Raw genomic sequence first — 115343 nt, 5'->3', positions numbered from 1 at the left:
TCTGCCCGGCGCCGAACAGCTCCAGCAGCGGGCCCTTGAACAGCTCACGCGCGGTGATCGCGACCGCGACGGCCAACCCGGCGGCGGCACCGGCCGCGGTCAGCAGCCCCGCCCACCGGTGCAGGCCGGCCAACGTACCGCCGACGGTGGCGCCGGCGAACAACGCCCAGCCGAGGATGGTGACGGCGGAGCCGCCGCGCCCGTCGCCGAACACCAGCGCGGCCGCAGCGACGGCGCCGGTGAGCGCACCGGCGGCGACCGCCACCAGCAACCGGGGCAGCACGGTCGCGTCGAGCCGGCGCGCCGTGGCACGGCGTACCGCCTGGGCCACGCCGGCCCCCGCGAGCAGCGCCGCGAAGATCACCGCCGGCAGCCCGTACGCGGTCTCGGTGACCGCCAGCACACCGTCCGTGGAGGCCGCCAGGGTGGCGAGCACGGACCAGATCAGCAGCGCCAGCCAGGCCAGGGTCAGCCCGGCAAGGGTGACCGCCGTCACCACCGAGTTCCCCGGCCGGGGCACGGGCGCGACATCGGCCGGAACCGGACCCGCGGCGGCGTCGGCCGGAACCGGATCGGCGGCGACAGCCGGCACGGACTGGCTGGTCAACGCGGTCACCCCCTGCTGGTGGTCATGGCGCTAGCGCCGGTTGCGACCAGGGTACGCGGACCAGCGCCCCGCCCCGACGCCCCGTGCGACGATGAGACGACGGATCCGCCGCCGTGGCCGCCCCACCGGGTACCCCGACGGATCCGGTTCCGCCGACGTTGTCGAGATCACGCCAGGAGCTGTGATGGACGCCGTACCCACCACCCCCGCCCCCCGTAACGAGCCGATCCGCGACTACGCGCCGGGCAGCCCCGACCAGGTCGGCCTCAGCCGCCGGCTGGCCGAACTGTCCGACGCCCGCATCGACCTGCCGATGACCATCGGCGGCCGACAACGGATGGCGGCCGGAGCACCGATCGACGTGGTGATGCCGCACCGGCACCGGCACATACTCGGGGTCACCGGCAACGCCGAGCCGGCCGACGCCGAGGCGGCGGTGGCAGCGGCCGGACAGGCCGCCCCGGGCTGGCGGGCCCTGCCGTACGCCGAACGGGCCGCGGTCTTTCTCCGCGCCGCCGACCTGCTCGCCGGCCCCTGGCGGGACACCCTGAACGCGGCCACGATGCTCGGCCAGTCCAAGACCGCCTACCAGGCGGAGATCGACTCGGCCTGCGAACTGATCGACTTCCTCCGGTTCAACGTGCACTTCGGCCACCAGGTGCTGGCCGAGCAGCCGCAGTCGGCGCCCGGGGTCTGGAACCGGTTCGACCACCGGCCGCTGGAAGGCTTCGTGTACGCGGTCACCCCGTTCAACTTCACCGCGATCGCCGGCAACCTGCCGTCGGCACCGGCGCTGATGGGCAACACGGTGGTCTGGAAGCCGGCGCCGACCCAGCAGCTCGCGGCGCACTTCACGATGCGGCTGTTCGAGGCGGCCGGGCTGCCGCCGGGAGTGATCAACATGGTCACCGGGGACGGGCTGGCCGTCTCCGACGTGGTGCTGGCCGACCGGGACCTCGCCGGCATCCACTTCACCGGCTCGACCCGGGTCTTCCAGCAGCTGTGGCGCACCGTCGGGGAGAACATCGGCCGGTACCGGTCGTACCCGAGGCTGGTCGGCGAGACCGGCGGCAAGGACTTCGTCGTGGCGCACCCGAGCGCCGACCCGGACGCGCTGCACACCGCCCTGGTCCGGGGTGCCTACGAGTACCAGGGGCAGAAGTGCTCGGCGGCGTCCCGCGCGTACCTGCCGAAGTCGCTCTGGACGGCCGGCCTGCGCGACCGGCTCGCTGCCACCGTCGAGTCGCTGACCTACGGCGACGTGGCCGACTTCGGCAACTTCGGCGGGGCGGTGATCGACGCGCGGGCCTTCGCCCGGCACGCCGCCGTGCTGGACAAGGTCCGCGACGATCCGTCCTGTCAGGTGCTGGCCGGCGGTACGGCCGACGACGGCGAGGGCTGGTTCGTCCGGCCCACCCTGCTGACCTGCACCGACCCCGGGCATGAGGTCTTCACCACCGAGTTCTTCGGCCCGATCCTGGCGGTGTCGGTCTTCGACGACGACCAGTTCTGGGACGTGGTGGCCCAGGCGGAGTCGGTCGCGGCGTACGCGCTGACCGGGTCGGTGTTCGCGACCGACCGCCGGGTCATCGCCCGGGCCAGCGAGACGCTGCGGTACGCGGCCGGCAACTTCTACGTCAACGACAAGCCGACCGGTGCGGTGGTCGGGCAGCAGCCGTTCGGCGGTGGCCGGGCCAGTGGCACCAACGACAAGGCCGGTTCCTGGCACAACCTGCTGCGGTGGACCTCACCGCGCACCATCAAGGAGACGTTCGTGCCGCCGGTCGAGCACCGCTACCCGCACATGGGCTGAGCCGGACGGCGCTGAGCCGGACGGCCCGGTCGGCTGGCTGGCTCGCGGGCTGGCCGGCTGGCCGGCCCGTGCGGGTCAGGAGAGCAGGTCCAGCTCGGAGACGTCGTACCACTCCAGCTCGTGGTCCTCGGCGCCGTCCACGACGAACTGGGCGTCCGGGTCCCCGGCCGCCGCCTGGGACACCGCGTCGGCTGCCGCGGCCACGTCGTCGGTCGCCTCGTCGCCGTCGACGTGCACCGCGGCGACCGAGGCCAGTGCGATCGGACCGACCAGCGCGACGCTGCTCGACCCGAGTTCCGCCACGGCGCGCTTGACCGCGTCCGCCGGCAGGTCGACGGAGACGACGACCCGTCGGCGGGGCGCGGTCGGGTCGTCGTGCAGCAACCGCAGCGACTCCTGGGCGGCCCGGGTGAAGGCGACGTACTCCAGTTCCTCCTCGTCGCCCTCGACGTACCACTCGCGCAGGGCCGGAGTGACGGTGTGCGCGGCGTCGACGGCGAGCTGGCCGTCGCGGCGCAGCGCGCCGAGCGCCGGCAGGGTGGCCGGTACGTAGACCCGGAGCTGGTTGTCGGGCACGGTCTCCCCCACTGAAGTCGTCGCTGAGCAATGTACGCCGCCCGCCGGCTCCGTCGGGCGGCGATGGCACACTGAACCGACCGACGTAGACGAGCCGGGAGTCACCGTGGAGCCGAGGTTCCTGCAGTTGTCCGACGTCGCCGCCGAACTCAACGTATCCGACTCGCAGGTCTACCACATGGTCCGCAGTGGCGAGTTGCCCGCGATCAAGATCGGTGGACGCGGACAGTGGCGGGTGGAGCGTGCCCGGCTGGAGGAGTACATCCAGCGCAAGTACGCGGAAACCGCCGAGTGGGTGCAGGGCAACCCGTTGATCGAGCGCGATCCCGAGTAGTCGGCGCGACCCGGGTCACCGGCACCACCGGGCACGAGCGCGCCGTGCCGCTTCACGAGTTGTCTGATCACCGTCAATGCGAGGCGTTGACGGAGGGTGTCATGCTGACTTCCAATTGATCTGCCGAAAGCAAACGAAGGCAAACGCAAGATCAACTGGAGGATGGATGGCTGTCCCGACTCGGATCCGGCGTCCACCGATCCGGCTGCGGCCCGCGCCGCCGCTGGATCCACCCTTCATCGACGAGTCTGCGGACTTCGTCGTCCACCCGGGCGTACAGCTGGCTCTGGACCTGACCGGACCGACCGACGCGCCGGCGACCCGCCGGCCGGCCGAGGCGCCGCAACCACCGGGCACGCCGCAGGTCGGGCTGCCGGCCGGAGCCGTGCTGCCGGCTCCCGGCCTGGCCGGGGCGTCGCCGGAAGCCCGGCGGGCGGCGCAGCGGTTCCTGTCGGCGGCCGTCGAGATCATCAACGGTTTCCGACCGGTGCCCCACGCCCGCCGGCTGGCCGCTCCCGCTCAGGCGGCGGTGATCTGCGCCCAGCTGACCGTCGCGGCCCAGCGGGCCCGCACGCCGGACCGGCCACCGGGTGCCGTCCGCAACCGGGGCCCTCGGCCGACGGCCCCACCGACCGGTCGGGGCGACCGGCGCGGCGAACTGCTCCGGGTCCGCCAGCTACGGATCTGTGAACCGACGGCGGGCGTGGTGGAGACCGCCGCCGTGCTCGGCACCACCAGCCGCAGCTGGGCACTGGCGTTCCGGCTCGAACGGCAGGCGGACGCCTGGCTCAGCACGGCCGTGTATCTCGTCTGAGCCAGGGCGTCCGTCGGGCGACGCAGCCGCGCCGCCGGGGTCGTCAGGTGCCACAGCTGTGGTGCCGGGATCGGTCAGGCGACGCACCTGCGACGCCGGGAGCGGTCAGGCGCCGGGCGAGCCGTGGCAGCGCTTGTACTTCTTGCCCGAGCCGCACGGGCAGGGGGCGTTGCGCGACGGCCCGTTGCTGGCGACCGCCTGGCCGGGCGCGGCCCGGCGGGCGTTGCTCACCGGCACCGGGGGGCCGGCGGCGGGCCGCCCGGCCGGCGTCGGTCGAGCGCCGGAGGTCGGCCGGGCCGACGACGGGGTGCCGCCGAGACCCAACGCCGGAGCCTGCTGCACCTGCACGCCGCCGTCGGAGCCGGCAGCGCCGTCGATGGTCGGCGACACGTACTGCAGTCGCTGCGGTCGGGGAGCCGCCTCGATGCCCTTGGCCCGGACCTGGACGTCGCCGCCGTCGGGCACCGGCACCTGGGTGCCGGGCCGGTCGCCGCCCGCCGCCGCCGGTGCGGACTGCTGCTGCACCTGCACCTCGACGTTGAACAGGAACCCGACCGTCTCCTCCTTGATGCCGTCCATCATGGTGGCGAACATCGCGTAGCCTTCCCGCTGGTACTCGACCAGCGGGTCCCGCTGGGCGTACGCCCGCAGGCTGATGCCTTCCTTCAGGTAGTCCATCTCGTACAGGTGTTCCCGCCATTTGCGGTCGATCACCTGCAGCAGGACCATCCGCTCCAGCTGCCGCAGCGCGTCGGCGCCCAGCTCCTCCTCCCGGCGCTGGTACGCGGCGTGCGCGTCCTGCAGCACCTGGACCCGCAGGAAGTCGGCGTCGACGGCACTGCGCTCGCCGCCGGCCTCCTCGACCAGCTCGTCGACGGTCATCCCGACCGGGTACAGCTGCTTGAGGCTGGACCAGAGCTGGTCGAAGTCCCAGTCCTCGGCGTACCCGTCGGCGGTGGCGCCGTCGACGTACGCACCGACCACGTCGTCGATCATCTTGGTGACCTGGCCGTGCAGGTCCTCGCCGTTGAGCACCCGCAGCCGCTCGGCGTAGACCACCTGACGCTGCTTGTTGAGCACCTCGTCGTACTTGAGGACGTTCTTACGGGTCTCGGCGTTCTGACCCTCGATCTGCGCCTGGGCGTTCTTGATCTGCCGGGTCACCATCTTGGACTCGATCGGCACGTCCTCGGGGATGTTGAAGCGCTCCATGACCGCTTCGACCGCGCCCGCGCGGAACCGCCGCATCAGCTCGTCCTGCAGGGACAGGTAGAACCGGGACTCGCCCGGGTCACCCTGCCGGCCGGACCGACCGCGCAGCTGGTTGTCGATCCGGCGGGACTCGTGCCGCTCGGTGCCCAGCACGTAGAGACCGCCGACGGCGGCGACCTCGTCGGCCTCGGCGGCGCAGGCCTGCTTGACCTGCGGCATGATCTCCTCGAACGCCTTGGCGTACTCCTCGGCGTGCTCGACCGGGTCGAGTCCGCGCTGGCGCAGCTGCGCGGCCGCCTGGTACTCGGGGTTTCCGCCGAGCAGGATGTCGGTGCCCCGGCCGGCCATGTTGGTCGCCACGGTGACCGCGCCCTTGCGCCCGGCCTGCGCGATGATCTCGGCTTCCTTGGCGTGGAACTTCGCGTTGAGCACCGCGTGCGCGATGCCCCGGCGGCGCAGCAGCTGGGACAGGATCTCCGAGTTCTCCACCGAGACGGTGCCGACCAGCACCGGCTGACCGACGGCGTGCCGCTCGGCGATGTCCTCGACGACGGCGTTGAACTTGGCCTTCTCGGTCTTGTAGATGACGTCGGCCCGGTCGATGCGGACCATGTCGCGGTGGGTCGGGATGGTGACGACACCGACGTTGTAGACCTTGTTGAACTCGCCCGCCTCGGTCTGGGCGGTACCGGTCATGCCGGACAGCTTGCTGTAGAGCCGGAAGTAGTTCTGCAGGGTGATCGTGGCGAGCGTCTGGTTCTCCTGCTTGATCTCGACGCCTTCCTTGGCCTCGATCGCCTGGTGCATGCCCTCGTTGTAGCGGCGCCCGTGCAGGATCCGGCCGGTGAACTCGTCGACGATCAGGACCTCACCGTCGTTGACGATGTAGTCCTTGTCCCGCTTGTAGAGCTCCTTGGCCTTGATCGCGTTGTTCAGGTAGCCGACCAGCGGCGTGTTGACCGACTCGTACAGGTTGTCGATGCCCAGCCGGTCCTCGACCTTGGCGACGCCGCGCTCGGTGACCGCGACGGTCCGCTTGGCGTAGTCGATCTCGTAGTCGCCCTCGCCGTCCTTGCCGACCTGCATCCGGCCCACCACGGCGGCGAACTCGCCGTACCAGCGGGCGGAGTGCTCGGCCGGGCCGGAGATGATCAGCGGGGTCCGGGCCTCGTCGATGAGGATCGAGTCGACCTCGTCGACGATGGCGAAGTTGTGCCCGCGCTGCACCAGGTCGTCCTTTGACCAGGCCATGTTGTCGCGCAGGTAGTCGAAGCCGAACTCGTTGTTGGTGCCGTAGGTGATGTCCGCGTGGTACGCGGCCCGATGCTCGGCCGACGGCCGGTTCGGCAGGATCACGCCGACGGTGAGGCCGAGGAACTCGTGCACCCGGCCCATCCAGGCGGCGTCCCGCTCGGCCAGGTAGTCGTTGACGGTGACGACGTGCACTCCCTTGCCGGACAGCGCGTTGAGGTACGCCGGCAGCACCGAGGTCAGCGTCTTGCCCTCACCGGTCTTCATCTCGGCGATGTTGCCGAAGTGCAGCGCCGCGCCGCCCATGATCTGCACGTCGTAGTGGCGCTGGCCGAGCACCCGCGACGCCGCCTCGCGGGCGGTGGCGAACGCCTCCGGTAGCAGGTCGTCGAGCGATTCGCCGTCGGCGTACCGCTGCCGGTACTGGTCGGTCAGCTCGCGCAGCTCCGCGTCGGTGAGGTCGACGTAGTCGTCCTCGATCGAGTTGACGGCCGCGGCGACCGCCTTGAGCCGGCGGACCATGCGGCCCTCGCCGGCGCGGAGGACCTTCTCAAGAATCGACACGGATCAACGCTCCCCTAGACGGTGTGCGTCACTATCGTAGGCGCACCAGTCGGGCTGACGGCAGTCGCAGCCGGCTTCTCTGCACGGAAAGAGCGACAAACCGGACCATGCCGGCCAGGCCGGCCGGCATAACCGTTTCGCCCTGCGCGAAAGCTGGGCCAGGATGGGCCGGTGGAACCCGTCGAGATCACCGAAGGCGGCGTCCGGCTGCGGATGTTCCTGCCCGACGACGCCCCCGCCGTCGCACAGGCCTGCGACGACCCGCTCACCCAGCGGTTCGTCCCCGGCATGCCGCAGCCGTACACCGTCGCCGAGGCGATGCACTGGATCACCGAAGGCTCGACCGGGGCGTGGGCCGCCGGCGGCGCCGCCTGGGCGATCGCCGACCCGGCCACAGATCAGCTGTACGGCTGCGTCGGGCTGAGCCGGGCCGTGCCGGAGCGCCGCCAGATCGAGGTCGGCTACTGGATGGTGCCCCGCTGGCGCGGACGCGGGCTCGCCACCGCCGCCACCGTCGCCGCCACCCGACACGCTCTCACCAACGGATTCGACCGGGTGGAGCTGCTCACCGACGGCGAGAACGTCGCGAGTCAGCGGATCGCGCTGGCCGCCGGCTTCACCCGCGAGGGGATACGCCGGGGCGCGGCGCTCGGGCCCACCGGCGGTGCACCTCGGGACGATCTCGTGGTCTGGGCCCGGCTGGCCGACGACCCGCCCGGCCCGACCCCACGCCTGCTGCCCGACCTGCCCGGTGGCGCGCTGACCGACGAGGTGGTGCGGCTGCAGCCGCTGGTGGCCGCCGACACCGAGTTCACCTACGCCCTGCAGACCTTGCCGGACGTGGTCGCCACCAGCGTCCCGTCGGTGGTGCCGACCCGGGCCGACGTGGCGACGCAGTGCGCCCTGGCCGGCAGCAGATGGCTCGCCGGACACCGGGCCGACCTGGTGATCAGCGACGCGGCGACCGGTGAGCCGGCCGGCCGGCTCGGCCTCTACCACCAGGAGCCGCAGACCGGGCAGGCGATGATCGGCTACTCGCTGCTGCCCCGGTGGCGCGGTCGCGGCTACACCACGCGGGCGGTCCGGCTGGTCGCCCGGTGGGCGTTCGACCACACCACGATCGCCCGGCTGATCGCCGGCGCGGCACCGGGCAACGTCGCCTCGCAGCGGGTCCTGGAACGGGCCGGGTTCCGCCGGGAGGCGGTGCTGCGCGGCCGGCTTCCCGGTCCGGACGGCACCCGGGTCGACGACGTCCAGTACGCCCTGCTGCCGCAGTGGCTGGCCGAGAGCCAGCCGTGAGCACGGTCCGCCCGGTGCCGGTACCCCGGCACCGGGCGGGACACGGATCAGTTGGTCGGGTGTGTCAGGTCAGTTGCGTCAGGTCAGTTGGCTGGGCGCGTCAGGTCGTGGTCGGCTCGGCCAACGCCATGACGCCGTAGTCGTAGCCCTTACGGCGGTAGACCACGCTCGGCCGGCCCGATTCCTTGTCCAGGAACAGGTAGAAGTCGTGACCGACCAGTTCCATCTGGAAAAGCGCGTCGTCGACCGTCATCGGGTCGCCCGGGTGTTCCTTTTCCCGGACGATGTGCCACGGCTGGTCGTCGTAGGCGTCGTAGGCGTCGTGCTCATCGTGGGTGGTGTCGGGGCCGGGGCGGTCTAGCACGGCCACCGAAGCGGCGGGTTCCTCGGTCGGCTGAGCCGGCGGCAGCGGGGCGAAGCCGTTCAGCCCGGCGGTGGGCAGCCCGGCGGTCGCCTCGGCGACCGACACCGGGGCGTGTCGACCCCGGTGCACCCGGCGGCGGTCGGCGGCCCGGCGCAGCCGGGTGTCCAACTTGCTGATGGCGGCGTCGAGCGCGCTGTAGAAATCCTTGGCGCAGGCCTCGGCACGAATGACCGGGCCGCGCGAAACGCAGGTGAGCTCGACCCGTTGGCAGTTGCCGGACTGCCGGGGGTTGCGCTCGTGGAACAACTCGACGTCGACGCGCATCAACTTGTGGTCGTACCGTTCGACCTTGGCCAACTTCTCGGCGACATGCACCCGGTAGTGCTCGGGAACCTCGACGTTTCGGCCTTTCACCACGATGTCCACGCGTGACCTCCTGAATACGATCAGACGACCGGTAACTGGTGGGGAATCGCCGACCGGTCCAGGTGCCACAGCGGGCCGGGCATCAACCGGTCGGGTCAGGTTTCGCACCTCCCTCCGGGACACCAGCGGTGGCTGTTCAACCACCTGTCATACCCCTGATAGGCACACGCTAACGCGCCGACGGCGCAACGTCATCAGTTCCGGGAAGACCGGAGCGCGAAGTTTTCCACATCGCGAACAGTGCCCAAGACCCGTGACCACAAGCGATTACTGCGAGTAACGGCGCCGTGTCGCGGCGAGCACCACGGCGGCGTACGGAGCCAGCCCTTGCGCGGTGAGCAGCCGGTCGACAGCGGCCAATGTCGAACCCGTCGTGACGATGTCGTCCACCACGATCACACAGCGTCGCGGGTCCGGCGGTCGACGCGTGTCAAGTCCGACCCGCCGGTGCCGGAAACCGGCGCGGGCCGACGCCAGCCGGCCGGCGCTGTCCAACCCCGCCGAGTCCGGTCGGGGCAACGCCCGCAACGGCCGGGCCACCGACACCCGCCACCCGTCGGCGCGCAGCGCGGCGACCGCGTACCGGGTGATCCGCCGCAGGTGGTCGCCGTGCCGGGCCCGCACGGCCGCAGCGGTCGACGGCACCGCGACGAGCAGCACCGGGCGGGTCCGGTCGGCGGCGGTGGCGGCCACCGCCGCAGCCAGCAGCCGACCCAACGGCCGGGCGAGCCGGTGCCGGCCCCGTTCCTTGTACGCCAACAGCAGTTCCCGCAGCACCCCGGCGTACTCGCCGAGGGCCACGCAGTCAGGCAGCCCGGGCGGGGCCGGGGTCGGCCGCACCGACCGGGGGCGCAGCCGCAGGACCTGGGCGACGCAGTCGTCGCACACCCCGTACCGCAGCCGCACCCGGACCTCGGCGGCGGCCCGGGCCGCCGCTGTCGACCCGCAGCCGGCGCACCGGGTCGGCAGCACCAGATCCACCAGAGAGGCCCAGACGTCGCCCACCAGGTAGGCCCAGACATCGCCCGGCACGCGCACGGTCCCATCGGTTGGCAGTGTGCATCAGTACAGGAAGAGGTGCATCAGTACAGGAAGAACGGTGCGCTGGGGGCCACGTCGTCGGTCCCGGATTCGGCGGCGGCCGCCAGATCCACCCCCTCCACCTCCTCCAGCCGGATCTGTTCGCTCGGTTCGAAAATGTCGTACGGGATGCCGTTGGCCACGTACATCCGGGCACCGACACTGGCCGGCGCACCGGGGACCTGATTGGCCGGGTTGGCCGGATAGCCGGCCAGGTGCGTCACGCTCGCCCCACCGAGGTCCCGCAGGGACCGCGTCTCGATCGCCCCGTCGACCGTCACGTCGTAGAGGGTCACCCGACCGTCCGGGTTGGTGCCGGCCACCACCACCAGCGTCTCCGCCACCCAGTCGACCTGGGTGATCTCGGACAACGAGGTGGGCACCGCACGCGGTGGCAGCACCTCGACCTTGTCGTCGCGGCCGAGCGCGGCCACGTAGAGCTGCCCGCCGACGACCAGGGCGATCCGATGCCCGTCCGGCGCCACACCCACCGACTGCACCGCACCGTCGACGCCGGGGATCGTGACCGGTTCGACCGCACCGGTGCCCACCCGGAACGAGTACAGGCCGCCGTCGGCGACGATCAGCCCGACGTCGCCAGGTGTCTTCAGCCACACCGGCCGGCCGATGGCGCCGAACGCCCGGGTGCTGGTGTCGAAGCTGGTGCCGGCGCCGGTCGCCGCGCCGGTCACCAGACGCTGCCCGTCGCCGCTGCGGACCACCAGCGCCGCGTAGGTGCCGCCGCCGGCCCGGGTGAAACCAGCGGCGACGACGTCACGGTTGACCTCCTCGGTGAGCACCGGGACCGGCTCGCCGCTGCGCGCCGAGCTGCTCAGCCGGTGCACCTCGCCCTGGTAGACGGCGAACCGTTCGGGCGTCTCCGCCAACGCCTCACTGGCGTTCATCGCGCGCAGATCCGCACCCCGGAAGACCTTCGGGTTCTGACCCTGGATCGTCAGCTCCAGGTCGTTGCTGAAGTTCCCCTGCCCCAGCGACCACATCAGCTGGGCGGCGAGCCGGTCGAGCTGGCGTTCGTCGGTCGACGCGGCGGCGTCGGCGACCAGGGTCACCTTGAGCTGGTCGCCGGTGTCCGGGACGTTGCCGCCGGCGCGCAGCCCGCTCGGTAGCGCCTGCACCGCCGAGGCGAGCCAGTTCGACGGGCCGCTGATCAGCGCCTCCAACAGGACGGTGCGACGTCGCTCCGCCGGCACCGCCGCCGGCAGGTACCGCAGGTCCGGCACCAGGGCCCGTTGGCTGGTGTCCCAGAAGTAGATGGTGCGCTGCAGGTAGAAGGACTTCAGCGCGTCCTCGCTGAGCAGCAGCACCGACGGTGGGTCGAAGATGAACTTGCCCTGCTCCCCGACGACCGAGCCGACCCGGAAGGTGTACTCGGTGAACTCGGGCTCCTGGGCCGGCAGCGGTTCCAGGGCACCGTTGGGACGCAGCAGCCCCACCTGCTGGACGGTGAGCGCCACCTCCTCGACACCGGCCTCCGCCCGGGTGATCTGCGGGCGTTCCCGCAGCCGCACCACGGTCAGCACGACCTCCGGGTTCGGGACACGGATGTCGTCGCGGTGCACCGGAGCGACGAACTCCCGGACCTGCTCGACCGCCCGTTCCGCCTCGACGGCGGGTGCCTGCAGGAAGTTCTCCACGAACGACTCGGTGTTGTTGCGTTCGTCGAGCCGCGAGGCCGGTGTCTGGGTCCCGCCGCTGCCGGTCGGCAGCCCGGGTGCCGGGCCCTGCCCGTCGACGCGGACCTCGGTGTACTCGGGGATGCCGCACCCGGCGAGCAGCACCGCCGCCACCACCGGGACGGCCAGTAGCGGGGTCGCCAGCAGGCGGCTGCGCCAGCGATGTCTCATGACGGTGCCCCCGCCCCGGTCACCCCGCCGGTGGGCGTCACCACGCCCCGGCCCGGCTCGTCGTCGACCGCTCCTGAACCGTCGCCGGCGACGCGCCCGCCGTCGGCCGCGTCTGATGTGTCGTCGGCCGGCGTCGTGGCCTGTTCCGGCACCGCGCCCCGGTCGGTCGGCACCAGCCGCAACGGGGCGGACCGGAGCCGGTCCCCGGCCCGCGCCGGCAGGGTGAGCCGGAACTGCGCCCCCTGGCCCGGCGCGCCCCAGGCCTCCAGCCAACCACCGTGCAACCGGGCGTCCTCCACGCTGATCGACAGACCGAGACCCGTCCCACCGGTCTGCCGGGCACGCGACGGGTCGGCCCGCCAGAAGCGGTTGAACACCAACTTCTCCTCCCCTGGGCGCAGCCCCACCCCGTGGTCGCGGACGGTCACCGCGACGGCGGCGTCGTCCATGCCCAGCGTCACCACCACCGGGCGGCCCTCACCGTGCTCGACCGCGTTGCCGAGCAGGTTGCGCAGCACCCGTTCCACCCGCCGCGGATCGACCTCGGCGATCACCGGGGTGTCCGGCAGTCGCAGCTCGACGCGGACCCCCAACCGCTCGGCCAACCCGTCGAGGCGGTCGACCACCCGGCGTACCACCGGGACCAGATCGGTCGGCTCGACGTCGAGCACCGCGAATCCGGCGTCGAACCGGCTGATCTCCAGCAGGTCGGTGAGCAGGTTCTCGAACCGGTCCAGCTCGGTCTGCAGCAGTTCGGCGCTGCGGGCCACCGCCGGGTCGAACCCGTCCCGCTCGGCGAACATCAGGTCGGCTGCCATCCGTACGGTGGTCAGCGGGGTCCGCAGCTCGTGCGACACGTCGGAGGTGAACCGACGTTGCAGCCGCGACATCTCCTCCAGGCGGGTGATCTGCCGTTGCAGGTTCGTCGCCATCTGGTTGAACGACGCCGCCAGCAGGGCGAGGTCGTCCTCGCCGTCGACCACCATCCGCTGGTCCAGCAGGCCGGCGGAGAGCCGCTGCGCGGTGCGGGCGGCCACCCGTACCGGGGTCACCACCAGCCGGGTGACCAGGGCCGCGAGCAGCCCGAGGAGCATGACCAGCGCGAGCCCGGTGATCAGCACGGTGGTCCGGATCTGGTTGGCGGCCTGGTCCTGGGTGGTCAACGGCGCGAGATAGTAGAGCTCCACCTGGCCGAACTTGGTCGGCACCGGTGACCCGTAGACGAGGTACTTCGCCCGCCCTTCGCCCAGGTCACCCGTGCGGATCTGCTGCGCCTGGGCACCGGAGCCGACCTGCTCGGCCAGCTCCGGGGTGATCATGCCGCTGGCGTCCACCGCCGGAGAGATCGCCGAGGAGATCAGCGGGTAGCTGCTCGCGGTCATCACGACCACCACCCCGCCCCGCTGGTCGGGGTCGCCGCCGGCGAGGGTGCCGACGATCTGTTCGAAGGTGACCCGCAGCTGCGGATCGAAGTACTGCGGATGCACGCTCATCTGCTCGGCGGCGTAGTCCCGGCCGTGTTCCAGCCGGCGCTGGACGTCCTCGCGGGCCCGGTCGAGCAGGATGTTGGTGCTCTGCGAGGCGACCATGTAGGCGAAGCCGCCGACCAGCAGCCCGGAGGCGACCAGGGTGATGGTGACCACCCGCAGCTGCAGTGACCGACGCCACATCCGGTTGGCCGCCACCACGACCAGCCGGATCCGGGCGGCCGCCAGCTCCCGCGCCGGGCGCAGGGCACCGGTGACGCGGGAGAGCAGGTCGGATGCGGTACGGAGTCGGCCAGCCACAGTGCGACCCAGGCTAGCCGGTGCCCGCCTTGTAGCCCACGCCCCGAACGGTGAGGATGATTTCGGGTCGTTCCGGATCCGGCTCGATCTTGGCCCGCAGGCGCTGCACGTGCACGTTCACCAGCCGGGTGTCCGCCGCGTGCCGGTAGCCCCAGACCTGCTCCAGCAGCACCTCCCGGGTGAAGACCTGGCGCGGCTTGCGGGCCAGCGCGACCAGCAGGTCGAACTCCAGCGGGGTCAGCTTGACCTCCTCACCGTCGCGGCTGACCGTGTGCGCCGGCACGTCGATGGTGATCTGGTTGCCCGGTGGTCCGATGGTCAGCAGCTCAGGGGCGACGTCCTCGCCGCGCCGCAACCGGGCCCGCATCCGGGCCACCAACTCCTTGGGCTTGAACGGCTTCACCACGTAGTCGTCGGCACCGGACTCCAGGCCGAGTACGACGTCCACGGTGTCGCTCTTGGCGGTCAGCATCACGATCGGGATGCCGGACTCGGAGCGGATCGCCCGGCACACGTCGATCCCGCTCATCCCGGGCAGCATCAGGTCGAGCAGCACGATGTCCGGCCGGTTCTCCCGGAACGCGGCGAGCGCCCGCTCCCCGTCGGCAACGAACGACGGCAGGAAGCCCTCGCTGCGCAGCACGATACCCATCATCTCCGCCAGGGCGGGATCGTCGTCGACAACCAGCACGCGGGCTCTCATGTGACCAATATTCCATCCCGCCTCCACCGGCGGGGGACCGCCACCGCCGACGAACCGCCCAGGCGGCCGCGCTCCCGACATTTACGGCGGTCGCCCGCCCTGCCGTGGCGGGTCGCGGCCAACGTGCCACGATGGGACGCTGACGCCCCGTGCATCACGGTCAACCACCTCGTCACCAGGAGTCCCGGGTGAATCAGGCCGGCCCGTCCGACGTGCTGCCGCTGCGCCCGCTCACCACGGGCGAGGTGCTCGACGCCGCGGTCGGTCTGCTGCGCGGTCACGCACCGGTGCTGCTGGCCGCCGGCGCGCTGCTGGCCCTGGCCGAGCAACTACTGCTGCTGCCGCTGCGGGAGGCCGCCGGCGCGACGCCGCCGGCGTACCTGCCGACGTGGCACCGGTTCGGGCACTACTGGCTGTTGCTGGCCGCCGGGGCCGCCGTCGAGGTGACGATCATCGCGCTGCTCGGTGGGCTCACCTCCCGCGCCGCCGGGGCGGCACTGCTCGGCCGGCGGCTACCCGTACGTCGGTTGCTCGATCCACGTGGCGGCCGGTTCGCCGGGGTCGTCCTGGTCGCCGGGGCCGCCGGTACGGTCATGTTCACCGCCGCGCTGGCCGGGCCGGTCTGGTTCGTGGCGTACGCGATCCTCGGTCTCGCCGTACCCGCGCTCGTCCTGGACCGGCTCCCGGTGTGGCAGACGCTGGCCCGCTCGTCGGTACTGGCCTGCCGGGCCGGGCTGCGCGCCGGACTGATCCGGATCCTCGGCTACCTGATCTGGTTCGCGATCCGCGCCGGACTCGGACTGGCCGCGCTGAACCTGGTCGACCCCGGATCGCCGTGGTTGCTGGCGGCGACGGTGGCCGGCTGGACCATGATCAACGCGCTGGTCTACCCGACCCTGGCCTGCCTCGACGCCGTACTGCACGTGGAGACCAGGATGCGCACCGAAGGGCTCGACATCGCCCTGCGCCGCACCGCCGCCGTCCGTGACCGGCCCGCACCACCGTTGGCGGTCGGTACGTGAGCGCGTCGCTGAGCCGCTGGTGGACCGAACGGGTGGCCGCCGTCGGCGACGTACTGCCACTGCCGCTGGCCGCGCTGCTGCTGGTGGCCGGTGCCGCCATCCTCGGTGCCGGCTGGTTCAGCTGGCCGGCCTGGCGGCCCCGGCGGCGGCCCGGCCGGCTGCATCCGTGGGCCTGGCTGCGCCGGTTCAGCTGGTCGGCGGCGTCGGCCCCGGTACGCCGGTTGGCGGCGTTCGGGGTCCGCGCCGGCCGTGCCGTCGCCGCCGCGTACCGGCGGCTGACCGTCCGGGCCGTCCGCCGCTGGCTGGCCAGGCTCGACCCGCGTCGGCGCCGCCGGTCGGCGACCGTGTCCGCCGGCCCGGTCGCACCGGCGCGGCCGCACCCGCCGGACGGCCCGCCGGACGGGCTCGCCGACCGGTTCGCCGCCCAGGGTCGGTACGCCGAGGCGGTCCGGGAACGGCTGCGGACGATGATCCGCGACGTCGCCCAGCACGGCGTGGTCGCCGACCGACCCGGCTGGACGGTCACCGAACTCGCCGACGCGGCCGGGCAGGCGGCACCGGCGGCCCACCCGGCGTTGGCCGAGGCCAGCGGAATCTTCAGCGAGGTCTGGTACGGCAGGCGCCCGGCGCGGGCCGGGCACGACCAACGGATGCGGGAACTCGCCGACCAGCTGCGTGCCGCCCTCGGCCCGACCACGCCGGGGGCGCACCGATGACCCGTACCGGCAGCGGCACCGCCGCCCGGTGGCGCTGGCTGCGGCTCGTCGTCCCGTTCGTGCTGGTCGGCGGCCTGTTCGCCGGTACGGCGGTGGCGTACCACCGGACGCACCCGGACCCGACCCGGCCAGGTTTCCTGTCCCCGACCAACGTCGGCCCGCACGGCGGCAGCGAGCTGGCCGCCGCACTGCGCGACGACGGTGTCACCGTGCTCCCGGCCAGCGGGACCGTCGACGCGCTGCGGGCCGCCCAGGCCAACCCGAGCACCCTGTTCGTCCCCGCGCCGACCCTGGTGCACCCCGACTATCTGCAGGTCCTGACCCGGCTGCCGGCCGGCACCCGGGTGCTGCTGGTCGACCCGCCGGCCCGGCTGCTGCGCGGCAGCCCGTTGCCGGTCGACACCGCCGGCCGGCGGTGGGCCGCGCGGGCGGCGGGACCGGGCGTCGACGGGCGACGCTGCGTGGTGCCCGAGGTGGCCGACGCGGGACCGGCGGCGACGGTACGGCAGCGTTACACCGCCCCGTCCGGGGTCGACCCGACCCGGTTCGACCTGTGCTTCGACGCCGCCGTGGCCCGGCTGGCCTGGGGTCAGGTGGAGCTGGTGGTGGCCGGCGCGAACGACCCGTTCCGCAACGACCGGTTCGGCGAGCACCGCAACGCGACGTTCGCCGCCGGGCTGCTGGGCACCAGGCCGCAGGTGGTCTGGCTGGATCTGGCCCGGCCGGACGCGCCGCCGCCGACCCGCGACGCGGCGCCGCAGCCGCCGGTCTACCTGCCGCCGGAGGATCCGGGTTCCAGCCCCAGCGCGAGCGCCACGCCGGCAGCCGGGCGACAGTTTCCGGCCCCCGACGCCACCGCGCCGTCGGACAATCCCCTGTGGGGTGCCTTCCCGCCGTGGTTCTGGGCGTTGCTCGCCCAGCTCGTCCTTGCCGCGCTGGTACTGGTGCTGTGGCGGGCCCGCCGGTTCGGCCCGGTGGTGGCCGAGCCGTTGCCGGTGACGGTGCCGGCAGCGGAGACCCTGCTGGGGCGGGGGCAGCTCTACCGGCGGTCCCGGGACCGCGCCGCCACGGCCGGTATCCTGCGTACCGCCGCGTTGGACCGCGTCGTCGCGTTGCTGGACCTGCCGGACCGACCCCGGCCGGCGGAGATCGTGGCGGCGGTCGCTGCCCGGACCCCGGCGTCGGCCGCGCAGGTCGACGCCCTGCTGTACGGCCCGGCGCCGACGACCGACGGCGAGCTGCTGGAGCTGACCCGGCGGCTGGCGGCCCTACCGGACGACCTCGCCGGGCCGGTCCACCCGACAGCCGGGCCGACTGCCCCGGCACCCCGGTCCCCATCCGCGATCGAAGGAGAGCCCCGGTGAGCCAACCCAGTGCGGTCGGTCCGGTCGACGTTCTGACCACCGACAGTGACGCCGCGCGGGCCGCGCTGCGCCGGCTGTGCGCCGAGGTGGCCAAGGCCGTCGTCGGGCAGGACGCGGTGGTCACCGGCCTGGTCATCGCGCTGCTCTGCCGGGGGCACGTCCTGCTCGAGGGGGTGCCCGGGGTCGCCAAGACGCTGCTGGTACGGGCCGTCGCCGCCGCCCTGGACCTGGACGCCAAGCGGCTGCAGTTCACCCCGGACCTGATGCCCGGCGACGTCACCGGATCACTCATCTTCGACCCGCGTACGGCGGCCTTCACCTTCCGGGAGGGGCCGGTCTTCACGAATCTGCTGCTCGCCGACGAGATCAACCGCACGCCGCCGAAGACCCAGTCGGCGCTGCTGGAGGTGATGGAGGAGCACCAGGTGTCGGTGGAAGGGGTCCGCCGGCCGCTGCCGGCGCCGTTCATCGTGGCCGCCACCCAGAACCCCGTCGAGTACGAGGGCACCTACCCGTTGCCGGAGGCCCAGCTCGACCGGTTCCTGCTGAAGCTGGCCGTACCGCTGCCGAACCGGGACGACGAGCTGGGGGTGCTGCGCGCGCACCACGCCGGCTTCGACCCGGGTGACCTGGCCGCCGCCGGGATCCGCCCGGTCGCCGGGGCCGCCGATCTGGCGGCGGCCCGGCACGCCGTCCGGCAGGTGCAGGTCAGCGAGGGGGTCTTCGGATACATCGTGGACCTGTGCCGGGCGACCCGCACGGCGCCGGCGCTGGAGCTCGGGGCCTCGCCGCGTGGCTCGACCGCGTTGCTCAACACCGCCAAGGCGTGGGGGTGGCTGGCCGGGCGCGACTACGTGACGCCCGACGACGTGAAGGCGGTGACCCGGGCCACCCTGCGGCACCGGATCCGGCTGCGGCCGGAAGCGGAACTGGAAGGCGTCACCGCCGACGGCGTACTCGACTCGGTGCTCGGCACCGTCGCGACGCCCCGGTGAGCGGGTCGGCACCGCCGCCGGCGTCCGGCTGGTCGCGATGGTGACCTGGCGGGCGGCGGCGCTGCTCGGCGTCGGCGCGACGACCCTGCCCTGGTGGCCCGCCCCCTGGTGGGGCCTGCTGGTGATCACCACGTCGGTGGCCGCCCTGACCGTGCTGGACGTGGCGTTGGCCGCCCCGCTGAGCCGGCTCGAACTTGGCCGCGACGGCGACCGGACCGTCTGGTTCGGCACGTCGGCGACGGTGACGGTGCGGTTGCGCAACGGCTCCCGGCGGCGGGTGCGGGCGCAGGTCCGCGACACCTGGGTCCCGTCCGCCGGCGCCGTCGCGGACCCGGTCGGTGCCGCGGTCAAGGCCGGCCCGGACAGCGCCGACGCCGACGCCGACGCCGTGACGGCCGTCGGCGGCGACGGCAGCGGACCGGTCTGGCGGGTACGGCTGGCACCGGGTGCGGTCGCGGCGCTACCTGCCAGGCTCACCCCGACCCGGCACGGCGACCGGTCCGCCGTCGAGGTGACCGTCCGGTCGGCCGGCCCGCTCGGGCTGGCCTTCCGGCAACGACGCGGGCACCCGCCCACTCCGCAGTGGACCGTACGGGTGCTGCCGCGCTTCGACGCACGCCGGCTGCTCGCCGAGAAGCTGGCCCGGCTGCGGGTGATCGACGGGATCCGGGCCACCCGGGGCCGTGGCCAGGGCACCGAGTTCGACAACCTTCGGGAGTACGTCGTCGGCGACGACGTACGGTCGATCGACTGGCGGGCCAGCGCCCGCCGGTCCGACGTCCTGGTCCGGACCTGGCGCCCGGAGCGGGACCGCCGGGTGATGTTCGTGCTGGACACCGGGCGGACCTCGGCGGCCCTGATCGGTGACCAGCCCCGACTCGACGTCGCGATCGACGCCGCGCTGCTGCTGGCGACCCTGGCGAACCGGGCCGGCGACCGGTTCGACCTGATGGCGGCGGATGCGAAGGTCCGGGCGGCGATCTGGGGCGTGAGCCGGCAGGCGCTGCTGCCCCGACTGGTCCAGACCCTGGCCGGGCTGCAACCGGCGCTGGTGGAGACGGACTACGAACTGGTCGTCGGGGAGATCCTGCGGCGGGAGTCCCGACGGTGCCTGGTGGTGCTCTGCACCGCGCTGGAGCCCGGCGCGCTCGGCGACGGACTGCTGCCGGTGCTGCCCCGGCTGGCCGCCCGCCATCAGGTCGTGGTCGCCGGCATCGGGGATCCGACGTTGCCGGCGACGGTGGACGCACCGGTGCACAGGGTCGCCGACGCCTACCTGGCCGCCGCGGCGACCCGGACCGTCACCGAGCGGGCCCGGGTGAGTGCGGTGCTGCGCCGGTACGGGGTGGCGGTGCTGGACGCCTCGGCGCCGACCTTCGCCGGCCGTCTGGCCGACCTCTACCTTCAGCTGAAGTTGCTCGGCCGGCTCTGAGCCCGGTCGGTCGACCGGTCGGCCGGCCCGCCGCCGGAGCGGTCCGCGCCCCGGCGGGTGCCGCGTACCAGCACGTAGCCGAGGAAGGCCAGCCAGGCGGTCGCGCCGACGGCGACCCGCAGCCAGGTCGGCAGCGGGGCCGGCGTCACGAAGGCCTCGATCAGCGCGGCGACGGCGAAGACCGGCACCAGCCCGAGGGCCACCCCGACGCCGGAGAGCCCCGCGTCGGCGACGGCCCGGCTGCGGCTCGCCCCGGCCGGCGGGGCGAGCCAGGCACCGCCGATGCGCAGCCCGACCCCGGCGGCGACGAACACGCCGGTGAGCTCCAGCAGCCCGTGCGGGGTGATCAGGCCGAAGAAGACGTCCGCGCGGTCGTAGGAGATCATCACGCCGCCGGTGACGCCGATGTTGAGGGCGTTCACCCACAGCAGGTAGAGCACCGGGACCACCAGGATCCCGGCGGCCAGGCACTGTGCGGCCAGCCAGGCGTTGTGCGTCGACAGCTGGGCGGCGAAGTTGGGGGCCGCGTACCGGGTGTAGTAGCCGGCGAAGCTCGATTCGGCGAGTTCCGCCGCGGCCCGGTCGCCGATCAGCGCCCGGGCGCTGTCGGGGTTCCCGGCGACCCACCACATCAGGAATCCGGTGAGTGCGCAGAACGCCACCGCGACCGCACCCCACCACGGGGCCGCCCGGAGCACCGCCTGTGGGAACCCGGTGGCGACGAACTGGCCGAGAGCGCGCCAGCTGGACCGGGGGCCGGTCGTCAGCCGGGACCGGGCGGCCAGCACCAGGGTGGTGAGCCGGGCGACCAGCGCCGGGTCGGGCGAGCGGCTGCGGACCACCGACAGGTGGGTGGCGGTACGTTGATACAGCGCCACCAGTTCGTCGACCTCGGCGACGGTGAGCTGCCGGCCACGGGTCAGCTGCTCGAGCCGCCGCCACTGCGGCTCGTGCTCGGCCACGTACGCGTCGAGGTCCACGGCCACCTCCCGTCCCATAGTGTTCACTGGCAGGGTGAGTGCGCACGCATCCGGGGGGACCAGGCTGGTCGGCGGTGAGGCCGTCGAGGTCGAGGTACGGCTGGCCCGGGCCGGTTCCCGGATCCTGGCGCTGCTGGTGGATCTACTGGTCCAGGTGCTGATCGCGCTGCTGCTGGCGGTGGTGGCCGGGGTGGGGCTGGCGTCGCTGCCGTCGTCGGTCGAGGTGGACGACGCGCTCGGGCAGGCGGTGCTGACCGTGGGCGCGGTCCTGGTTCTGGTCGGCTACCCGGTGCTGTGCGAAACCCTCGGAAACGGCCGTACGGTCGGCAAGCGGGCGGTCGGGATCCGGGTGGTCCGCGACGACGGTGGCCCGCCGCAGTTCCGGCACGCGCTGACCCGCAACCTGGTCGGGGTGGCCGCCGAGTGGCCGGGGTTGCTGCTGCCGCCGCTGACCTGGCTGGCGAGCCTGGTGACGCTGATGTCGAACAGTCAGGGCAAACGGCTCGGGGATCTGGCCGCCGGGACGATCGTGGTCCACGACCGGGCTCCGGCGTCGTGGGGCTGGGTGCCGGGGATGCCGTCGGCGTTGGCCGGCTGGGCCCGTACCCTCGACCTGACCCGGCTCGACGACGAGCTCGCGCTGTCGGTGCGGCACCTGCTGACCAGGGGGCACGGGTTCGCCGAGCCGGCCCGCTCGGAGCTGGTGCGGCTGGTCGCGGCGGACGTCGCCGCGGTGACCACTCCCCCGCCGCCGCCCGGGGTGCCGGGGTGGGCGTACCTGGCGGCGGTCCTGGCCGAGCGGCACCGCCGGTCCGGGCAGCGGCTGGTGCGTGGCCGGGCGGCGACCGCCGCGCTCTGGCCGGAGTTGGCGGGGCTCAGCCCGGCGCGGACCGGCGCGCTGCGGCCGGCGGCGCCACCGTCCTGGGCCGATCCGGTCCGCGCGCCGGATCCGGCGGGTACTGCGGTGCCGGCCGGTGCGGTGGTGCCGACGCAGCGTGACGCGGCGCAGTGGCCACGGGGCAACTGGCCCCGGCCGCCGTGGATGGGACCGACCAGCGAACAACCGGACTGGACCGGGGTACGGCGGCCGCCGGTCGCCAGCACGCTGCGCCGCGCGCCGGTGCGGGAGCCGACGGGTCCGGGGCCGGACGGCACCTGACGGATCCGGGGCCGGGCGGCACCTGGCGGGCACGGTACTGCGGTAGAGCAGTATTCCTCAGAGGAATAATTATTCCTCTGAGGTATATCGTTCGGACAGGTATCCCGGTGGGGTGCCGTCACGGAAGGTGACGTAACGGGCCAGGGTGGAATGCCGGTGTGGTGTGGCAGCATCGGTGCGGTGAAGGCATTCATCCCCTGGCTGGTCGTGCTGCTCCTGGTCATCGGCCTGAACGCGGTCGGGCAACGCCCGTTGGCCACTGCGCTGGCATTGGGCTGGCTGGTCTACTGCATCTGGACCTGGGTACGCCCGGGACGCCGCCCGTCGTAGCCGATTCAGGGCCGGACCGCGACACGCCGCGAGTCGGTAATTTCCGGATTAGCTTGACAGTCTGGCTACGCACTGCAAATCTACGACTACGTCGCGTCACGACAACGTCACGCTGACGCGCGGGGGAACCAAACCGGGGGGATGCGCGGGGCGGCTGCAGGTGAGCGGAGCGGACGCTCACCAGGCGGCCGCCCCGCGTACATGTCCCGGCAGGTTCACCGATGCGACGAACGCCTCACCCGCACCCGAGATCGTCAGCGACCCCGGTCGGGCCGGCCCGACCGCAGCCCGCCCCGGCGGTACGGCGACCGCCGCGACCCCGTCGTCAACGGTGACCGCGCCGGTGAGGCAGAGCACCACCCGGGGGCCGCCCGCCGCTACCGTCGCCTGTGACACGTCGGCGTCGAGCACCACCCGGTGCAGGCTGAACTCGGCCGCCGGCACCGGCCAGGTGATCACCCCGGGGGCGACCGACCGGGGCCGTACCACCGGCTCGTCGAGCACGTCGAAGCGCAACACCCGCAGCAGCTCGGCGACGTCGACCCGCTTGGGGGTCAGCCCGCCGCGCAGCACGTTGTCACTGGCGGCCATGATCTCGATCCCGGCGCCGCGCAGGTAGGCGTGCAGGTTGCCGGCCGGCATCCAGACCGCCTCGCCAGGGGCCAGCCGCACCTGGTTGAGCAGCAACGCGACCAGCACTCCCGGGTCGGCGGGGTAGTGCGTGGCCAGGTCGGTCAGCAGCGCACCGTCGGCGGCGTACCGGGCCGGCAGGCCGTCGACCGCCGCCACCGCCGCCGACACCAGCGCCGCCCGGTCGTCCGCCGGCCAGCCGAGCAGCGTCTCGATCGCTTCCGGCAGCCCGACGGTGCCGGTCCGCAGCGACTTGACCACCGGTTCCAGGGCGTCGAGGCGCAGCGCCGCCAGCGCCTGCGCGGACCGCGCCGGGTCCCGGAAGCCACAGAGTGCGTCGAACGCGCTGATCGCGACCAGCAGCTCCGGCTTGTGGTACGGATCGACGTAGTTGCGCACCCCGCCCTCGGCGCCACCGGACCGCTCGGCGGCGTACCGCTGCCGGGCCCGCGCCGCGTCCGGGTGGGCCTGCAGCGACAGCGGCGTCCGCGCGGCGAGGACCTTCATCAGGTACGGCAACCGGCCGTCGAACCGGGCGGCGGTCGACCCGCCCAGCCAGCCCTGCGGATCCTGGTCGATCAGCTCCGCCAGGCTGACCGGCACCCCGCCCCGCTCGACAGTGGACGGTGCTGCCGGGTGGGCGCCCAGCCACAGCTCCGCCTCCGGCCCCGGCGACGGGGACGGCCGGCCCTGCAACTGGGCGATGACCTCCCGCGACCCCCAGGCGTAGTCCCGGATCTGGCTGGTCAACAGTTCCACGACGGCCCTGCCTCAGGTGGTGGAGAGTTCCTTCATCTCGGTCACCGCCGGAACCGCCATCGGATCCAGGTGGTGGGCCAGCGCCAGGTACACCGAGGCGAAGTCCGGCACCGCGATCAGCGAGGCGAGCCGCTCCAACGCCGACCCGCCCTCGGCGGTCAACACGTCGCAGCGCACCCCACGGCGGTCGGCGAGGGTCTGCACCGCCTCGGCCCGCCGCTCCTCCACGGCCAGCGGCTCGTCGGCGTCGTCCTCCGGGTTCAGCCCGCCGTCGCGCAGCAGCACCAGCCGCAACCGGGTCGGCGGCTCCTCGGCCTCGTCCGGGTCGGCGAAGATGTCACGGCTGGACTCGCCGAGACCCCCGAAGACCCCGTCGAGCAGGCCGACCCGGCCCCGGCCGGCCTCGCCGAGCGCGCCGGTGACCACCGGATAGCGGGCGTTCGTCGACAGCGAGTCACCGAACCGGCGGGCGGCGACCGACGCCACCGGCGACGAGCCCCAGACGATCGGCACCGAACCGGCCAGCCCGAGCGCGAGCGCCTTCGCCGGGTTGACGAACGACTCCGCCGCCGGCCGGCACCGCTCGGCGTCGGCGTCGAGCCGGGAGGCGGTCTCCGCCAGGTCCGCCTCGTTCACCTTCACCAGGCCGAGCGCCCGCGCCGCCAGCAGCACCGGCACGGTCAACGCCCAGAGGCTGGCCCGGGCCGGAGCCCGACGCGGCACCGGGATGAACGGCGCGCGGACCCCTTCGGCGACCGACTGCAACTGTGAGTCGGGGGCACCGACGGCGACCAGCCGGGCTCCGCGCCGGGCGGCGGCCTGCGCCGCGCCGAGCGCTTCCGGGCTGCGCCCGGAGGCGCTGACCGCGATCACCACGTCGGCCGCACCGACCCAGCCGGGCACGCCGGCGCTGCGGTGCGGGATCACCGGTACGGGGCAGCGCGGGCCGGCCACCGTGGCCAGCACGTCACCAGTACGACCGGCGGTGCCGATCCCGGCGATCACCACCGCCCGGGGCCGCCCCTCGTCGCTGAGTACCCCGAGGTTGGCCTCGGCGGCCAACGCCGCCGACTCGCGTACCTGCGCGCCGGCCGAGGCGGTGAACCGCAGCATCCCGCCCGGGTCGGCGAGGCCCAGCGCGTCGACGTCGTCGAGCAGCGCCTCGTCGGCGACCCGCTGGCCCACCACCCCGGACGTCCCGTCGATCGGCAGCGCCATCAGGACGCCTCGCCCGGCATCCGGGCCTCGTCCAGCATCAGCACCGGAATGCCGTCACGCACCTCGAAGATCCGGGTGCACTCCGGGCAGGTGAGGGTCTGCGCGTCGGCATCGTAGGTCAACGGTGTGTGATGCGTGTCCGGGCAGGCCAGGATCTCCAGTAGCTGCGAATCCAGGGCCATCGGGTGGCTCCTTCCACGTCGCGGGGTGAACCCGAAGATGATCCTAGCCGCGGACCAGCGCCAGTACGCCGTCGCGCAGTTGCACCATCCGCTCGGTGGTCGGCGCCTCGACGTTGAGCCGCAGCAACGGCTCGGTGTTCGAGGCCCGCAGGTTGATCCAGGAACCGTCGTCGAAGCTGACGGTCAGTCCGTCCAGCTCGTCGAGGTCGGCGTCGGCGTACGCGGCCTTGACCTCGGCGAGCTTCGCCTGCTGGTCGGTGACCGTCGAGTTGATCTCGCCGGAGGCGACGTACCGCTCGTAGGAGTGGGCCAGCTCGGACAGCGGCTTGTCCTGCTCGCCGAGCGCGGCCAGCATGTGCATCGCGGCCAGCATCCCGGTGTCGGCGAACCAGAAGTCCCGGAAGTAGTAGTGCGCCGAGTGCTCGCCGCCGAAGACCGCGTTGGTCCGGGCCATCTCCGCCTTGATGAACGAGTGCCCGACCCGGGCCCGGACCGGCTCCCCGCCGTTCTCCCGGACGATCTCGGCCACCGCGCTGGAGGTGATCAGGTTGTGGATGACCGTCTCGCCGGGGTGCTTGGCCAGCTCCCGGGTGGCGACCAGGGCGGTGATCGCCGACGGCGAGACCGGCTCGCCGCGCTCGTCGACGACGAAGCAGCGGTCGGCGTCGCCGTCGAACGCCAGACCCAGGTCGGCGCCGTGCTCCCGGACCGCCGCCTGCAGGTCGACGATGTTCTTCGGGTCGAGCGGGTTCGCCTCGTGGTTGGGGAACGAGCCGTCCAGCTCGAAGTACATCGGCACGATGTCCAGCGGCAGCGCCGGCAGCACCGTGTCACCCAGGACGGCGGGCACCGTGTAGCCGCCCATCCCGTTGCCGGCGTCGACGACCACCTTCAGCGGCCGGATCCCGGACAGGTCGACCAGGGTACGCAGATGCGCGGCGTAGTCGGCGAGCAGCTCACGCCGCTCCACCTGCTCCGCACCGGACGGTGTCTCACCACTGTCGAGCAACGCCTGGGCGCGGTCGCGGATGTCGGTCAGCCCGGAGTCCTGGCCGATAGGTGCCGCCCCGGAGCGGCACATCTTGATCCCGTTGTACTGGGCCGGGTTGTGACTGGCGGTGAACATCGCACCGGGCAGCTCCAACGCGCCGGAGGCGTAGTAGAGCAGGTCGGTGGAGGCCAGGCCGGCGTGCAGCACATCGGCCCCGGCGGCGTTGGCCCCGGCGGCGAAAGCGGCGGCCAGCGGCGGGGACGACTCGCGCATGTCGTGGGCGATGACGATCCGGTCGGCCTTGTCGCCCAACTCCTTGAGCACCTGCACGAACGCGGTGCCGAGGGCTCGGGCCACCGTTTCGTTCAACTGGTCGGGAGTGGTGCCACGGACGTCGTAGGCCTTGACGATTTTGGACAAGTCAGACAAGGTCTCGCTCCTCAGCCGCGCCGGTTGCCAACACAGGTGAGGGTAACGGAGCAGCGTCCGGCCGCTGTGGTCAAGGCGGTCGGGCCACCCTCCGGCCGCGCGATGTTCATCCTCCATCCGGCCGGCCACGCCGCTGAGTGACCGGATCGTCGCAGGTCAGCGCTGAAGTCGGGGCAGGTCAGCGCTGAATGCGGGGCAGCAGCATCGTCGCCGAGCCGGCGGCGTCCGTACCGTCGGCACCAGGCGTCGCGGGTCGACCACCGCGCCCCCGGCGTACCAGCAGCACCAGCAGCGCCACCCCGACCGCGACCATGCCCAGGCCGACGGCGAGCACCCCGACGCCGATCCCGGGCCCCTGACCAGGATCACCGCCGGACCCGGCGGCGGCGACCAGGTCCGGGTCCACCGGGGCGGCGACCGGCGGCGGGCTCGGACTCACCGCCGCCGGCACCTCGGTCGGCTCCGGGGTCGGCTCCCCGGTCGGCGACGGCGGGGCCGGCGCGTAGCTGCCGGCGAGCCGGCCGGTGGCCTTCTTCGACCCGGCCGTACGGTTGAGCAGGTCACCACCGGCGGTGTACGCCTCGGCGACCACGTTCACCGTGCCGGCCGGGGTGCCGGCCCGCAACGCCACCTGGTAGCGCACCGACCGGCTCTTGCCCTTGCACAACTCGTCATTCTCCGGGGCGGTCCGGTCGGTGACCAGCAGCCCGTCGCCGTTGTCGGCGATCGGCACCGGCACCCAGTCGTCGTCGATCCGTGCCTGCACGGCGACCTGGTCGACGGTTGCGCCGGGCAGCCGGATCGCCAGGCCGGTACGCAGCGACACGCACCCGTCGGAGCGCTTGGAGACCTTCACCGTCACCCCGGCGGCCTTCTCGCCGACGGTGAACCTGCCGGGCAGGCCGAGCTGGACCCGCACCTGGTCGTCCTGCGCGTACGCCGGGGCTGCGACGGGCAGCACTGTGCCGGCGCTCAGCAGGAGCACCATCGCGACCTGGGCCGCTGTACGCCGTACCGCCATGTCCCGCCTCACCTCCCGCGTCGCCGGCACCCGCGCCTGCGACGCCGTCGCGCGACAGGCTACCGCGCGACCGCTACGCGGCCGGTCCGCGCAGCGCGCCACCTCGGACGTCGGCGACGAACCGCCCGAAGTCCGTCGCGGTGAAGGCGAGCACCGGGCTGGCCGGGTCCTTGGAATCCCGTACGCCGACGAACCCGCCGACGACGGCGACCTCGACGCAGCTGCCGTTGCCGCCGCTGTGGCTGCTCTTGTGCCAGCCCGCCCCGACGAAATCTGCTGTGGACATGTGGTGCTCCTTGTCAGCGACGCGGACGTTGCCCGTGCCCAGGATCTCCCGGGCACGGGCAACGGTGTGCGGTGTTGCTTGGGGTCTCGGGTCAGTCCGGCGGTGCGGGCAGGGTGTGGGCGTCGAACGTCAGCTGCGACGTCGCCGACCCGCCCGCCTCGCCTCGGCCGATCCCGGCGATGCTCTGCCGCTCGTAGACCTTGGTGGCCTGGTTGATGCCGCGGAACACGACGACGAAGGTCTGACCGTTCGAGTTCGTCACCGGCGCCACCGTCGGGTCGGTCGCCGCCGGATCGGAGCCGTAGTCGCTGATCATCGCCCAGGTCCCCCACACGCCGGTGCCGGGCCCGGTCTCGAACACCCGGTAGATCTCGTTGTCGACGCCCCGGGCGACGATGACGGTCCGCCCCAGTGCCGGGTCCAGGATCACCGCCGGCGTCCCGGCCGTGCTGAACGAGCCGACCGGCGACCAGTTGGCCGGCCAGGTGCCGTTGGCCTCCTGCAGCTTCTCGACGACCGTACCGTCATCGGCGCGGACCACGACCCGCGTACGGTAGCCCGGGTTGACCACGGCGGCGATCGCCCCCAGCGTCACCCCGGTGCCCACAGTGGTCCAGCCGGACAGCACGCCGTCGTTGCTGTAGACGGCAGTCCTGACCGAGCCGTCCGACGCCGAGGCGAGCAGCCGCAGCCCGTTCTGGGCCGGCACGACCGTCACCGACCCGGTCAGCTCGGCCGGGCCGAGGCTGCGCCACGCCGGGTTGGTGCCGGCCTGCCGGTAGTGCCAGAGTCGGCCGTCGTCGCCCACCGCGAAGATCACCTGGGTGCCGTCCGCGACCGTCGCCGCCGTCGGCGGTGCCGCCATCGAGCCGCCGAGCTGCGCCCATGGCGACCAGCCTGACTGGTTCGGCTCGGCCTGGGTGCGCGACCAGACGTTGCTGTCGGTGTGCTGGGCGACCACCTGTGCCCGGCCGTCCGACCCCTGACTGAGCGTCACCGGGCCGACGAACGCCTCCAGCCCGGAGATGGTCGTCCACTCCACCGAGTTGTAGTCGTCGACGTTGTCCTGCCGGCCGATCCGGACACTGCCGAGGTTGTCGACGTAGCCGTACTCGACGGAGCCGAGGCCCGTCCCGGTCGGCGTCAGCTGCTGCACCACCGTCTTCGAGTACGGCGGCACATCCAGAGGCTGCATCGGGTCGGCGAACCATGCCTGCAGGTCGACCGTCAGATGCACGGTGCCGCTGCTGTAGTTGCGGATCCGCACCTTCCCCTCCGTGCCGACCTGGGTGAACGCCAGGCTCCCCCGCGCGATCTGGGTGGAGGAATAGTTCAGCACCGACGGCGTCGGCTGGGTGCCGTCCAACGGCCAGACCCGCAGGTACCCGTTCGACGAGGGGTTGATCGCCGTCAGGTTCAACACCGCTGCGGCGATGCCCCGGGTCGGCAGACCGTTGGTGCCACCGACCTGGACGTCGATCTCCCCGTTGGCGGGAATCGCCGCCCCGCTGTTGCTGCGGGTGTCGAGCAGCCGGGACGCCGGCAGCGTACGCAGGCCCGCGCCGGTGCTGGAACTGCCGGTGAAGTAGCCCTGCGCACTCAGCACCACATGCAGCGGGCTGCTGGTCGGATTACGGAAAGTCACCTCACCGCTGCTGGACAGGGTTACGGTGCCCGCGTGCGAGGTGGTGCCTGCGGGAAAGTCCATCAGGCTGCGGGTGCCGGTGGTGCCCGGCGGGAACGCTGCGATCCAGCCAGGAACGGCCGCGTTCACCACGATGACGTCCAGGGCGACGCTGGTGGCCCCCGCCGGCACGACGCCACCGGTGAGGGTGAACGTACGGTTGCTCTGTGCCGCGATGGCACCGACCGACGTACCGGTCCCGTCGCGGGTGTCGACCAGTCGGGTGTGGGCGGTCGGCACGAAGCCGCCACCGCTGCCCCCGGCGCTGCTGGTGAAGTAGCCCTGCACGTCGATGCTGACATGCACGGTGCCGGAGTTGTTGTGGACGGCGATCCGACCGTTCGAGCCGACCTTGACGATCGCCGAGTTCGACAGCACCTGACCCACGTCCGCGTTGACCACCGACACCACCGGGCGGTCCTCGCCGTCCGGCCAGACCGTCAGGTGGGTGCGGATGGTCGGACTGATGGCGGTGACGTCGAGCATCACCGCGCTGACCCCGGTGGCCGGCACCCCGGCCGCCCCGAGCACCTGGAAGGTCGTGGTGCTCCCGGCCGGTCGGGTCCCGGTGGTACCTCCGAGACCGGTGCGGGTGTCCACCAGGGCGGTCGCCGTAGCGAACGGGACGTAGTCACCGCCCTTGCCGGCCGCGTCCGCGTACGCCGCCCCACCGGGCTGCACCACGGCAAACCCCGCCGCGACCAGCAGCGCAGCCGCCACCGAACGCGCAATTCTAGACAATCTCTGGCCCGCCGCCACTTGGCACATCTTCAGCATGCCAGTAATGATCTTGGAGCTAGTCCTGACTTGAGCTGAGACAACACGTTGATCTCTGACAAGACTTCCGAGCATGCGCGATTTATGACCCAGTGCGGTGCACATTGAAAAACCTCCCCGATCTTGTAGATAAACTGCACCCTAAAGACCCCGGGCCGGCAACGCCAGGAGGACGATCAATCCTGATGACTGAAGCCCGAGTCTTATCAAATTTGTGCACACCTGGGTGTGCGCGGATGGCCTTAAGGGCGTGGCGGAGGTCGCCGGGCAGGGGGTCGGCCGCGACGAGGATGGGGGCGCCGGCCTGGATGCGGATGGCGCGGGTCCTCAACCTAGGTCCTCAGTCACGATTTCACCGAAGCGAGATTTTGCTCTATTCCAGGTCGCGATTGTTTTCGAATAAAGATCAGCACTCCACTCTTCAACTAAACTGTACTCTAACCACGCCTCCCAGCATTCCCTGAGGAGATCATTAGCGGTTAACGAAAATTCCAGGAGGCGACGTTCACCCAGAGCCTCCTTGCCCTTTGTCATGCACCAGATGCTGAATCTCTCTTTCGCCGCGAGAAGTTCGGCGACAGCGAGCACTATTGCATTCGATGTTCTATCGCTCGAAAGAACAACAATGGCGAAGTTGACAAAAGGCACTCCCGTAGGCGCGCGCAACTCTTGGGGCATCTCCCATTCTTTCGGAAGGTCATCCAACCAGTCTAGGTCGTCCGCTGAAGTCATTTCTCCACCTCATTACGAGCGCTCCAGCCTACGCAGGAACGCAATAATCTCGCGCGCCGTCCCGCCTGCTGGAACTCCTTGAACTCCTCCCGCTTCCAATACGCGAGCACAATAATGGAAGCACGTTCTATACGTCTCGTCATACATTCCAAAGTCGAATCCCCGTGCAGCTTTGTCTAGCTGTACCTCTTGGTATGCAAATGCCCCTCCAGGGTTCGGAAGATGGACCGTCGCGGAACGCGCGGCCGGCGAAACCTCCCCGTCGAATCTTGCGGGTCGAACGGGCGTCGGCACCCTACCCATGCCCGGAATCTCGACCAAGCCACCAAGTTGATGCGTGTGCATAACATCGCCACCAACGGTCGTTCGAATTGTGGCATGTCCCCCGTCAAAAAACACCGTAGCTTCGCCGACACAGTTGTGGACGAGTACGGGGGTGTCGGCGGCGGTGACGTAGTAGGTGTGGAGGGTGTCGACGGTGAGGTTGTGGACCGTCTCGTACTCGGTCCAGGCGCGGATGCCGGCGACCGTGGCCGGCCGGTGGTCGGCCGTCTCGAAGGCGTAGCCGGGCTTCAGGTCGACCGCGTCGACCCAGCGGTTCTCGCTCTCCACCCAGAACGGGTGGTTGTCCGTCGCGGTGATCGTGCCGGTCCGGTCGCCGTCGGCACCGTCCAGGTCGACGGTCACCTCGACCAGGTTCTTCTCACCGGTGCCGACAATCAGGCCGGTGACTTCCTGCCCCTCGGTGCGGCCGGTGGTCGGGTCGGTGGCCAGCACGACGTCGCCCACCTCGACGTCGCTGATCGGCTTGCGGCTGCCGTCGGCCATCAGCACCGGGGTGGTGGCGACGAAGCTGTTGTTGCACTTGCCCATCAGCCGGTTCGCCAGGTTCCGGGTGCTCTCCACGCCGGAGCGCACCGCCGACCGGGTGCTGCTGACGGCACCCCGTACGGCGTTCTGGGCTCCGCTGGACAGCGCGCCCATCGCCCGGCCGCCGAGTGCCCGCAGCGCCGGTGCGGCGGCCCGCGCCGCAGAGCCGAGCAGTGCCCCGCCGAAGGCACCCAGTACGCCGGTCGCCCCGCCGAGCAGCGCGGTGCCCGCCAGTTCCCAGCCCCGCTGGCCCTGCATGTAGCCGGTCACCGCAGCACCGATCGCGCCGGCCGCCACACCACAGGCGACCGCGCCGGCTCCGGTCCAGCCGATGGCCACCCCGCAGCCGATGCCGATGACGCCGCCGACGACCGCGCCGGTGATGGTCGCCTTGTGTTCGTCCCAGAACTGGGCCGCGCTGTCGACCATGCCGTTGATGGATTCGGTCAGGCCCTGGTACTGCTTCGCCGCCTCCAGCGCCAGCGTGTTGGCGAACTGCTGCGGATCCTTGATGGCGGTGACGGTCACCGCGGTGACGGCCGCCGCGACCCGCGCTGTCGTCGACACCAACGTCCGCGCCCCGGCCACCAGCGGCTGCACGGCCGCTTTGATCCTGGGGACCACCTTGTTCTGGACGTAATTCTCGACGGCCTGTTTGGCCCGTTGGGTGATCTGCACCGCCTGCGCGGCCTGTTCGGCGGCCCAGTTGCGGAAGTTGCCGTCCCTGACGGCCTGGACGCCTTCACTCACCTTGTTGACGACGGTGGCGGCACCCGACTTGTGGTAGACCCAGTTGGAGAAGCGCTTGAGCTGGCTGCCGAAGGTCCGCAGCGCCGACACGCCCCAGTTCCAGGCTGAGATTCCCCAGCTCTTGGCGGTGTTCCAGGTCGAACTGGCCCAGCTCTTGGTGGTGTTCCAGGCGTTGGAGGCCGTCCGCTTGACCTTGTTGATTCCCTTGTCGACCCAGCTCGGCCAGTGGCCGGTCGGGTCGTCGTAGTTCAGCGGCGCTCCGGCCCCGTACGTGTAGCGGTTGGCCAGGATCGACGCGCCGGCGCTGTAGGTGACGCTGTCGCGGGAGGCGAAGCCGCCGGTGCCCGGGGTGTACCAGCGGGCGCCCATGTTGACCTTGCCGGTGTCCGGGTCGGTCCAGTCGCCCTGGTAGCCGATGTTGCCGGTGTCGCCCTGGGAGGCGGTCGGCTCGCCGAACGGGTCGAAGGCCGTCGAGTCCGGCAGCGACGGCAGGACGCCGCTGGTGGGGTCGAAGGCGGCGACCACGTCGCCGTGCGCGTCGGACAGGGTCAGCCGTTGCTCGGTGCCCCGGCCGACGGCGAGCAGTTCGTCGCCGGCCCCCCGGGCGTACGTTTCGGTGCCGTCGCTGACGACCTCCGTGCTCAACCCGGCGTACTGGAAGGCGGTGCTGCCCCGCGACACGACCCGGTTGAGGGCGTCGTACGCGTACGACTCGCCCTCGGCGAACGTCATCCGGTCGAAGGCGTCGAAGGCGTACTGCTCGACCAGGCCGGAACTGACCCGGGTGCGCAGCGCACCCCGGGCGCTGTAGCCGTACGTGTAGTCGCCGTCGGAGACCAGCCGGTTGCGCTCGTCGTAGACGGCGGTCTTCGGGCCGGCGCGGGTCCGGTTGCCGGCGTCGTCCCACTCGTAGGCGACGGTGCCGTCCGGCCCGGTCCAGCTGACCAGCCGCCCGGCGTCGTCGTAGTCGTAGCTGTGCGCGCCCGCCCCGGCGGTGCCGGTGGTGGTCTTGCCGGTCAACTGCCCGGCGAGGTCGTAGTCGTAGACGATCGAGGCGACGGTCTGCCCGCCCGAGTTGCGCAGCACGTCGTCCGTGAGCCGACCGACGTCGTCGTAGCTGAACGTGCGTACCCGGCCGGCGCCGTAGTCGATGCCGCGTACCGCGCCGGCGGCGTCGTAGCTGAGTGTCTGCGGCTGGCCGGTCACCGCGTCGGTGATCTCGTCGAGCCGGGCGTCGACGTAGCTGAACGTCGTGGTGCCGGCGGCGTCGGTCCGGCCGGTCAGGTTGCCGTCGGCGTCGTAGCTGAAGCTCGCCGTGCCGGCGGGTCCGGCAGCGGTGAGCAGACCGCCCCGGTCGTTGTAGCTGAACGTGTCGTCGTCGCCGGGGGCACCGGCCCGGGTGAGCCGACCGGCCAGGTCGTAGCCGAGGCTGCGGGCTGCGGTGGTCGTCTCCGCGCCGGCACCGGTCTCCTCGACGAGCCGGTTGGCCGCGTCGTACACCCGCTGCCGGGTCACCCCACCGGGGGCGGTCAGCCGCTGGGCGTTGCCGTTGCCGTCGTAGGCGACCGTCCAGGTCCGGTCGGCCAGGTCGGGGTGCGCCGTCGTCGGCGGCTCGACGACCGACTCGGCCAGGCCGAGGGTGTTGACCGTGTAGATGATCTCGTGGCCGCGCCCGTCGGTGTAGCGGGTGCGGTTGCCGGCGGCGTCGTAGCCGAACGTCGTCGTGATCGACTTCGTCGCCGAGACCTGTTCGACCTGGCTGACCAGCCGGCCGGCCGCGTCGTAGGCGTACTGCGAGACGGCCTGCTCCGGGTCGGTGACGGTGACGACGTTGCCGGCCGCGTCGTGGCCGTAGCTGGTGGTGGCGACGACGTCGCCGGCCGGGTTCAGGTTGGCCTGCGCGACCCGGTCACCGAACAGGTTGTAGCTGGTCCGCGCGGTGCGGCCGAGCCCGTCGGCGACCCGGACCTGCCGGCCGGCCCGGTCGTAGCCGTACTGGGTGACCACCCCGGCCGGCGAGGTCATCCGGATCAGCTCGCCGACACCGTTGTACGCGCTGGTCATGGTCGCCCCGGACGGCGAGATCACCGAGGTGACGTTGCCGGCGTCGTCGTAGCGCAACGTGGTGGTGAAGTTGTCGACCACCGGGTGCCGCTCGACCACGGTCTGGGTGACCGGCCGGTCCAGGTCGTCGTAGGTGGACTCGGTGCGGGCCCCGGTCGGGTCGGTGACCGACAGCACCTCGCCGGTGCGGGTGTAGGTGTAGTGCCAGACGGCCCGCTGCTCGTTGGTGGTGCCGGGCGCGTCCCGGCTGACCATCCGGTTCAGCTGGTCGTAGGCGTACCGGGTGACCGCGTTGCGGGCGTCGACCGTCTCGACCACGTTGCCGAGCGGGTCGTAGCTGGTCCGGACCGTCGGGGTGATCGGCGTGGGCGCCCCCGGTGGGGTGTACGACGGGGCGATGGTCCGCACCGGCCGGCCGAGCCGGTCGTACTCGGTGCGGGTGACGTTGCCGAGCGGGTCCCGGGTGGCGACCTGCTCACCGAAGGCGTTGTAGCCGGCGGTGACGGTCGGGGTGACCGTGGTCGGCGTACCGCCGCCGCTCTCGGCGGCCACCGCCGGGCCGGTGATCCTGGTCTGCCGGCCGAGTTCGTCGCTGACGAACCGGGTGGTGAAGGCCGCCGCGTCGGCGCCGGGCACGTTGCCGCGTGGCTCGGTGGTCGAGGTACGGACACCCCGCTGGTCGTACGTGTGGGTGGTGACCCGGGTCGCGTCACCGGCGACCACCGTCTCCCGGGCCACGCCACCGGAGACGTGGTAGACGTAGTTGACGATCTCGGATTCGACGGCGACCAGCCAGGGCACGTTCGACGTGTTGCCGGAACGGGTGATCCGGTCGACCTCGCCGGCGGCGTTGTACCGCAGGTCGGTCCGGCGCCGTACCCCGTCCGGGTCTTCGACGGTGGAGGTGATCCGGCCGGCGTTGTCCAGGGTGTGTTCGGTGACGGTGGTGCCGTTGCCTTCCTCCCGGCGGACCAGGTTGCCGGCCCCGTCGTAGACGTTGCGTTCGATCACCTGGTCACGGGTGGACCCGTCGGGGTTGCGGAACCCCTTCAGGACGACCTTTTCCAGCAGGTCGTCGTGGTAGTAGGTGTACTCCAGCCGCCGGCCCATCGCGTCGGTGTCGCTGGCCAGCCGGCCGGCGAAGTCGTACGAGTAGGAGTGCAGCACCAGGTAGTCGACGTCGCCGGTGCCCGGCCCGCCCGGCGGGTCGCTGCGCCAGTTGCGCAGCCGGACCTCGGCCAGCTTGTTCTGGTTGGTGTACGCGTAGTCGTACCGGTTGCCGTTGGGGTCGGTCTCGGAGGTCTTGTTGCCGAACCGGTCGTAGGACAGGCTCGTCTCGTTGCCTTCGGCGTCGACCACTCGGACCGGGCGGTTGTGCTCGTCGTACTCGGTCGTCGCGGTCCGTGGCTCCTCGTCGCCGACCAGGTCGTAGACGGTGGTGGCGATGAGGTTGCCGTCGGCGTCGTAGTCGTTGACGGCGTGCTGCTGATGCTGTTCGCCGGTGACGGCGTCGGTGGTCACCGGACCGGTTTCGCTCTTCAGCCGCGAGTGGGTGTCCCAGGTGTAGGTGGTGACGACGCCGGCCGGGAAGCTGTCGGAGATCTCCTTCTCGGTCAGCAGCCGGCCGAGCGGGTCGTAGGTGTACTCGGTGGTCAGCCCGGCCGGGTCGACGGTGCGGGCCAGGTCACCGTTGCGGTAGTAGAAGTAGCGGGTGACCCGCTCCACGCCGGGGGCGGCGGTGGGGGCGCGGGTGCGATCGAGCAGCCCGGTCGGCTGGTTTCCGCCGCCGAACGCCGGCTCGCCCCCGGTGGTGTACTGGTGGGTGACGGTGACGTTGTCCGGCCCGGTCTGGCTGATCAGCTTCCCGGTGAAGTGGTAGCTGGACGTGGTGCGGTACCGGTTGTCGGTGGCGCTGCTGGACCGTCCGTCGCGGACCTCGGTGGCCAGGCCGGCCCGCAGGTCGTACGGGTCGGTGATGCCCGCCGGGTACGTGTAGTACGTCGTGTGGCACTCGGTGCTGGTCCGGCAGCTCTTGCGGGACGTGACGTTGCCCCGGTCGTCGTAGCCGAGTTCGACGCCGTGGTCGTTCTCGTCGCGGATCTGCTTCTGCCGGCCCTGCTCGTCGTAGGTGTAGGTGCGGATCGCCATGCCTTCCAGCGGGTGCCGGATGAAGACCGGGCCGCCGGAGTCGTCGGGGATGATGGTGCAGAACGCCGGGTCGTTCGGGTCGGGCTGGCTGCACACCTCGGTCGGTGGGGACGGCGACGACGTCGGCGGCGGGCCGGGCAGGTCCTCCTGCCGGGTTTCCAGGCCGAGCGGGGTGCCGCTGCGCAGCAGCCGGCCGGCGAGGGCGTCGTACTCGTACAGGTGCGGCCGGTTCGCCGGGTCCAGCACCTGGACGCTGCGCCGCAGGTCGGTGTCGCTGCCGAAGACGGTCGGCGCGCCGACCTTCCAGGTGCCGCCGTTGCTGTCGGTGTACTCGGTGATCCGGCCGGTGATCTCGTGGTAGCGGGCCTCGATGGCGGTCTTGCCGCTGGGCAGCAGGACGGTGGTCAGCCGGTGGCTGCCGGTCTGCGCGGCGCGGAAGTGTTCGGCGACGGTGCCCGGCCCGAGCGGTCGGGCGTAGACGGCGACCTCGTCGATCTGGCCGGCGAAGTGCCGCTGCGCCGTCGTGCCCCAGCCGGGCCAGGCGGTCGGGCTGGTCGCGACGGCGGCCCCGACCTGGTTGTACGTCAACAGGGCGTGGTCGATGGTGCGGCCGGTGGCCTCGCCGACCTTGACCCCGTCGAGGTACAGCGTCTGGGTGGTGCCCATCGAGGTGAGCACGACGTGGTGCCACTGGTTGTCGTTGACCGTGGCGGCCGAGGTGATCGGGGCGATGCCGCCGCCGGCGAACTGGCCGCGCAGCCGCCCGTCGGTGCCGGTGTAGAGCAGCGGTACGCCGGTGCCGGCGGTGCTGCCGAACTCGGTGTCCTGGTAGCCGATCAGCGGGCCGCCGGTGTGGGTCAGGCCGACGCGGAACCACAGCTCGACGGAGGCGTCCCGGGACTTCTTGACCGTCCCCTTCGGCAGGGTGACCCGGGCCGAGGTGCCGTTGAACGACGCGGCGGTGTCGGCCGTACCGGCGATCGGGCCGGCGGCGCCCAGGGTGACCCCGGTGTACGTGCCGGCGTCCTTGCCGAGGTTGGTCGCGATCTCGCTGCCGGCGGCGGTGCCCTGGCTCTCGGCGAACCGCCAGTACGAGTCGGGGCGGGCGTCGAGGACCGCGGCGTGGTAGCGCGACGCCGGCGTGTACTCGTACTCGGTGCAGGAGCTGTCCGGCGCGCAGACCCGGGTCAGCAGGTCACCGGTGTAGTGGTAGCGCCAGGACAGCGGTGACCCGTTGACCGGGTCGGTGCGGATGGTGTCGATCCGGTTGCCGTTCCAGACGAACCACAGTGACCGGCCGGTGGTGTCCGACGGGGTGGCCGCCGCCTGCACCCGCCCCAGCCGGCCGCCGTCGGCGGTGTTGTAGGTGAACCGCAGCCGCCGGGACGCGTTGTCGACGATCTCGGTGATCTTGCCGGTGGAGCGGAAGAACGAGTAGGTGGTGCCGGACTGGTCACGCAGCCGCCAGTGGGTGGCGTCCTCGGTCAGCTGGGCGACCCGGCCGAGCGGTGCCGCGAAGCTGCCGTCGGGGTTGCGGCCGAAGCGGACCGTCTGCCCGTCGGGGTAGACGACCACGAGGTTGCCGGTGCCGTCGTCGTCGGGCACCACCCGCATGTCGTAGCGGCTGGCCCAGCCGGCCCCGAAGACCGGTGGTACGGCGGCCAGGCCGGTCGCGGCGGTGCCGAGGTCGCGTCGCGGGTCGAGGCTGTTGTACGTGCGGACCACGTTGAGTTCGGGGCCGACGGTGGCGACCACCGCGTCGACGGCGGCGGTGGTCAGGTTGCCGGTCTGGGCGTCGTACTCCTGCCCGACGGCGGCGTTCGGCGCACCGGCGATCTTCGAGGTGATGTCGGGCTGCGGCACCGAGGTGACCAGCATCGAGTACGGCGTCGGCACCTCGTTGTTGGCGTCGCGGATGACGGCCCGCCACAGGTACGTGGTGCTCCAGGTCATCCGCCCGGCCGGCACCGCCCACGCCTGGCTGGCCTGGTACGCCGTACTGGTGCAGTCGACCGGTTCGCCGTCGTCGTCGGTGGCGCAGAGTTCGAACTTGTACTGCAGGTTCAGGCTGGGCGGGGCGTCCGGGTCGACGGCGCGGGCGTACAGCAGCGGGGTCAACGTCGGCGCCGGGTAGCCGTTGGGCGGGTGCACCTCCTGGACCACCGGTTCGATGTCGATGACGTGCAGCACGATCCGGGCGGGCGGCACCTGGTGGTCGGTGAAGACGACACCGCCGGTGCGCACCATGGTGAAGTCGAGGAAGTAGACCCCGGGTGGCAGCCGCTTGATGGTGGCGGTCACGGTGGCCTTGCCGTTGCGGGCCACCGTGCCGGGCAGGTTCCCGGCCCGCTGCTGGGTGACGGCCGCGCCGGTCTCGGCGTTGTACGCCCGGTAGGCCAGGTAGTAGTTGGCCGGGGTCCACGCCTCGGCGCTGCGGTTGGTCACCGTGACGGCGACCTGGCCGTCGCGGTTCTGCAGGACCGCCGGCTCCGGCACCGGGTTCGGGATGGCGTAGCCGGCGTTGTACGGGCTGTGCGTGACGTACAGCCGGGGGCCGTTCGGGGTGCCGGTGCCGGCGAACTTCTTCCACGCCGAGCTGTCGTCGACCGGCGCGCGCAACGACAGTCCGTTGTTGGCGCGGGTTCCGTCGACCCAGCCCTGCACCAGGTCACGGCCGGCCACTCCCAGGTCGAACAGTTCGGAGGCGGCCGGGCAGGCGGACTGGGACTGGCCGGTGGCGACGTACCCGTTGGCGAACGACCGGCTGGCCAGTGCCTTGCCGACGGCCGGGCCGGGCCAGGAGTGGTGGGTGCCGACGGACCAGCCGGCGGTGACCGGGTGGACGGCCACCGGCCTCGGCCGGCAGGACGGGGCGTCGTAGCTGACCACCGTCATCGCCACACCGTGGACGGTGTGGTTGGCGAGCTGGCCCAGGTTGTCGAACTTGAGGTACGCGGCGGCGTTGGCGCTGCCGCTGCGGCCGATCAGCAGTTCGTTGCCGCCGGAGACCGAGGTGCTGCCGTGCACGTACATGCTGGATGTGCTGGCCCGTTCGGTGACCGGCGGACCGACGGTCGGGTCGACCTCGACCGGGTAGACCCGGGCCGGGTCGCGCAGCCACGCCGAGTCCAGCGTCATCTCCAGCACCGGCTGGTCGGCCGGGCCGGTCAGCCGGTACCGGACGCCGGTCGACGTCGCCGGGCCCTGCGCGCCGGTGCCGGCGTCGGACATGTAACCGGGTGGGACGACGGCCCGCACCACCCCGGAGCCGTCGACGAACCGCACCTCGCCGTCGACCAGCCGGGCGGTGAGTCCGCGCAGCCGCAGCGGGAAGCGGTACGTGTGGGCGGCGTCGGCGGAGTGCAGGACGAGGGTCTCCTTGACCCCACCGGGCCGGGCCTCCAGCCGTACGTCGACGTGCGGCAACGCCCCGGGGTAGGTGACGGCGGCGGTGGCCTGCGTGCCGCCCGCCGTCTCGGCGGCGACGCTGTGCGTGCCGGCCACCTCGGCGGCGTCGGCCACGCCGTACTCGATGGAATGTTGCCCGTCGAGGGTGAGCCGGACCAGGTCGGCGGCGTCGGCCTGCGGGGCGAGCCGCAGGTCGACGGCGTCGGCGGCGTTTCGCCAGCCGCCGCCCACGTCCGCGCCGGCCGCGACCAGGTCGGTGTCGATCGGCGCCCAACCACCGCCCGGCAGTTCGTAGTTGACCGGTTCGGCCGCGAACTCGGTGGTCCTGGTGCCGTCGGCGTTGTCGAACACCCGCTGGTGGCGGCCCCGGTCCACGGCCCGTTCCCGGCTGGTCGCCGGGTCGAATCCGGGTGTCTCGACGGTCGGCGGGTCGACCACCCGGGCCTCGTTGCGCCCGGGTTCGGCGACGCCGTCGAACTGGTGCAGCGGATACTGTCCACGGTAGCTCTGCGGCAGGTTGCGGTTCACCGCCGGACGGGTCAGGTGGCTGCCGCTGGCCGCGCTCCCCCACCGCTGGTCGGGTTTGTCGGCGGCGACGTGCGGCCGGTCCGCCGGCCGCTGGTGCCGGGCCGTCGCGGTGCCGTCCACTCCGCTGCCACCGAGGCTGACCAGCATGACGGTGGCCACCGCTGCGGCCAGTGCCGACCTGCCGGGCTTGTGGTGGGCTGCTGCGGTACGGAATCCGGGCACGCGTAGGAACACCGAGCGACGCACGTCCACCCCCGTGTGGGACGACTGGAGCTCTGCCGGTGAAACCGTCTCAGCCGTCACACACTGGTGTCAATGAATATTGAGCGATCCCACGCCAACTTGCACAGTCGTGCAAACTCCGGTCAGAGATCAAGTCCGGTGAGGACCATCACCCGGGGCTCGGTGTAGTCGTCCATCGCGCTGCGCACCCCTTCGCGGCCGACACCGCTGCCCTTGACCCCGCCGTACGGCATCTGGTCGGCCCGGTACGACGGCACGTCACCGACGATGACCCCGCCGACGGCCAGGGTGCGGTGCGCGGCGAACGCCGTCTGCAACCGGCGGGTGAAGACGCCGGCCTGCAGCCCGTACGCCGAGTCGTTGATCGCCGCGAACCCGGCGGCGTCGCTGTCGACCCGTTGCACGACGAGCACCGGGCCGAAGACCTCCTCGGTGAGCACCCGCGCACCGGCCGGCACCTGCGTCAGCACCGTCGGCGGGTACGTCGCACCGTCGCGCCGGCCGCCGACGTCGATCGTCGCCCCGGCGGTCACCGCCTCGTCCACCCAGGACTCGACCCGGACAGCGGCGGTTTCGTCGATCAGCGGTCCGACGTCGGTCGCCTCGTCGGCCGGGTCGCCGAGGCGCAGCGCCGCCACCGCGTCGACGAGCCGGGGCAGGAAGCCGTCGTAGAGCCATTCGTGCACGTACACCCGCTGCACCGCGATGCAGCTCTGCCCGGCCTGATAGTTGGCGAAGGTGGCGATCCGCTGCGCCGCCCAGGTCAGCTCCTCGTCGCCGGTCCAGTCCTCGCAGATCAGCGCGGCGGCGTTGCCGCCCAGTTCCAAGGTGACATGCTTCTCCGGCACTGAGCGGCGGATCAGCGCGCCGACCGGGCCGGAGCCGGTGAACGACACCACCGGCAGGCGTGGGTCGGCGACCAGACCGCCGGCCCGGTCGTTCGGCACCGGCAGTACGGAGACCATCCCGGCCGGCAGCCCGGACTCCGGCCCGTCCGGCTCGGTGACCTCGGCGATCAGCTCACCGAGCAGCAACGCCGTCAACGGGGTCGCCGGGGCCGGCTTGACGATGATCGGCGCGCCTACCGCGATCGCCGGGGCCACCTTGTGTGCCACCAGGTTCAGCGGAAAATTGAACGGCGAGATGCCCAGCACCGGGCCGCGCGGCACCCGGCGGACCAGCGCGATCCGGCCGGCGGCGGCCGGGTCGGTGTCGAGGCGCTGCAGGTCACCGGAGAAGCGCCGGGCCTCCTCGGCCGCCCAGCGGAACGTGGAGACCGCGCGGGCCACCTCGGCACGCGCCCATTTGATCGGCTTGCCGTTCTCGGCGGTGATCAGCCGGGCGATCTCGTCGGCGCGCTGCGCGAGCCGGGCACTGACGTGGTCCAGCGCGGCCGCCCGGCGGTACGCCGGCAGCGCGGCCGCCACCGGCGCGACCCGGTGCGCGGCGGCGACCGCCTGCTCGACCTGGTCGGGCGTGGCCAGGCTGGTCCGACCGACGACCCGACCGTCGTACGGGTGGTGCACGTCGAGCGGCTCGTCGCCGTGCGCCGGCTCGCCGGCCAGCCAGAACGGCGTACGCAGGGTCGGGTCGGCAGGTTCCATCCCGCCAGCCTAGGCCAGTGATGATGCACGAGTTCGTTCGACGAACTTGACAGACATACAACCGATTGGTTGTATGTCTGTGTGGTGACCGAGGAGAGCGCAGACCGGGCCGACGCCATGTTCCACGCGCTCGCCGACCGCACCCGGCGCGACATCCTGCGCCGGGTGCTGGCCGGGGAGCACTCCGTCTCCACGCTCGCCGCCAAGTACGACATGAGCTTCGCCGCCGTCCAGAAACACGTCACCGTGCTGGAGCGGGCCGGGCTGCTGACCAAGCGACGCAGAGGTCGCGAGCAGCTGGCCAGCGGCGACGTGCAGGCCGTGCGCTCGGTGGCAGCCATGCTCGCCGAGCTCGAACAGATCTGGCGTGGCCACATCGCACGCATCGACGCACTGATCGCAGCCGATCCCGACGGAAGGACCGAACAACAATGCCAGTGACCGACGTCCAGCAGGACCTTGACGACCTGACCTTGACCATCACGGCGGACTTCGCCGCGCCACTGGAGCGGGTCTGGCAGGTCTACGCCGACCCCCGCCAACTGGAGAAGGTGTGGGGACCACCGACGTACCCGGCGACCGTGGTCGACCACGACCTCACGCCCGGCGGACGCGTGACCTACTACATGACCAGCCCGGAGGGCGAGAAGTACGCCGGGTACTGGCTGATCACCGCTGTCGACGAACCGACGCGCCTCACCTTTGACGACGGCTTCGCGGGCCTGGACTTCACGCCGAAGGCGGAACTGCCGGTCTCCCACAACACCTACACCTTCGCCGCTCACAACGGCGGCACCCGGGCCACGTACACAGCCAGGTACGAGTCCACCGAGGCGCTGCAGCAGGTCCTGGACATGGGCATGGTGGAGGGCGCCACCTCGGCGATCAACCAGATCGACGACCTGCTGGCCGCGTGACCGGTGTCGCCCGCTGATCGACGGGGATCGGAGCCGTTGCCGCCCCGGTCCCCGTCGATCAGCCGGGTTCGTCGTCACGGGCGCGGCAGCCGGTAGCCGAGCTGCTGGGCGTAGGTCAGCAGCGGGCGGGTCGTCGGGACCAGCATCGTCGGCTCCGCCGACCAGTGGTGTCCCCGGTTGCCGTCGCGCCGACGACGCCGTACCGCCGCCCGGTCCGGCACCTGCTTCCTCGCCTGCTCGTGCCGCAGCGCATCCAGCCGCCGCAGCGTTTCCAGTCGCCGGGACGCCGCCGACCTGCCGGAAAACCGGTCCCGGACGCGCAGCCACCAGTCCCGCACCATCTCGATGATCATCTTTCTCCTTGATCAAAAATCAGTCTTTCGCATGTCCGGCAAGTCGATGAAGCCCTCGACGCTGGACGAATATCTCCCGCCGTTCGGCGGCGTTCCCGTCACGGTCGATCACGTATCCGGTGAGCCAGACCCAGCCGTCGTACGTCCACTTCCGGTCGACCGAGATCACCCGGAACCGGAACCCCCGGCCGTCGGCGAACTGCACGCTCGCCGCCCGGCCGATCACCAGCACGTCGCCCGACTTCGGCTGCGGCTCCCGGACCAGCCGGCTAGTCAGAGTGCCTGGCCAGCGGCCAGGTCGGCCGCCCGCAGTACGGGCACCACCGGGACTTCACCCGGAACGACCACAGCCCGGCGGCAAAGCCGAGCAGCGCCGCTCCGACCACCGCTTCGATTCCCACCATCCACACTCCTCTCGATCACCTTCCGAAGGATGTTGTTTTCCACCCTGGACCATCGGCCGATGTGAGTAGAAGATGAACCAGGTTGAGATCACAGGCATCAGTAGATATTCGGGGTGATAAACATGAGTGAACTCACGACGGAGCTCCGACGGCTCCGACTGGCCAGGCGCTTGAACCAGACCCAACTGGCAAAGGCACTCTCGGTGTCGAAGTCGTTGATCGCCAGCTTCGAGACGGGCCGGCTGGTGCCGCAGAAGGACACCGCGCAGGCCATCGACCAGGTGCTGAACTCCGGCGACAAGATCCAGAAACTCGCCAAGGAAGCTCACGCAGACCGCCGACCATGGCTGCGGTCCTGGGCTGACCACGAGCAGCGAGCGGTGTTGCTCCGCTGCTGGGATTTGTCGATCATGCCAGGGCTACTGCAGCGGGAGCCCTACATGCGTGAGCTGTTCGCATCCGTTCCGGCCAACAAGAGCAAGGTCGACGACCTGGTACGGATCCGACTCGAACGGCAGGCGGCGGTGTTCGATCGCGACGAGCCGGTCGAGCTGTCCTGCCTGATCGGTGAGACTGCCCTGCATCAAGGGTCGCGCGAGGTCCTCAAAGATCAGCTCGGCTACCTGGTTGACGCCAGCCACCAACCGAACATCCGGATCCGGGTCGTACCCGACCGTGGCGTGGGCCTCCACCCTGGCCTCGGCGGGCCGTTCTCGCTGGCGACGCTGGGCGACGGAAGCCGGATCGCTTACCTGGACGACCAGCTACGCGGCAGGATGGCAACCACAACCGCCGACGTCATCGAACTCGAATGGGCATGGGAGGCGATCACCGATCTCTCGTTGTCGACTACCCAGAGCCAAGACGTGCTTCTAAGGTTGATCGATGAGCACAGCTAGCCCTTCATGGCGCAAGTCCACCAGATCGGGTGGAGTGAGCAACTGTGTCGAGGTGGCGGACAACCTGCCTGGCCGGGTCCTGGTCCGCGACACCAAGGACCGCGACGGCGGCACCCTGACCTTCGGCCCAGCCGCCTGGCGCTCCTTCGTCGAGCTGGCCAAGCAGCATCACTGAGCTGACCCCGCTCGACAAGTCGACCAGACTGCGCCGGCTCTGCCTGGTAGAGCCGGCGCAGTCTCTCCCGCTCACGCTGGCCCGGCCGAGCCCGCCGCTCTCCGTCCTGCCATCGCCCAGAAACCTGGCCACCGCCGCGACGGCAAGGCGCGGACCGAACTCTGGGCCCGGCTGCCCTGCCGGCTCGGTAACGTCGCGTGAGAATGCCTCGCCCGGCCTGCCGGTCCTCGCTTCCGGATCTGCCGAGAAGCGCGCACCTCGGTCCGTCGAGTCTCGGTCCGCCGTCGAGTGGAGGGCTCAGGCACGTTACTCGCGCGAGTAACGTGCCTGAGCCCTCCACTCGAAGCAGCGTCGCCGATCGCGGGCGTCCGGATTTGAACCTGCCGCCACGCGCCGCTTCGGCGGTTAGGGGTTGTCGGGGCGGCACAGCGAAATCCGCTCATGCCGCGATGTGTGGGCGTATCGCACGCCGCATCTGGCCGCGAGGTGCGCCTGAACCATGAGGTGCTGCGTCGATCGATACCATACGTGCGTGGCGAGGGTTCTGGTGACGGGTATGTCGGGGGCAGGTAAGACTACTGTTCTTGACGAGTTGCGCAGGCGGGGATACCTCACCGTCGACACCGACTACGACGGCTGGGAACTAACCGACGGCACTTGGGATGAGCTGCGCATGGACGAGTTGCTGGCCTCGCACGAAGACCTGATCGTGTCCGGGACAGTGGATAACCAAGGCCGCTTCTACGACCGCTTTGACCACGTCGTTCTTCTCAGCGCACCGTTAGCAGTGCTTCTGCAGCGGGTCGCGCGCCGAGCGAACCCCTACGGTCGGACTCCCGAGCAGCGAGCCGAGATCGCCGAATACGTCCGGACCGTCGAGCCTCGTCTGCGACGCGGCGCTACAACCGAGCTCGATGGGCGTCGTGACGTGTCCGAGCTGGCCGACACCCTTGAAGAGCTTGTGAGGGCAAGGAACTGATCTGCCGCGCTATTCGCGCTGCATGGCGGTGGGTCCTACAGGCCTTGTGGGTGTGTGGAGAGCCAGTCCTGGTGTCGGCTCCGCAGGGCGTCACGGTCAGCGGTGGTAGGCAGGACGACGTCCATGCCCCCGTCGTACGGGTGATAGAGCCAGCGCAGATCGAAGTCACAGACAAGGACATTGCCGATGACGTCGTCGGCCACGCGGCGGAGCAGCAGGTTGAGGGGCCTCGCGTTTTCCGGACAGTGGTTCGGCCGGTTCTTTCACGCCGCGATTTGAAGGTTCTCGAACTCTGCGTGGACTTCCCGGGGAGGTCGGTAGCCCACCGCTGAATGCAGACGCTGACGATTGTACCAGAATTCGATGTAGGCAGTAACGTCCCGGCGTGCCGCCTCACGAGTGGGATACTTCACACGCGACACGCGTTCGTTCTTCAGCGCACCGAAGAACGATTCCGCCATCGCATTGTCGAAACAAGTTCCGGTCCGGCCAGCAGATCGCCGCAACCTCAGATCCCGCAGCGTTCTGCCGTAGTCGTCCGACATGTAGTTGCTGCCCCGGTCCGAATGAAAGATGGCGTTCTTCCTGAGTTCGCGATTCCGGGCGGCGTTACGGATGGCGCGGGATATCAACGGCGTCTGGTAGTGGTCGTCCATCGCGTATCCGATGACTTCCTTCGTGCAGCAGTCGATGACGGTCGCCAGATACAGCCACCCCTCGCCGGTCGGGATGTACGTGATGTCGCCGACGAGCTTCTCGCCAGGCGCGTCGGCGGTGAACTCCCGGCCGACGAGGTCAGGCACCGTGCCGGACGACGACTGGGTGAGACCCCACCGCCTCGGGCGGGGCTGGCACGGCACGAGCCCGAGCTCGCGCATCAGCTGGCGGACGAGTTCCGGCCCGGCGGACACGCCCTGGCGCCGCAGTTGCGCGTGGACACGTCGATGCCCGTAGGTGCCGTCGGACGCGGCGAACACCTCCTCGATGGCCGATCGAAGGTGGGCGCGGCGGGTGGCGGTCGCGGAGTCGGGGCGGGTTCGCCATTCGTAGTATCCGGACCTGGACACGCCGAGTTGTTCGCACATGAAGTCGACGGGGTAGGCGTACTTCGCGGTGTCGAGTCGCATCGTCTCGATGAACTCGTACAAGCTCGTTACCGAGGGTCCTTCGCGAAGTACGCCGCGGCTTTTTTCAGGAAGCTGTTCTCCATTTCGAGTTCCCGGTTGCGACGTTCGAGTTCCTTCAGTCGAGCGCGCTCGTCGACGCCGATCGGTGGGCTGTCCTGGGCGCCGCTGTTTTCCCGCCGGTACTGGCGGACCCAGGAACGGAGCGTCTCCGGGTGAACGTCGATCTCCCGGGCAACCTGCGACACTGGCTTGTTCGACTGTAGAACGAGTTGCACTGCTTCTTCACGGAACTCTGGGGTGTATGAGCTTATGCGTGCCATCGCGCTTCTTCCCTCGACTTTCCTTACAGGGTAACCTTATTGGCTCCCTGTCCGGAATCCTCGGGGCACCTCAGGGTGACATCGACACTCAGCGTGACGTGGTGAGCGGACGCCCAATATCAGTGGCGACGAGGAGTGCGTTGGTATCGGGAACTCCCCACGTCGTGATGACGCTGCTTGAGGCGGGCAGCACGATGCGGGTACCGCCCTCCTCTGCGTTGAGTACGACGACAGCACCGTCGAGCCCCACAGCAATAGCGTTGTGGTCCGCTACCGACACAGGCGTCGTGAAGTAGCCCATGGGTGAGCCGGCCACTTCTAGCGATGTCTCCTTTCCGGTGACGCCGGCGTCGATCGAGCGTTCCCACACCATCCGGCCGTCGGAGACGTCGGCCACTACCAGATTTCCTCGCCAGCCAACCGGGCGCCGGTCGTGATGAATCGCCGACGTCTCCCAGATCGCCAGCCGGCCGGCCGTGGTGAAGGCAAGACCGGAGATGGTGTCGACGAAGTGCTCGGAAGCGGTGCCGTAAGCGGCGCGGTCGATGTCCGCGTGGTGCTCCAATCGACCGCTGCCGTCGACCCGGTCGAGCCGGACGTACGCACCGCCCTGAAACGAGCAGGCGGTCGCCAGCAATGTGCCGTCCGGGGAGAAGACCACACAGTTCGTCCGCTCGCCGGCGTCGGCCTCAGCGATGATCTGCCCCGTACTCGCATCGGCGACAAGTACACGTTCGCCGGATGTAGCGGCGGCCAACCACCGGCCGTCCGGACTGAAATCCAGCGCAGTCGCGCCGACGAGTTCGGACATGAAGCCGACGACGGTGAGGGTATTACCGTGGCGAAGCTCCACCGAAGCTCCGGCGGGCGCGACCGCGACCAGTGAGCGACGCGGATGACAGGCAAGCGCCACCAGCGCAGTGTGCTCTGTCGCGACGACCACCTCGGGGACTGATTGTCCAATATGTCGCCAGCGCACCAGCGATGCGTCGCCTATGACGCTGAAACCGAACTCATCCACCCGGCCGCAGGCGCCCAGCAGCGACACGTCCTTGCCCAGCAGACGCTGTACCGCAGTCAGGTCGCCGTTACGGGCGGCACGGACCACCGCAGCGTCATTTCTGCCCAGCACGACGCCCGACAGTAGCCGGTCATAACGCCGCCGCGCTCCGCAGCCGCTGATGCCCGCACCGCACCGGCAGGCCTGGTCCAGTCGACGAAAGGCGTAGTTAGCCGCAGTCCGAGCGCTGATGAACGGCGAGGCGTCGCCCTCTGTCCGAGTCCCACACACGCTCTGCTCGAGGCCGAGTGCGTACCTCGGTCACGGGCCCTGCTGGACGCCGAGCGGGAGCGGCTGGAGGCACAGATCGCCGCGATGACCCAGGCCCGGGTACGCCTCGACGAAGTGATCGCCATCGCCACAGACCCCACCTGGACATGCGACGCCTAGGCATCCTGGAGTTGCCGCAAACCAGGGCGTGCCTGTGAGCCCGTTGACGACAAACCTGCATGTGGTGTGGGATATGTTGTATGCCGGTGCCAGGACGCGTTGGGGTGATGTCGCGATCCCTGCTACGGGAGAACGCCTACCGGTGGATCCGGGACGCCATCGTCGACGGCACGTTGGCGCCGGGCGAACGGCTCAACGACGCGGAGCTGGCGGAATGGCTGGGAGTGAGCCGCACCCCGGTACGCGAGGCGTTGACCCGCCTTGAGGAGATGGGCCTGGTCAGGACGAAGCCCGGCCGCTACACCATGGTGAGCCCGCTGGATGCCCACGCTGCACGGGCAGCGCAGACAGTCACCGCCGCAATGCACGAGCTCGCGGTCCGCGAAGCGGTGCCCCGGCTGTCGGCCGATGACATCGAGGCCATGCGGGCAGCCAACGTCCATTTCGCGGCAGCCTTGCAGGCTGACGACGTCGACGCGGCCATCACAGCAGATGACGAGTTTCACGGCGTTGCGGTCGTTGTCTCCGCCAATCCGGCTCTTCGCACGGTTCTCGAGCAGTTCACGCCCGTACTCCGGCGACTCGAGCGGCTGCGTTTCTCCTCGCTGAGCGGCCGCAGCTCGGTGGCTCTGCACGAGCGCATCATCGCGCTGTGCGAGGCACGTGACGTGGAGGGTGCCGCCACAGCCGCCCGGGAGAACTGGATGAGCCTGGATGAGGCGTTCGAACTGGGAGCGGCCGCCGATTCGCCTGCGTGACGACCTGTTGGAGACTGTGACGATGCGTACGGGTCTGACCATCGGCCAGTTTGCCACCGTGACCCACCTCAGCGTGCGGACCCTGCGGCGCTATCACGAGTCCGGATTGCTGGCGCCGGCGAAGGTGGACCCCGACACGAGCTACCGGTACTACCTGCCCGACCAGATCGCGACGGCGCAGGTGATCCATCGGCTGCGGGAGCTCGACGTGCCCTTGGCCGAAATCAAGTCGATCATCACGACCGACGACCCGCATCAGCGTGCCGAGCTCATTGCGGGTCACCTGCACCGGCTCGAGGCCGAACTCGACCGCACGCGGGCAGCGGTGGTGTCGCTGCGCCAGTTGCTGCTGCCCGACGCTGCGGTGCTCGATGTCGAACTGCGTTCCGTCCCCTCCCGGACCGTCGTCGCCATCAGCGCGGAGGTCCGGCTCGAGAACTCCCTCGCCTGGTTCGACCGGGCGATGGACGACCTGGAGGAAGCGTTTCCACCGGACGAGCGCTCCGGGCCGGCCGGCGGTCGGTACGCCAACGAGCTGTTCACCGGTGGGACCGGGGTCATGACCGTCTTCCGGCCGGTGCACCACCCGCGTAGCGATGGCCGGATCAAGGTCGTCGACCTTCCGGCTGCCGATCTGGCCGTGGCCGTCCATGCGGGCCCGCACGACGACATCGATGTCACCTACGGTCGCCTGGGGAACTGGGTGGCTTCGCATGCGCTGGCCGTGGACGGGCCCGTTCACGAGACGTACCTGACGGGTCCCCGCGAGACCGGGGACGCTCGACGGTGGCGGACCGAGATCGGCTGGCCGGTCTTCCGGCTGTCCCCCGGCTGAACTCACAGTGACGCAGCACCCGGACGAGGTAGTGCGCCGACGTCCTTGACCCTCTCCCCGGGGGAGGCTCGATCGTCGGGGTATGAACATGGAGCCGAACCGAGAGACCCCCGTCGCCTGGGAAGAGTTGCCGACCGCCATCGCGGTGTACCTGCCCGCGCAGCAAGCCCGCGACACCGAGACCGCCATCGGCGCGTTCGCCGTCGACGCGGTGGTCACGGATGAAGGCCGCACCTACCGGGGCCTGGACCAAATCAGGACATGGCTAGTCAATGGGGGCAGCGAGTACACGTACACCACGGATCTCGTCGGTGCCCACCGCGTCGGTGATGCGCAGTTCGACGTGGTGCAGCACCTGGAAGGCAACTTCCCGGGCGGGTCAGCGGACCTGCACTACCGGTTCGACCTGGACGGCGCCTCCATCACCCGGCTCACCATCGAGCCATGACCGCGCAGCCACTTTACCGCGTCGCACTTCATGCAATATATTGCACATCGGAGGCAACGACCGCGACCTCAGCGAGTACCCCGCCGGGCGACGCCTGCGCGGCGACGAAAGGACGAGCCACATGAGCGGCACCACCGGTGGTCAGGAGATCGAGAATGTCGTGCTCGTGCATGGCGCGTTCGCTGACGGTTCGGGCTGGCGCGGCGTGTACGACAGGCTGACGACCCAGGGCTACCGGGTCGCCATCGTGCAGAACCCGCTCACCTCGCTCGATGACGACGTCGCGGCGACCCGGAGAGTGCTCGACCAGCAGAACGGCCCGACGATTCTCGTCGGGCACTCGTGGGGCGGCACCGTCATCACCGAGGCAGGAGTCCACCCGAACGTCGCCGGGCTGGTCTACGTGTCAGCGCTCGCGCCCGACGCGGGCGAAACCACCGCCCAGCAGTACGAAGGGTTCGCCCCGACACCCGACTTCGTCATCGACGTCACCGAGGACGGATACGGCTTCCTCAACCCGGAGAAGTTCAAGGCCGGATTCGCCGCAGACGCCAGCGACGCCGACGCTGCCTTCCTCCGCGACTCGCAGGTGCCTGTCAACATGGCGGCGTTCTCGACCCCGGTGAAGAACGCCGCCTGGCGCCACCGGCCGAGCTGGGCTGTCATCGCGACCGAGGACAAGGCGTTCGACCAGGCCATGCTGCAGCACATGGCCAACCGGATCGGTGCCACGATCACCAACGTCCCAGCCAGTCACGCCCTGTACGCCACACAGCCAGGCGTCGTTGCCGACGTGATCGTCACCGCCGCGCAGTACGCCGTCAGCGTCGCTCGCTGAGACGTGACCCGCGATGACCCGTCGCGGCCCCGGCCGGCACCGGATACGCCCGCTCGACGGGGAGCAGGGCTGCGGCGCCCACATCGTCACCGGCGGCGATACGGTCACGGATCGCGTACGCCAGCCCGGTCACCTCGGGTGATGCCGACGGTCCACTCGTCGACGGTTGCCCCGCCTGCCCTGGGCCGTCATGATCGGGCGATGCTGGACAACGGGTTCGGATGGTGACCGTCGAGCGGGACGGCGGCCCGCCTGCCAGGCCCATGACACCGCGCGCCCCTGGTGGGCCCTGCACCTCGTGACGCTGGTGGCTACGGCATGCCTGCTCTGGGCGTTCAGCGTTCCCGGCTTCTCGTTCTTCCTGGTGTTCGGCGCGGTGCCCGTACTCGGGCTGGCCGGCTTGGCCTGGGTGGTCTGGGTGGTGATGTTCGGGCTGCATCGCCGGCGGTGGTCCTGGTCGTTCCTGCCTGCTCCGATGATCGTCGCGCTCGCGCTGGCGCTGCTCGTCACAGGAGTGCCGCTGCAGGCCCGCTGGGCGATGAGCCGCAGCGCCTTTGAAGACGCGGTCGTGGCTCTGCCCGCCGGAGAAGACTGGTACCACGTCCCGGCACCGTCCACGATCGGCTCCTACCGGATCATTGCCGCCTACCACGTGCCCGGCGGCGTCGTGTTCCAGGAGAGGAACGGCAATCTGTTCGACGACGCAGGGTTCGCCTACCTGCCCGGAGGGCCAACTCCGGATCTGGAGAACGGCTCCTTCGAGTCCCCGGTCTTCCGGCACCTCGGAGGGGCCTGGTACAGCTGGACCGCGAGCTGGTAGACGGGTAGGCGGTACCGTCGCGGCTCACAGTTGCGCCAGGAACTCCTCGATCGCCGTACCGACGTCGCCGAGGGCCTGGGCGTAGGCCCGCAGCGGACCGGGTGGCCGCAGGCCGTGGTCGCCGCCGGTGATCGTGACGACCCGCTTGCCCGTCGCCGTGGCGACCTCCGGCAGCCAGCTGCGGTCACGGGTCCCCCCGACGAGGAGCGCGGGTGCCGGGTTCCGGCCGATCGCCTCGGCGACGGCCTCGATGTGCAGCAGCGGGGTCAGCCAGATCGCCGGAAGTTGCCGTTCGGCCGCGAGCACGGCGGCATAGCTGCCGAGCGACTTCGCGATGATCACCGGCTGTGCGTCGGGTGCGGACATGGACAGCCGGTGGATGGCCGCCGCCACGTGTGCCCGGACGAACGGTTCCGGCCCGATGTTCAGCAGCCCGTCCGGGACGTCCCACCGCACCGTCTCCACTGGCATTTCGCGGTCGGCGAGCGCCTCGCTGGCAAGGTCGAGCAGCGGCGCCTGCGGACCGTAGCCACGCCCGGGAACGATGATGCCAGCGAACATTCGACCACTGTAGCGAACCGGATCGCGGCACCTCGACGACGTGCTGGGGTTGGCAGATTCGCCGCCGAAGTGAGGCGTACGCACGTCAACGAGGTGAGGTATCCGAGCCTCACCTCGATGCCGAGGCTGCCAACGCAGGCGTTCTACGCGTTGCACGCTGGTTGCCGTGGGACCGCGAGAGTACGGGTGGACGGAGGCCGGCAAGGCCAGCACGGCACGGCCCGCGATCTGGGCCCCTGCGCCGGCTCCGGAGAGCGTGCCGATGATCGTTACCGGAGTTCGCCTCTCCGCGACGGCCGTTCGACGGCCCCGGCACACTGGCGACGTACCGTGGCTGTCGCCGACCCGGTCGAACCCGGCGCAGCGTGACCAACCCGGCCACACCGTCGGTCGCGCTGCGCGGCGCGCACGGAAACAGTCGCCGTACCCCTTGTCTGCCGCGATTTCGGTCGCAAGGATGGCTCATAGCTGGCGGATACCTCATCCTGACCTGATCCGATCCCTGACCTGATCCGATTCCTGACCTTGATCCGGGCCGACGTGCGGGAGCCGAACATGACCGACAAGCAGACCCTGCGCAACTTCGTCGACGGCGGGTACGTCGACCCGGTCGACGGCGGCTACCAGGACCTGGTCGACCCGTGCACCGCCGAGGTCTTCGCCCAGGCACCGACATCCGGCCCGGCCGACGTCGACCGGGCCATGTCCGCGGCGGCCAGCGCGTTCGAAAGTTGGCGCGACACCACCCCGGCGCAGCGGCAGCTGGCGCTGCTCAAGCTCGCCGACGCGGTCGAGGCTCGCGCCGCCGACCTGGTCGACGCCGAGGTCCGCAACACTGGCAAGCCCCGGCAGTTGACCGCCGACGAGGAGCTGCCGCCCTGCGTCGACGAGTTCCGCTTCTTCGCCGGCGCGGCCCGGGTGCTGGAGGGCAAGTCGGCCGGCGAGTACCTGGCCGGGCACACCTCCTACGTGCGGCGGGAGCCGATCGGGGTCTGCGCGCAGGTCACGCCCTGGAACTACCCGCTGATGATGGCGGTCTGGAAGATCGCCCCGGCGTTGGCCGCCGGCAACACGGTGGTGCTCAAGCCGTCGGACACCACGCCGCTGTCCACGCTGCTGCTGGCCGAGGTCGCCGCCGAGTTCCTGCCGCCGGGGGTGTTCAACGTGGTCTGCGGCGACCGGGACACCGGTCGGGCCCTCGTCGCGCACCCGACGCCGGAGTTCGTGTCGATCACCGGATCGCCCCGGGCCGGCATGGAGGTGGCGGCCGCCGCCGCCTCCGACCTCAAGCGCACCCACCTGGAGTTGGGCGGCAAGGCCCCGGTGGTGCTCTTCGACGACGCCGACGTGGCAGCGGCGGCCGAGGCGATCGCCGGCGCCGGCTACTTCAACGCCGGGCAGGACTGCACCGCCGCGACCCGGGTGCTGGCCGGGCCGGGCGTGTACGACGACTTCGTCGCGGCGCTCACCGAGCAGGCCCGGGGTACGAAGACCGGCCTGCCGGACGAGCCTGACGTGGCGTACGGGCCGTTGAACAACGTCGACCAGCTCGGCCGGGTCACCGGCTTCGTCGACCGGTTGCCGGACCACGCGCAGCTGCACACCGGCGGCGTACGGGTCGGTGACCGGGGCTTCTTCTACGCCCCGACGGTGGTCTCCGGGGTGCGCCAGCCCGACGAGATCATCCAGGACGAGGTCTTCGGCCCGGTGATCACCGTGCAGCGGTTCACCGACGAGGACGAGGCGGTCCGGTGGGCCAACGGCGTCCGGTACGGCCTGTCCGCATCGGTGTGGACCCGCGACCACGGCCGGGCGATGCGGATGACCCGCCGGCTCGACTTCGGCTGCGTCTGGGTCAACACCCACATCCCGTTCATCTCGGAGATGCCGCACGGCGGGTTCAAACATTCCGGGTACGGCAAGGACCTGTCGATGTACGGGCTGGAGGACTACACCCGGCTCAAGCACGTCATGCACGCCATCGACAGCTGAGCCGCCGCTGGTCGGTCCGCTCGAGCGGGCTCAGCCGCCCGCCGGAGCGGGTGTCCCGCCCGGGGTCTCGCCGGCCGCCGGGCCAGGGCCGGCGCCGCTCGCCGGGTCAGTGGTAGCGGTGGCACCCCGCCGGGGCAGCCAGCCTTCGCCAACGGCGAGGCAGCGGACGACCAGCAGCACCAGCAGCGGCCCGCCGAGCACCGCCACGAGCAGGCTGACCAGGTCCGGCGACATCGTGTCCGCCGGCCGTACGCTGACCAGGCCGGCCGGGTCGACCACCAGTTCGGCCGAGTCGCCGACCTGGTAGCGGTCGTCGCTGAGCAGGTCCGACACCAGGATGGCGCCGCTGGCGTCCTGCCACTGGTAGTCGCAGTCGACCACGTCGCCGCGTTGCTGCGCACACTCCCGGGCGGCCACCACGGCGGTGACCCTGTCCCCGGCGACGCTCAGGTAGCCGATGCTGGCCAGGTCGGCGACGACCATGCTGACCAGCGCCACCGCCAGGGTGACCAGCAGTCCGGGCCAACTGCGGCGGACCCGGTAGGCGACCGCCACGGCGAGCAGCGCACCACCGATCAGCGCCACGCCGAATCCGACAATGCTGCCCACGTTACCGAGGAACGCCCCGGCCGTACCGAGCACGGCGAATCCGGTGCCGACGGCCGCGACCCGCCACCCGACGCGGGCCGGCCACGGGTGTGGAGGCGGCCACCGCAGCAGGCCGCCGATCCGGCTCCACCCACTGTTGCCCGCCAGCACCGTTCTGTCGCGTCGCTGCTGCTCGCCGAGATCCTCGATCACCACATCATCCTGACCGTCACCGATCCGACCCGCCGTCATCCTGACAGCCGCGACGCGGATCCGGCTCAGCCGGTCGGGTGATCCCCTAGCTGTAGCCCCGTCCCGCCCACCCGTCCGCCCCAGCCCACTCCCCCCCCATGATCGCGACGATCTTGCACTCGTCGCGAGGTTTTGTCGGATTTGTTGAACGATAAGCGCAAGATCGTCGCGATCATGCGAGGGGCGATCATGCACAGGGCGGGCGGTCCAGGCAGGTTATCCACAGGCTGAGCGTTCATCCACAGCCAGGCAGACGGCGCCAGCCCCGGCGTAGGGCGTCGCAGCAGGGTGCCAGGCATGGCTGACGCAACGCGCTACCGGGCACTACGAGACTCCGGCATCACCGAGGGCCAGATTCGGGGTCGGATCGACCGCGGCCAACTCTGGCGCCCGTTCAACGACACGTACCTGCCCGCAACGTCGGCGCGACAACTCCCGCACGCCCGACTCAATGCTCTGCTGGTCCGGCTACCGCCGGCCGCGTTGATCTGTCGACAGAGTGCCGCGCCGCTGCACGGCTTCGGTGACTTCGTCGCCCGAACCACCGACGACAGGGTGCACGTGCTGCTGCCGGCGGGCGTCCCTCGCCCCCGGTTGCGTGGTGTGGTCGTCCACGAAACCGCCCTGCCGGCCGAGCCGTGTCTCGTCGACGGCGTGTGGTGCACCTCCCCGGCGCGTACCGCAGTCGACCTGGCACGAACATCCAACCGGATGGACGCATTGCCCGTCCTCGACGGCGCGCTGCGGTCCGGCCGGTGTGATCTCGACGCACTCGCCTCCGAGGTGACGCTGCACTTCGGCCTGCCGGGCGTGGTGGCGGTACGCGCACTGCTCAACGTGGTGGACGCGGGTGCCCAGTGCCGCCAGGAAAGTCAGCTACGGCTCATCGCCCTGGACGGCGGGCTGCCCCGCCCACAGACCCAGATCAGGGTCCTCGACGCCTCGTTCGTCACCCGGTACGTCATCGACCTCGGATGGGAGCAGTCGCGGGTCGGCGCCGAGTACGACGGCCGGTCGCATCTCACCGCCCAGCGAGCTCAACATGATCGGGAGCGACACAACTGGCTTTCTTCGCAGGGCTGGCGGATGCGGTACTTCACCGCCGTCGACATCTATCGACGCCCACGACACGTGGTGGCCGTCCTACGTCAGGCACTCACATGATCGCGACGATCTTGCGCTTATCGTGGAGCAAAGTGGACAAATAGTCTCGATGAGCGCAAGATCGTCGCGATCATGAGGGGGCGGTCAGGAGGTACGCAGGCCCCAGGGGGACCCGTACGCGGTGAGCAGGTCGAGGAACGGCTTCGCCGGCAGCGCCTCTGGACCCAGCACCCCGGTGCCGGACCAGGTGCCGGCGGCCAGCAACTCCAACGCCACCACCGGATTCAGGGCGGTCTGCCACACCACCGCCTGGTGGCCGTACTCGGCCACCGACCACTCGTTGTCCACCACGTGGTACAGGTACACCTCCAGCGGCTCGCCGGTCGGCGACAGGCCGGTGACCCAGGTGCCGGCGCAGGTCCTGCCCCGCATCCGGTCCCCCAGGGTGGCCGGATCCGGCAGGCAGGCGGCGACCACGTCACGCGGGGCGACCTGGACACCGCCGACGCTCACCGGCCGGGTCGAGTCCAGCCCCAGCTTGTGCAGCGTCTTCAGGACGTCGATGAACTCGGCCCCCAGGCCGTACTTGAAGGTGACCCGCTTCGCCGGCACCCAACGCGGGATCAGCAGCACCTCTTCGTGTTCGACGTTGACGCACTCGACCGGGCCGATACCGTCGGGGAAGTCGAAGACCTCCGGTTCGCTGAACGGTGCCGTGGTGTACCAGCCACGGTCGGCCTCCCAGATCACCGGCGGGTTCAGGCACTCCTCGATGGTGGTCCAGATGGAGAACGACGGGGCGAAGTCGTAGCCGTCGACGGTCAGGTTCGCGCCGTCGCGTACCCCGATCTGGTCGATCGACGAGAACAGGTGGTCGGCGGCGTAGCGGGCGAACACGTCGGACAGTCCCGGTTCGACGCCGATGCCGACCAGGGCCAGCCGACCCGCGGCGGCCCAGTCGGCGGCGGCGGCGAACTGCGCGTCACCCAGCTTCACCCCGCATTCGGCGTGTGGCCGGTCAGGGTGCGGGGTGGACAGCGACATCGCCATGTCCAGGTAGTCGGCGCCGGCGGCGTACGCACCGTTGAAGATCGGCATGACGAAGCGCGGGTCGACGGCGTTGAGCACGTGGGTGATCCGGTGTTCCCGGCACAGCGCGGTCACTGCCTCGGCCGAGGAGGCGTCGAGCGCGCCGGCCGCGACGAAGCGGGGGTCGCCACCGCCGGCCGCAGTGCCGCCGGCGGCACCGGTGCCGCCGGCACCCGTCCGCCCGCGACCGAGCGCCGACACCGCGCGGGCGGCACGGGCCGGGTCGCGGTCGGCGACCACCATGGTGTCGAAGAAGTCCCGGCGGGCGGCGATCGACACCGCCGCCGCACCCACCCCACCGGCACCTATCAGCAGGATCCGCATCGCGCCCCCTTCAGCAGGATCCGCATCGCGGTCCCCTCAGCAGGATCCGCATCGCGGTCCCCTCAGCAGGATCCGCACAGAGCTCCCCCACTCAGCCGAGGCCGGCGCGGCGGCGCCGGCCGATCGTGCCGCCGAGCACCACCAGCAGCAGCGCCACCGCGAACATCGCCGTGCCGATCACGTTCACCTGCGGTGGGATACCGCGCTGGGCGGCACCCCACACGTACATCGGGAAGGTGACGGTGGTGCCGGAGGTGAAGTTGGTGACGATGAAATCGTCGAACGACAGGGAGAACGACAGCAACGCGGCGGCGACGATGCCGGGCAGCACCAGCGGCAGGGTGATCAGCCGGAACGTCTGGCACGGCGTGGCGTACAGGTCGGTCGCCGCCTCCTCCAGCCGGGTGTCCATGCCGGCCAGCCGCGCCTTCACGGTGACCACGACGAAGCTCAGGCAGAACATCACGTGGGCGATCACCACGGTCCAGAAGCCGAGCGGCACCGCGCCGGCCACGAACAGCGTCAGCAGCGACGAGCCCAGCACCAGTTCCGGGGTGGCCATCGGCAGAAAGATCAGCAGGTTGGTCGCGGACCGGCCGAGGAACCGGTGCCGGACCAGGGCGAACGCCATCAGCGTGCCAAGGACCGTCGCGGTGGCGGTGGCCAGAAAACCGATCTGTACGCTGCGCAGCACCGCGTCGCACATGTCGCTGGTCGCGCAGGGCTGCCGCCAGTTGTCCAACGTGAACTCGTTGAAGTCGTAGGACAGTCGGCTGGACGGCCGGTTGAACGACAGCCCGGCGACCACCGCCACCGGCAGCAGCAGGTAGCCGAGCACCAGCAGGCCGACGCCGAGGACCCAGCGGTCGACCAGCCACCGGGCCAGCCGCGCACCGGTCCCCGTCGCGCCCGGGCCCGGGCCCATCACAGCACCTCCTCGGTGCCGGTACGCCGGACGTAGACCGACACGATGACCAGGATCGTCGCCATCAGCAGGAACGACAGCGCCGCCGCCTGCGGATAGTCCAGCCGCACCAGGAACGCCGAGTCGATCACGTTGCCGATCATGTACTCGTTGGGGGTGCCGAGCAGCCGGGCGTTGATGTAGTCCCCCGACGCCGGGATGAAGGTCAGCAGCGTGCCGGCGACCAGCCCGGGAGCCGACAGCGGCAGGGTCACCCGCCAGAAGGCCCGCGCCGGGGAGGCGTACAGGTCACTGGCGGCTTCCAACAGCCGGGGGTCGAGCCGCTCCAGGCTCGCGTACAGCGGCAGCACCATGAACGGCAGGAAGTTGTACGTCAACCCGAGCACCACCGCGACCGGGGTGAACAGCAGCCGGCCGTCGGGGGCGAGCAGGTGCAGATCCCGCAGTACGCCGACCAGCCAGCCGTTCTCCGACAGGATCGTCTTCCAGGCCAGGGTGCGCACCAGGAAACTGGTGAACATCGGGGCGACGACGCAGACGAGCATCAGGTTCTTCCACCGGCCGGCCCGCTGCGCGATCGCGTACGCCAGCGGGTAGCCGAGCAGCACCGCGATCACGGTGGCGATGCCGGCGTAGAGGAAGCCCCGGCCGAACTGGGTCCAGTACGCCGACAGCGCCGCCGGGTAGTTGCCGAACGACCAGGTCATCGCGTACCCGGTGGCCAGCGAGCCGTTCGGGTCGTACAGGCTGGTCGCCCCGAGCTGGATCGCCGGGACGGCGAAGAACAGGATCAGCCAGGCCCCGCCGGGCAGCAGCAGCAGGTACGGCAGCAGCCGGCCACGTCCGCGCCGGGTCGACGCCGGAGGCGGCTTGGCCGGTCCGCCGCCGACGTGGGCCAGGATGCTCATGACGCGGGTACGGCGTCGTCGAGCAGCGGGGCGGTCTGGTCGCCGGTGCCCGGCTCACGGGCCAGCAGGAAGGCGTGCGCCGGCTGCCAGTAGGCGACCACGTCGGCACCGACCGGCAGCAGAGCTCCGTCCCCGCTGTTCGGGCTGAACACGCTCAGCTCGGTGCCCCAGCCGGTGCGCACCTGGTACTGGGTGCTGACCCCGAGGTACGCCAGTTCGGTGACCACGCCGGTGACCGACTGCGCCCCGGCCGGTACGCCGTCCGCGTCCCGGGTCAGGGCGAGCTTTTCCGGGCGTACCCCCAGATGGACCGGACCGTCGACGGACCGGGACCGGGCCGCGGGCACGGTGAACCGCGAGCCGTACGCGGTGACCAGCACGTCGTCGCCGGATCGGCCGGTGGCCTCGCCGGCCAGCAGGTTCGACTGGCCGAGGAAGTTCGCCACGAACGCGGTCGCCGGAAACTCGTACATCTGCGCGGGTGGGCCGAGCTGCTCGATCCGGCCGGCGTTCATCACCGCGACCGTGTCGGCCATCGTCATGGCCTCCTCCTGGTCGTGGGTGACGTGCACGAAGGTGATGCCGACCTCGGTCTGGATCCGTTTCAGCTCGGTCTGCATCTGCCGGCGCAGTTTCAGGTCGAGGGCGCCGAGCGGTTCATCGAGCAGCAGCACCTGCGGGTGGTTGATCAACGCGCGGGCCAGGGCGACCCGCTGCTGCTGCCCGCCGGAGAGCTGCTGCGGTCGGCGCGGGCCGAACCCGTCGAGCTGCACCAGGGCGAGCATCCGATCGACCTGCGGGCGCACGTCGCGGATGCCACGCCGCCGCAGTCCGAACGCGACGTTGTCGGCCACACTGAGGTGCGGAAACAGCGCATAGCTCTGGAAGACGGTGTTCACCGGCCGCCGGTACGGCCGCAGCCGGGTGATGTCCCGCCCGCCGAGCAGCAGCCGGCCGCTGGTGGGCTGTTCCAGCCCGGCGACCATCCGCAGCGTGGTGGTCTTGCCGCAGCCGGAGGCGCCGAGCAGGGCGAAGAACGCGCCCTGCGGGATCGTCAGGTCGAGTCCGTCCACGGCGGTGAACGGGCCGAACCGCTTGGTCAGGTCGGTCAGCTGCAGGTCACCGGCGGGTGGGTCGGCTGGGCGTGGGCCGCCGCCGGTCGGGTCGGTCGCCATCGGTTGCCGCCTCAGGCCCCGATGACCTGCTGGAACTTCTGCTCGTACGTGCGTTCCTGTTCCTCGGTCAGCGCCATGAACACGGCCGACCGGGCGAGCAGCGCTTCGTCGGGGAAGATCAGCGGGTTGGCGGCCAGCTCCGGGTCGATGGCGGTCATCGCCTCCTGGGCACCGGCGACCGGGCAGATGAAGTTGACGTACGCGGCGACCTCGGCGGCGACCGCCGGATCGTAGTAGTGGTCCATCAGCTTCTCGGCGTTGGTCTTGTGGGCGGCCTGGTTCGGCACCTGCATGTTGTCGGAGAAGAGAATCAGCCCGGACTCGGGTGCCTGGAAGACGATGTTCGGGTCCTCGGCGGCGAGCTGGATCACGTCTCCGGACCAGCCGATGCAGGCGGCGACGTCGCCCCGGGCGAGGTCGGCGGCGTAGTCGTTGCCGGTGAACCGGCGGATCTGCCCGTCGGCGACCGCTTGGCGCAGCTTCTCCAGAGCGTCGTCGAACTGCGCGTCGGTGAACTCGGCCGGGTCGTGCCCGTTGGACTGCAGCAGCAGCCCCATGGTGTCGCGCATCTCGGTCAACGCGGTCACCCGGCCCTTGAGGTCGGCCCGGGTGAGCAGGTCGTCGATGGTGCGGACCTCGCCGGTGACGGTGCCGTTGTAGGCGATGCCGGTCAGCCCGGACTGCCACGGTACGGCGTACGAGTCGTCCGGGTCGAACGGCCTGGCCTTCAGCGACGGCAGCAGGTTGGCCGTGACGTTGGGCAGGTTCGCCTTGTCGAGGGACTGCACCCAGCCGAGCCGGATCATCCGGGCGGCCAGCCAGTCGGTGAGCACCATGATGTCGCGTCCGGTGGGCTGGCAGGCGGACAGCTGGTTCTGCACCTTGCCGAAGAACTCGTTGTTGTCGTTGATGTCCTCGGTGTAGGTGACCGTGATGCCGGAGGTCTGCTGGAACGCCTCCAGGGTGGGTCGGCGGCTCTCGTCGTCGGCGTCGACGTCGATGTACTGCGGCCAGTTCGAGAAGTTGATCACCTGTTCGCTGTCGGACAGGTCCTCGCTGACGCAGCTCTCCTCGGTCTGCTGGGCTGCCGGGGTGCCGCAGGCAGCGATCGCGCCGCCAGCGAGCAGCAGCCCACCGGAGGTGGCGGCGCCGCGTGCCAGAGTGCGTCGGGTAAGGGTACGGCGCATGCCGAGGGCCGCGAGCAGTGCGGCGGCCGGCGCGGACGGTGGGGGGCGGAGGCGACTGCGCATGGACGGCTCCTGAAGGGTGCGGGCCGGCGGGGCCGACCCGAAGGCAAGGCGTAGCTTGTGAACCAATCAGACGCCGATCCTGGCATGCAGATTCGCACTTCACAAGGGATTCCGTTGCGCAGCTCGCCGTTGGCCACGAAATACGCCAGACTCGGACTCTTAACGCCGACCCACTCGGCGACGTATCAGCGGTGCGGCACAATGCGCCGATTCTGACAGACGAGGAGACCCGGATGGGGACACGACAGCAGGGCGGCGACGGCTCCGGTCACGTCGTCCTCGACGACGTGGCGAAACAGATCATCGAACAGTTGCAGGAGGACGGGCGGCGCCCGTACGCGACGATCGGCAAGGCGGTCGGGCTCTCCGAGGCGGCGGTCCGCCAGCGGGTGCAGCGGCTGCTCGACGCCGGGGTGATGCAGATCGTCGCGGTCACCGATCCGCTGCAGCTCGGCTTCCCCCGCCAGGCGATGATCGGGCTGCGTACCGCCGGGGATCTGGAGACGGTCGCCGACCGGCTCGCGGAGCTGGACGAGGTCGACTACGTGGTGATCACCGCCGGGTCGTTCGACCTGCTCACCGAGGTGGTCTGCCGCAACGACGACCATCTGCTGGAGATCCTGCAGCGGATGCGTACGGTCGACGGAGTCGTCTCCACCGAGGCGTTCGTCTATTTGAAGCTGCGCAAACAGACCTACACCTGGGGCACGGCCTGACCCGCGTCGGCAGCGCCCCACCGGCGGGACCACGGGTGGGCGCCGGTGCGACATATGTCGATTGTTCACCGGGGTCCACAGGGGTCACCACTCGGTGCTACTTTGGAGCTACCCATGGTGACCAGACGGAGAGGCATCAGTCGTGCGCAATTATCTTCGCAGCGCCCTGGCGGCGACGCTACTGGCTGTGGCAACCACCATCGCGCTCACGGCCACCCCAGCGCAGAGCGCCCCACCCGACTACTACACCGTCATTTACTACTACTACTCGGACAGCAGCCACACCACCGAGGTCGGCATCGGCTACCGCTTCCGGTGCCCAGATGGCAACTACAAGTATCTGACGGGCGAAAGTACCGCGTACTTCACCTCGATCACGGTCCCGTACTGCTTCTAGCCCGACCAGGACGGCACGGTACGGCCACAAGCCGGTCGCGCCGGCAGCCGACACCTGGGGCATGGCCGGACCAGTCGGATTGATTCGCTTCCCTACCCTGACGGCACACGTCGAGGGAAGTGGGGCAACGGATGCGTCGTCAGCTACGGGTGATCGCGGGTGTCGGAGCGCTGCTGGTGTTGACCGTGACCGGCTGCACCACGGTCAGCACCGAGTCGGACCAGGTGGCGCTGCACTATGACGCGGGCGCCTTCTCCAGCACCACCTACCAGGCCTGCGTCACCCAGAACAACCGCACCTGGGACGGGCCGGGCGAGCGGTACTACGTGTACCCGGCCGGCCAGCGGACCTTCGACTTCACCGGCAACGAGGGCTCCGAGTCCACGCCGTTCGTCGTGGTCTCCAAGGACAACCAGGAGCTGACCGTCTCCGGCGGGTTGACCTTCCACCTGGACACCTCGTGTGCCGACGAGGGTGGGATGCTGCGCGAGTTCCACGAGGAGATCGGGCTGAAGTTCCAGCCGGTGATGGACGACGACGGCCGGACCACCAGCCACTGGCTGGACCTGCTGCGGTTCTACGTCGGGCAGCCGCTGCACAAGGCGATGACCACCGAGGCGCAGAAGTACGACTGGTTGGCGCTGTACAACGATCCGGCCACCCGGGCCGCGTTCGAGACGGCGATCAACGAGGACCTGGGCGCGGCGGTGCAGGCCACCACCGGCGGACGGGCGTACTTCCTGCAGTTCAACCTGACCCTGCAGAAACCGACACCGCGTCAGGATCTGGTCGACGGTCTGGCCGCGGTGCAGGTGGCGATCACCGAGCGTCGGGCGATCGTCGAGCAGAACGCCACAGTCGAGGAGAAGCTCAAGCAGATCCGCCAACTCGTCGAGGTGCTCGGCCCGGAGGGCTACATCCTGTACGAGGTGTTCCAGCGCTGCCTGACCGACGAGACCGCGAAGGGCTGCCCGACGTTCCTACCGGTGCCGGCCGGCGGCAGCGTCGACCTCAACGCCGGGCGCCCGGCGAACACCGACTGACCGCTCGCGAGTGTTTGTCGGATCTTCACCGCCCCACATTCCGCCTACGAGTTGCTACGGTATAACTACCGAAAGTCGAGCATCCTGAAGGGACTCGTACCGTGCCGGCTGTCATCCGCAACGCCCTCGCCGCAGCCCTGCTCGCCGTGTCCACCACCCTCGTGGTCACCAGCGCCCCGGCCCAGGCAGCACCCCCCGACTACTACGTGATCGTCACCCACTACTACTCGGACAGCAGTCACACCAACCGGGTCGGCACCTGGTTGCGTGGCCCCTGCCCCGACCGGGACTGGGACCGCCTGTCCGGCGTACGCACCCCGTTCTCCACCAGCGGAATCCACCCCTGCCCGTAGGCACGGACAGGAATCTCCCGGGCCGGCCGGCGTCGGCGACAACCGACCCGGTCGGCTTCGTCGACTCCCCGGAACTGCTGATCACCGATGAGATCCAACGTGTCCCGGAACTGCTGCTGGCTATCAAAGCCGCCGTGGATGAGGATCCCCGACCAGGTCGATACCTTCTCACCGGCTCCGCGCGGTTGTTCGGCACGTCAGCCGCTCCCGACGCGCTGCCCGGCCGGATGGAGACCATCGAGCTATGGCCGTTCTCCCAGGGTGAGCTGGAAGATGAGCCGGACGGCTTCGTCGACGCCATCTTCACGCTCGGCCCTGAGTTGCGCCACGAGTCCGCCGTGACCCGCGCCGACTACGCCGCCAGAATCGTGCGCGGCGGTCTGCCCGAAGCCACCTCCCGCGACGACCCCCGCCGTCGTCAACGCTTTCTCGACGCATACGTCCAGGCGCTCATCGACCGCGACGTCCGGCAACTCGCCGACATCCAGAGCAAGGGTGAACTCCGCAGACTGGTACGGCTGCTCGCTGCCAGGTCAGCCACCATCATCGCGGCCAACTCCCTCGAATCCGCGCTCGGACTGAGCCGACCGACGATCGCGCGTTACCTCCAGGCTCTGGAGGAGATCTTCCTCATCAGGCGAATCCCAGGATGGTCGCGCAACCTCGGCACCCGAGCCACCGCAGCCGCCAAACTGATCTTCGTCGACTCGGGCATCGCCGCAAACGAGATCGCCGTCGACGCGCGGGCGCTGCTGCGCCCCGGCGCGCCGTTCGGCCCGCTGCTTGAGTCCTTCGTCCTGTCCGAGCTGTCCCGCCAACTCAGCTGGTCCGCCCAGTCCGTCGAGCTGTCCCACTACCGGGACCACAGCAAGTTCGAAGTCGACGCGGTGCTCGAGGACAGGGCCGGTCGTGTCGTCGGCATCGAGGTCAAGGCCGCCTCGACCGTCGGACCGGACGACTTCCGTGGGCTACGCAGGCTCGCCGACCGGCTCAGTGACGACTTCGTCGCCGGCGTCGTCCTCTACACCGGCACCGCCACGTTGCCGTTCGGCCCCAAACTACGGGCCATGCCGGTCAGCGCCCTGTGGCAGGTCTCCCACAACCCGTAGAGATGGTGTTTGACCTCTATCGCACGACCCGATGGTGCGTCCGGCTCGGTGCGTGCGATCCATCCAAATCCCGGTATCGGCTACCCGTCAAGATTCCGCCGCAATCCCCAAGTGGCGCAGGCATGCCGACAGACCGTCGAAGGAACCGTGCGACTGTTGTGTGGATTCAACCCACCAGATGTTGTCGTTTTCAGCGTAGCTCTCCTCAATCAGGTCGGCCGGCGTCACCGCATCGAGCTTTGATTTGATCACGCAGGTCCTGGCCGCACCAGCACCTACATGGGGTATCCGATGCGTAATACCGGTACACGGGAGTTGACTGGCCGCAAGAACGTCGCGGACCGACTCTATAGACGGACCAAAATCCGACAGTGGACCGACATTGGCGCAGATTTCCTGCAACCGGGCAAGGTAGCCGGGGGACAGCGAACTCTCACCGTACCGGCCCCATAGCCGGTCAGAGAGCAGCCCGATCCGCTCATAGTCAGTGCCCGCAAGGACACCAGCCGCATGTTGCGTGCGGTAGGCATCATGGACGTACGAGAGTTCCACTGCTGCGGAGAGCCGGTCGAACTCGGTCACCGGTATTGAGCGACCCTCGATGGGTTGCGGCGCATCAATCGCCGAGCCCGAGGGGCCGATATCGTGCACCAGATCTACTCGACTACTCAATAACGTCTGAGCGTCTGCACCGACCGGGAACGGGCGAACAAGCACTGCCCAATCCAACGCGGACGGCGACAGATACGTTAGCCGAACCGCTCCCCAAGAACGGCCGACGAACCCCTTGAGCTCAAGGCCTTCCCCATCACTTATCGCGTCGTGACTGGATAGGTGCGTGGGACCTTGGAATACCGCAAGCGCGCGAGGTGGGTTAGGCGGTTGTGGGGATCCAGGGGCTGCCGGCGGCGGCTCGGGTGAGTGCGTCGAGCATGTTGATGCCGTGTCGGGTGGCGGTGGCGGCGTAGCTGCGGATCGCGGCGAAGTGTTCGGCTCCGGTCATGGTGCGCATGCTGCCGGAGACCTTGATCCGGAGTTTCGGCATGCGGATGGTCCGCTCGGCCGGGTTGTTGTCGAACGGCACGGCCGGGTCGGTGAGGAACCGCAGGTAGTCGGCGCGTCGGTCCCGTAGTCGCACGAACAGGGCGTGGTACTTGCGGTGCAGCTTGTCGGTGCGGGTGGCGGTGGCTGCGGCGCCGAGCACGACGGCCGAGCGCAGCAGGTGGGTCTGTTCGGCGAGGTCGGCCGGGTCGGGTTCGCAGCCGTCGGCGCGGGCCGTGACCGTCAGGCGGTTCAGGTGCCGCAGGGCGTCGATGGCCTGGCCGGCGAGGTCGGCGACCTGCCCGGTGGCGGTGTCGACCACGTAGACCAGTTCCCGCAGCACGTGGGCGTTGCACAGGGCGTGCCGGGCGGTGGTGTAGGTGTCGTACGGGGCCCACGCGTCGTGCACGGCGGTGCCGGTGTATCCGGGTAGCACGCCGGCGTCGTCCATTGCGGCGGTGCCGCGCCGGCGGTGCACGGTGAGGAACACGTCGGTGGGTGTGGAGGCGGAGTGCAGCCAGGCGAGGCGGCCGTCGACGCGTATGCCGGTCTCGTCGAAGTGCGCGACCGGCGCGTTCTTGATGCGGTCGCGGATGACGGGGAGCACCGTGTCGATGACGCCGAGGGCGGTGCGGGTGACCCAGGCGGTGATGGTGGCTGGCGCGACGGGCAGGCCGAACAGGTCACGGATCGCGTCGGCGGTGCGGCCGATGGACAGGAACTGTCCGTGGAGCAGGTAGACGCCGATCGCGGCGATCCGTGGTCCGTAGGCGGCGGGCGCGGTGGCCCCGGCGGGTGTCGCGGCGGTGGTGTGGTGCCCGCACGGGCAGGCGACGGTGACGATCTGGTGCTCGGTCACCACGACCCGGGGCTGGGGGATGTCGAACACCTGCCGGCGGGTGACCGTCACCTCGGCGGGGTCGGTCAGGCCGTCACCGCAGCCGCCACAGATGTCCGGCACGTGCCGGACGATCACGTCCGGATCGGCCACCTGGGACAGGGTGGTGCCCTCGCCCCCGGTGGGGCGGCCCGGCCGGCGACCCGAACGGCCCCGCAGCGACTTCGGCGCCGGTTTGGCCAGCCCGTCGCTCGACGGCGGTTTCGACGAGTTGCTCGACGACTGCTTCAACCGGGCCTCAAGCTCAGCGATCCGCGTCAGCGCCTGCTCCAGCCGTGCGGCCAGCCCGGCGTTCAACGCCAACAACTCGTCATACGACGGCGGCGGATCGGCGGGCATGGCTGGTCAACCTACCAGCCTCCACAGCAGACAGCATCACCGGGATCAGGAACCTATCCAGTCACATCGCGTCAACCAGCACCCGGTAGTCAACTGCAGTAAAGCCCCATCGCCCCTGGCCACTCGAAATCTCGCACCGATCGGCGAGCTCCCGTCCTCGGCTGGGAGCCTGAGACGGGTTCGATCGAAGTGCACGGTAGAAATCAGCCAACGACTTCCCACAGGATTCTTTGATGTTCTCGGTGACCCAAGGCTCCTCAAGGAACAGCAGATTGTACTGGCTAGCCAGTTCTGGAAAGCTGTTCCGAAATCCCCCCAGATTGCTAGTACCGGACAAAATTGGCTCGCCGGGCCCGCCAAAATCCACTATCACCGTTCTATCGGTCGGACGATCAGCACGCAGCAATGCGTACCTCCAGATTTGACCGTCAAGCACGATCTCCTGACAACGCTCCCGCGTCGGATTCCTTTCACATAATGACTGAGGGGCAGGCTGATCAGACGCAGTCCCCTCCTGTCTTGAATTGCCGTCATACAAGGCTAACCCGGTGACCACTAGTACCACTGCTACGAATGCAAGGACGCCATGTCCAGCGCGGGTGCCACGACCAAGCCGCAGCACCCGCGCTCTAGGCAAGTGACGTCCGCGGTGGGACACACTCACCAGCCACTATCCTTGGCCACCCAGTGCTGCGTCGGACAGTTGGTAACCCCGCAGGCGTTGACGGTAACCCAGTTATAGTCGGCCCACACCAACTGCACCGACGAATTTATCGCCTCGTAGCGACCCGCCACATCCATGTACATCTGACCACTGCGCGACCCGTCAAAGTCAATCCCGATCTTCCAGGGACTGGTGGTGGTAATATCCATCCAATAGTTCTGACAGACATTGATTGGTATGCTCACAGATGCACTGACACCCCCATAGGAGCCACCGAGAGTAAAGTTGCGACTCGAATCGCAGGAACTGATCAGATCACCACTTCGTGGGGCCCAGTCCCGCAAACGCGCAAACTTATACTCGTGACCACTCCAAGCTCGAGCCGCCACATAGAAGTCCTTTGTAGTGGTAGTATACGGCCATGGCGCTGGAGCCGGCGTCCATAGCGCCCAGCGGTTGTATACGTAATGAACCGTTCCGTCCTGCTCCCAGTCCTCGTAGCACGAGACGATTTTGTGATCCCTAGACGAATTCCAACCAGATGTGAACCACGTCGTTGCACAGTTGCTGTCCGCGTTGCGCATCCCAGTAACGTTGAACCCGGCACCATAGCCAGATCCGCCCGTTACACGCGCGGACTTGGTCATCGGCGCCTCGGCGGCGTCTTCACCGCCCCATTGGACGCCCAACGCGGCCGCCATGCCGGACTCCGGACTCTCCCCCATACTTGCGTAGGTGACACGGTCCGGGCCTTTCTCGCCATCCCAGATCATGTTGATCCGTCGGCCCCGGTTATACGGGTCCGCGATGCTCGCAGACATCAGCCGCCGCTCGTCCACGAGACGACCTGCCCGCACCGCATCCTCGATGTGCTCCTTGACGCGCTGGCGCAGTGAGTCATCGACCGAGTCCGTCCGCCCGCTGCCGCCCACTCCGCTGACCGCCCGAGTCACGGCCCTCAACTCTGCCCGATCGAACGTGACCACCCGAGCGTCAGCCACTTCTGTCGCGGCGGGCGCAGCCTGCGCCGGCAACGCGATCAGCACGCCCGAAACACCAACAACTGCTGCCGTACACGCGGCCGCCAAGCGGTCAGTGAGCGGTAGGCTCTGATACATGCGCATGTCCCTCCCCAGGGGATCCGCCGCTCCAGCAGGAGCGCCGAGTCGGCCAAGCCGGTCAAGGCCGACACTCAGAGGATATCAACTTTCCTCGATGCAACGAGGCGTGGCACCAACGAAGATGGCAGCGAGTGATGACTCCACCCGAAGTCTCGTAGGTCAGCTTGGGCCAACACACCCCAGCCACCAAAGGTCCAAAATCCGACAGTGACTTCAATCACTACTCTAAGCAGGGGCTGGGTCACTCCTCGACGACGAGCGGGGTGCCACCTGTGGCCAAATCAGCAACCGTGACGCGGCCGTCGCCCATGACCGCCATCCAACTAAGCCTGTTTTGGCCCAGCTGGGTATCCGCCGGTATCCACATTTGCATCTCGAACCGGCGGGACTGATGCGCACCAAGGGTCTCGTCCGTGCAGTTGAGCAGATTCTTTGAGGTTTGTCCGCTGATCTGCTGAACGGTGATGGGGCATGGGGACAGCGGTAGAGCATTTCCAGACTCGTTGCGTAGAGTAACCACATACGTCAACTGAGTGCCACGCTGCACCGCCTTCGGCGCCTCGATCGAGGCGCTCACAAACGGTGTGTACAGCGGAGGAGGAAGCACGTACCACTGGCCGATCTCCACCGGGCAGGTACCTGGCAGCTCCAGCTGCGCGACCGGAATTGAGCGCCCCAGGGTAACAATCTCGACATCCAGATACCTAACTACGGACGCGGCCGGATCCGAGCATCGATCCGAGACCCTGAGATCAATCCGTGCTGGCTCACCCGGGTCGATAGTGGCCGGATGCTGGCCCAGCGGTTCCGGCTCAGCAACTAGCGCCCTGGCCTCAATCTGCCGGCGTGCGCTAGATTGCTGTTCGAGCCCCGTCAGCATGGCCGTACCCCGCAAAGTGCAACGGGTGTCGCTGTTGTTGGCAACCAGGAGAGTTACAACGCCCGGCTCGGTAGCCTCGGTCCAGGCGCTCCTGGTCAGATCAGACGGATTGCAGGGTCGGCTATCCGGCCTTGGTTCTCGGCGGATAACCGTCACTGAGTTCACCGGCTTTTGCTGCCATGGTACGACGTCCGAATCACCCGGACGAAGAGTGTGATCTGTCCTACTCGCTGAGACCTGCGCTACGCCTACGCTGGTAAGCATGATGACCGAGATGGCCAGCGCCGCAGAGGCGATCCGGCGCCGCCGACGGCGCCGGGTGACCCCGTCGCCAATTCGACCGACTGGGTCTGACCAGGTAGGCACGTCGGGCAAGTTGTCAGTCAAGAGACGTCGCAAGCGATCTTCAATGTTCACCTTTTCGTCACTCCTCACAGTAGAATCTAGCGCTCGCAAAATCGCTCGCAGTTTTGCCAGCGCCCGCGAGGAGTTGCTCTTCACAGTGCCGACCGAGCAGCCAAGCATCTCCGCTACCTGCGACTCGGACAGATCGAGGAAGAACCGCAGCACCAGAACGGTACGCTGCTGGCGAGGGAGTTCGGCCAGCATACGCCAAACTTGTTCATCTACCGGTTCTCTCGGGGCGCACCCGTAGTCCGGCACATCGGCGACGATACGCTCGCGCCCCAGAGATCGAACCCTGTTTAAGTTCCGGTTGATGATGATCCGACGCACATACCCCTCCGGGTCGTCCTTGCGTAGAATCCGCCGCCAGGATATTCCAGCTCGTTCGAGGGCATCCTGGACCAAGTCCTCTGCGGCATGCCGGTCACCGGTAAGCGCGTACGCGAAGCGCAGCAACTCGCCATGCCGGGACCGCACGAAGTCAGCAAAGGTTTCTGGCGCTTCCCACTGGGCCATAGCCCAAGGACACCACAGCCACCGATTTGGTTGCATCACGGATCAGAAAACTGCAAAAAATTTCCTGCGACGCTGGCAGCCACGGACGTGCAGGGTGTCCGACGACGCGGACCGTCGGTCTAGATGTGGTTACCGAACGCTATCAGGCGGCTCACTCTCAGCTATACCACGGATGAAGGGTCGGTCATCCAAGCCAGCGAGTAGTGCGGCCTCGACGTCTGCAGGTGGACACCCTGAAGCACCGTAGCTCAGTTTTTGTTGACGATCCCGGCGCTTGTGGCGGTGGTGACGAAGGTCCGCCAAGCGGCCGGGTCGAAGGTGAGCACACCGCCGGCCCGGTCCTTGGAGTCGCGGACCAGCACCCGCCCCGGCAGGTTGTCCGCCACCTCGACACAGTTTCCGCCGTTGTTGCTGCTTCGGGTAGACGTACGCCACCGGGCGCCGGTCAGGTCCATGATTGCGCCACTTCCTTGATCAGGTCGATCGATGCCTCGCGCGGGAGTGCCTCCCCGCTGACACTGTCCCACCGCCGGCCCAGCGTGGCAATGTCGTCGTGCGCGGCGTGGATCTCGCCGCGCAACTGGTTGTCCAGGTAGGCGAACTCGTGTTCGTCGGCGAGCCGGGCGAGCGCGAACGGGCCGGCCAGCCCGGTGTGCCAGGGCACGCTCGCCGGGATCACCCGGATCTGCACGTGCGGGTGGCGCTCGGTCAACGCGATCAGGTGCCGCAACTGATCGTGCATCACTGCCCGGTCGGCGACCAGGCGACGCAGCACCACCTCGTCGATCACCGCCACCAGGAACGGCGGACGTGGCCCGGTCAAAATCGTCTGACGCTCCAGTCGGGTAAGTACGATCCGCTCCACCTCATCGGCGGTGTTCACCCCGCCGACGTGCAGCATCGCCCGCGCGTACCCCTCGGTCTGCAGCAGGCCGGGCACGACGAGCGGTTCGTACGAGCGCAGCGCGACCGCCTCCCGCTCGATCTCCTCCCACGGCCGGAACCAGGCCTTGCCCCGTTGCCGGTACGGGTCCGGCCACAGCTTGGCGGGGTCCACGCCGAGCGCCACCGCCGTCAGGTGCCGGTTGCGCGGATGCGGCACCCGCCCCTTGGCGATCCAGCGGCTCACCGACTTCGGGTCGACCTGGACCCGCTCGGCCAGCGACTCGACGGTGTGTCCGGACCGGGCCAGCGCGACCCGCAGCACCTCGTTCATCCGCGCACCTCACACATGGCGTCCACATCGGCAATTCACGATCGACCCTACGGAGAAATCCGGCGGCGGTGGGGGCGCCGCGGTGGGTCGGTTCGGGACGTCCGACGGCGGATCAGAACGTCTCACGAAACGTCCTTGACACGTCCCCCGCGTTGATCAAGGTGTTGCCGGAGTTGGTGTGGTCGGGCGGACCGCGAAATGTCATCGAGCGGCACCGCTTGGGCGACTCGGTCCGTGATGCGGATTTCGTCGTTACAACTGGCCAGGATTGCTCAAATCGTGGCCGAATGCCGGTGTTGATCTCGTGAACCTTGCAGCGAGCGGCGCATCTGTGCGATAACCGTAGCCAGGACGGCGCTGTGCGAGCGCCGGTGCGACCGACGCGATGGGGCCACGACATGGGCAACCCGACCGACCACCTCTGGCTGCACTTCACCCGGATGTCCAGCTACCGGGACGCCCCGGTGCCGACCATCGTGCGCGGCGACGGCGCGTACGTCTGGGACAGCGAGGGACGCCGGCTGCTGGACGGGCTGGCCGGGCTGTTCGTGGTCAACGCCGGCCACGGGCGCACCGAGCTGGCCGAGGCCGCCGCGAAGCAGGCCAGCGAGCTGGCGTACTTCCCGATCTGGTCGTACGCCCACCCGACTGCGATCGAGCTGGCCGAACGGATCGCCGCGCTCGCCCCCGGCGACCTCAACCGGGTCTTCTTCACCACCGGCGGCTCCGAGGCGGTGGAGTCGGCGTGGAAGCTGGCCCGCGCCTACTTCAAGCGGGTCGGCAAGCCCACCAAGCACAAGGTGGTCAGCCGGGACATCGCCTACCACGGCACCACGATGGGGGCGCTGGCGATCACCGGGCTGCCCGGCATCAAGGCCGACTTCGAGCCGCTGGTCCCGGGCGGGATCAAGGTGCCGAACACCAACTTCTACCGGGCGCCGGAGCACGGCGACGACCCGGTGGCGTTCGGCCGGTGGGCGGCCGACGAGATCGGCCGGGCGATCGAACGCGAAGGCCCGGAGACCGTCGCCGCCGTCTTCCTGGAGCCGGTGCAGAACGCCGGCGGCTGCTTCCCGCCGCCGCCGGGTTACTTCGAGCGGGTACGCGAGATCTGCGACGCGTACGACGTGCTGCTCGTCTCCGACGAGGTGATCTGCTCGTGGGGCCGGCTCGGCGAGTACTTCGGCGCCCAGCGGTACGGCTACCAGCCGGACATCATCACCACCGCCAAGGCACTCACCTCCGGCTACTCCCCGCTCGGCGCGATGATCGCGTCCGACCGGCTGATCGAGCCGTTCCTGCACGGCACCGAATCGTTCGGTCACGGGATCACCTTCGGCGGACATCCGGTCTCCTGCGCGGTGGCGCTGGCCAACCTGGAGATCTTCGCCCGGGAGGAGCTGACCGGGCACGTACGGGCCAACGAAAGCGCTTTCCGGGGCTCGCTGGAGAAGCTATACGACCTGCCGATCGTCGGTGACATCCGGGGCGACGGGTACTTCTACGGCATCGAGCTGGTCAAGGACAGGGCCACCCGGACGAGCTTCGACGACGCCGAATCGGAGCGGCTGCTGCGCGGGTTCCTCTCCGGCGCGCTGTTCGCCGCCGGGCTGTACTGCCGGGCCGACGACCGGGGAGATCCGGTGATCCAGCTCGCCCCGCCGCTGATCGCCGACCAGACCCAGTTCGACGAGATCGAGCAGATCCTGCGTGCGGTGCTGACCGAGGCCTGGCAGCGCCTCTGACCCAGCCAACCACCCCCCAAGATCGCGACGATCTTGCACTTATCGTTGGACAAAGTGGACATATCTTCTCGATAACTGCAAGATCGTCGGGAAAGAGGGGAGGGTGGCGGGTGGACGTGTCGTACTGGATGTCCACGGTGGAGAAGGACGAGCTCACGCCGAGGCCGGCGCTGGACGGTGACCGGATCGCCGACGTCGTGATCATCGGGGCCGGCTACACCGGCCTGTGGACCGCCTATTACCTGGCCCTGGCCGACCCGACGCTGCAGATCGTGGTGCTGGAGAAGGAGATCGCCGGGTACGGTGCCTCGGGGCGCAACGGTGGCTGGTGCTCGGCGCTGCTGCCGACGTCGCTGACCGAGCTGGCCCGCCGCCACGGCAGAGACGGGGCGGTGGCCATGCAGCAGGCCATGTACGCCACCGTCGGCGAGGTGCGCCGGGTCGTCGCCGCCGAGGGCATCGACTGCCACTGGCGCCAGGGCGGCACCGTCACACTCGCCCGTACCCCGGCCCAGCTACGCCGGGCCGAGGCAGCGGTCGCCGAGGCCCACGTTTACGGCGGATCCGACGCCGACCTGACCCTGCTAAGCGCCGACGCCGCCACCGCCCGGTGTGCCGCCGACGGGGTGCTTGGGGGCACCTACACCCCGCACTGCGCCGCGATCCACCCGGCCCGGCTCGTGCGTGGCCTCGCCGCAGCCGTGCAGCGGTACGGCGTGACACTCCACGAACGGACCCCGGTGACGGCGTACGGCCCCGGGATGGCCGCAACGCCGACCGGGACGGTCCGCGCACCGGTGGTGGTCCGGGCCACCGAGGGCTACACCCCGGCGCTGCCCGGCCTGCGGCGCGCGATCACCCCGGTCTACTCGTTGATGATCGCCACCGAGCCGCTGCCCGACGAGACGTGGGACCGCATCGGGCTGGCCGAACGGGAGACGTTCAGCGACTTCCGGCACCTGATCATCTACGGCCAGCGCACCGCTGACGGGCGGCTGGCGTTCGGCGGGCGCGGCGCGCCGTACCATTTCCGGTCCCGGGTCCGCCCGGAGTTCGACCGCGACCCACGGGTGTTCCGCGCGCTGCGGCGGACCCTGGGTGAGCTGTTCCCGGCGCTCGGCGAGGACGTCGCGCTCACCCACGCCTGGGGTGGGCCGTTGGGCGTCGCCCGGGACTGGGCGGCGTCGGTGGGGCTGGCCCGGTCGACCGGGCTGGCCTGGGCCGGCGGCTACGTCGGCGACGGCGTGGGGCTGGCCAACCTGGCCGGCCGTACGCTGGCCGACCTGATCCTGGACGCCGACAGTGAGCTGACCGCGCTGCCCTGGGTGGGGCACCGCTCGCCGCGTTGGGAGCCGGAGCCGCTGCGCTGGCTCGGGGTCAACGCCAGCGTACGGCTGATGGGCAGCGCCGACGCGGCGGAGGCACGGTCGGGACGGCCGTCGCGGCGGGCGGCGCTGCTGAACCGGCTGATCGGCAACTGAGCTGACCAGCAGCTGAGCGCCGCCGGCGCGAGTGCGCGGGTCAGGGCCGTGGTGGGATCACCCGTAGGTGGCCGCGGCGCCCGGTCGGGGAGTTGATGTCCAGATCGACGACGTCCGGCTCACCCGGCCGAGGTGGCGGGGCGGGGCGGGCCGCTTCGCGGACCGCTTCGGCGAGGGCCACCAGGTCGTCGGTGGTCGGCGGCGGCGGGTCGAACTCCCCTTCGTGGCGCACCACCTGCCAGCCCCGGGGCGCGGTCAGGCTCCGGGCGTGCTGCTCACACAGGTCGTACGTGTGGGGTTCGGCGAACGCGGCCAGTGGCCCGACGACAGCTGTCGACTCGTTGTAGACGTAGGTCAACGTGGCGACGGCCTGACGGGGACAGCCGTTCCGGGAGCAACGCCGCTGTGACCTCACGGCCGCACGTTATCTCTATTACCGGCTTCCCGACCAGCGTGCCGCCGCGACACGCCGAGACTCCTGATCCCCCACGCCCGAACGGCCCGGATCCGGACTACGCTGAGCTGGTGACCGGAGGATTTCTGTGACCGTCCCCGCGCCGGAAAGCGCCCAGGTGCCCCGCCGCGCCCGGCGGGACCGCCGGGACCGGCACGGGCGCGGTCTGCGCGGCCGGCTGGTGCCGGCGACGGTCCCGCTCGCCCGGACGAAGGCCGAGGTCTTCGACGAGTTGGTGCTGGACACCGTCGAGACGCTGGAGCGCCGGTTTGCCAAGGAGCTCGTCGGGGTCGAGTTCGCCGTCGAGGACGTACCGCCGGATCTGAACGTCTACGACTCCGACGTGCTGGAGGACGGCGAGGTGCCGCTGGCCCGGCTGCTGCCGGGGCGGCCGGGCCGCCAGGAGATGCCGCCCCGGATCGTGCTCTACCGGCGGCCGTTGGAGTTCCGGGCGATGGACCGGGAGGACCTCGCCGACCTGGTGCACGACGTGATCATCGAGCAGGTGGCGAACCTGTTGGGCGTGGATCCGGACGAGCTGGCCTGACCGGGCTGCCTACCCGACGCTGAGCAGCCGTCGGTAGAGGCGGCGAGCGGCCGTCGGCCGTGGCGGTGCGCGGCCGGTCAGCCCCGGAAAAGCCGGTCAGCCCCGGAAAGGCCGGTCAGCCCCGGAAAGGCCGGTCGGCCCCGGAAAGGCCGTCGGCCCGGCCGGGATGTCCCGGGCCGGGCCGACGGCGCGGTACGTCAGGCGACGCGCCGCTTGAGCTTGCGACGTTCCCGTTCGGACAGTCCACCCCAGATGCCGAACCGCTCGTCGTGGCCGAGTGCGTACTCCAGGCACTCGGACTTCACCTCACACCGCGAGCAGATCCGCTTCGCCTCACGAGTGGATCCGCCCTTCTCCGGAAAGAACGCCTCGGGGTCGGTCTGCGAGCACAGCGCCCGTTCCTGCCACTCCGGGGCGTTCCCGAGCAGGTCCGCAACCTCCAGCCGACCATCCATACGCGTGCCTCCTTTCGCGCGCCGGCCGATCCCGGCCGGCGCAACCCCCCACGCGGAAGGCGTGTCCAACTTGCCCGTTCGATCCGGTTTTAGTACGTCCCGTCCGAGCGACCCCAGGGAAATTACACGCGTGTAATGCGTGCGTCGTCAAGACGAACCTGGTAAATAAGGCTCCCTCTCGCGGACCGGGCCGACTGACCTCCCACCGTCAACAGGCCCGCAACCTGCCCTATCGATTCAGACCCCCACCAAGTAACGCGACATCGGCGCGTCGCCCCCGCCACCTGCGTGAATCCACCCTCCGCAACCCCGCGACCGAGCCCGGCGCACCCCTGCCGCACCCCCTGCGGCGCCCCTTCAGCGCCTCTGGCGCGCACACGCCACCGAGCCGGCACCGCCAACGCGGTACCGGCTCGGTGGCGCGGCCTGATCGACCGCCTACCTCACGTGCCCTGCTGCCCTCCCCAGGGGTCTGTCACACCCGGAAGTCGATCTCGTCACACGGCGCGCGGGATCAACCTCCCGGCGGTCGGATGCTGCGGCCAGACGAACTCGGTCACCGCGCCACCGGTGATCGTCACCTGACCGGCCGGCACGTCCTCGGAGCGCCAGACGGTGTACGAACCAGCCCGCAGGTCGGTGTAGACCGCACTGAAGAACACCCCGTCGTGCACCTGCCGCTCACGCACCGCGGCATGGGTACGCAGCGTCGGCTCCGCCGCATCCGGATCGGCGACCGGGCTGATCTCGATCTCCCGGCCGTGGAACTCCTGTCCGGTGTAGATGATGAGAGCTCCCATGTCGCCACCGATGTCGAGGACGACACTGCCGGTCTCCGACGGGGCCAGACTGTGCTCGTGCATTGCGTCCACCTCCTGGTCTTGCCTGCTGGCTCGAACGTCCGCGCGTGGTCAGGACGGGTTGTTGAAGCCGTCGTACGGCACGCCGAGATACGGGAACTTCTTCAGGAACGGGGCGGTCACGTCGGCGGCGCTCAACCCGTGGGTCACCGCCCCCGCCGCGTCGTCCGGGGTGAAGTTCTTGTCGATCAGCGGGAACGTCAACCCGGCGATCGCCCGCAGCGCGATCGTCACCACGTCGTCGGTGGTCCGCCGCCCGTTCGGGAAGCCGGCCAGGTCACCGCCGAGCAGACCGAATCGGCTGGGCCGCTTGGCCGGCGGGATCGCGGTGTTCAGCCGCAGCATGTCGGCCTGGACGTCGCCGGTGTTGTTCTGGAAACCGTCGATCAGGCCCGCCGGGATACCGGTCAGCAGGATCGCCACCAGGTCCGCCCGGGGCTTGCCCGACTCGTTCAGCTCCGCCAGCCGGGGGAAGACATCCGGGTAGAGCACCGGCAGCAGCTGCGCCAGTTCGGGCTTCTCGACCAGGCCAGCGAACCGCTTGTCCTCCGACGGTGGCAGCGTGTTCCACAGGTCCTTCTGCGCCATCGGCACGATGACCTCGTTGAACAGCGGGTTGCCCAACCGGGACACCTGCACCACCGGGCCGACGTTGAGGTCCGCCGCCTTGGCCTCACCGAGCATCCGGATCTGCTGCCGGCCCGCCGAGGTCCACACCCCGATCACCGAACGCGGGTCCTTGACGTCGTACCGTCCGCCACCACTGACCAGGTGCGTGATCGGAATCTGCATCGCGATGCTGGAGACGTTGACCCGGTCGGTCGCATTGACCGGCTCGTCCGCCGCGTTGAAGATGTCCTTTCCGACCACGTGCAACTGCTGGAACGGACGCAGATTGCCCAGGTCGAAAATCGCACCGAGGTCGACGAAGAAACCTTCCGCGCGCTGCCCGGCAAAGATCCGCTCACCGGTCTTCAACTCGAACGTCGCGTCGTTGGCCAGACCCACGTAGTCCGGGGTGGACAGCGGGCCGATGTTGCACGGCGGGCACGGTACCTTCTTGGCCAGCACCTGCGCCCGGCCGTGCGCGTCCACCTTGGTCACGCTGTAGAACTGCCGCCGGTTCCAGTTCTCACTGTCCAGCGCGTCGATCGGACCGGTGTTGTAGAGGAACGTGTTCTCGTTGGTGATCTCGGTGACGAACCGGAACTGGTAGGTGATGTCCGGGTGCCCGTCACCGTTGTTGTCGATGTGGATCTCGTACAGCACGTCGTCGCCGAACTCGAAGAAGTTCGGTCCGCCCGACGGCACCTGGAACGGCAGATAGTTGGCGATCAGCGTGACGGTGTCCGGCCGGTCCGGACTGACGAACGCGTACACGTCGGTGCTGTCGGCAACCGGGTCTTTTGATATCTCCGGTGCCTCGCGGTGCGAAGACATGGCGAACCTACCTCACATAGCCTGAGTGAATCGGGGAATCGACGCGGGACGCGCCAGGTGGAGAAAAGCTCGGGCGTACGCCGAGGAGGGCCGTCAGCCCTTTGCGGCGCGCTGCAGCGAAGCGGCGAGCCCTTTGTCACGTACCTCGATCCGTGAGGTGCCGACGAAGACGTCCATCGTGCCGCTGGACGGATCCCGCAGGTGCACGACGATCGCCTGGTCGCCGGCGGACCCGGCGAGCCGGCTGTCCACAGCTGCGGACAGGCCGGTGACGCTGACCGCCGCCGCGCCCACACCCGCGCTTGCCGCCACGGTCAGCACCTGACGGCGGGAGATCTTGAACTTCGGTCGGTTCCGCTGGCCAGTTCTCATGGACAACCTTTCCGGTGGGTCAGGGGGTAACCCACTGTCGCGACGGGACCTTCGCCAGCGGCAGGTCCATCGGTTGCCCCGCAGCCGCCGGCAACTATCCATACGCGCGACGACGCCGGGCGGTTCGACGGTGTGCGAAACAGCTTCGTCGGACTGTCGGCTCCACCCGCCGGCGGCCGCTGGCCGGCGGCCGCACCGGCCCTGCGGTCACCGCTGGTACGCGGTGCTGCGCTGCACCGCCGGACGCCCGGCGGCGGCCGCGATCGCCTGCAGCTGCGCCACCGTACGGGCCGACCCGTTCGCCGAACCCGCCATCCGGGAGATCGTCTCCTCCATCAGAGTGCCGCCCAGGTCGTTGCAGCCACCGCGCAGCATCGCGACCGTGCCCTCGTCGCCCAGCTTCACCCAGGAACACTGGATGTTGTCGATCCGACCGTGCAGCAGCAGCCGGGCCATCGCGTGCACCACCCGGTTCTCCCGCCAGGTCGGGCCGGGCCGGGCCAGACCGGCCAGGTAGATCGGCGCGTTGGTGTGCACGAACGGCAACGCCACGAACTCGGTGAACCCGCCGGTGCGGTCCTGCACCCCGGCCAGGACCCGGAAATGCGCCAGCCACTGCGCCGGATGGTCCACGTGTCCGTACATCATGGTCGAGCTGGACCGCAGTCCCACCTCGTGGGCCGTGGTCACCACCTCGACCCAGGTGGCGGCCGGAAGTTTACCCTTGGTCAGCACCCAGCGCACGTCGTCGTCGAGGATCTCTGCGGCGGTGCCGGGAATGGTGTCGAGGCCGGCCGCACGCAACCCCACCAGCCAGTCGCGCACCGGTACGCCGGCCTTGGCCGCCGCGGTGACGATCTCCATCGGCGAGAAGGCGTGCACGTGCAGCTGCGGCACCCGCTGCTTCACCGCGCGGACCAGATCGACGTACGCGGTCACCGGCAGCGCCGGATCGATACCGCCCTGCATACAGACCTCGGTCGCCCCGGCCTGCCAGGCCTCCTCGGCCCGGTCCGCCACCTGCTGCGCGGAGAGCCGGTAGGCGTCGGCGTCGCGCTCCCGCTGGGCGAACGCGCAGAACCGGCAGCCGACGTAACAGACGTTCGAGAAGTTGATGTTGCGGTTGACGACGTAGGTGACGTCGTCGCCGACGGTGTCGCGCCGCACGTCGTCGGCGATCCGGCAGAGCTGCTCCAGCGCCGCCCCGTCGGCGGCGAACAGAGCCAGCGCCGCGTCGGTGTGCCGGGGCAGCAGCAGCGCCGCCGGATCGTCGGCGGCCAGCCGCAACCCGGCCCGCAGGTCGGCGTCGGCGTCCGCGCCGCTCGCGGCCCCGGCACCCGTGGGTACGCTGATCCGCCCGGCCACCTCGGCCCAGTCGCCGTACACCTGGTCGAAGTCGCCCCGCCGGTCGTCGGTGCGCCCGGTGGTGTCGATGGTGGCGTGCAGGTCGGTCCGGCCGGTCGAGGTGAACACCTCCTCCGGCTCCTGCCAGGGGCGACCGACCGGCACCGCCGACCCGTCCGCCAGGCCGGTGTCCGCCTCGGCGAGCGCCGCGACGTGCCCGGACAGCCGCGGATCGAGCCAGGCCCCGCCGCGCCGCACGAACTCGGGGTAGATCGTCAACCGCTCCCGCAGCGTGAAGCCGGCGTCGGCGGTACGCCGGGCCAGCTCCTCGATCTGCGGCCACGGCCGCTCCGGGTTGACGTGGTCGGGGGTCACCGGGGACACCCCGCCCCAGTCATCGATGCCGGCCCGCAGCAGCAACGCGTACTCCCCGGCGACCAGGTTCGGTGGTGCCTGCAACCGGGCCGACGGGCCGAGCAGGATCCGGCCGACGGCGACCGTCGCGGCCAGGTCCCGCAGCTCGGCGTCCGGCATGCCACGCATCGCCGTGTCCGGCTTGGCCCGGAAGTTCTGCAGGATCACCTCCTGGATGTGGCCGTACTCGCGGGCCGCCGACCGGATCGCGAACAGCGACTCGACCCGCTCCCGGCGCGTCTCGCCGATCCCGATCAGCAGTCCCGTCGTGTACGGCACCCCCACCCGGCCGGCGTCGGCGATCGCCCGCAACCGCACCGCCGGTTCCTTGTCCGGCGAGCCGAAGTGCGGGCCACCGGGCTCGGACCACAGCCGGGTCGCGGTGGTCTCCAGCATCATCCCCATGCTCGGCGCGACCGGCTTGAGCCGTTGCAGCTCCGCCCAGCTCAGCACGCCCGGGTTGAGATGCGGCAGCAGGCCGGTCTCCTCCAGCACGGCGATCGCGCAGGCCCGCAGGTAGTCGACGGTCGAGTCGTAGCCGCGCTCGTCGAGCCACTGCCGGGCCGCCGGCCACCGCTCCTCCGGACGGTCACCGAGGGTGAACAGCGCCTCCTTGCAGCCCTGGGCGGCACCGGCGCGGGCGATCGCGAGGACCTCGTCACGGTCCAGGTAGGCGGCCGGCAGCCGGCCGGGAACGGTGGCGAAGGTGCAGTAGTGGCACCGGTCCCGGCACAGCCGGGTCAACGGGATGAAAACCTTCCGGGAGTACGTGATCACCCCTGGCCGGCCCGCGTCGCGCAGCCCGGCGTCACGGACCGCCCCGGCGATGGTGAGCAGCTCGTCCAGCTCCGCTCCGGTGGCGCAGAGCAACGCGGTCGCCTCGTCGACGTCGAGGCTTCGGCCGGCGGCGGCCCGGCGCAGCGCCCGACGCACACTCGCCGGTGTCGGGTGCTGCGCCGCACCGTCAGCGGCGGCAACGGGGTCTGGGTGCGCGGTCACCCGTTGAGACTAGGTCCTCGCTGCCGCACTCATCGGTGGCATGCGCCACAGCTCGGCCGGGCGGCCCGGCAGTGCACCAGCTCGATGGCCCCGGTCAGGAGGTCCGCTGGGTCGGCTCGGCCGGCGGTCCTGAATCGCTCGGCGGCTCCGCAGCGGCCGGACCTGCGTCGGCCGGCGGCCCAGACGCCGCTGGCGGCCCAGACGCCGCTGGCGGCCCAGACGCCGCTGGCGGCCCAGACGCCGCTGGCGGCCCAGACGCCGCTGGCGGCCCAGACGCCGCTGGCGGCCCGGACGCGGGTCGTGGCGGCGGCGCGTACATCGGATGCGGGTGACCGTGCGGCCCCGCTGGGCCATACCCGGCCTGCGGGGGTGGGCCGTAGCCGGCCTGCGGCGGTGGGCCGTACCCGGCCTGCGGCGGTGGGCCGTACCCGGCCTGCGGCGGTGGGCCGTACCCGGCCTGCGGCGGTGGGCCGTACCCGGCCTGCGGCGGTGGGCCGTACCCGGCCTGCGGCGGTGGGCCGTACCCGGCCTGCGGCGGTGGGCCGTAGCCGGCCTGCGGGGGTGGGCCGTAGCCGGGCGCGGGGGCGTACGGCCCCGGCGGGCCGTACGCGGCTGGCTGCTTCGGCTTCGGCACCTGGTAGCGGCCCTGCCAGAGTTGGAAGATCGCCAACCCGGCCACGCCGAGCACGGCCAGCCACGCCGCCCGGCCCAGTAGCCCCTGGAAGGCCGCCCGGATGCTGTCGTCGACCAGCACCACGAAACCGACCAGCAGCCCGAACAGACCGCCGAAGAAAGCCATGACGGCGTACTCGATCAGCGCGACCAGGGTGACCAGCCGGGCCCGGGCCAGCTCCGGCGACAAGTGCGTGGCCAACAGCACCGCCACCAGCGGGAACCCGATCGTCACCAGGTTGACGAAGCCGCCGAAACTGTCCGCCGACCGACGGGCGAACCCGGGACCGGCCCCGAGCCGGTACGGCACGAGCAGGTCCAGCAGCGCGAGGAACAGGAAGACGGCGGTGGCGCCGAGCAGCACGACCGCCGCCACCTCCCGTAGCGGCATGGTGAAGTCCCTGGCCGGCGGTCGGTCTCCGGGTGTGGCCTCGGGGTGCGTGGTCACGGCTTCTCCCGATCCTTCGGTGGCGGCGGTGCACCGGCAGAGCGCGGCGGTGTACCGGCAAAGCCTAGCGGTGTCCACCGATGGGCGAGGATGGTCGGCATGCGGATCGTGGTGCTGAGCGGTGGGATCGGCGGGGCGAAGTTCCTGGTCGGTGCCCGGGCGTACGCCCGGCGCACCGGAGCCGAGGTGACCGCCGTGGTCAACGTGGGTGACGACGTCATGCTGCACGGGCTGCGGATCAGCCCCGATCTGGACAGTGTGATGTACACCCTGGGTGGTGGTGCCGACCCGGAACGTGGCTGGGGTCGGGTCGGCGAGACCTGGACGGTCAAGGAGGAGCTGGCCGCGTACCAGGCGGAGCCGACCTGGTTCGGGCTCGGTGACCGCGACATCGCCACCCACCTGGTGCGGACCACGATGCTCAACGCCGGCTACCCGCTGTCGGCGGTCACCGAGGCGCTCTGCGTCCGGTGGCAGCCGGGGATCCGGATGCTGCCGGCCACCGACGACCGGTTGGAGACCCACGTCGTCGTCTCGGATCCGGACGGCGGCGAGCGGGCCATCCACTTCCAGGAATGGTGGGTACGGCACCGGGGCGCCCTGCCGACGCACCGCTTCGTCTTCGTCGGGGCCGCCGAGGCGACCCCGGCGGCCGGCGTACCGGAGGCGGTGGCCGCCGCCGACGTCGTCCTGATCGCGCCGAGCAACCCGGTGGTGAGCATCGCGCCGATCCTCGCCGTACCGGGAGTCCGCGCCGCGCTGGTCGACGGCCCGGCACCGGTCGTCGGCGTCTCGCCGATCATCGGCGACGCGCCGGTGCGCGGGATGGCCGACCGTTGCCTCGCCGTACTCGGCACCCCCTGTACGGCCGGTGGCGTCGCCGGCCTGTACGGCGCCCGCCGCGACGGTGGCCTGCTCGACGGCTGGCTGGTCGACGACGTCGACGCCGACACCCGGCTCGACGGCGTCGAGGTCCGCGCCGCACCACTGTGGATGTCCGACGAGGTGGCGACCGAGGCGATGGTCGCGGCGGCCGTGGAGCTGGCCGCAGCGGGCCGGACGGAGGTGGCCGGATGAGACTGGAGATCCTGCCGGTGACCGGGATCGGCGAGGTACGGCCCGGTGACGACCTGGCCGACGTGATCGCCGACGCGGCACCATGGCTGCGCGACGGCGACGTCCTGGTGGTGACCAGCAAGATCGTGTCGAAGGCGGAAGGTCGGCTGGTGGCGCTGCCGGCCGACGAGCCGGAGCGCAGCCGGGTCCGCGCCGAGCTGCTCGACGCCGAGACCGCCGAGGTGGTCGCCGAGCGCGGGCCGACCCGGATCGCCCGGACCCGGCACGGGTTCGTGATGGCCGCCGCCGGAATCGACAACTCCAACGTGGCGTCCACCCACCTGGTGCTGCTGCCGGTGGATCCCGACGAGTCGGCCCGCCGGCTGCGGCGGGCATTGCGGGTCCGGCGGGGCTGGGACGTCGCGGTGATCGTGTCGGACACGATGGGCCGGCCGTGGCGCAACGGCCTCACCGACGTCGCGCTCGGGGCCGCGGGCATCGACCCGGTCCGCGACTACCGGGGGCTGACCGATCCGTACGGCAACGAGCTGCGGCTGACCCAGGTGGCCGTGGTCGACGAACTCGCCAGCGCCGGTGACCTGGTCAAGGGCAAATCGGAGCAGGTCCCGGTGGCGGTGGTACGCGGCTACCCGTGGCGCCGGGGCGAGGCGGCGGAGCAGCCCGGCGACGACGGCCCCGGGGTCCGGCCGCTGGTCCGTGAACCGGGTCAGGACATGTTCCGCCTCGGCACCGCCGAGGCACACCGGGCCGGCCTGATCGCCGCCGCGATCCTGCCGCCGGCCGGTCCCGACGGTCCGACCGACGCCGGCTCCGTCGGCCCGCCGCCAGCCGACGGGCCGGTCGACGCCGAGGCGGTACGGCGAGCGGTCCGGTTGGTCTCCGAAATCGCCGCGCCGGGCACCCGGTTCACCCCGTGGTCACCGCCGGCTGCTGCCGGTCCGACCGCCGCTGGGGCGGCCACCGCCGTCACCTCGACCGGCTACCTGCACTGTCAGCCGCCCTCGGCAGGGGCGGCGGACCTGGTGCGGTTCGGCGCCGACCTGCACCGGCTACGGGCCGCGTTGGCCGCCGACGGCATCGCCAGCACGGCGCTGGTCACCGACGCGCCCGCCGGGCGGGTCGACGTCCTGCTCGGGCTGACGCCCGACGGCGGGTCGACCGGTCACCCGGCACACCGCGCCGGCGGCTGACCCGCACACCGCGCGGGCAGCGGGTCCGCCGCCGGCGCGGTGACTCACACGTACCCGTCGGCGCCGCGTTCCTTGAGCGCGTCGACCAGGCGTTTGACGTCCTGTGCCCGGTCCCGGGGGCAGACCAGCACCGCGTCCGGAGTGTCCACCACGATCAGGTCCCGCACGCCGAGCGCGGCGACCAGCCGGCCGGAGTGCGGCACGACGACCAGCCCGGTGCTGTCGTGCAGCAGCACCCCCGGCTTCTCCTCGGCGGTCGGGGCGCCGAGCACGACGTTGCCGTCCGGGTCGGCCGGCAGCACGTCGCCGAGGGTGTGGAAGTCACCGACGTCGTTCCAGCCGAAGTCGCCCGGTACGGTGCCGACCCGACCGGCCGCCGCCGCGCCCTCCATCACCGCGTAGTCGACCGAGATGCGGGGCAGGGTGGGCCAGATGTCGCCGAGCACCTCGTCGCGGTCGGGCGAGTCCCAGCGGGCCGCGATCCGGGTCAGGCCGGAGTGCAGCTCCGGCTGCTGGCGGGCCAGCTCGGCGAGGAACGCGTCGACCCGCCAGACGAACATGCTGGCGTTCCAGAGGTGCCGGCCGGACCGCAGGTAGTTTTCGGCGACGGCCAGGCCGGGTTTCTCGGTGAACTGCTCGACCCGGCGTACCGGGCCGGGGCCGATGGTGTCACCGCAGGCCAGGTAGCCGTAGCCGGTCTCCGGTCGGGTCGGGGTGATGCCGACGGTCATCAGCAGCCCGGCCTCGGCACCGGCCACCGCCTGGCGGATCGTGGTCACGTACCGGTCGGTGTCGCCGATGAGGTGGTCGGCGGCGAACGATCCCATGACCGCCTGGGGTTCGCGGCGGGCGATGACCGCGGCCGCCAACGCGATCGCCGCACACGAGTCCCGGGGCGACGGCTCGACGAGCACGTTCTCCTCCGGCACCGCCGCCAACTGCCGGGCGACCGCTGCGGCGTGCGCCGTACCGGTCACCACCAGGATCCGTTCCGGATCGGTGAGCGGGGCGAGCCGCGCCACCGTCGCCTGGAGCAGCGACGCGGCGGTGCCGGTGAGCGGATGCAGGAATTTAGGGTTACCGGCGCGGGACAGCGGCCAGAGTCGGGTGCCGCTGCCACCCGCCGGAATGACGGCGAAGAGCATCAGCCCATCATGCCCGCCCGGCGCATCCGTCCCGGCGGTACCTGGGCGGGCTCACCCCGCAGGCCCGGGACGGAATCACCCGGCGGGGCCGGGACCGGCTCACCCGGCGGGCCGTGCCGCTGCCCGGTGCCAGGACGCGACGTGCACCTGGGCGCTGGACGACCAGGTGAAGTCCCGGGCCCGGTCCACGCCGGCCTTGGCGAGCGCGTCCCGGCGGGATTCGTCGTCGAGCAGGGTGGCCAGGTCGGCGGCGATCCGGTCCGGATCCTCGCTGGTGTACGCGACCGCGTCGCCGCCGACCTCGGGCAGTGACAGCCGGGGCGTGGTCAGCACCGGCGCGCCGCAGGCCATCGCCTCCAGGATCGGCAGGCCGAAGCCCTCACCGTACGAGGGGTACGCGGCGACGAGCGCGCCGCCGAGGAAGCCGGGCAGGTCGGCGTAGCGCAGATAGCCGGGGCGCAGCAGCCGCAGGTGGGCGGGGACGTCGGCGACGGCCCGGTCGATGTCGTCGTCGTGGCCCTGGCCACCGGCCAGGACCAGGGCGGGGGGTTCGGGACGGTCCGCGACGGCGCGCACCCAGCCCCGGATCAGGTTCGGGACGTTCTTGCGCGGCTCCTTGGCGCCGAGGAAGGCGATGTAGCTGGTGCCGGCGAGGCCGAGCCGGGCCCGGACCCGGGCCTTCTCCTCGTCGCTGGGCACGTGGAAGGCGCTGGCGTCGACCCCGTGGTAGGCGACGTCGATGCGTGCCTGGTCGGCGTTGAGCAACCGGATCAGTTCGTCGCGGCTGGCCTTGCTGGGCACGATCACCCGGCTGGCCCGACGCAGCGAGGTCTTGATCGCGCTGCGGAAGAAGGTCCGTCGTGATTTGTCGTAGTGCTCCGGCTCGGTGAAGAACGTCGCGTCGTGCACGGTGACGGTAACCGGACAACCCGCCCGCATCGGACAGGTGTAGTACGGGGAGTGCAGCACGTCCGCACCGACCTGCTGGGCGAGCAGCGGCAGCCCGGTCTGCTCCCAGGCCAACCGGGCCGGACGGTGCGCCACCGCCGCCGGGGCGGCGATCACGTCGACGGCCGGCAGCATCCGGGTGTACCGCTCGACGTCTGTACGCAGCGCGACGACGGAGACCTCGATGTCGCTGCCGACGAGGGCACCGAGGGCACCGAGCAGGCCGTCAACGTATCGACCAACGCCACCGCGGTCGGCGGGCACGCTCGTGGCGTCGATGAGTACGCGGGGCGGTCGACCGGCGGTCACAGGGCAACTCCTCTAGAGGGGTGGTGGAGGGTTGTGAAGAACGACACGTGTGCCAAGCCTACGCCGCCCGACGCCGTGCGCCGCGCCGACGAGGCGGACGAAAACCAGCGTTCGTGTGCCGGCCGGCCGCCCGTCAGCGGGGCGAGACCGGACCGTGACTGCGAGTACGGTCAGTGACCGTCGGGCACTGCCGTGACACGCGCGTTAGGCTCGGCGCCGATGACCAACAACCTCGCCGGACTGCTCGCGGTCACCATCGCCGCCGATCCGACCCGACCACTGCTCACCTGGTACGACGACGCGATCGGCGACCGGACCGAGCTGTCCGGAGCGACCCTGGCCAACTGGGTGGCCAAGACCGCCAACCTGATCGTCGACGGCGCCGGTGCCACGGCCGGTGACACCGCCGAGGTGCTGCTGCCGCCGCACTGGCAGACCGCCGCGGTGCTGCTGGGCTGCTGGTCCGCCGGGCTCGCGGTGCGGGCCCCCGGGCTGGTCGACGGCCCGGCCGGTGCCGGGAGCCAGGCCGACGGCCCGCCCGCCGAGGTGTGCTTCGCCACCGCGCACCGGCTGCCCGGACCGGACCGGCCACCGGCCGGCGAGCAGTACCTGCTGAGCCTCGCACCGATGGCGATGCCGGCCCGCGACCTGCCGCCCGGCTGGGTGGACTACGTCACCGAGGTACGCGGGCACGGCGACCATTTCACGCCGTACCCGGCGGGTGATCCGCAGGACGCCCAGCTGGCGGCCCGGGCGGCCGCACGCGGTGCGGAGCTGGGCATCGTCGCCGGCAGCCGGGTCCTGATCGACGCCGACCGGCACCCGGACCCGGTCGACTGGCTGCTCGCGCCGCTGGCCGCCACCGCCAGCGTGGTGCTCTGCCGGCAGCTCGACCGGGCCTCGCTCGACGGGCGGGTCGCCAGCGAGAAGGTCGATCTGGTGCTGGCCTGAGCCGGCCGGCTCACAGCTCGCTGGGGACCACCTCCCGTTGTGCCCCGTCCGGTGCGCACACGAAGAAGCCACCCCGCTCGGCCAGCCACGGCTTGCCGGCCGCCTCGCCGTCGGTGAGCACCTTCTCCCGGACCCTGAGGATGATGTATCGCGATCCGTCCGGATTGCCGTCGCGCCAGCCGGGTCCGTACAGGCGGTCGACCAGCATCTCGCGGCGCTGCTGAAGGATCGCACCGTTCACCACCCACTCGGTCGGCAGCCGGTACCAGAAGGTCCGGGTGATTCCGGCCGCGGGATCGAAGGCATGCGTCCCCTCGACCCAGACGCCGAGCGTGTCGGTGATCTGTAGGCGGAAGTAGATCCCCACGACAGTCAGACGCACAGCGTTGACGCTGAGTTGCCAAGGTCGACCGAATTCGATCCACCGTCGGTGACGGGCCGGCGCCCGTCGGTCAGCCGACCGCCAGCTCGCGGCCAGCCGACCGCCAGCTCGCGGTCAGCTGGCCGGCACCCGGTCGGTGGCGAACCGGACGAACGCGTCCAGCGCCGCCGGGTTGGCCAGCGCCCCGCTCGCCACCGCCTGCTCCACCGGCGTACCGGTCAGGATCTTCTTCACCGGCACCTCCAGTTTCTTGCCGGACAGGGTCCGGGGCACCGCCGCGACCTGGTGAATCCCGTCCGGAACGTGCCGCGGCGACAGCGCCGACCGCAACTCACGCACGATCCGGGTACGCAGTGCGTCGTCCAACGCGGCGCCGTCGCGCAACGCGACGAACAGCAGCAGCTCCCCCGCGCCGCCCTGCGGATCCTCCAGATGGATCACCAACGAGTCGGCGACCTCGGGCAGCGCCTCCACCACGGAGTAGAACTCGGCCGTGCCCAGCCGGACACCACCACGGTTGAGCGTCGCGTCGGAGCGGCCGGTGATCGCGCAGGCACCATGCTCGGCGATGGTGATCCAGTCGCCGTGACACCACACCCCCGGGTAGCGCTCGAAGTACGCCTGCCGGTAGCGGTGCCCGTCCAGGTCGTTCCAGAACCCGACCGGCATGCTCGGCATCGGCGCGCTGATCACCAACTCGCCCAGCTCACCGACGACCGCCCGGCCGTCGGCGGCCCAGGCCTCGACCCGCGCGCCCAACGCGCGGCAGGCGATCTCCCCGGCCCGCACCTCCACCAGCGGTACGCCGCCCACGAACCCGGTGCACACGTCGGTGCCGCCGGACAGCGACGCCAACTGCAGGTCCGCGCCGACCGACTCGTACACCCAGGTGAACCCCTCGGCGGGCAGCGGAGCCCCGGTCGAACCCACGCCCCGCAACGCGGACAGGTCGGCGATCTCGCGGGGCACCAGCCCCTCCTTGCGGCAGGCCAGCAGGAACGGCGCCGACGTGCCGAAGTAGGTGGTGCCGGTGTGTGCCGCGAGCCGCCACAGGGTGCCCAGGTCCGGCCGGGCCGGGCCGTCCGGCGCGGCGTCGACCGCCGGATTGCCGTCGAACAGCACGATCGCCGCGCCGACCGCCGGCCCGGAAGCGAGATAGTTCCACATCATCCAGCCGGTCGTGGTGAACCAGAAGAACCGGTCCCCCGGGCCGAGATCGTGGTGCAGCGCCAGCATCTTCAGGTGCTCCAGCAGAATCCCACCATGGCCGTGCACGATCGGCTTCGGCAGCCCGGTGGTGCCCGAGGAGTAGAGCACGTACAACGGATGGTCGAACGGCACCGCGTCGAACGCGAGCGGCTCGTCCGTCGGCCCGGCCAGCGCCGACCAGGTCGTCGTCGCCCACTGCGGCGTCGCCGCCTGCGGCGACAGGTACGGGATGACCACCCGGTGCCGGACCGACGGCAGCGCGGCCGCGATCGCCACCAGCTCCGCCTGCCGGTCCACCGCCTTGTCGCCGTACCGGTAGCCGTCGACGGCGACCAGCACAGTCGGCTCGATCTGCCGCCACCGGTCGGTGACGCTGCGGGTGCCGAACTCCGGCGCGGCCGACGAGAAGACCGCGCCCAGGCTCGCCGTGGCCAGCATCAGCACGTACGTCTCCGGGATGTTCGGCGCGTACGCGGCCACCCGGTCGCCGCGACCCACCCCGAGGCGGCGCAGCCCGGCCCGCACCCGACGCACCTGGTCACGCAGCTGCGCGACGGTGAGGGTGACCGGGGCCCGGGTCTGACTGTGCGCGATGACCACCGGATCGTCGTCAGCGAGCCCGCCGGCGCGCAGCACGTGTTCGGCGTAGTTGAGTCGGGCACCGGGGAACCACCGGGCACCCGGCATCCGCGCCTCGGCGAGGACCTCCTGCGGCGGCTCGTGCGCGAGCACGGCGAAGTACTCCCAGATCGACCCCCAGAAGCCGGCCAGATCGTCCACCGACCACTGCCAGAGCTGCGGGTAGTCGGCGAACCGCAGGTCCCGGGTGCGTTCCAGCCACTGCAGGTAGGCACCGATCCGGGTCCGCTGCCGTACGTCCGCCGGTGGGCGCCACAGCACCTCGCTCACGCCTGCACTCCTCCCCGGGCCCCGGCCGCGCCGCCGCAGGCACCCGTGACCATCCTCCCGCACCGCCGTCGCCATTGTCGTGCCTGCGACGGGGGCGACGGAGCGTGCTGGGAACACAAGCCGTGCCGGGCAGGTCGCGGTGCGGGCACAGCCGACCGGCGTACCGCCGAAAAACCCGCCGGTGCTGCCCGGGGTGCCCGCCATCACCCACCCGAAACGGTACGGTTCGCCCATGCGTCATCTCTGGAGCTTCCTCAGCGGCATCGCTGTCGCGCCGCTCTGTTGGCTGCTCGTCGCGGTGGGCCAGACGACGTCGACCAGGACCATCGGTGGCTGGGTGACCGACGGCGAGTACCACACCGCGACCCTGCTCGGGCCGGCGGCGCTGCTGTTCGCGGCCGGGCTGCTGCTCGGCCTGCTGGGTACGTTGCGGTTCTCCCCGCTCGGCCCGCTCGCCGCCGGGCTGGCCCTGGCCGCCCCGTACGTGGCGACGTTCATCGACCCGCTGGGCACCCGTGACCTCCTCGGCGTCGACGCGGCGGTGTTCGGTGAGCCGATCGTGCTGCTGGGCCCGGTCGACAACGGCACCCTGGCCCTGCTCGGGGTGCTGTTGAGCACGGCCGTGCTGAGCCGGCGGCGCTGGTCGGGCGACCGCCGTACGGGCGACCCGGCCCCCGCCGAGCCGGCGGCACCGGCAGCGGAGCCGTTGCCGGTCCGGCCGCTCGGCGAGTTCGACCCGTCGCTGTGGTCGCTGCCCGGTGGCCCGGCCGAACCGGCGCCGGCGACGACCCCCACCGCGCCCACGGCGGCCGATCCGACGACCAGCGGCCGGTCGGGCACCACCACCACGTTGACGGCCACGGCGGCCGACACCGACGCCGACCGGCTGCGGCCGGCCCGCCCGATCCCCCGGTCGACCCGACGCGGCCGCTGACCCACGCGTCCGCCGCCGACCCACGCGTCGACGGGACTCCGCCGGTCACCTGCGACCGTTGTCGTCCCGGCGGGTACCGTGCGATGAGGTGTCGACGCGTGAGGAGTCCAGATGAGGCACGTGGGCTCGTTGGTGCTGTCGCTGGTCCTCGCCCCGGTCATCTGGTTCCTCGCCGGCCTCGGGCTCAGCGAGTACGCGACGGCCCGCCGGGAGGCGTACGACCAGCCGCCGACCGAGGTGTTCGTCGGGCTGGCCGCGCTGGCGGTCTGCGGCATCGTGTACGCGCTGCTGCTGCTGCCCCGGCTGTCACCGATCGGGCCGGTCGTCGCCGGCCTGTCGTTCCTCGGTCTCGCCGCCTGGTCGGCCGCAGACATGACGAGCTTCTACCAGAACATGCCGGGCCGGCTGTTCGGCACCGACGACACGTTCACCGCCCCGGCCGAAGGGCTGGCCGTCGTGCTGGCGGTGCCGCTGCTGGCCACGGTGGTCAGCCCGCGCCGGTGGCGCGGCGAGCGGATGGTCGCCCTGTACGCCGGTCAGCCGGAGTCCCCGCAGGTAGCCAGAACCGCACCGCTGCCGGGTCACGGCCAGGGCGGCGGGTACGGCGGCGGGTACGGCGAGCCCCGGGCCTATGGCGGGTACGGCGGCCCGGCCCAGACCATGGCGTTTCCGGCTGCCGCCGGCCCGCTGCCGCGCCCGGCCCATCCGGCGGGGGCCCCGGATTCCGAGCAGGACACGATGCGGCTGACCCCACCGGGGCACCGTCGGGACGACCCGACGATCGCCCTGCCGCCGGTGCCGGGGGCAACGCCCCGGATCCCGGCCGGCCCGCCACCGGCCGACCAGACGGTGCCGCTGCGGACCGGCACCGGCAGCGGATCGGCCGACGAGACCACCCGGATCCAGCTACCGGCCGCCGACACCGACAGCGACGAGACGACCCGGATCCAACTACCGGCCGCCGCCGACACCGACAGCGACGAGACCACCCGGATCGCGGCGGCGGACGAGACCGTACGGCTGCGGACCCCACCGGCGGCCGACGCGCCGGACACCGGGGGCGACGAGCAGACCACAGCGGTGGTCTCCCCCGCCGCCGACCCGGACGCCACCACGGCGCTGCCCCCGACGGACCCGGACGCCAGCACGGCGCTGCCCCCGACGGACCCGGACGCGACCGCGCGCAAGCCGGCCGGCTGACCGGCGGTCACCGGGGTCGGTCGGACGTCGCCGCTCAGGACGACAGCAACTGGCGGGCCATCACGATGCGCTGCACCTGGTTGGTGCCCTCGTAGATCTGAGTGATCTTGGCGTCCCGCATCATCCGCTCCACCGGGAAGTCCCGGGTGTAGCCGTAGCCGCCGAGCAACTGCACCGCGTCCGTGGTGATCTCCATCGCGACGTCGGAGGCGAAACACTTCGCCGCCGCACCGAAGAAGGTCAGATCGGCGTCGCCCCGCTCGGACCGGGCCGCCGCCGCGTAGGTCACCTGACGCGCGGCCTCCAGCTTCATGCCCATCTCGGCGATCATGAACTGGACGCCCTGGAACTCGGCGATCGGCTTGCCGAACTGCTGGCGCTCCCGCACGTACCCCCGGGCGTAGTCGAGCGCGCCCTGCGCGATCCCGACCGCCTGGGCGGCGATGGTCACCCGGGTGTGGTCCAGGGTGCGCATCGCGGTGCCGAACCCGGTGCCGGGCTCGCCGATCATCCGGTCCGCCGGAATCCGTACGTTGTCCAGGTAGACCTCGCAGGTCGGGCTGCCCTTGATGCCCAGTTTCTTCTCCGGCGCGCCGAAGCTCACCCCGGGATCGGACTTCTCCACCACGAAGGCCGAGATCCCCCGGGACCGGGCACCGGGCTCGGTCACCGCGAAGACGGTGTAGTACTGCGAGACACCGGCGTTGGTGATCCACCGCTTGACGCCGTCGAGCACCCAGTGGTCGCCGTCGCGGACCGCGCGGGTGGTCATCGACGCCGCGTCGCTGCCGGCGTCCGGCTCCGACAGGCAGTACGAGAACATCGCCTCCCCGGCCGCGACCGGAGTCAGGTACCGCTGCTTGAGCTGCTCCGATCCAGCCAGCAGCAGCGGCAGGCTGCCCAGCTTGTTGACCGCCGGGATCAGCGACGACGACGCGCAGGCCCGGGCCACCTCCTCGATCACGATCGCGGTGGCCAACGCGTCCGCCCCCGCGCCGCCGTACTGTTCCGGGATGTGCGGGGCGTGGAAGTCCGCCGCGCGCAACGCGTCGTAGGAGGCGCTAGGGAACTGCGCAGTTTCGTCCGCTTCGGCAGCGTTCGGGGCGACCTTGGCGTCGCACACCTCCCGCACCGCCTGGCGGATCGCCTCGTGCTCCTCCGGTAGCTGATAGACATCGAACGCTGGCCCGGACGTCATCGCGCCCCTCCCTCACCTGGGGGTCACCACTCGCATCGTGCTCGAATGCGAGGATACCGGCGAGTAACGGCAGTGCCAGTCGCCCCTACCCGACTGAACGGACTATCGTCTGCCGGGCAGCCGGCCGGCACCGCGTCCGGGTCGGGCCTCAAGAAGCGGTCTGCCGCACACATCAGAACAACGATGATTGGTGTCGAGCCCCCGGCACCGGACCACCGAGCGCGACGCAACCACGGCGCCGCCAGCGCGAGCGGAGAACACAGGCGTGACCATCCCGTACCCGAACACCCAGCCAATGCCAGCCATCGCGGCGGTCACGCCGCCGTCCGGTGCCTCCCGTCCGCGGCTGACCTTCCTCGGTACCGGCTACCTGGGCGCGACCTACGCCATCTGCTTCGCCGAACTCGGCTACGAGGTGATCGGCTACGACGTCGACGCCGACAAGATCGCCAAGCTGAGCGCCGGTGAGGTGCCGTTCCACGAGCCGGGCCTGGACGAGCTGCTCAAACGGAGCCTGGCCGCCGGGCGGCTGCGGTTCACCACCGACATGGCGGAGACCGCCGAGTTCGGCGACGTGCACTTCATCTGCGTCGGCACCCCGCAGCGGGCCGACGGAATGGGCGCGGACCTGTCCTACGTCGAGGCGTCGGTGACCAACCTGGCGCAGCACCTGTCCCGCAAGGCGCTCATCGTCGGTAAGTCCACCGTGCCGGTCGGCACCGCCGAGTGGATCGAGCAGCTGGTCGGCAAGCACGCCCCTGGCGACCTCGGCGTCGAGGTGGCCTGGAGCCCCGAGTTCCTGCAGGAGGGCTTCGCCGTCGAGGACGTGCTGCGGCCGAACCGGATCGTGGTCGGGGTGCGCAGCGAGTGGGCCAACGGCATGCTGTACGCCGCCCACAAGGGCGTGTTCGACCTGGCCGCCACCGAGGACCGGGAAGTCCCGCTGGTGGTCACCGACTTCGCCACCGCCGAGCTGGTCAAGGTCGCCGCGAACGCGTTCCTGGCCACCAAGATCTCGTTCATCAACGCGATGGCCGAGGTGTGCGAGGTCGCCGGTGGCGACGTCACCCAACTGGCCCGCGCGATCGGCTACGACCCCCGGATCGGCAACCGGTTCCTGCAGGCCGGGATCGGGTTCGGCGGCGGCTGCCTGCCGAAGGACATCCGCGCGTTCCAGGCCCGCGCCCAGGAGCTGGGCGCCGGTGAGGCGCTGCGGTTCCTGCACGAGGTGGATCTGATCAACCAGCGGCGGCGTACCCGGGTGGTGCAGCTCGCCGCCGAGCTGCTGGGCCGCCGCGCCGGGCCGGCCGGGCCGGACCTGTCCGGCACCACGATCGCCGTGCTCGGTGCCACCTTCAAGCCGAACTCCGACGACGTCCGCGACGCGCCGTCGCTGGCGGTGGCCGCGATGCTGGCCAAGACCGGTGCGCAGGTACGGGTCTTCGACCCCGAGGGCACCGAGAACGCCCGCCGCGCGCAGCCGGACCTCAACTACGTACCGTCGATCGTCGACGCGGTCCGCGACGCCGACCTGGTCTGCGTACTGACCGAATGGGCCGACTTCCGCAACGCCGACCCGGTCGCGCTGGGTGAGCTGGCCGCCGGCCGCCGGGTGATCGACGGCCGGAACTGCCTCGACTCCGTCCTGTGGACCAGCGCCGGCTGGGAGTACCGCGGCATGGGCCGCCCCTGACCCACCAGCCGACCGCAGCCGGTCCGGCCGACCGTGGTCGGCTTTTTTCTCCGATCTCCACGCCGTCAGGGACTGTTCAACAGTTGCCTGGTTTAGGCATGCTTCGTTAGAAGCGGTCCACAGTGTTGGCCAGGCGTGGAGGAGGTGCCGATGAGTACGGCGTACCGCTGCACCTCGTGCGGACGGACGGTCCCGGCCGCGGCGACCTGTTCGCGTTGCGGCGCGGCCCAGCCGCAGTTCGCCGAGGACCTGGCCCGGATCGAACGCTCGATCGCCGACATGAAGGCGCGCGAGGTCGCGCTGGCCAAGGAACAGAAGCAGATGGCCGCCGACCTGCAGGCGGCGATCTTCCAACGGGACATCCTGTCCACCGGCGGCGCCGCCGGTCGTCGGGGTCCGGCTCCCCGGATCTCGGTACGCCGCCGCGCCGGCCGCCGGCCACCGACCGCAGAGGCCGGTGCCGCCCCGCCCCGGTTCCCCCGCCAGACACCGCACCGATCCGGCGACGCCGGCACCGACGGCGGGCCGCCACCCGGCAGCGACGAACCCGGCTACCCGCCGGCGTCCGCCGACGACGATCCGACCCGGGTGCTGTCGGCCGACGGCGCCCGACCCGAGGCGTCCGCACAGTCGATCCAGAACGTCCTGCTCGGTCTCGGTGCGCTGATGGCCATGGTGGTCTTCGCCGCCGTCGCCAACAGCACCCTGCCCGACGCCACCCGGCTGCTGATCCTGCTCACCGGCACGGTGCTGCTGCTCGCGGCACCGCCGGTCGTCGCGGCCCGTGGGCTGCGCTCCACCGCCGAGACGATCGCCGCCGTCGCGTTGATCCTCGTCCCGATCGACGGGTACGCGCTGTGGGTCACCGACGCGGTCCGGTCCGGCCCGGTCAGCCCGGCCGTATTCGCCGGGCTGACCTTCGTGGTCACCGCCCTGGTGGCCGGCGGGTACGCCGCCACCACCGGGCTCCAGCTGCCCCGGTACGCGATGGTGCTCGCCGTTCAGCCGATCGTGCCGCTGCTCTGCTACGACCTGATCCTCGGGCCGGCCGGCTGGGCGCTGGCGCTCGCCGCCGTCGCCGTGGTCGATCTGCTGCTGGTCCGGCTGCTCACCGGCTCCGGGCGGTTCACCAGCGGAGCCTGGCTGACCGGCCGGGCCGGCCGGGCGACGACGGCTGACGGGGCGGCCGGGGCGGCCGGCCCCGCCGGGTTGCTCGCCCCACCGCAGCGACGCTCCGCCGATCCGACCGCACCACCCGGTGGGCCGACCGTGCCGACCGACGACCCGCCCACCGCACCTGCCGGACCGGCCGCACCGGGCACGGCAGCCGACAGCGGTGCCACCCGGCCGGAGGGCGCCCCCGAGGAGGCCGACGCCGTCGTCGGCGCGGACCTGCCCGGCGACGCCGGACCGGACCGGCGGGCCGGGCGGCGCGGGCCAGGGTGGACGCCGCCGGCTCCCAGCGCCGCGATGCTCTGGCTCCGCGATCTGATCTGGACCCTCCACGGGCTCGCGGTCGCGGTGGCGCTCGCCTACGCCGTCGCGGCCGTGCTGAGCGCCGACACAGTGCCGGCCGCGATCCGCGCCGGCGCGGTCCTGGTGATCGCCGCCGGGGTCGGGCTGATCGGCGGCCTCACCCTGGGCTACAAGCCGGTGCCGGACATCGCCGCCGGGGTGTTCACCCTGGCGGCCGTCGGTGCCGCGAGCCGCCTCGTGGCCGTCGGCCTGCCCGGCCGGGCGCTGCTGCTGATCGCCGCCGTGGTCGCGATCGCCGGGATCGGCGTCCGGGCCCTGCCGGAGGCCCTGCGGCGTGGCCCGCAGCTCGCCGCCACCGCCACACTCGGCGTACTCGGTGTCCTCGTCGCCGGCAGCGCGCTACGGGCCGCGCTGGCCCCGGGCCGCGCCGCGCTGCCCGCCTGGCAGACCGACCTGTCCGACTACCAGCAGCGGCTGGACGCCTACGCCGGCCCGGCCGACTGGCAACTCGCGCTGGCCGCGCTGCTGATCACCGTCGCCGCAGCGGTCGCCGTACCGGTCGAGTGGCGCCGGGAGGCGACCGTCACCGGCGTCACGCTGACCGCGCTCGCCGTACCGGCGTCGTTCGCCCTGCCCTGGTACGCCGCCTGCTGGCCGCCGGTGCTGGCGGCCGTCGTGGTCGCCGGGGCCGGCCTGTTCGCCGGCTCCGAACGGTCCGCCCAGGTGCACGTCGGCTGTGCCGCCGTGCTGGGTGTCGCCGGGGCCGGTGCCGCCCTGGCCCGCCCCGGTGCGACCGCCGCCGTCCTGCTCGTGCTCGCCGCCGCCGGGGTGCTGATCGCGGTGGCCGGCAGCCTGCCGGAGATCCGCCGCCGACCCGCTGCCGATCCGGTCGCCGGCTGGGCCGCCGGCGGCGCGGCGTTTGCCCTGCCCGGCGGGGTCGCCGCGTTCGTCGCCGCGATGGTGCCGGCACCCGGGCCGACCGGGCCGGCGCTGCAGCAGACGACCGCGCCGATCCTCGCCGCCGCGTTCCTGGCCGTGGCCGGCACGCTCTGCTATGCGGCGCTGGCGCAGGTCGCCGAGCGGCAGATCCCCCGGCCGTTGACGATCGGCACCGGGCTCGGCGCGCTGGCCGTCACCGCCGCCACCTTCGGTTCCCCGGGCGCCACGGTCGCCGACGTCTGGGTCGCGGTCGCGCTGCTGCTCGGTGGCGTCCTGTTGTTCATGACGCCGAGCATCGACGCGAACCGTCGCGCCGACCGGCTGCTCGACGGCACCGACTTCGCCGCCGCCGCCGCGATCGCCGTGCTGGTCGGCACCCTGGCCAGGATCAGCGCCATCGTGGTGCCCGGCATCGAACTGGTCGCCAGCGCGGCGCTCGCGCTGCTGGTGGCGGTCGCCATCCGGGCCATGCCGCAGGACTGGCAGCGCGGGCCGGTGCTGGGGGTGGCGGTCAGTGGCGCAGTCATCGCGGTACTCGCCGGCTACACGGCGGTCGCCGGCGGCATCCGGGCGCTGGCCACCCCCGGACAGCTGTGGCAGGCGGATCTGACCGCCTGGTCGGTCGAGACCACCGCGAACGCCTGGCAGGTGCCGTTGGCGCTGGTGCTACTCGCGATGGCCGCCGCGGTGGCGCTGCCCCGGCCCTGGTCGTTCCATGCCGCCGGGGTGCTGGTGGCGCTCGCCACCGTCGGCACCCCGGCGGCCCTGGGCCTGCCCTGGTGGTCACCGATCGCGGTCGGCTGCCTGGTCGCGATCGGGTACGGCATCGCCTCGGTGGCCGCCACCGACCCGCAGGCCGCGACCGCCCGGGCCACCGTCGCCGCCGCCGTGGCGCTGTACGCCGTCGGCGCGAGCCTGGTCCGGCCGTGGACCACCGCCGCGGCCCTCGGGGTGATCGTGCTGACCTGTGTCGTCGTGGCCGTGCTCGGCCGGGTGATGGCGGCCGACATGCCGCCGGACCCGGCGGCGGACGGCCCGGACGCCGACGAGGCCGACGACGTGGACCTCGAACTCGACCCGGCGGTGCGCCAGCGCCCGACGTGGGCGGTGGACGACCCCGCCACGATGCCCCGGCACCTGGCCACGGTCGGCGGTGCCGCCACCGGCGCCGCGTTGCTGGCGCTGCCCGGCGCGCTCGCCGCGCTCGCCGCCACCCTCGGCTGGACCACCGAGGTGGTGCTGACCAGTGCGTTGGCCGCGTCGGCGCTGGGTGTCGCCGTGCTGGCCGCGGTCCGTCGTCAGGTGCCGCACTACCTGCCGTACGCCACGGTCGGGACGGCCGGCGGGGCCACCGTGACGGCGCTGGCCTCGCTCCCGACCGACCTGCCCACCGGGATGTACGCCGCGGGCGCGGCGCTGCTCGCCGTCCTCGCCGAACTGCTCCGGGCCGCCACCCCGCCGCCGACGGAGCTGTCCCGGCTGAGCCGGCGGTGGAGTGGACTCGGCGGACGACTCGGCCGACCCGGGCCGCTGGAGATCGGCCAGGAGTGGGCGATCAGCCCGGTCAAGGGTGCCCTGGCCGCCGCCGCGCTGCCGACGGCGCTGGCCGTGGCGGCCGTGGCACCGACGCTGACCACCGCGTTGGTCGAGCCGTACCGGACGTTGGCCGCGATCTGGCAGGGGCCGCCGGCGGTGCTGCTCGACCCGCCGGCCGCCGCCGTCGGCCCGACCAACGTCCTCGCGGCGCTGCTGCTCACCGTCGCCGCCGCGCTCGCCGCCACCGCGTTCAACAGCGGCCAGCCCGGGCAGGTCGTTCCGGTCGTGCTGCCCGGCGTGGCGCTGACCCTGCTGATCACGCCGCTGTCGTTCGGCATCGGCTGGCCGACGAGCACCACGGCCGCGCTGCTGGTCTTCGCGGTCGCGATGATCGGCCTGGCGTCGACCGCGCCGCCGCCGGACACCGAGCGGCACCGGCCGCTGCGGATCGCCCGTCGGGTGCTGTTCATCATCGGCCTGGCCGCTGGCGGTGCCGGGCTCGCCGGTGCCCTCGCCAACGATCAGCTGACCGTGTTCACCCTCGGCGGCGCGGTCGCGGTCGGCGCGGTCGCCGCGTACGGCGGGCGCAGCCAACCGGCCCGGATCCTGGGCTGGCTGTTCGCCTCGGTGATGGCGCAACTGTTCGTGCTGACCCTCGGCCTGGTCGCCGGGTTGCCGCCGGCCTGGTCGGCCTTCGGGGTGCTGGCCGTCGGGGCGGCGCTGCTGCTGTCGGCGACCCGGCTGCCCCGGCTCGACCATCCGGAGGCGGTCCGGGAGCGGTCCGTCGTCGAATGGAGCAGCTACGCGGCGGCGCTACTGGCCCTGGCGCTGGCCTACAGTTCCACGCCGCACCTGGCCGGGCTGCTGGCCGCCTGGGGTGCCGTCCTCGGGGTGACCGCCACCCGACCGGGCCGGCGGGCGTTGGAGCGCCGGATCCTGTTCTGGACCGCCGTCGGCTGTGAGATCACCGCCTGGTGGATGCTGATGCGCATCGCCGACGTCGCGCTCATCGAGGCGTACACCCTGCCGTTCGCGGCGCTCGCCCTGCTCGTCGGGGTGCTGGAGCTGCGTCACCGGCCGGACCTGAGCAGCTGGACCGCGTACGGGCCGGCGCTGGTCGCGACGTTCCTGCCGACCCTGGTGATCGTGATCAGCGACGGAGACAACAGCTTCCGGCACGTCCTGCTGCTGCTCGGCGCGGTCGGCACCCTGCTGCTCGGCGCGATGAGCCAGCAGCAGGCCCCGGTGGTCGTCGGTACGGTGGTCAGCGCGGTCACCGCGCTGCACGCGCTGACCTTCTTCGGCCCGTGGCTGGTGCTGATCCCGGTCGGTCTGGTGCTGCTGGCCCTCGGGGCGAGCAGCGAATGGCGGCGCCAGACCCAGGAGCGGGTCCGAGGGGCGCTGCGCGGGATGCGCTGACCCCCTGTTCCCGCCAAGATCCCGGCGATCTTGCACTTATCGACGGACAAATCCGACAAAAGTTCTCGATAACTGCAAGATCGACGCGGTCAGGTGGGGGTGGGGGTGGCGGTACGGGAGGCGCGCAGCGCGGCGTCCTTGGCGGCGACCAGCTCGACCAGCTCCTGCTGGTAGGCGGCCATCCGGGCGCGCAGCACCGGGTCGGCCGCCGCGAGAATCCGGACGGCCAGCAGACCCGCGTTGCGGGCCCCGCCGATGGAGACCGTAGCCACCGGTACGCCGGCCGGCATCTGCACGATCGACAGCAGCGAGTCCATCCCGTCCAGATGCTTCAACGGCACCGGCACCCCGATCACCGGCAGCGGGGTCATCGAGGCGACCATGCCGGGCAGATGCGCGGCCCCGCCGGCCCCCGCGATGATCACCTGCAGGCCACGGTCGGCGGCGGTGCCGGCGTAGTCGAGCATCCCACGCGGCGTACGGTGCGCCGAGACGACCCGCACCTCGTAGGCGACGTCGAACTCGTCGAGCGCCTCGGTGGCCGCGCGCATCGTCGGCCAGTCCGAGTCGCTCCCCATGATGACGCCGATCATCGGCCCTCCTGCAGCCAGCGGGCAGCCCGGGCGGCCCGGCCCCGTACCTCGGACAACTCGGCACCCAGGACCGTGACGTGGCCGATCTTGCGGCCGGGCCGGACCTGTTTGCCGTACAGGTGGACCTTGGCCCCGGGGTCGGTGGCGAACAGGTGGTGCAGCCGTTCGTCGATGCCGATGCCGCCGTCGGCACCGCCCAGCACGTTCGCCATCACCACGGCGGGAGCGGTCAGCGCGGTCTCCCCCATCGGGTAGTCCAGCACCGCCCGCAGGTGCTGCTCGAACTGCGAGGTCCGGGCCCCCTCGATCGTCCAGTGGCCGGAGTTGTGCGGCCGCATCGCCAGCTCGTTGACGACCAGCTCGCCGTCGACCTCGAACAGCTCGACCGCGAGCAGCCCCACCACGTCCAGCGCGGTCGCCAGGTCGATGGCCAGCTGCTGGGCCGCCACCGCGAGCCGCTGCGGCAGATCCGGCGCGGGGGCCAGCACCTCGACACAGATGCCGTCGCGTTGCACGGTCTCCACCACCGGGTAGACCGCGATCTGCCCGAACGGCGAGCGGGCCACCTGCACCGCCAGCTCCCGACGCAGCGCCACCCGTTCCTCGGCGATCAGCTCCAGCTCCGGCCGGGTTGCCGGGTCCAGCCCGGCGGCAGCCAGCCCGGCCGGGTCGTCGATCACCCACACGCCACGACCGTCGTAGCCGCCGCGTGCGGTCTTCACCACCACCGGCCAGCCGACCTGCGCGCCGAACGCGGCCAGCTCGTCGACGGCGCCGACGCGGCGCCACCGGGGCACCGGGGCACCCAGGTCGGTCAGCCGCTGGCGCATCAGCGCCTTGTCCTGGGCGTAGCGCAACGCGTCCGCCCCCGGGTGCAGCCGCACGCCCTCGGCGGCCAGCGCCCGGATGTGCTCGCCCGGCACGTGCTCGTGGTCGAAGGTGACCACGTCGCAGCTCTTCGCGAAGGTACGCAGCGCGGCCAGGTCGGTGTGCTCGCCGTACTGCACGTCGGCGGCGACCAGCGCGGCACCGTCCTCCGGGGTCCGGGCGAGCACGCGCAGCGACTGGCCGAGAGCGATGGCGGCCTGGTGGGTCATCCGGGCGAGCTGCCCGCCACCCACCATGCCGACGATGGGCAGACCGGTACGGGTATCCATGGCGGCGCCAGCCTAGCGCAGCTGGGCGGTCAGGTCGTCGGCCGAGGTGACCGGCCGGTCGCAGACGAAACCCCGGCAGACGTACGCGGTGGCGACGTCGCCGACGGCGGGCCGGTCCGCCAGCAACGGCACTCCCGGCTGGTCGGTCGCCCCGGCGACCACCACTGCGCCGGGTGGCGCGTAGCGACGGGCCGCCAGCAGCAGCGGGTCGCCGGCCGGATCGTCGGTGACCACGGCGATCTCGTACGGTCCGGCGAGCAGCGCCTCGCCGACCGCCGCCGCGTACCCGGTGAACCGCGCGTGCCGGGCCACCACCGGCGCGACGGTGGCCAGGGCGGCCTCGGCGGCGGCCCGGTAGCGCGGGGCACCGCGCAACGCGGCGTACGTGGTGAGTGCGGCGGCGGTCGCGCTCAGCCCGGACGGGGTGGCGTTGTCGGTCGGGTCGGCCGGCCGGGTGACGAGCCGTTCGGCGTCGTCGGCGGTGTCGTAGAAACCGCCGTTGTCGGCGGCGAACCGGGTCAGCGCCACGTCGAGCAGCTCACCGGCGAGGTCGAGCCAGCGGCCCTCGCCGCGCAGCTGGTGCACCGCGCAGAACGCCTCGGCGACGCAGCCGTAGTCCTCCAGCACCCCGGCCGGTGCGCCGACCAGGCCGTCGCGGGAGACCCGCCGCAGCCGGCCGTCGACCAGGTGGGTGCGGGCCAGGTACGCCGCAGTGGCCGTCGCCAGCTCGGCGGCCAGCTCGACATCGGGATCGGCGCCGCCGGTACGGGTGCCGCCGCCGACGTCGTCACCGCTGTCACCGCCGCGCGCGTCGGCGGTGCCGTCGGCGCCGAGCGCGTCGGCGGTGGTGGCGAACTCCGCCAGGGCGGTGACCGCCAGGCCGTTCCAGGCGGCCACCACCTTGTCGTCACGGGCCGGCTGCGCCCGGCCGGCCCGGGCCCGCCGCAGCGCCGACCGGATCCGGTCCACCGGCTCCAGCGGCACGTCGTCGATGTCCCTGGCCAGTCGCAGCACGCTGCTGCCGTGCTCGAAGGTGCCGTCAGCCGTCACGCCGTACAGATCCGCCGCCCACCGCCCGTCCGCCTCGCCGAGGACCTCGGTCAGCTGCTGTGGCGTCCACACGTACGTCGCACCCTCGACGCCGTCGGTGTCGGCGTCCAACGCCGAAGCGAACCCCCCGCCGGGTACGGCGAGCGCCTCGGCGAGGAACCGGACCGTCTCCCGGGCGACCCGGGCCGCCAGCCGGTCCCCGGTGAGCCGCCACAGTTGCGTGTAGACCCGCAGCAGCAGCGCGTTGTCGTAGAGCATCTTCTCGAAGTGCGGCACGGTCCAGGTGGCGTCCACGGCGTACCGGGCGAAGCCGCCGGCGAGCTGGTCGTAGAGGCCGCCCCGGGCCATCGCCTCGGCGGTGTGCCGGACGGTCTCCAGGCTGTCGGAGTCGCCGGTGCGCTGGTGGTGACGCAGCAGGAACAGCATCGCGAGGTGTGGCGGGAACTTCGGCGCGCCGCCGAAGCCGCCGTGGGTCGCGTCGTACTCCTGGTGCAGCGTGCGCGCGGCGGCGTCGAGCAGGTCGGCGGTGAGCGGGGTGGTCGGGCCGCCGACGGCCTGCGCGCCGCCGATCGCGGTCAACACGGCGGTCCCCTGACGCTGCACGGCGTCGCGCTGGTCGCGCCAGGCGGTGGTGACCGACTGCAGCAGCCGGACGAAGTTCGGCCGGGGGAAGTAGGTGCCGCAGAAGAACGGGGTGCCGTCCGGGGCGGCGAAGACCGTCATCGGCCAGCCGCCCTGCCCGGTCATCGCCTGGGTGGCGGCCATGTAGACCGCGTCGACGTCGGGGCGCTCCTCACGGTCCACCTTGATCGCGACGAAGTTGTCGTTGATCAGCTGCCCGACGGTGACGTCGGCGAACGACTCGTGCGCCATCACGTGGCACCAGTGGCAGGCGGCGTAGCCGACCGAGATCAGCACCGGCACGTCCCGACGGCGGGCCTCGTCGAACGCCTCCGGGCACCACGGCCACCAGTCGACCGGGTTGTCGGCATGCTGTTGCAGGTACGGGCTGGTCGCCTCGCCAAGCCGGTTCACGCGGGCTGCTCCTCGGGTCGTCGTACCACCCGACCTTAGCCAGTCCCCCGGCCCGGTGCCGGCAGCTGTGGATAGCACAGCGCGGTGAGGCCGGCGGCCGCTGCGGCTGCCACGTTCTCCGGCCGGTCGTCGACGAAGGTGACCTGCCCGGCCGGCGCGCCCAGTTGGCGCAGCAGGGCCTGGAAGATCGCCGGGTCCGGTTTGGTCAGCCCGAGCCGGCAGCTGAACAGCAGGTGCTGGAACGCCTGCGCCCAGGGTGCCGCCTCGATCGCGAGCGCGATCGAGGCCGGGGCGTTGGACAGCAGCGCGAGACCGTGGCCGGCGGCAGCGCAGTCGGCGACGAACCTGACCGTGTCCGGGTTGAGGTGGGACCAGCTGGCCACGTCGGCCCGGTCCAACTCGGCCGCCAACGGGTCGTCGTCGGCGAGCGGCCGGCCGACGACCTGGCTCCAGTACCGGCCAGGCGGCCAGCCACCGTCGTAAGCGTCCCGGTGCTGCCAGTACCGCTGCTCGAAGCCGGCCGCCGGCACCCCGGCGACGGCGGCCATGGCGGCCAGCGCGTCCGGTGGCTGCGGCAGCGAGATCACCTTGCCGTAGTCGAACACCAGCCAACTGTCGACGGCCGCGCCGGGGTGGGCGGTCACGAGGCGCCGTCCGGGTGGGTGGCCACGAGTACACGGGCTGGGTGGGTGGTCACGAGGCGCCGTCCGCCCGTAGCGGGTAGATCTGGGCCTGGGCGGAGTCGAGCAACGACCGCAGTACGGCGACGATCTTGTCCGCCGGCATCGGCTTGAAGAAGTGGTAGCCCTGCGCGGCGGCGCAGCCGAGTGCGGCGAGCGTGGCCCGCTGGTCGGCCGTCTCGACTCCTTCGGCGACCACCCGCAGCCCCATGTCCCGGCCGAGATGGACGGTGTGCCGGACGATCGCGGCGTCCGCCGGCGAATCGATCATGTTCATCACGAACGACCGGTCGACCTTGAGTTCGTCCACCGGGACCCGGGTCAGGAAGGCCAGCGACGAGAATCCGGTGCCGAAGTCGTCGACCGCCAGTTGGACGCCCATCTCCCGCAGCGTGCCCAGCACCTCGTCGATGATCTCCAGCTCGCTCATCACCACCGTCTCGGTGATTTCCAGCACCAGCCGCCGGGCCGGCACCTGATGCCGGCGCAGCAGCTCACCGATCTCGGCCGGCAGTTGCGGGTCGAGCAGGCTGCGGGCCGAGATGTTGACCGAGATCGGCACGTCGATGTCCTGCGCCGCCCACTGTGCCGCCACCGACAGGGCACGGTCGACGACGTACCGGGTGAAGGGGGCGAGCAGTTCGCTGCCCTCCACCGCCCGGACGAAGTCGACCGGAGTGAGCCGGCCGCGCCGTGGATGCCGCCACCGGATCAGCGCCTCGACCCCGGTGGGTGCGCCGGTGGCGAGGTCCACCGCCGGCTGCAGGGCGAGTTCGAGCTGGTCGTCGGTGTCGAGCGCGACACGCAGCTCGGCCAGCAGCGCCAGCTGGTCGGTGCTGGCGGCGTCCTTGGCGCTGTCGTAGCCGGCGACGCTGCCGCCGATCTCCTTCGCCTGGCTCATCGCGATGTTGGCCCGGCGCAACAGTTCGTTCATGTCGGCGGTGCCGGCCCCGGCGACCACCACCCCGAGGGCGCTCTCGACCGACATCCGCACCCCGGCGACCTCGGTCGGCTCCGCCAGCGCGGTGATCATCTCGCGGGCCCGCCGCATCGCCGTCCCGGTGGGCGAGCTGCGGTCGCCGGTGGCGCCCGGCGGCGGTGCCAGCGACGTCAGCAGTACGGCGAACTCGTCGTTGCCGAGCCGGCCGAGCAGCTCGCCGGAGCCGGTCCGGGCCCGCAGCCGGCGTGCCGCGGCCTGCAGCAGCTCGTCCCCGGCGGCGTTGCCGAGGGTGTCGTTGACCTCTTTGAAGCCCTTGATGTCCAGCATCAACAGGGCGATCTGATGGTCGTTGCCGAGCTCCTGCAGGGCGGCGTCGCCGCCGGTCAGCAGCGCCGACCGGTTGAGCAGCCCGGTCACCGGGTCGTGCGTCGACTCGTGGGCGGCCCGGGCGCTGAGGCTGGCGAGCTCGCGGTGGGTGGTGGCGTCGTGCAGCGCGGCGGCCAACGCGTGGCCGAAGGCGCAGAGCGCGTTGCGGTCCCGGGCGCCCGGCAGCGCACCGACCGGAAGGTGGACCCGGAGCGCGCCGACCGTGGTCGCCCCGACGGTGAGCGGATGCACCAGGACCCGGTCGTTGGGTTCGGCGTCGACGTACGGGGCGGAACCGGCGTCGGGCCCCGGTGCCCGTACCGCGGCCGTTCGCGGCTCGTCGGGTGCCTCCGCGCCGTGCAGTTGGCCGCTGTCGTCCCCGACGTAACGCCACAGCCGGCCGTCGACGCGCCGGACATCCACCTCGACCCGCTCGGCGCCGAACAGCGCCAGACCGCCGACCACGCCGGCACCGGCCACGCTCGGCTCGTCCAGCTGGTTCAGCGCGTGGGTCGCCTGGGCGAACTCCTGCCAGGCTCGCCGCTCGTCCTCGACCCGCAGCCAGTGCCCGTAGGTCTGCTGCAGCAGCCACAGCACCGGTGGCAGCAGCAGCAGCCAGCGCGGATCGTGGTCCAGCACGGTGACCGTGCCGAGGCCGACCAGCACGTTGCCGACGAACATCAGCGCCTTGTTGCGCAGCGCGTGCAGCAGGGTGGCGCCGAAGGGCCGGCCGTGGCGCAGGGCGATCGTCACCGCGGCCAGGCCTGCGGTGACGAGCAGGTAGGTGACCGCGCCCAGCGCCAGGGCACCGGCCAGCGGCGGGGTCAGCGGCTGGCCGTACGGATCGGACACGACCTGGGTGAGCAGCCCCGCCGCAGCGACCGCGACGGTCAGCGAGGCGGTGACCCGGGCGATCTCCGGCACCGTCCGCGACTCGGCGAACATCGACAACAGCGTCCAGGCCGCACCCACGCCGACCGCGGTGGCCACCGGCAGCCAGCCCGCTGGCACCAGGTACAGCCCGACGATGAGGGCGGCCTCGCCCCAGGTGAAGCTGACCGTGCCGGTGCCGATGCGGAACCGCAGGCGGGCGAGCTGAGCGACCCCGAGCAGCAGGACGACGACGGCGAACCGCGCCGGGGCGGGCCACGCCGTACCGCCGGGGTCGTCGTTGGTGACCAGGCCGATGGCGGCGGTGGCCAGCGCACCGAACAGGAGCGCGGCGGTGAAGACCGCCAGCTGCCACTGCCCAGCGGGCCGGTCGGGCGTCATGGGCCGCTCCCGGTGCGACCGACCGATCCGAGCGTCACTCGTGTCCGTGACGCCCCGCACGAGGCGACTGCGATGCCGTCCATGGTCGCCCCTTTCCGCGCGCGGTCGGAGGAACTCAAGGTCCCCGGCGGAAGGCTAAGCCAAAGCCGATTGCGGCAACAGGGGCCACAGGGCCGGTTTAGGAGCGGACGTCCACTCAGTGGGAGAAAAGTCCCTGACAGCAGGGGATGTAAGCGGTTACAAAGGCGATCCGGGGCGCGACTGCCGATCTGTCAGATCAAGGACATTAGCCTCGGCGGTCGCCGGCGTGTCGTCAGAGGATCGGCTCTCGAACCGCTCGGGCAACCGCCGCAGCCGGGCGTTCATGTTCCGGACCAGCAGGACCGTCACCGCAGCGAGCAGCAGGAGCAGGAACAGACCCATCGGGCCGGCCAGCCCACCGCTGCGGGTGTCCCCGAAGTTGTTGGCCGCGACGACCTGCACCAGGTCGAGCATGTCGGACTCCTCGCACGCGCTGACGACGACAGGTACACGCTACGCCGCCCAGTTCAGGGCCGGTCCAGCCACTCCCGCACTCCGGCAAAAAGGTCGGATTCCGGCATCGGGCTGGTCACCGACGACCGCACCAGCTCGTAGTCCTCCGTCGGCCAGGCCTGCCGCTGCACCTCCATCGGCACCTGGAACCAGAAGCCGTCCGGATCGACCTGCGTCGCGTGGGCGCGCAGCGCGTCGTCGCGGACCGGAAAGTAGTCGGCGCACTCCACCCGGGTCGTGATCCGGTCGCCCTTGTCCGGGCGGTCCTCCCACCGGCCCATCCACTCCGCGTACGGCGACTCCAGGCCGGCCGCGATCATCCCCTCGTGCAGGGCGAGGATCCGGGCCCGGGTGAAGCCCATGCAGTAGTACAGCTTCAACGGCTGCCACGGCTCACCGAGCTGCGGGTACCGCGACGCGTCCCCGGCGGCGTCGAACGCGGCCAGGCTGACCCGGTTGCACATGATGTGGTCCGGATGCGGATAGCCGCCGTCCTCGTCGTAGGTGGTGACCACGTGCGGACGGAACTCCCGGATCAACCGCACCAGCGGGGCGGCGGCCTGCTCGACCGGCTCCAGGGCGAAGCAGCCCGCCGGCAGCGGCGGCAGCGGGTCGCCCTCGGGCAGGCCCGAGTCGACGAACCCCAGCCAGGCCTGCTCCACGCCGAGGATCGCCCGGGCCGCGTCCATCTCCGCCCGCCGGATCTCGGCGATGTTCTCCCACACGTCCGGCCGGTCCAGCTTCGGATTGAGAACGCTGCCCCGCTCGCCTCCGGTGCAGGTCACCACCAGCACCTGGGCACCTTCGGCGACGTAGCGCGCCATCGTCGCCGCACCCTTGCTGGACTCGTCGTCCGGATGCGCGTGGACCGCCATCAGACGCAGTTGCTCAGCCAACGAACCGCTCCCTCGTAACACCACCGACGCCCCTGCCGACGTCTCTCCGGCCCGCCTTGCGACAATAGGGCCCGACGACCATTCTCACCGATGGCCCCGATCCGACCCGTTGGCACCGACCGACCCGTCGGCACCGATCCGCCCCGCCGAGGAGATGCGTACCGGGTGACCGACCCGTCCGCCACAACAGCACCGACCGCCGACATGTTCCCACCCGGGCGGTACGGTCGACGGCGCGCGTCCCGCCGTCGCCGGCCCTGGCTGGTCGCGGTGCTGGTCGCCCTGGCGGTGCTGGCCGGGCTGGTGGTCACGGTCCGGCTCTACACGCTGTACGGCGACCCGACGTACGACCCGAAGGTGATCACGTACACCGAGGCGACCGAGGACGGGATCCTGATCGACTTCGCGGTGAGGGTGCCACCCGGTGGGGCCGCCACCTGCCTGGTCCGGGCGCGCTCGCGCGACGGCGCGGAGGTCGGCCGGGACGAGGTGACGGTCCGGGCCGCTGCGGGCGAACGGCAGATCCGCACCACCCACCGACTACCCACCGAGCGGCAGGCGTTTCTCGGCGAGGTCACCCGCTGTCGGCCGGCCGACTGAAACTCCGCCGGCCCGCAACCACGGCACCACCATGCCGATCACTGGTACGTTGGTAGTTCGACCTCGTCCGCCCGCAAGCCCCAAGGAGATCGTCTGTGTCCACGACCGACCGCGAGGCGCCCGCCACCTGGCTGTCCCAGGACGCTTACGACCGGCTCAAGGCCGAGCTTGACGAGTTGATCGCCGGTCGCACGGTGATCGCCGCCGAGATCAACGCCCGGCGTGAGGAAGGCGACCTACGGGAGAACGGCGGATACCACGCCGCCCGGGAGGAGCAGGGCAAGCAGGAGGCGCGCATCCGCTACCTGCAGGAGCTGCTGCGTACCGCCCAGGTCGGCGAGGCCCCGAACGCCGACGCCGTGGCACCCGGGACGGTCGTCACGATCCACTTCGACGACGATCCGGCCGACACCGAGACCTTCCTGCTCGGCTCACGGGAGATCTCCTCGACCACCGAGCTGACCGTCTACAGCCCGGAGTCCGCGCTCGGCAAGGCGATCCTCGGGGCACGCAAGGGGCAGACGGTGACCTACACCGCACCCAGCGGCGCCGACATCAAGGTCACCGTCGACACCTTCGAGCCCTTCGCCGGCTGAGCGGCTGGCCCCGGCCGTCAGTCGGCCTCGGCAGCAGCGAAGCTGACCAGGTAGCCCCGGCCGCGCAGCGCGCGGACCAGTGTTTCCGAGTGCTCCGGCCCCCGGGTCTCCACGGACAGCCCGACCTCCACCTCGCCGAGTCGCAACCGGGGGCTGCGGCGCTGGTGCTCGACGTCGACCACGTTGGCCCGCTGCTCGGCGATCAGCGACAGCACCGCCGCCAACTCGCCGGGACGGTCGCCACACCGGATCGTCAACCGCAGGTAGCGCCCGGCGGCGGCGAGCCCGTACTCGATCACCCGCAACAGCAGCAGCGGGTCGATGTTGCCGCCGGAGAGCACCGCGACGGTCGGTGTGGCCGGCCGTACGGCACCGGACAGCAGCGCGGCGACGGCGGCCGACCCGGCCGGCTCGACCACCTGCTTGCCGCGTTCCAGCAGCATCAGCAGGGCCTGGGAGATCTCCTCCTCCGACACCGTCACGATCTCGTCCACCAACTTGCTGACGTGGGCGAAGGTGAGTTCGCCGGGCCGCCCCACGGCGATGCCGTCGGCGATCGTACGCATGGAATCCAGCCGCACCGGCGCACCGGCCGACAGCGACGGTGGGAACGCGGCCGCGTTGTCGGCCTGTACGCCGATCACCCGCACGTCCGGCCGCAGCGCCTTGACCGCGACCGCGATCCCGGAGACCAGCCCGCCGCCGCCGACCGCTGTGACGATCGTGGTCACCTGCGGACACTGCTCCAGGATCTCCAGCGCCACGGTGCCCTGGCCGGCTATGACGTCCGGATGGTCGAACGGGTGGATCAGCACCGCCCCGGTCCGGTCGGCGTACTCCCGGGCGGCGTCCAACGCCTCATCCACGGTGGACCCGGAGAACTCGACGTGGGCGCCGTACCGTTTGGTGGCGGCGACCTTCGGCAGCGGCGCGCCCACCGGCATGAACACCGTCGACGTGATGCCCAGCAGGCCGGCGGCGAGAGCGACCCCTTGGGCGTGGTTGCCGGCGCTCGCGGCGACCACGCCACGCTGCCGTTGCTGCGCGGTCAGCCGGGAGATCCGCAGATAGGCGCCACGGACCTTGTAGGAGCCGGCGCGCTGCAGGTGCTCGCACTTGAGCCACACCGGACCGCCGAGCAGGTCGGTCAACGGCCGGGACGGCTCCAGCGGGGTGACCCGCACCACGTCGGCGAGGGCCGCGCGGGCGGCGACGACGTCCGCGAGCGTGACCAGTTCCGTCATCAGATCCGTACTCCCTGGTACACCTGGGGCCAGGCTCGGGCGAGCCGTTCCTCCTGGGCCCGGCTCACCTGCCGGACGACGATGATGATCGTGGCGGCCGCGACGGCGCTGGCCAGCGCCGCAAGCACCCGCATGGGCACCAGCGCGACGAACTCGGCGCGGAACGCGACCACGTCCACCGGGAACGGGGCGTCCACGAACTCGGTGAACACCCGGTCACCCTGCCGACTCACCAGCCTGGTGATGACCTGATAGCCGAGGAAGGCCGCCCACCAGACCCGGACCGCCACCGGGGTGGCGGCCTGCCACAGGCTGTCCCGGGCCACATTGGCCACCACCCGGTACGGCACGAAGAAGTTGGCGATCGGCACCAGCCAGCCGGCGATCGCCCAGCCTCGGCGCATCGATCCGCCGGCACCGGGGAAGGC

At 71.2% G+C, this 115343-nt stretch carries 96 protein-coding genes and 4 pseudogenes (2 of these 100 running past the window's edge); 40 read left to right on the top strand and 60 right to left on the bottom strand.

Features of this window, described 5'->3' with window-relative positions:
* Positions 1-607, bottom strand: partial view of a hypothetical protein gene (locus tag O7608_RS09280; protein WP_289209550.1) — the 5' portion only. 425 nt of this gene lie to the left of the window's left edge; 607 of the gene's 1032 nt are visible here — the first part of the coding sequence; it begins with the start codon at positions 605-607; the stop codon falls past the left edge of the window.
* Positions 608-791: 184 nt separating this feature from the next.
* On the opposite strand from O7608_RS09280, the gene pruA reads away from it, so the two are divergent.
* Positions 792-2420 (top strand): L-glutamate gamma-semialdehyde dehydrogenase, encoded by a 1629-nt coding sequence (gene pruA, locus O7608_RS09275; RefSeq protein ID WP_289209549.1) that lies wholly within the window; start codon positions 792-794, stop codon positions 2418-2420.
* 75 nt (positions 2421-2495) lie between these two features.
* On the opposite strand, the gene O7608_RS09270 is transcribed toward pruA, so the two are convergent.
* Positions 2496-2996, bottom strand: coding sequence for a DUF6912 family protein (locus tag O7608_RS09270; RefSeq protein ID WP_289209548.1), 501 nt, complete (start codon positions 2994-2996; stop codon positions 2496-2498).
* 106 nt (positions 2997-3102) lie between these two features.
* Here O7608_RS09270 and O7608_RS09265 point away from each other — a divergent pair, with 106 nt between their 5' ends.
* Entirely contained in the window at positions 3103-3330 is a 228-nt protein-coding gene (locus O7608_RS09265; RefSeq protein ID WP_289209547.1) for a helix-turn-helix domain-containing protein, read from the top strand.
* A gap of 166 nt (positions 3331-3496) precedes the next feature.
* The gene (locus O7608_RS09260; protein WP_289209546.1) at positions 3497-4144 is read left to right on the top strand and encodes an Rv3235 family protein; all 648 of its coding nucleotides are present in this window, start codon (positions 3497-3499) and stop codon (positions 4142-4144) included.
* Positions 4145-4249: 105 nt separating this feature from the next.
* On the opposite strand, the gene secA is transcribed toward O7608_RS09260, so the two are convergent.
* Positions 4250-7171 (bottom strand): preprotein translocase subunit SecA, encoded by a 2922-nt coding sequence (gene secA / locus O7608_RS09255; protein WP_289209545.1) that lies wholly within the window; start codon positions 7169-7171, stop codon positions 4250-4252.
* A 171-nt stretch (positions 7172-7342) separates the two neighbouring features.
* On the opposite strand from secA, the gene O7608_RS09250 reads away from it, so the two are divergent.
* A complete protein-coding gene (locus O7608_RS09250; RefSeq protein ID WP_289209544.1) occupies positions 7343-8470 on the top strand; it encodes a GNAT family N-acetyltransferase in 1128 nt (375 codons plus the stop codon).
* Positions 8471-8570: 100 nt separating this feature from the next.
* Here the strand turns inward: O7608_RS09250 and hpf are convergent, their stop codons facing one another.
* The 5 genes from hpf to mtrA form a co-directional block, all read right to left on the bottom strand.
* Positions 8571-9260: a ribosome hibernation-promoting factor, HPF/YfiA family gene (gene hpf, locus O7608_RS09245; protein ID WP_289209543.1), complete on the bottom strand. Its 690-nt coding sequence runs from the start codon at positions 9258-9260 to the stop codon at positions 8571-8573.
* A 267-nt stretch (positions 9261-9527) separates the two neighbouring features.
* Positions 9528-10292 carry a ComF family protein gene (locus tag O7608_RS09240; protein WP_289209542.1) on the bottom strand — a complete coding sequence of 255 codons (765 nt, stop codon included), beginning with the start codon at positions 10290-10292 and terminating at the stop codon, positions 9528-9530.
* A 50-nt stretch (positions 10293-10342) separates the two neighbouring features.
* Positions 10343-12205: an LpqB family beta-propeller domain-containing protein gene (locus tag O7608_RS09235; RefSeq protein WP_289209541.1), complete on the bottom strand. Its 1863-nt coding sequence runs from the start codon at positions 12203-12205 to the stop codon at positions 10343-10345.
* On the bottom strand, positions 12202-13875 hold the full coding sequence (gene mtrB / locus O7608_RS09230; protein ID WP_289210839.1) for an MtrAB system histidine kinase MtrB: 1674 nt from the start codon (positions 13873-13875) through the stop codon (positions 12202-12204). Before mtrB ends, O7608_RS09235 begins: the two co-directional genes overlap by 4 nt.
* A gap of 130 nt (positions 13876-14005) precedes the next feature.
* Positions 14006-14695, bottom strand: a complete 690-nt coding sequence (gene mtrA, locus O7608_RS09225) for an MtrAB system response regulator MtrA (protein ID WP_282223809.1) — start codon at positions 14693-14695, stop codon at positions 14006-14008.
* A gap of 188 nt (positions 14696-14883) precedes the next feature.
* On the opposite strand from mtrA, the gene O7608_RS09220 reads away from it, so the two are divergent.
* The 5 genes from O7608_RS09220 to O7608_RS09200 are packed head-to-tail and all read left to right on the top strand — an operon-like array spanning position 14884 to position 20224.
* Positions 14884-15717: a hypothetical protein gene (locus O7608_RS09220; protein ID WP_289209540.1), complete on the top strand. Its 834-nt coding sequence runs from the start codon at positions 14884-14886 to the stop codon at positions 15715-15717.
* Complete coding sequence (locus O7608_RS09215) at positions 15714-16433, top strand: DUF4129 domain-containing protein (protein WP_289209539.1); 720 nt, start codon at positions 15714-15716, stop codon at positions 16431-16433. Before O7608_RS09220 ends, O7608_RS09215 begins: the two co-directional genes overlap by 4 nt.
* The gene (locus O7608_RS09210) at positions 16430-17797 is read left to right on the top strand and encodes a DUF4350 domain-containing protein (RefSeq protein ID WP_289209538.1); all 1368 of its coding nucleotides are present in this window, start codon (positions 16430-16432) and stop codon (positions 17795-17797) included. Before O7608_RS09215 ends, O7608_RS09210 begins: the two co-directional genes overlap by 4 nt.
* On the top strand, positions 17794-18792 hold the full coding sequence (locus tag O7608_RS09205) for an AAA family ATPase (RefSeq protein WP_289209537.1): 999 nt from the start codon (positions 17794-17796) through the stop codon (positions 18790-18792). Before O7608_RS09210 ends, O7608_RS09205 begins: the two co-directional genes overlap by 4 nt.
* A gap of 37 nt (positions 18793-18829) precedes the next feature.
* On the top strand, positions 18830-20224 hold the full coding sequence (locus O7608_RS09200) for a DUF58 domain-containing protein (RefSeq protein WP_502959190.1): 1395 nt from the start codon (positions 18830-18832) through the stop codon (positions 20222-20224).
* Here O7608_RS09200 and O7608_RS09195 read toward each other — a convergent pair.
* Positions 20197-21222 carry a stage II sporulation protein M gene (locus O7608_RS09195; RefSeq protein WP_289209536.1) on the bottom strand — a complete coding sequence of 342 codons (1026 nt, stop codon included), beginning with the start codon at positions 21220-21222 and terminating at the stop codon, positions 20197-20199. The two genes, O7608_RS09200 and O7608_RS09195, sit on opposite strands and share 28 nt — an antisense overlap.
* 16 nt (positions 21223-21238) lie before the next feature.
* On the opposite strand from O7608_RS09195, the gene O7608_RS09190 reads away from it, so the two are divergent.
* Both O7608_RS09190 and O7608_RS09185 read left to right on the top strand, forming a co-directional pair.
* Entirely contained in the window at positions 21239-22363 is a 1125-nt protein-coding gene (locus O7608_RS09190) for an RDD family protein (RefSeq protein WP_289209535.1), read from the top strand.
* A gap of 180 nt (positions 22364-22543) precedes the next feature.
* Positions 22544-22693 carry a hypothetical protein gene (locus O7608_RS09185; protein WP_289209534.1) on the top strand — a complete coding sequence of 50 codons (150 nt, stop codon included), beginning with the start codon at positions 22544-22546 and terminating at the stop codon, positions 22691-22693.
* Positions 22694-22870: 177 nt separating this feature from the next.
* On the opposite strand, the gene manA is transcribed toward O7608_RS09185, so the two are convergent.
* The 10 genes from manA to O7608_RS09135 all read right to left on the bottom strand — a co-directional run bounded on the left by manA (position 22871) and on the right by O7608_RS09135 (position 43017).
* Positions 22871-24082 carry a mannose-6-phosphate isomerase, class I gene (gene manA / locus O7608_RS09180; protein ID WP_289209533.1) on the bottom strand — a complete coding sequence of 404 codons (1212 nt, stop codon included), beginning with the start codon at positions 24080-24082 and terminating at the stop codon, positions 22871-22873.
* Positions 24083-24094: 12 nt separating this feature from the next.
* Entirely contained in the window at positions 24095-25300 is a 1206-nt protein-coding gene (locus tag O7608_RS09175) for an SIS domain-containing protein (protein ID WP_289209532.1), read from the bottom strand.
* A complete protein-coding gene (locus tag O7608_RS09170) occupies positions 25300-25482 on the bottom strand; it encodes a Trm112 family protein (RefSeq protein WP_289209531.1) in 183 nt (60 codons plus the stop codon). Before O7608_RS09170 ends, O7608_RS09175 begins: the two co-directional genes overlap by 1 nt.
* A gap of 43 nt (positions 25483-25525) precedes the next feature.
* The gene (locus O7608_RS09165; protein WP_289209530.1) at positions 25526-26902 is read right to left on the bottom strand and encodes a phosphomannomutase/phosphoglucomutase; all 1377 of its coding nucleotides are present in this window, start codon (positions 26900-26902) and stop codon (positions 25526-25528) included.
* A gap of 178 nt (positions 26903-27080) precedes the next feature.
* Positions 27081-27923 (bottom strand): hypothetical protein, encoded by an 843-nt coding sequence (locus O7608_RS09160; RefSeq protein ID WP_289209529.1) that lies wholly within the window; start codon positions 27921-27923, stop codon positions 27081-27083.
* A gap of 73 nt (positions 27924-27996) precedes the next feature.
* Entirely contained in the window at positions 27997-28209 is a 213-nt protein-coding gene (locus tag O7608_RS09155; protein WP_289209528.1) for a DUF397 domain-containing protein, read from the bottom strand.
* Positions 28210-28300: 91 nt separating this feature from the next.
* A complete protein-coding gene (locus tag O7608_RS09150; RefSeq protein ID WP_289209527.1) occupies positions 28301-30613 on the bottom strand; it encodes a DUF8189 domain-containing protein in 2313 nt (770 codons plus the stop codon).
* A 384-nt stretch (positions 30614-30997) separates the two neighbouring features.
* Complete coding sequence (locus O7608_RS09145; protein ID WP_289209526.1) at positions 30998-31402, bottom strand: hypothetical protein; 405 nt, start codon at positions 31400-31402, stop codon at positions 30998-31000.
* Positions 31403-31414: 12 nt separating this feature from the next.
* On the bottom strand, positions 31415-41416 hold the full coding sequence (locus tag O7608_RS09140; RefSeq protein ID WP_289209525.1) for a LamG-like jellyroll fold domain-containing protein: 10002 nt from the start codon (positions 41414-41416) through the stop codon (positions 31415-31417).
* Between the two features lie 119 nt (positions 41417-41535).
* Positions 41536-43017 carry an aldehyde dehydrogenase family protein gene (locus O7608_RS09135; protein ID WP_289209524.1) on the bottom strand — a complete coding sequence of 494 codons (1482 nt, stop codon included), beginning with the start codon at positions 43015-43017 and terminating at the stop codon, positions 41536-41538.
* A gap of 84 nt (positions 43018-43101) precedes the next feature.
* Between O7608_RS09135 and O7608_RS09130 the strand changes: the two genes are divergently transcribed.
* Both O7608_RS09130 and O7608_RS09125 read left to right on the top strand, forming a co-directional pair.
* Complete coding sequence (locus tag O7608_RS09130) at positions 43102-43458, top strand: ArsR/SmtB family transcription factor (RefSeq protein ID WP_289209523.1); 357 nt, start codon at positions 43102-43104, stop codon at positions 43456-43458.
* A complete protein-coding gene (locus tag O7608_RS09125) occupies positions 43449-43934 on the top strand; it encodes an SRPBCC family protein (protein WP_289209522.1) in 486 nt (161 codons plus the stop codon). Before O7608_RS09130 ends, O7608_RS09125 begins: the two co-directional genes overlap by 10 nt.
* Positions 43935-44008: 74 nt before the next feature.
* Here the strand turns inward: O7608_RS09125 and O7608_RS09120 are convergent, their stop codons facing one another.
* The 3 genes from O7608_RS09120 to O7608_RS09110 are packed head-to-tail and all read right to left on the bottom strand — an operon-like array spanning position 44009 to position 44691.
* Positions 44009-44287 carry a hypothetical protein gene (locus O7608_RS09120; protein ID WP_289209521.1) on the bottom strand — a complete coding sequence of 93 codons (279 nt, stop codon included), beginning with the start codon at positions 44285-44287 and terminating at the stop codon, positions 44009-44011.
* Positions 44288-44306: 19 nt separating this feature from the next.
* Positions 44307-44519 carry a hypothetical protein gene (locus O7608_RS09115; RefSeq protein WP_289209520.1) on the bottom strand — a complete coding sequence of 71 codons (213 nt, stop codon included), beginning with the start codon at positions 44517-44519 and terminating at the stop codon, positions 44307-44309.
* A 37-nt stretch (positions 44520-44556) separates the two neighbouring features.
* Positions 44557-44691: a hypothetical protein gene (locus O7608_RS09110; protein WP_289209519.1), complete on the bottom strand. Its 135-nt coding sequence runs from the start codon at positions 44689-44691 to the stop codon at positions 44557-44559.
* A 122-nt stretch (positions 44692-44813) separates the two neighbouring features.
* Between O7608_RS09110 and O7608_RS09105 the strand changes: the two genes are divergently transcribed.
* The 3 genes from O7608_RS09105 (at position 44814) to O7608_RS09095 (ending at position 46744) form a co-directional block, all read left to right on the top strand.
* A complete protein-coding gene (locus O7608_RS09105) occupies positions 44814-45590 on the top strand; it encodes a helix-turn-helix domain-containing protein (RefSeq protein WP_289209518.1) in 777 nt (258 codons plus the stop codon).
* A complete protein-coding gene (locus O7608_RS09100; RefSeq protein ID WP_289209517.1) occupies positions 45577-45765 on the top strand; it encodes a DUF397 domain-containing protein in 189 nt (62 codons plus the stop codon). The genes O7608_RS09105 and O7608_RS09100 overlap by 14 nt, the downstream gene beginning before the upstream one ends.
* Before the next feature lie 532 nt (positions 45766-46297).
* Positions 46298-46744, top strand: coding sequence for an ATP-binding protein (locus O7608_RS09095; RefSeq protein ID WP_289209516.1), 447 nt, complete (start codon positions 46298-46300; stop codon positions 46742-46744).
* 35 nt (positions 46745-46779) lie between these two features.
* Here the strand turns inward: O7608_RS09095 and O7608_RS32135 are convergent.
* From O7608_RS32135 to O7608_RS09080, 3 genes and pseudogenes are all read right to left on the bottom strand, one after another.
* Positions 46780-46977: pseudogene (locus tag O7608_RS32135) on the bottom strand (DUF3885 domain-containing protein); the annotation flags it as partial.
* A 30-nt stretch (positions 46978-47007) separates the two neighbouring features.
* Positions 47008-48191, bottom strand: a protein-coding gene (locus tag O7608_RS09085; protein ID WP_421359974.1) for an IS3 family transposase whose coding sequence is annotated in 2 segments (ribosomal slippage) — positions 47008-47936 and positions 47936-48191 — 1185 coding nt in all. Because the reading frame shifts where the segments join, the coding sequence is not laid out codon by codon here.
* An 88-nt stretch (positions 48192-48279) separates the two neighbouring features.
* Entirely contained in the window at positions 48280-49323 is a 1044-nt protein-coding gene (locus tag O7608_RS09080) for a WD40 repeat domain-containing protein (RefSeq protein WP_289209515.1), read from the bottom strand.
* A 425-nt stretch (positions 49324-49748) separates the two neighbouring features.
* Here O7608_RS09080 and O7608_RS09075 point away from each other — a divergent pair, with 425 nt between their 5' ends.
* From O7608_RS09075 to O7608_RS09055, 5 genes are all read left to right on the top strand, one after another.
* Positions 49749-50399 carry a GntR family transcriptional regulator gene (locus O7608_RS09075; RefSeq protein ID WP_289209514.1) on the top strand — a complete coding sequence of 217 codons (651 nt, stop codon included), beginning with the start codon at positions 49749-49751 and terminating at the stop codon, positions 50397-50399.
* A 22-nt stretch (positions 50400-50421) separates the two neighbouring features.
* On the top strand, positions 50422-51234 hold the full coding sequence (locus tag O7608_RS09070; protein WP_289209513.1) for a MerR family transcriptional regulator: 813 nt from the start codon (positions 50422-50424) through the stop codon (positions 51232-51234).
* A gap of 82 nt (positions 51235-51316) precedes the next feature.
* Entirely contained in the window at positions 51317-51682 is a 366-nt protein-coding gene (locus O7608_RS09065) for a nuclear transport factor 2 family protein (RefSeq protein ID WP_289209512.1), read from the top strand.
* A gap of 121 nt (positions 51683-51803) precedes the next feature.
* A complete protein-coding gene (locus tag O7608_RS09060) occupies positions 51804-52520 on the top strand; it encodes an alpha/beta fold hydrolase (protein ID WP_289209511.1) in 717 nt (238 codons plus the stop codon).
* Between the two features lie 307 nt (positions 52521-52827).
* Positions 52828-53340 (top strand): hypothetical protein, encoded by a 513-nt coding sequence (locus O7608_RS09055; RefSeq protein ID WP_289209510.1) that lies wholly within the window; start codon positions 52828-52830, stop codon positions 53338-53340.
* A 24-nt stretch (positions 53341-53364) separates the two neighbouring features.
* On the opposite strand, the gene O7608_RS09050 is transcribed toward O7608_RS09055, so the two are convergent.
* Positions 53365-53901 carry an alpha/beta hydrolase gene (locus O7608_RS09050; protein WP_289209509.1) on the bottom strand — a complete coding sequence of 179 codons (537 nt, stop codon included), beginning with the start codon at positions 53899-53901 and terminating at the stop codon, positions 53365-53367.
* 555 nt (positions 53902-54456) lie between these two features.
* On the opposite strand from O7608_RS09050, the gene O7608_RS09045 reads away from it, so the two are divergent.
* Positions 54457-55893, top strand: a complete 1437-nt coding sequence (locus O7608_RS09045) for a gamma-aminobutyraldehyde dehydrogenase (protein WP_289209508.1) — start codon at positions 54457-54459, stop codon at positions 55891-55893.
* Positions 55894-55923: 30 nt separating this feature from the next.
* Here the strand turns inward: O7608_RS09045 and O7608_RS09040 are convergent, their stop codons facing one another.
* Positions 55924-56694 (bottom strand): hypothetical protein, encoded by a 771-nt coding sequence (locus O7608_RS09040; RefSeq protein ID WP_289209507.1) that lies wholly within the window; start codon positions 56692-56694, stop codon positions 55924-55926.
* Positions 56695-57030: 336 nt separating this feature from the next.
* Between O7608_RS09040 and O7608_RS09035 the strand changes: the two genes are divergently transcribed.
* Positions 57031-57897, top strand: coding sequence for a type IV toxin-antitoxin system AbiEi family antitoxin (locus O7608_RS09035; RefSeq protein WP_289209506.1), 867 nt, complete (start codon positions 57031-57033; stop codon positions 57895-57897).
* An 84-nt stretch (positions 57898-57981) separates the two neighbouring features.
* Here the strand turns inward: O7608_RS09035 and O7608_RS09030 are convergent, their stop codons facing one another.
* The 5 genes from O7608_RS09030 to O7608_RS09010 form a co-directional block, all read right to left on the bottom strand.
* Positions 57982-59250, bottom strand: a complete 1269-nt coding sequence (locus O7608_RS09030) for a saccharopine dehydrogenase family protein (RefSeq protein WP_289209505.1) — start codon at positions 59248-59250, stop codon at positions 57982-57984.
* A gap of 91 nt (positions 59251-59341) precedes the next feature.
* Positions 59342-60175, bottom strand: a complete 834-nt coding sequence (locus O7608_RS09025) for an ABC transporter permease (RefSeq protein ID WP_289209504.1) — start codon at positions 60173-60175, stop codon at positions 59342-59344.
* A complete protein-coding gene (locus tag O7608_RS09020; protein WP_289209503.1) occupies positions 60175-61083 on the bottom strand; it encodes an ABC transporter permease in 909 nt (302 codons plus the stop codon). The genes O7608_RS09025 and O7608_RS09020 overlap by 1 nt, the downstream gene beginning before the upstream one ends.
* Positions 61080-62258, bottom strand: a complete 1179-nt coding sequence (locus O7608_RS09015; RefSeq protein ID WP_289209502.1) for an ABC transporter ATP-binding protein — start codon at positions 62256-62258, stop codon at positions 61080-61082. The genes O7608_RS09020 and O7608_RS09015 overlap by 4 nt, the downstream gene beginning before the upstream one ends.
* 11 nt (positions 62259-62269) lie before the next feature.
* Complete coding sequence (locus tag O7608_RS09010) at positions 62270-63508, bottom strand: ABC transporter substrate-binding protein (RefSeq protein ID WP_289209501.1); 1239 nt, start codon at positions 63506-63508, stop codon at positions 62270-62272.
* A 233-nt stretch (positions 63509-63741) separates the two neighbouring features.
* On the opposite strand from O7608_RS09010, the gene O7608_RS09005 reads away from it, so the two are divergent.
* The 5 genes and pseudogenes from O7608_RS09005 to O7608_RS08985 all read left to right on the top strand — a co-directional run.
* Positions 63742-64224, top strand: a complete 483-nt coding sequence (locus tag O7608_RS09005) for an Lrp/AsnC family transcriptional regulator (RefSeq protein WP_281551730.1) — start codon at positions 63742-63744, stop codon at positions 64222-64224.
* A gap of 187 nt (positions 64225-64411) precedes the next feature.
* Complete coding sequence (locus O7608_RS09000) at positions 64412-64621, top strand: hypothetical protein (RefSeq protein ID WP_289209500.1); 210 nt, start codon at positions 64412-64414, stop codon at positions 64619-64621.
* A gap of 131 nt (positions 64622-64752) precedes the next feature.
* A complete protein-coding gene (locus O7608_RS08995) occupies positions 64753-65664 on the top strand; it encodes an SPFH domain-containing protein (RefSeq protein ID WP_289209499.1) in 912 nt (303 codons plus the stop codon).
* 101 nt (positions 65665-65765) lie between these two features.
* Positions 65766-66017: a hypothetical protein gene (locus O7608_RS08990; protein ID WP_281551733.1), complete on the top strand. Its 252-nt coding sequence runs from the start codon at positions 65766-65768 to the stop codon at positions 66015-66017.
* 29 nt (positions 66018-66046) lie between these two features.
* Positions 66047-67126, top strand: a pseudogene (locus O7608_RS08985) (ATP-binding protein); the annotation flags it as partial.
* An 87-nt stretch (positions 67127-67213) separates the two neighbouring features.
* On the opposite strand, the gene O7608_RS08980 reads toward O7608_RS08985, so the two are convergent.
* The 6 genes from O7608_RS08980 to O7608_RS08955 form a co-directional block, all read right to left on the bottom strand.
* Positions 67214-67777: a MerR family transcriptional regulator gene (locus O7608_RS08980; protein ID WP_289209498.1), complete on the bottom strand. Its 564-nt coding sequence runs from the start codon at positions 67775-67777 to the stop codon at positions 67214-67216.
* Between the two features lie 223 nt (positions 67778-68000).
* On the bottom strand, positions 68001-69404 hold the full coding sequence (tnpC, locus tag O7608_RS08975) for an IS66 family transposase (protein WP_289208516.1): 1404 nt from the start codon (positions 69402-69404) through the stop codon (positions 68001-68003).
* Positions 69405-70064: 660 nt separating this feature from the next.
* Entirely contained in the window at positions 70065-71192 is a 1128-nt protein-coding gene (locus tag O7608_RS08970) for a hypothetical protein (RefSeq protein ID WP_289209497.1), read from the bottom strand.
* A 238-nt stretch (positions 71193-71430) separates the two neighbouring features.
* Positions 71431-72990, bottom strand: coding sequence for a SigE family RNA polymerase sigma factor (locus O7608_RS08965; protein WP_289209496.1), 1560 nt, complete (start codon positions 72988-72990; stop codon positions 71431-71433).
* A 248-nt stretch (positions 72991-73238) separates the two neighbouring features.
* Entirely contained in the window at positions 73239-73445 is a 207-nt protein-coding gene (locus O7608_RS08960) for a DUF397 domain-containing protein (protein ID WP_123605972.1), read from the bottom strand.
* Positions 73436-74206 (bottom strand): helix-turn-helix domain-containing protein, encoded by a 771-nt coding sequence (locus O7608_RS08955; protein ID WP_289209495.1) that lies wholly within the window; start codon positions 74204-74206, stop codon positions 73436-73438. Before O7608_RS08955 ends, O7608_RS08960 begins: the two co-directional genes overlap by 10 nt.
* A 398-nt stretch (positions 74207-74604) precedes the next feature.
* On the opposite strand from O7608_RS08955, the gene O7608_RS08950 reads away from it, so the two are divergent.
* Together O7608_RS08950 and O7608_RS08945 are read left to right on the top strand one after the other, a co-directional pair.
* Positions 74605-75951 carry an aspartate aminotransferase family protein gene (locus O7608_RS08950; protein WP_289209494.1) on the top strand — a complete coding sequence of 449 codons (1347 nt, stop codon included), beginning with the start codon at positions 74605-74607 and terminating at the stop codon, positions 75949-75951.
* 128 nt (positions 75952-76079) lie between these two features.
* The gene (locus O7608_RS08945; protein ID WP_289210836.1) at positions 76080-77432 is read left to right on the top strand and encodes an NAD(P)/FAD-dependent oxidoreductase; all 1353 of its coding nucleotides are present in this window, start codon (positions 76080-76082) and stop codon (positions 77430-77432) included.
* A gap of 40 nt (positions 77433-77472) precedes the next feature.
* On the opposite strand, the gene O7608_RS08940 is transcribed toward O7608_RS08945, so the two are convergent.
* Positions 77473-77847, bottom strand: coding sequence for a DUF3499 domain-containing protein (locus tag O7608_RS08940; protein ID WP_282223849.1), 375 nt, complete (start codon positions 77845-77847; stop codon positions 77473-77475).
* Positions 77848-78067: 220 nt separating this feature from the next.
* Between O7608_RS08940 and O7608_RS08935 the strand changes: the two genes are divergently transcribed.
* Positions 78068-78433 carry a metallopeptidase family protein gene (locus O7608_RS08935; protein ID WP_282229429.1) on the top strand — a complete coding sequence of 122 codons (366 nt, stop codon included), beginning with the start codon at positions 78068-78070 and terminating at the stop codon, positions 78431-78433.
* A gap of 197 nt (positions 78434-78630) precedes the next feature.
* On the opposite strand, the gene O7608_RS08930 is transcribed toward O7608_RS08935, so the two are convergent.
* From O7608_RS08930 to O7608_RS08905, 6 genes are all read right to left on the bottom strand, one after another.
* The gene (locus O7608_RS08930; protein ID WP_123605977.1) at positions 78631-78888 is read right to left on the bottom strand and encodes a WhiB family transcriptional regulator; all 258 of its coding nucleotides are present in this window, start codon (positions 78886-78888) and stop codon (positions 78631-78633) included.
* A gap of 497 nt (positions 78889-79385) precedes the next feature.
* Positions 79386-79751 carry a phospholipase gene (locus O7608_RS08925; RefSeq protein ID WP_289209493.1) on the bottom strand — a complete coding sequence of 122 codons (366 nt, stop codon included), beginning with the start codon at positions 79749-79751 and terminating at the stop codon, positions 79386-79388.
* A gap of 48 nt (positions 79752-79799) precedes the next feature.
* The gene (locus O7608_RS08920; protein WP_289209492.1) at positions 79800-81188 is read right to left on the bottom strand and encodes a DUF4331 domain-containing protein; all 1389 of its coding nucleotides are present in this window, start codon (positions 81186-81188) and stop codon (positions 79800-79802) included.
* 93 nt (positions 81189-81281) lie between these two features.
* Complete coding sequence (locus O7608_RS08915; protein ID WP_289209491.1) at positions 81282-81560, bottom strand: hypothetical protein; 279 nt, start codon at positions 81558-81560, stop codon at positions 81282-81284.
* Between the two features lie 207 nt (positions 81561-81767).
* Positions 81768-84317 (bottom strand): bifunctional FO biosynthesis protein CofGH, encoded by a 2550-nt coding sequence (locus O7608_RS08910; RefSeq protein ID WP_289209490.1) that lies wholly within the window; start codon positions 84315-84317, stop codon positions 81768-81770.
* Positions 84318-84411: 94 nt separating this feature from the next.
* Entirely contained in the window at positions 84412-85437 is a 1026-nt protein-coding gene (locus tag O7608_RS08905) for a hypothetical protein (RefSeq protein ID WP_289209489.1), read from the bottom strand.
* Between the two features lie 99 nt (positions 85438-85536).
* On the opposite strand from O7608_RS08905, the gene cofD reads away from it, so the two are divergent.
* Complete coding sequence (cofD, locus tag O7608_RS08900; RefSeq protein ID WP_289209488.1) at positions 85537-86514, top strand: 2-phospho-L-lactate transferase; 978 nt, start codon at positions 85537-85539, stop codon at positions 86512-86514.
* Positions 86511-87704, top strand: a complete 1194-nt coding sequence (locus tag O7608_RS08895) for a coenzyme F420-0:L-glutamate ligase (protein ID WP_289209487.1) — start codon at positions 86511-86513, stop codon at positions 87702-87704. The genes cofD and O7608_RS08895 overlap by 4 nt, the downstream gene beginning before the upstream one ends.
* Before the next feature lie 44 nt (positions 87705-87748).
* On the opposite strand, the gene O7608_RS08890 is transcribed toward O7608_RS08895, so the two are convergent.
* Positions 87749-88849 carry a mannose-1-phosphate guanylyltransferase gene (locus tag O7608_RS08890; protein ID WP_289209486.1) on the bottom strand — a complete coding sequence of 367 codons (1101 nt, stop codon included), beginning with the start codon at positions 88847-88849 and terminating at the stop codon, positions 87749-87751.
* 99 nt (positions 88850-88948) lie between these two features.
* Positions 88949-90106, bottom strand: a complete 1158-nt coding sequence (locus O7608_RS08885; protein WP_289209485.1) for a glycosyltransferase family 4 protein — start codon at positions 90104-90106, stop codon at positions 88949-88951.
* Between the two features lie 219 nt (positions 90107-90325).
* Here O7608_RS08885 and O7608_RS08880 point away from each other — a divergent pair, with 219 nt between their 5' ends.
* Positions 90326-91057, top strand: a complete 732-nt coding sequence (locus O7608_RS08880; RefSeq protein ID WP_289209484.1) for a TIGR03089 family protein — start codon at positions 90326-90328, stop codon at positions 91055-91057.
* A 10-nt stretch (positions 91058-91067) separates the two neighbouring features.
* Here O7608_RS08880 and O7608_RS08875 read toward each other — a convergent pair whose 3' ends face one another.
* Both O7608_RS08875 and O7608_RS08870 read right to left on the bottom strand, forming a co-directional pair.
* Positions 91068-91439, bottom strand: coding sequence for a hypothetical protein (locus O7608_RS08875; RefSeq protein WP_289209483.1), 372 nt, complete (start codon positions 91437-91439; stop codon positions 91068-91070).
* Positions 91440-91553: 114 nt separating this feature from the next.
* Positions 91554-93557, bottom strand: coding sequence for an acetoacetate--CoA ligase (locus O7608_RS08870; protein ID WP_289209482.1), 2004 nt, complete (start codon positions 93555-93557; stop codon positions 91554-91556).
* A gap of 232 nt (positions 93558-93789) precedes the next feature.
* Between O7608_RS08870 and O7608_RS08865 the strand changes: the two genes are divergently transcribed.
* Positions 93790-94491 carry a hypothetical protein gene (locus tag O7608_RS08865; RefSeq protein ID WP_289209481.1) on the top strand — a complete coding sequence of 234 codons (702 nt, stop codon included), beginning with the start codon at positions 93790-93792 and terminating at the stop codon, positions 94489-94491.
* Between the two features lie 111 nt (positions 94492-94602).
* Positions 94603-95691, top strand: a complete 1089-nt coding sequence (locus tag O7608_RS08860) for a hypothetical protein (RefSeq protein ID WP_289209480.1) — start codon at positions 94603-94605, stop codon at positions 95689-95691.
* Positions 95692-95725: 34 nt separating this feature from the next.
* On the opposite strand, the gene O7608_RS08855 is transcribed toward O7608_RS08860, so the two are convergent.
* Positions 95726-96889, bottom strand: a complete 1164-nt coding sequence (locus O7608_RS08855) for an acyl-CoA dehydrogenase family protein (protein WP_289209479.1) — start codon at positions 96887-96889, stop codon at positions 95726-95728.
* 265 nt (positions 96890-97154) lie between these two features.
* On the opposite strand from O7608_RS08855, the gene O7608_RS08850 reads away from it, so the two are divergent.
* Positions 97155-98582, top strand: a complete 1428-nt coding sequence (locus tag O7608_RS08850; RefSeq protein ID WP_289209478.1) for a UDP-glucose dehydrogenase family protein — start codon at positions 97155-97157, stop codon at positions 98580-98582.
* A gap of 150 nt (positions 98583-98732) precedes the next feature.
* Positions 98733-103952 (top strand): SCO7613 C-terminal domain-containing membrane protein, encoded by a 5220-nt coding sequence (locus O7608_RS08845; RefSeq protein WP_289209477.1) that lies wholly within the window; start codon positions 98733-98735, stop codon positions 103950-103952.
* 89 nt (positions 103953-104041) lie between these two features.
* Here the strand turns inward: O7608_RS08845 and purE are convergent, their stop codons facing one another.
* The 8 genes and pseudogenes from purE to mca all read right to left on the bottom strand — a co-directional run bounded on the left by purE (position 104042) and on the right by mca (position 112475).
* Complete coding sequence (gene purE, locus O7608_RS08840; protein WP_289209476.1) at positions 104042-104545, bottom strand: 5-(carboxyamino)imidazole ribonucleotide mutase; 504 nt, start codon at positions 104543-104545, stop codon at positions 104042-104044.
* Positions 104542-105702 (bottom strand): 5-(carboxyamino)imidazole ribonucleotide synthase, encoded by a 1161-nt coding sequence (locus O7608_RS08835; RefSeq protein ID WP_289209475.1) that lies wholly within the window; start codon positions 105700-105702, stop codon positions 104542-104544. Before O7608_RS08835 ends, purE begins: the two co-directional genes overlap by 4 nt.
* 12 nt (positions 105703-105714) lie before the next feature.
* Positions 105715-106413, bottom strand: a pseudogene (locus tag O7608_RS32130) (hypothetical protein); the annotation flags it as partial.
* A gap of 137 nt (positions 106414-106550) precedes the next feature.
* A pseudogene (locus O7608_RS32125) lies at positions 106551-107787 on the bottom strand (thioredoxin domain-containing protein); the annotation flags it as partial.
* 35 nt (positions 107788-107822) lie between these two features.
* On the bottom strand, positions 107823-108431 hold the full coding sequence (locus tag O7608_RS08825; protein WP_289209473.1) for an HAD-IA family hydrolase: 609 nt from the start codon (positions 108429-108431) through the stop codon (positions 107823-107825).
* Positions 108432-108480: 49 nt separating this feature from the next.
* Positions 108481-111045 carry a GGDEF domain-containing phosphodiesterase gene (locus O7608_RS08820; RefSeq protein ID WP_289209472.1) on the bottom strand — a complete coding sequence of 855 codons (2565 nt, stop codon included), beginning with the start codon at positions 111043-111045 and terminating at the stop codon, positions 108481-108483.
* A 237-nt stretch (positions 111046-111282) separates the two neighbouring features.
* Positions 111283-111540 (bottom strand): hypothetical protein, encoded by a 258-nt coding sequence (locus O7608_RS08815; RefSeq protein ID WP_289209471.1) that lies wholly within the window; start codon positions 111538-111540, stop codon positions 111283-111285.
* A 53-nt stretch (positions 111541-111593) separates the two neighbouring features.
* Positions 111594-112475: a mycothiol conjugate amidase Mca gene (gene mca, locus O7608_RS08810; protein ID WP_289209470.1), complete on the bottom strand. Its 882-nt coding sequence runs from the start codon at positions 112473-112475 to the stop codon at positions 111594-111596.
* Between the two features lie 165 nt (positions 112476-112640).
* On the opposite strand from mca, the gene O7608_RS08805 reads away from it, so the two are divergent.
* Entirely contained in the window at positions 112641-113075 is a 435-nt protein-coding gene (locus O7608_RS08805; RefSeq protein WP_421359202.1) for a DUF4307 domain-containing protein, read from the top strand.
* Positions 113076-113170: 95 nt separating this feature from the next.
* The gene (greA, locus tag O7608_RS08800) at positions 113171-113671 is read left to right on the top strand and encodes a transcription elongation factor GreA (protein WP_282223874.1); all 501 of its coding nucleotides are present in this window, start codon (positions 113171-113173) and stop codon (positions 113669-113671) included.
* A gap of 17 nt (positions 113672-113688) precedes the next feature.
* On the opposite strand, the gene ilvA is transcribed toward greA, so the two are convergent.
* On the bottom strand, positions 113689-114915 hold the full coding sequence (ilvA, locus tag O7608_RS08795; RefSeq protein WP_289209469.1) for a threonine ammonia-lyase: 1227 nt from the start codon (positions 114913-114915) through the stop codon (positions 113689-113691).
* Positions 114915-115343, bottom strand: the final stretch of a protein-coding gene (locus tag O7608_RS08790; RefSeq protein WP_289209468.1) for a DUF4328 domain-containing protein. It continues 441 nt past the right edge of the window; only the last 429 of its 870 coding nucleotides appear in the window; the start codon falls outside the window, past its right edge; the stop codon is at positions 114915-114917. Before O7608_RS08790 ends, ilvA begins: the two co-directional genes overlap by 1 nt.

The sequence above is a fragment of the Solwaraspora sp. WMMA2056 genome, assembly GCF_030345095.1.
GTDB lineage: Bacteria > Actinomycetota > Actinomycetes > Mycobacteriales > Micromonosporaceae > Micromonospora_E.
Note: the sequence above shows the minus strand (reverse complement) of the source record. Positions and strands in the feature narration are given on the sequence as shown.

Excerpts from the sequence above, each read along its gene's own strand:
- pruA (WP_289209549.1), top strand. The coding sequence starts at position 792 with ATGGACGCCGTACCCACCACCCCCGCCCCCCGTAACGAGCCGATCCGC.
- O7608_RS09260 (WP_289209546.1), top strand. The coding sequence starts at position 3,497 with ATGGCTGTCCCGACTCGGATCCGGCGTCCACCGATCCGGCTGCGGCCC.
- O7608_RS09235 (WP_289209541.1), bottom strand. The coding sequence starts at position 12,205 with ATGAGACATCGCTGGCGCAGCCGCCTGCTGGCGACCCCGCTACTGGCC.
- mtrB (WP_289210839.1), bottom strand. The coding sequence starts at position 13,875 with ATGTGGCGTCGGTCACTGCAGCTGCGGGTGGTCACCATCACCCTGGTC.
- mtrA (WP_282223809.1), bottom strand. The coding sequence starts at position 14,695 with ATGAGAGCCCGCGTGCTGGTTGTCGACGACGATCCCGCCCTGGCGGAG.
- O7608_RS09210 (WP_289209538.1), top strand. The coding sequence starts at position 16,430 with ATGACCCGTACCGGCAGCGGCACCGCCGCCCGGTGGCGCTGGCTGCGG.
- O7608_RS09200 (WP_502959190.1), top strand. The coding sequence starts at position 18,830 with ATGGTGACCTGGCGGGCGGCGGCGCTGCTCGGCGTCGGCGCGACGACC.
- O7608_RS09195 (WP_289209536.1), bottom strand. The coding sequence starts at position 21,222 with ATGGGACGGGAGGTGGCCGTGGACCTCGACGCGTACGTGGCCGAGCAC.
- O7608_RS09175 (WP_289209532.1), bottom strand. The coding sequence starts at position 25,300 with ATGGCGCTGCCGATCGACGGGACGTCCGGGGTGGTGGGCCAGCGGGTC.
- O7608_RS09170 (WP_289209531.1), bottom strand. The coding sequence starts at position 25,482 with ATGGCCCTGGATTCGCAGCTACTGGAGATCCTGGCCTGCCCGGACACG.
- O7608_RS09160 (WP_289209529.1), bottom strand. The coding sequence starts at position 27,923 with ATGGCGGTACGGCGTACAGCGGCCCAGGTCGCGATGGTGCTCCTGCTG.
- O7608_RS09155 (WP_289209528.1), bottom strand. The coding sequence starts at position 28,209 with ATGTCCACAGCAGATTTCGTCGGGGCGGGCTGGCACAAGAGCAGCCAC.
- O7608_RS09145 (WP_289209526.1), bottom strand. The coding sequence starts at position 31,402 with ATGACTTCAGCGGACGACCTAGACTGGTTGGATGACCTTCCGAAAGAA.
- O7608_RS09135 (WP_289209524.1), bottom strand. The coding sequence starts at position 43,017 with ATGGAACCTGCCGACCCGACCCTGCGTACGCCGTTCTGGCTGGCCGGC.
- O7608_RS09125 (WP_289209522.1), top strand. The coding sequence starts at position 43,449 with ATGCCAGTGACCGACGTCCAGCAGGACCTTGACGACCTGACCTTGACC.
- O7608_RS09120 (WP_289209521.1), bottom strand. The coding sequence starts at position 44,287 with ATGATCATCGAGATGGTGCGGGACTGGTGGCTGCGCGTCCGGGACCGG.
- O7608_RS09110 (WP_289209519.1), bottom strand. The coding sequence starts at position 44,691 with ATGGTGGGAATCGAAGCGGTGGTCGGAGCGGCGCTGCTCGGCTTTGCC.
- O7608_RS09105 (WP_289209518.1), top strand. The coding sequence starts at position 44,814 with ATGAGTGAACTCACGACGGAGCTCCGACGGCTCCGACTGGCCAGGCGC.
- O7608_RS09100 (WP_289209517.1), top strand. The coding sequence starts at position 45,577 with ATGAGCACAGCTAGCCCTTCATGGCGCAAGTCCACCAGATCGGGTGGA.
- O7608_RS09075 (WP_289209514.1), top strand. The coding sequence starts at position 49,749 with ATGTCGCGATCCCTGCTACGGGAGAACGCCTACCGGTGGATCCGGGAC.
- O7608_RS09070 (WP_289209513.1), top strand. The coding sequence starts at position 50,422 with ATGCGTACGGGTCTGACCATCGGCCAGTTTGCCACCGTGACCCACCTC.
- O7608_RS09065 (WP_289209512.1), top strand. The coding sequence starts at position 51,317 with ATGAACATGGAGCCGAACCGAGAGACCCCCGTCGCCTGGGAAGAGTTG.
- O7608_RS09060 (WP_289209511.1), top strand. The coding sequence starts at position 51,804 with ATGAGCGGCACCACCGGTGGTCAGGAGATCGAGAATGTCGTGCTCGTG.
- O7608_RS09050 (WP_289209509.1), bottom strand. The coding sequence starts at position 53,901 with ATGTTCGCTGGCATCATCGTTCCCGGGCGTGGCTACGGTCCGCAGGCG.
- O7608_RS09045 (WP_289209508.1), top strand. The coding sequence starts at position 54,457 with ATGACCGACAAGCAGACCCTGCGCAACTTCGTCGACGGCGGGTACGTC.
- O7608_RS09035 (WP_289209506.1), top strand. The coding sequence starts at position 57,031 with ATGGCTGACGCAACGCGCTACCGGGCACTACGAGACTCCGGCATCACC.
- O7608_RS09030 (WP_289209505.1), bottom strand. The coding sequence starts at position 59,250 with ATGCGGATCCTGCTGATAGGTGCCGGTGGGGTGGGTGCGGCGGCGGTG.
- O7608_RS09025 (WP_289209504.1), bottom strand. The coding sequence starts at position 60,175 with ATGGGCCCGGGCCCGGGCGCGACGGGGACCGGTGCGCGGCTGGCCCGG.
- O7608_RS09020 (WP_289209503.1), bottom strand. The coding sequence starts at position 61,083 with ATGAGCATCCTGGCCCACGTCGGCGGCGGACCGGCCAAGCCGCCTCCG.
- O7608_RS09015 (WP_289209502.1), bottom strand. The coding sequence starts at position 62,258 with ATGGCGACCGACCCGACCGGCGGCGGCCCACGCCCAGCCGACCCACCC.
- O7608_RS09010 (WP_289209501.1), bottom strand. The coding sequence starts at position 63,508 with ATGCGCAGTCGCCTCCGCCCCCCACCGTCCGCGCCGGCCGCCGCACTG.
- O7608_RS09005 (WP_281551730.1), top strand. The coding sequence starts at position 63,742 with ATGGGGACACGACAGCAGGGCGGCGACGGCTCCGGTCACGTCGTCCTC.
- O7608_RS08995 (WP_289209499.1), top strand. The coding sequence starts at position 64,753 with ATGCGTCGTCAGCTACGGGTGATCGCGGGTGTCGGAGCGCTGCTGGTG.
- tnpC (WP_289208516.1), bottom strand. The coding sequence starts at position 69,404 with ATGCCCGCCGATCCGCCGCCGTCGTATGACGAGTTGTTGGCGTTGAAC.
- O7608_RS08970 (WP_289209497.1), bottom strand. The coding sequence starts at position 71,192 with ATGCGCATGTATCAGAGCCTACCGCTCACTGACCGCTTGGCGGCCGCG.
- O7608_RS08965 (WP_289209496.1), bottom strand. The coding sequence starts at position 72,990 with ATGGCCCAGTGGGAAGCGCCAGAAACCTTTGCTGACTTCGTGCGGTCC.
- O7608_RS08960 (WP_123605972.1), bottom strand. The coding sequence starts at position 73,445 with ATGGACCTGACCGGCGCCCGGTGGCGTACGTCTACCCGAAGCAGCAAC.
- O7608_RS08955 (WP_289209495.1), bottom strand. The coding sequence starts at position 74,206 with ATGAACGAGGTGCTGCGGGTCGCGCTGGCCCGGTCCGGACACACCGTC.
- O7608_RS08950 (WP_289209494.1), top strand. The coding sequence starts at position 74,605 with ATGGGCAACCCGACCGACCACCTCTGGCTGCACTTCACCCGGATGTCC.
- O7608_RS08945 (WP_289210836.1), top strand. The coding sequence starts at position 76,080 with ATGTCCACGGTGGAGAAGGACGAGCTCACGCCGAGGCCGGCGCTGGAC.
- O7608_RS08930 (WP_123605977.1), bottom strand. The coding sequence starts at position 78,888 with ATGGATGGTCGGCTGGAGGTTGCGGACCTGCTCGGGAACGCCCCGGAG.
- O7608_RS08925 (WP_289209493.1), bottom strand. The coding sequence starts at position 79,751 with ATGCACGAGCACAGTCTGGCCCCGTCGGAGACCGGCAGTGTCGTCCTC.
- O7608_RS08920 (WP_289209492.1), bottom strand. The coding sequence starts at position 81,188 with ATGTCTTCGCACCGCGAGGCACCGGAGATATCAAAAGACCCGGTTGCC.
- O7608_RS08915 (WP_289209491.1), bottom strand. The coding sequence starts at position 81,560 with ATGAGAACTGGCCAGCGGAACCGACCGAAGTTCAAGATCTCCCGCCGT.
- cofD (WP_289209488.1), top strand. The coding sequence starts at position 85,537 with ATGCGGATCGTGGTGCTGAGCGGTGGGATCGGCGGGGCGAAGTTCCTG.
- O7608_RS08895 (WP_289209487.1), top strand. The coding sequence starts at position 86,511 with ATGAGACTGGAGATCCTGCCGGTGACCGGGATCGGCGAGGTACGGCCC.
- O7608_RS08890 (WP_289209486.1), bottom strand. The coding sequence starts at position 88,849 with ATGCTCTTCGCCGTCATTCCGGCGGGTGGCAGCGGCACCCGACTCTGG.
- O7608_RS08880 (WP_289209484.1), top strand. The coding sequence starts at position 90,326 with ATGACCAACAACCTCGCCGGACTGCTCGCGGTCACCATCGCCGCCGAT.
- O7608_RS08865 (WP_289209481.1), top strand. The coding sequence starts at position 93,790 with ATGCGTCATCTCTGGAGCTTCCTCAGCGGCATCGCTGTCGCGCCGCTC.
- O7608_RS08860 (WP_289209480.1), top strand. The coding sequence starts at position 94,603 with ATGAGGCACGTGGGCTCGTTGGTGCTGTCGCTGGTCCTCGCCCCGGTC.
- O7608_RS08855 (WP_289209479.1), bottom strand. The coding sequence starts at position 96,889 with ATGACGTCCGGGCCAGCGTTCGATGTCTATCAGCTACCGGAGGAGCAC.
- O7608_RS08845 (WP_289209477.1), top strand. The coding sequence starts at position 98,733 with ATGAGTACGGCGTACCGCTGCACCTCGTGCGGACGGACGGTCCCGGCC.
- purE (WP_289209476.1), bottom strand. The coding sequence starts at position 104,545 with ATGATCGGCGTCATCATGGGGAGCGACTCGGACTGGCCGACGATGCGC.
- O7608_RS08835 (WP_289209475.1), bottom strand. The coding sequence starts at position 105,702 with ATGGATACCCGTACCGGTCTGCCCATCGTCGGCATGGTGGGTGGCGGG.
- O7608_RS08820 (WP_289209472.1), bottom strand. The coding sequence starts at position 111,045 with ATGACGCCCGACCGGCCCGCTGGGCAGTGGCAGCTGGCGGTCTTCACC.
- O7608_RS08815 (WP_289209471.1), bottom strand. The coding sequence starts at position 111,540 with ATGCTCGACCTGGTGCAGGTCGTCGCGGCCAACAACTTCGGGGACACC.
- ilvA (WP_289209469.1), bottom strand. The coding sequence starts at position 114,915 with ATGACGGAACTGGTCACGCTCGCGGACGTCGTCGCCGCCCGCGCGGCC.